The sequence below is a fragment of the Isoptericola aurantiacus genome (assembly GCF_044769875.1).
In the GTDB taxonomy this organism is placed as follows: Bacteria; Actinomycetota; Actinomycetes; order Actinomycetales; family Cellulomonadaceae; genus Isoptericola; species Isoptericola aurantiacus.
This window is the reverse complement of the sequence record NZ_JBJBAE010000002.1, coordinates 336,811-444,410: the sequence shown is the minus strand read 5'-3', so window position 1 is coordinate 444,410 and position 107,600 is coordinate 336,811. Positions and strand designations below refer to the sequence as shown.

Annotated in this window: 110 protein-coding genes, 1 tRNA gene and 2 riboswitches (2 of these 113 only partly in view); of the genes, 67 read left to right on the top strand and 44 right to left on the bottom strand. The window is 73.5% G+C overall.

The features are described 5' to 3' along the window. From ACIQLL_RS08930 to ACIQLL_RS08890, 9 genes are all read right to left on the bottom strand, one after another. Positions 1 to 193: the 5' portion of a hypothetical protein gene (locus tag ACIQLL_RS08930; protein ID WP_402465693.1), read on the bottom strand. 50 nt of this gene lie to the left of the window's left edge; the window shows 193 of its 243 coding nt (coding positions 1-193); the start codon lies at positions 191 to 193; the stop codon falls past the left edge of the window. Continuing rightward, entirely contained in the window at positions 190 to 531 is a 342-nt protein-coding gene (locus ACIQLL_RS08925) for a hypothetical protein (RefSeq protein ID WP_402465690.1), read from the bottom strand. The genes ACIQLL_RS08930 and ACIQLL_RS08925 overlap by 4 nt, the downstream gene beginning before the upstream one ends. Beyond that, on the bottom strand, positions 528 to 944 hold the full coding sequence (locus ACIQLL_RS08920; protein ID WP_402465687.1) for a hypothetical protein: 417 nt from the start codon (positions 942 to 944) through the stop codon (positions 528 to 530). Before ACIQLL_RS08920 ends, ACIQLL_RS08925 begins: the two co-directional genes overlap by 4 nt. After that, positions 941 to 1,318 carry a hypothetical protein gene (locus tag ACIQLL_RS08915; RefSeq protein WP_402465685.1) on the bottom strand — a complete coding sequence of 126 codons (378 nt, stop codon included), beginning with the start codon at positions 1,316 to 1,318 and terminating at the stop codon, positions 941 to 943. The genes ACIQLL_RS08920 and ACIQLL_RS08915 overlap by 4 nt, the downstream gene beginning before the upstream one ends. After that, positions 1,315 to 1,602 (bottom strand): hypothetical protein, encoded by a 288-nt coding sequence (locus tag ACIQLL_RS08910; protein ID WP_402465682.1) that lies wholly within the window; start codon positions 1,600 to 1,602, stop codon positions 1,315 to 1,317. The genes ACIQLL_RS08915 and ACIQLL_RS08910 overlap by 4 nt, the downstream gene beginning before the upstream one ends. Next, positions 1,599 to 1,766 carry a hypothetical protein gene (locus ACIQLL_RS08905; RefSeq protein ID WP_402465679.1) on the bottom strand — a complete coding sequence of 56 codons (168 nt, stop codon included), beginning with the start codon at positions 1,764 to 1,766 and terminating at the stop codon, positions 1,599 to 1,601. Before ACIQLL_RS08905 ends, ACIQLL_RS08910 begins: the two co-directional genes overlap by 4 nt. 70 nt (positions 1,767 to 1,836) lie before the next feature. After that, entirely contained in the window at positions 1,837 to 2,040 is a 204-nt protein-coding gene (locus tag ACIQLL_RS08900) for a helix-turn-helix domain-containing protein (protein WP_402465677.1), read from the bottom strand. Further along, the gene (locus tag ACIQLL_RS08895; RefSeq protein WP_402465674.1) at positions 2,037 to 2,798 is read right to left on the bottom strand and encodes a phage antirepressor KilAC domain-containing protein; all 762 of its coding nucleotides are present in this window, start codon (positions 2,796 to 2,798) and stop codon (positions 2,037 to 2,039) included. Before ACIQLL_RS08895 ends, ACIQLL_RS08900 begins: the two co-directional genes overlap by 4 nt. A gap of 91 nt (positions 2,799 to 2,889) precedes the next feature. Continuing rightward, entirely contained in the window at positions 2,890 to 3,120 is a 231-nt protein-coding gene (locus ACIQLL_RS08890; protein WP_402465672.1) for a helix-turn-helix domain-containing protein, read from the bottom strand. A gap of 92 nt (positions 3,121 to 3,212) precedes the next feature. On the opposite strand from ACIQLL_RS08890, the gene ACIQLL_RS08885 reads away from it, so the two are divergent. Then, positions 3,213 to 3,452 carry a helix-turn-helix domain-containing protein gene (locus ACIQLL_RS08885; RefSeq protein WP_402465669.1) on the top strand — a complete coding sequence of 80 codons (240 nt, stop codon included), beginning with the start codon at positions 3,213 to 3,215 and terminating at the stop codon, positions 3,450 to 3,452. A gap of 184 nt (positions 3,453 to 3,636) precedes the next feature. On the opposite strand, the gene ACIQLL_RS08880 is transcribed toward ACIQLL_RS08885, so the two are convergent. Then, positions 3,637 to 4,788 (bottom strand): tyrosine-type recombinase/integrase, encoded by a 1,152-nt coding sequence (locus ACIQLL_RS08880; RefSeq protein WP_402465667.1) that lies wholly within the window; start codon positions 4,786 to 4,788, stop codon positions 3,637 to 3,639. 272 nt (positions 4,789 to 5,060) lie between these two features. Here ACIQLL_RS08880 and ACIQLL_RS08875 point away from each other — a divergent pair, with 272 nt between their 5' ends. Together ACIQLL_RS08875 and ACIQLL_RS08870 are read left to right on the top strand one after the other, a co-directional pair. Continuing rightward, on the top strand, positions 5,061 to 6,065 hold the full coding sequence (locus tag ACIQLL_RS08875; RefSeq protein ID WP_402465664.1) for a TerC family protein: 1,005 nt from the start codon (positions 5,061 to 5,063) through the stop codon (positions 6,063 to 6,065). Next, positions 6,062 to 7,066, top strand: coding sequence for a TerC family protein (locus ACIQLL_RS08870; RefSeq protein ID WP_402465662.1), 1,005 nt, complete (start codon positions 6,062 to 6,064; stop codon positions 7,064 to 7,066). The genes ACIQLL_RS08875 and ACIQLL_RS08870 overlap by 4 nt, the downstream gene beginning before the upstream one ends. Before the next feature lie 20 nt (positions 7,067 to 7,086). Here ACIQLL_RS08870 and ACIQLL_RS08865 read toward each other — a convergent pair whose 3' ends face one another. Continuing rightward, positions 7,087 to 7,380, bottom strand: coding sequence for a YciI family protein (locus ACIQLL_RS08865; RefSeq protein ID WP_402465659.1), 294 nt, complete (start codon positions 7,378 to 7,380; stop codon positions 7,087 to 7,089). 117 nt (positions 7,381 to 7,497) lie between these two features. Here ACIQLL_RS08865 and uvrA point away from each other — a divergent pair, with 117 nt between their 5' ends. From uvrA to ACIQLL_RS08810, 11 genes are all read left to right on the top strand, one after another. Continuing rightward, positions 7,498 to 10,443 carry an excinuclease ABC subunit UvrA gene (uvrA, locus tag ACIQLL_RS08860; RefSeq protein WP_402465656.1) on the top strand — a complete coding sequence of 982 codons (2,946 nt, stop codon included), beginning with the start codon at positions 7,498 to 7,500 and terminating at the stop codon, positions 10,441 to 10,443. A gap of 17 nt (positions 10,444 to 10,460) precedes the next feature. Further along, positions 10,461 to 10,970 carry an OsmC family protein gene (locus tag ACIQLL_RS08855; protein ID WP_402465653.1) on the top strand — a complete coding sequence of 170 codons (510 nt, stop codon included), beginning with the start codon at positions 10,461 to 10,463 and terminating at the stop codon, positions 10,968 to 10,970. Positions 10,971 to 11,028: 58 nt separating this feature from the next. Then, positions 11,029 to 13,032, top strand: coding sequence for an excinuclease ABC subunit UvrC (gene uvrC, locus ACIQLL_RS08850; RefSeq protein ID WP_402465651.1), 2,004 nt, complete (start codon positions 11,029 to 11,031; stop codon positions 13,030 to 13,032). Further along, a complete protein-coding gene (gene rapZ / locus ACIQLL_RS08845) occupies positions 13,029 to 13,964 on the top strand; it encodes an RNase adapter RapZ (RefSeq protein WP_402465650.1) in 936 nt (311 codons plus the stop codon). The genes uvrC and rapZ overlap by 4 nt, the downstream gene beginning before the upstream one ends. A 3-nt stretch (positions 13,965 to 13,967) precedes the next feature. Beyond that, positions 13,968 to 14,975 carry a gluconeogenesis factor YvcK family protein gene (locus ACIQLL_RS08840; protein ID WP_402466282.1) on the top strand — a complete coding sequence of 336 codons (1,008 nt, stop codon included), beginning with the start codon at positions 13,968 to 13,970 and terminating at the stop codon, positions 14,973 to 14,975. Between the two features lie 61 nt (positions 14,976 to 15,036). After that, positions 15,037 to 16,017: a DNA-binding protein WhiA gene (gene whiA, locus ACIQLL_RS08835; RefSeq protein ID WP_402465649.1), complete on the top strand. Its 981-nt coding sequence runs from the start codon at positions 15,037 to 15,039 to the stop codon at positions 16,015 to 16,017. Positions 16,018 to 16,265: 248 nt separating this feature from the next. Further along, positions 16,266 to 17,270 (top strand): type I glyceraldehyde-3-phosphate dehydrogenase, encoded by a 1,005-nt coding sequence (gene gap, locus ACIQLL_RS08830; RefSeq protein ID WP_402465646.1) that lies wholly within the window; start codon positions 16,266 to 16,268, stop codon positions 17,268 to 17,270. Between the two features lie 141 nt (positions 17,271 to 17,411). After that, positions 17,412 to 18,611, top strand: coding sequence for a phosphoglycerate kinase (locus tag ACIQLL_RS08825; protein WP_402465644.1), 1,200 nt, complete (start codon positions 17,412 to 17,414; stop codon positions 18,609 to 18,611). A 45-nt stretch (positions 18,612 to 18,656) separates the two neighbouring features. Then, entirely contained in the window at positions 18,657 to 19,454 is a 798-nt protein-coding gene (gene tpiA / locus ACIQLL_RS08820) for a triose-phosphate isomerase (RefSeq protein ID WP_402465641.1), read from the top strand. A gap of 176 nt (positions 19,455 to 19,630) precedes the next feature. Next, positions 19,631 to 19,876, top strand: a complete 246-nt coding sequence (gene secG / locus ACIQLL_RS08815) for a preprotein translocase subunit SecG (protein ID WP_402465638.1) — start codon at positions 19,631 to 19,633, stop codon at positions 19,874 to 19,876. A gap of 103 nt (positions 19,877 to 19,979) precedes the next feature. Further along, on the top strand, positions 19,980 to 20,330 hold the full coding sequence (locus tag ACIQLL_RS08810) for an RNA polymerase-binding protein RbpA (protein ID WP_402465635.1): 351 nt from the start codon (positions 19,980 to 19,982) through the stop codon (positions 20,328 to 20,330). A 164-nt stretch (positions 20,331 to 20,494) separates the two neighbouring features. Here ACIQLL_RS08810 and pgl read toward each other — a convergent pair whose 3' ends face one another. The 5 genes from pgl to tkt form a co-directional block, all read right to left on the bottom strand. Further along, a complete protein-coding gene (gene pgl / locus ACIQLL_RS08805) occupies positions 20,495 to 21,256 on the bottom strand; it encodes a 6-phosphogluconolactonase (protein WP_402465632.1) in 762 nt (253 codons plus the stop codon). Beyond that, entirely contained in the window at positions 21,253 to 22,188 is a 936-nt protein-coding gene (gene opcA / locus ACIQLL_RS08800) for a glucose-6-phosphate dehydrogenase assembly protein OpcA (protein WP_402465630.1), read from the bottom strand. Before opcA ends, pgl begins: the two co-directional genes overlap by 4 nt. Positions 22,189 to 22,214: 26 nt before the next feature. Next, entirely contained in the window at positions 22,215 to 23,756 is a 1,542-nt protein-coding gene (gene zwf / locus ACIQLL_RS08795) for a glucose-6-phosphate dehydrogenase (RefSeq protein ID WP_402465628.1), read from the bottom strand. A gap of 59 nt (positions 23,757 to 23,815) precedes the next feature. Beyond that, positions 23,816 to 24,931: a transaldolase gene (gene tal / locus ACIQLL_RS08790; protein WP_402465626.1), complete on the bottom strand. Its 1,116-nt coding sequence runs from the start codon at positions 24,929 to 24,931 to the stop codon at positions 23,816 to 23,818. Positions 24,932 to 25,024: 93 nt separating this feature from the next. Further along, entirely contained in the window at positions 25,025 to 27,202 is a 2,178-nt protein-coding gene (tkt, locus tag ACIQLL_RS08785) for a transketolase (RefSeq protein WP_402465624.1), read from the bottom strand. 352 nt (positions 27,203 to 27,554) lie between these two features. Here tkt and ACIQLL_RS08780 point away from each other — a divergent pair, with 352 nt between their 5' ends. After that, a complete protein-coding gene (locus tag ACIQLL_RS08780) occupies positions 27,555 to 28,523 on the top strand; it encodes a heme o synthase (RefSeq protein WP_402465622.1) in 969 nt (322 codons plus the stop codon). A 15-nt stretch (positions 28,524 to 28,538) separates the two neighbouring features. On the opposite strand, the gene ACIQLL_RS08775 is transcribed toward ACIQLL_RS08780, so the two are convergent. Then, positions 28,539 to 29,036 carry a hypothetical protein gene (locus ACIQLL_RS08775; protein ID WP_402465619.1) on the bottom strand — a complete coding sequence of 166 codons (498 nt, stop codon included), beginning with the start codon at positions 29,034 to 29,036 and terminating at the stop codon, positions 28,539 to 28,541. Positions 29,037 to 29,299: 263 nt separating this feature from the next. Here ACIQLL_RS08775 and xerD point away from each other — a divergent pair, with 263 nt between their 5' ends. From xerD to ACIQLL_RS08695, 16 genes are all read left to right on the top strand, one after another. After that, the gene (gene xerD, locus ACIQLL_RS08770) at positions 29,300 to 30,253 is read left to right on the top strand and encodes a site-specific tyrosine recombinase XerD (protein ID WP_402465616.1); all 954 of its coding nucleotides are present in this window, start codon (positions 29,300 to 29,302) and stop codon (positions 30,251 to 30,253) included. A 103-nt stretch (positions 30,254 to 30,356) separates the two neighbouring features. Continuing rightward, positions 30,357 to 31,268, top strand: coding sequence for a ParA family protein (locus ACIQLL_RS08765; protein ID WP_402466280.1), 912 nt, complete (start codon positions 30,357 to 30,359; stop codon positions 31,266 to 31,268). Then, positions 31,252 to 32,115 (top strand): segregation and condensation protein A, encoded by an 864-nt coding sequence (locus tag ACIQLL_RS08760; RefSeq protein WP_402465614.1) that lies wholly within the window; start codon positions 31,252 to 31,254, stop codon positions 32,113 to 32,115. Before ACIQLL_RS08765 ends, ACIQLL_RS08760 begins: the two co-directional genes overlap by 17 nt. Next, complete coding sequence (scpB, locus tag ACIQLL_RS08755; protein WP_402465612.1) at positions 32,112 to 32,753, top strand: SMC-Scp complex subunit ScpB; 642 nt, start codon at positions 32,112 to 32,114, stop codon at positions 32,751 to 32,753. Before ACIQLL_RS08760 ends, scpB begins: the two co-directional genes overlap by 4 nt. 37 nt (positions 32,754 to 32,790) lie before the next feature. Next, complete coding sequence (locus ACIQLL_RS08750; protein ID WP_402465610.1) at positions 32,791 to 33,600, top strand: pseudouridine synthase; 810 nt, start codon at positions 32,791 to 32,793, stop codon at positions 33,598 to 33,600. A gap of 50 nt (positions 33,601 to 33,650) precedes the next feature. Beyond that, entirely contained in the window at positions 33,651 to 34,340 is a 690-nt protein-coding gene (gene cmk, locus ACIQLL_RS08745; protein WP_402465607.1) for a (d)CMP kinase, read from the top strand. 88 nt (positions 34,341 to 34,428) lie between these two features. Beyond that, a complete protein-coding gene (gene der / locus ACIQLL_RS08740; protein WP_402465605.1) occupies positions 34,429 to 35,955 on the top strand; it encodes a ribosome biogenesis GTPase Der in 1,527 nt (508 codons plus the stop codon). Positions 35,956 to 36,044: 89 nt separating this feature from the next. Further along, positions 36,045 to 36,175: riboswitch (FMN riboswitch) on the top strand. Positions 36,176 to 36,299: 124 nt separating this feature from the next. After that, entirely contained in the window at positions 36,300 to 37,418 is a 1,119-nt protein-coding gene (ribD, locus tag ACIQLL_RS08735; RefSeq protein WP_402465602.1) for a bifunctional diaminohydroxyphosphoribosylaminopyrimidine deaminase/5-amino-6-(5-phosphoribosylamino)uracil reductase RibD, read from the top strand. Next, complete coding sequence (locus tag ACIQLL_RS08730; RefSeq protein ID WP_402465599.1) at positions 37,418 to 38,056, top strand: riboflavin synthase; 639 nt, start codon at positions 37,418 to 37,420, stop codon at positions 38,054 to 38,056. The genes ribD and ACIQLL_RS08730 overlap by 1 nt, the downstream gene beginning before the upstream one ends. Continuing rightward, a complete protein-coding gene (locus ACIQLL_RS08725; protein WP_402465597.1) occupies positions 38,053 to 39,384 on the top strand; it encodes a bifunctional 3,4-dihydroxy-2-butanone-4-phosphate synthase/GTP cyclohydrolase II in 1,332 nt (443 codons plus the stop codon). The genes ACIQLL_RS08730 and ACIQLL_RS08725 overlap by 4 nt, the downstream gene beginning before the upstream one ends. Next, positions 39,381 to 39,905: a 6,7-dimethyl-8-ribityllumazine synthase gene (gene ribH / locus ACIQLL_RS08720; protein WP_402465595.1), complete on the top strand. Its 525-nt coding sequence runs from the start codon at positions 39,381 to 39,383 to the stop codon at positions 39,903 to 39,905. Before ACIQLL_RS08725 ends, ribH begins: the two co-directional genes overlap by 4 nt. A gap of 121 nt (positions 39,906 to 40,026) precedes the next feature. Beyond that, positions 40,027 to 40,100, top strand: a tRNA-Pro gene (locus ACIQLL_RS08715). A 182-nt stretch (positions 40,101 to 40,282) separates the two neighbouring features. Beyond that, positions 40,283 to 40,960, top strand: coding sequence for a TIGR00266 family protein (locus ACIQLL_RS08710; RefSeq protein WP_402465592.1), 678 nt, complete (start codon positions 40,283 to 40,285; stop codon positions 40,958 to 40,960). A 58-nt stretch (positions 40,961 to 41,018) separates the two neighbouring features. After that, positions 41,019 to 41,696, top strand: a complete 678-nt coding sequence (locus tag ACIQLL_RS08705; RefSeq protein ID WP_402465589.1) for an SDR family NAD(P)-dependent oxidoreductase — start codon at positions 41,019 to 41,021, stop codon at positions 41,694 to 41,696. Positions 41,697 to 41,804: 108 nt separating this feature from the next. Continuing rightward, positions 41,805 to 43,640 carry a SpoIVB peptidase S55 domain-containing protein gene (locus tag ACIQLL_RS08700; RefSeq protein ID WP_402465586.1) on the top strand — a complete coding sequence of 612 codons (1,836 nt, stop codon included), beginning with the start codon at positions 41,805 to 41,807 and terminating at the stop codon, positions 43,638 to 43,640. Between the two features lie 63 nt (positions 43,641 to 43,703). Next, a complete protein-coding gene (locus tag ACIQLL_RS08695; protein WP_402465583.1) occupies positions 43,704 to 44,078 on the top strand; it encodes a DUF2200 domain-containing protein in 375 nt (124 codons plus the stop codon). A gap of 21 nt (positions 44,079 to 44,099) precedes the next feature. On the opposite strand, the gene ACIQLL_RS08690 is transcribed toward ACIQLL_RS08695, so the two are convergent. Next, positions 44,100 to 44,663, bottom strand: coding sequence for a dienelactone hydrolase family protein (locus ACIQLL_RS08690; RefSeq protein WP_402465580.1), 564 nt, complete (start codon positions 44,661 to 44,663; stop codon positions 44,100 to 44,102). Positions 44,664 to 44,739: 76 nt separating this feature from the next. Beyond that, on the bottom strand, positions 44,740 to 46,023 hold the full coding sequence (locus ACIQLL_RS08685) for a glycosyl hydrolase family 18 protein (RefSeq protein ID WP_402465578.1): 1,284 nt from the start codon (positions 46,021 to 46,023) through the stop codon (positions 44,740 to 44,742). A gap of 173 nt (positions 46,024 to 46,196) precedes the next feature. On the opposite strand from ACIQLL_RS08685, the gene ACIQLL_RS08680 reads away from it, so the two are divergent. Continuing rightward, positions 46,197 to 47,165, top strand: coding sequence for an epimerase (locus tag ACIQLL_RS08680; protein WP_402465575.1), 969 nt, complete (start codon positions 46,197 to 46,199; stop codon positions 47,163 to 47,165). Between the two features lie 13 nt (positions 47,166 to 47,178). On the opposite strand, the gene ACIQLL_RS08675 is transcribed toward ACIQLL_RS08680, so the two are convergent. The 4 genes from ACIQLL_RS08675 to ACIQLL_RS08660 are packed head-to-tail and all read right to left on the bottom strand — an operon-like array spanning position 47,179 to position 52,040. Continuing rightward, positions 47,179 to 47,742 (bottom strand): gluconokinase, encoded by a 564-nt coding sequence (locus ACIQLL_RS08675; protein WP_402465573.1) that lies wholly within the window; start codon positions 47,740 to 47,742, stop codon positions 47,179 to 47,181. Between the two features lies 1 nt (position 47,743). Beyond that, positions 47,744 to 48,670 carry an NAD(P)-dependent oxidoreductase gene (locus ACIQLL_RS08670; RefSeq protein ID WP_402465571.1) on the bottom strand — a complete coding sequence of 309 codons (927 nt, stop codon included), beginning with the start codon at positions 48,668 to 48,670 and terminating at the stop codon, positions 47,744 to 47,746. Then, positions 48,667 to 50,985, bottom strand: coding sequence for an alpha-xylosidase (gene yicI, locus ACIQLL_RS08665; RefSeq protein WP_402465568.1), 2,319 nt, complete (start codon positions 50,983 to 50,985; stop codon positions 48,667 to 48,669). The genes ACIQLL_RS08670 and yicI overlap by 4 nt, the downstream gene beginning before the upstream one ends. 53 nt (positions 50,986 to 51,038) lie before the next feature. After that, positions 51,039 to 52,040, bottom strand: a complete 1,002-nt coding sequence (locus tag ACIQLL_RS08660; protein WP_402466278.1) for a LacI family DNA-binding transcriptional regulator — start codon at positions 52,038 to 52,040, stop codon at positions 51,039 to 51,041. 183 nt (positions 52,041 to 52,223) lie between these two features. Between ACIQLL_RS08660 and ACIQLL_RS08655 the strand changes: the two genes are divergently transcribed. From ACIQLL_RS08655 to ACIQLL_RS08645, 3 genes are read left to right on the top strand one after another with little or no spacing between them, the layout of a single operon-like run. Further along, positions 52,224 to 53,432 (top strand): sugar ABC transporter substrate-binding protein, encoded by a 1,209-nt coding sequence (locus tag ACIQLL_RS08655; RefSeq protein WP_402465566.1) that lies wholly within the window; start codon positions 52,224 to 52,226, stop codon positions 53,430 to 53,432. 52 nt (positions 53,433 to 53,484) lie between these two features. Then, positions 53,485 to 54,444, top strand: a complete 960-nt coding sequence (locus tag ACIQLL_RS08650) for a carbohydrate ABC transporter permease (RefSeq protein ID WP_402465563.1) — start codon at positions 53,485 to 53,487, stop codon at positions 54,442 to 54,444. Between the two features lie 8 nt (positions 54,445 to 54,452). Continuing rightward, positions 54,453 to 55,271: a carbohydrate ABC transporter permease gene (locus ACIQLL_RS08645; RefSeq protein WP_402465561.1), complete on the top strand. Its 819-nt coding sequence runs from the start codon at positions 54,453 to 54,455 to the stop codon at positions 55,269 to 55,271. A gap of 33 nt (positions 55,272 to 55,304) precedes the next feature. Here ACIQLL_RS08645 and ACIQLL_RS08640 read toward each other — a convergent pair whose 3' ends face one another. Continuing rightward, positions 55,305 to 55,730, bottom strand: a complete 426-nt coding sequence (locus ACIQLL_RS08640; protein ID WP_402465559.1) for a hypothetical protein — start codon at positions 55,728 to 55,730, stop codon at positions 55,305 to 55,307. A gap of 108 nt (positions 55,731 to 55,838) precedes the next feature. On the opposite strand from ACIQLL_RS08640, the gene ACIQLL_RS08635 reads away from it, so the two are divergent. After that, complete coding sequence (locus ACIQLL_RS08635) at positions 55,839 to 56,435, top strand: DUF998 domain-containing protein (protein ID WP_402465556.1); 597 nt, start codon at positions 55,839 to 55,841, stop codon at positions 56,433 to 56,435. Between the two features lie 10 nt (positions 56,436 to 56,445). Here ACIQLL_RS08635 and ACIQLL_RS08630 read toward each other — a convergent pair whose 3' ends face one another. Together ACIQLL_RS08630 and ACIQLL_RS08625 are read right to left on the bottom strand one after the other, a co-directional pair. Then, positions 56,446 to 57,369 (bottom strand): NAD(P)-dependent oxidoreductase, encoded by a 924-nt coding sequence (locus ACIQLL_RS08630; protein WP_402465553.1) that lies wholly within the window; start codon positions 57,367 to 57,369, stop codon positions 56,446 to 56,448. Between the two features lie 19 nt (positions 57,370 to 57,388). Next, complete coding sequence (locus ACIQLL_RS08625; protein WP_402465550.1) at positions 57,389 to 58,735, bottom strand: carboxylesterase family protein; 1,347 nt, start codon at positions 58,733 to 58,735, stop codon at positions 57,389 to 57,391. Between the two features lie 177 nt (positions 58,736 to 58,912). Here ACIQLL_RS08625 and ACIQLL_RS08620 point away from each other — a divergent pair, with 177 nt between their 5' ends. Further along, positions 58,913 to 59,197 carry a hypothetical protein gene (locus tag ACIQLL_RS08620; protein WP_402465547.1) on the top strand — a complete coding sequence of 95 codons (285 nt, stop codon included), beginning with the start codon at positions 58,913 to 58,915 and terminating at the stop codon, positions 59,195 to 59,197. A 31-nt stretch (positions 59,198 to 59,228) separates the two neighbouring features. Here the strand turns inward: ACIQLL_RS08620 and ACIQLL_RS08615 are convergent, their stop codons facing one another. Next, a complete protein-coding gene (locus tag ACIQLL_RS08615) occupies positions 59,229 to 59,894 on the bottom strand; it encodes a PAS and ANTAR domain-containing protein (protein ID WP_402465545.1) in 666 nt (221 codons plus the stop codon). Between the two features lie 181 nt (positions 59,895 to 60,075). Between ACIQLL_RS08615 and ACIQLL_RS08610 the strand changes: the two genes are divergently transcribed. Continuing rightward, positions 60,076 to 60,846, top strand: a complete 771-nt coding sequence (locus tag ACIQLL_RS08610) for a PAS and ANTAR domain-containing protein (protein ID WP_402465542.1) — start codon at positions 60,076 to 60,078, stop codon at positions 60,844 to 60,846. A 13-nt stretch (positions 60,847 to 60,859) separates the two neighbouring features. Here ACIQLL_RS08610 and ACIQLL_RS08605 read toward each other — a convergent pair whose 3' ends face one another. Further along, positions 60,860 to 61,624: an SDR family oxidoreductase gene (locus ACIQLL_RS08605; RefSeq protein ID WP_402465540.1), complete on the bottom strand. Its 765-nt coding sequence runs from the start codon at positions 61,622 to 61,624 to the stop codon at positions 60,860 to 60,862. Between the two features lie 100 nt (positions 61,625 to 61,724). Here ACIQLL_RS08605 and ACIQLL_RS08600 point away from each other — a divergent pair, with 100 nt between their 5' ends. Both ACIQLL_RS08600 and ACIQLL_RS08595 read left to right on the top strand, forming a co-directional pair. Continuing rightward, entirely contained in the window at positions 61,725 to 62,597 is an 873-nt protein-coding gene (locus ACIQLL_RS08600; RefSeq protein ID WP_402465538.1) for a helix-turn-helix transcriptional regulator, read from the top strand. A 62-nt stretch (positions 62,598 to 62,659) separates the two neighbouring features. After that, on the top strand, positions 62,660 to 64,447 hold the full coding sequence (locus tag ACIQLL_RS08595; RefSeq protein WP_402465535.1) for an ABC transporter ATP-binding protein: 1,788 nt from the start codon (positions 62,660 to 62,662) through the stop codon (positions 64,445 to 64,447). A gap of 33 nt (positions 64,448 to 64,480) precedes the next feature. Here ACIQLL_RS08595 and ACIQLL_RS08590 read toward each other — a convergent pair whose 3' ends face one another. Then, entirely contained in the window at positions 64,481 to 64,750 is a 270-nt protein-coding gene (locus ACIQLL_RS08590; protein ID WP_402465532.1) for an acylphosphatase, read from the bottom strand. Between the two features lie 72 nt (positions 64,751 to 64,822). Here ACIQLL_RS08590 and ACIQLL_RS08585 point away from each other — a divergent pair, with 72 nt between their 5' ends. From ACIQLL_RS08585 to ACIQLL_RS08575, 3 genes are all read left to right on the top strand, one after another. Continuing rightward, positions 64,823 to 65,272 (top strand): MarR family winged helix-turn-helix transcriptional regulator, encoded by a 450-nt coding sequence (locus ACIQLL_RS08585; RefSeq protein ID WP_402465530.1) that lies wholly within the window; start codon positions 64,823 to 64,825, stop codon positions 65,270 to 65,272. Positions 65,273 to 65,373: 101 nt separating this feature from the next. After that, complete coding sequence (locus tag ACIQLL_RS08580) at positions 65,374 to 65,802, top strand: organic hydroperoxide resistance protein (RefSeq protein ID WP_402465528.1); 429 nt, start codon at positions 65,374 to 65,376, stop codon at positions 65,800 to 65,802. 89 nt (positions 65,803 to 65,891) lie between these two features. Next, positions 65,892 to 68,327 carry a beta-glucosidase gene (locus ACIQLL_RS08575; protein WP_402465526.1) on the top strand — a complete coding sequence of 812 codons (2,436 nt, stop codon included), beginning with the start codon at positions 65,892 to 65,894 and terminating at the stop codon, positions 68,325 to 68,327. A 32-nt stretch (positions 68,328 to 68,359) separates the two neighbouring features. Here ACIQLL_RS08575 and ACIQLL_RS08570 read toward each other — a convergent pair whose 3' ends face one another. From ACIQLL_RS08570 to ACIQLL_RS08560, 3 genes are all read right to left on the bottom strand, one after another. Further along, complete coding sequence (locus ACIQLL_RS08570; protein ID WP_402465524.1) at positions 68,360 to 69,196, bottom strand: PucR family transcriptional regulator; 837 nt, start codon at positions 69,194 to 69,196, stop codon at positions 68,360 to 68,362. A 69-nt stretch (positions 69,197 to 69,265) separates the two neighbouring features. Beyond that, entirely contained in the window at positions 69,266 to 70,717 is a 1,452-nt protein-coding gene (locus ACIQLL_RS08565; protein WP_402465521.1) for a LuxR C-terminal-related transcriptional regulator, read from the bottom strand. Between the two features lie 140 nt (positions 70,718 to 70,857). After that, positions 70,858 to 71,754 carry an alpha/beta hydrolase family protein gene (locus tag ACIQLL_RS08560; RefSeq protein ID WP_402465518.1) on the bottom strand — a complete coding sequence of 299 codons (897 nt, stop codon included), beginning with the start codon at positions 71,752 to 71,754 and terminating at the stop codon, positions 70,858 to 70,860. A gap of 192 nt (positions 71,755 to 71,946) precedes the next feature. Then, positions 71,947 to 72,042, top strand: a riboswitch (TPP riboswitch). Here ACIQLL_RS08560 and thiD point away from each other — a divergent pair. The 4 genes from thiD (at position 72,034) to ACIQLL_RS08540 (ending at position 77,352) form a co-directional block, all read left to right on the top strand. Next, a complete protein-coding gene (gene thiD / locus ACIQLL_RS08555) occupies positions 72,034 to 72,936 on the top strand; it encodes a bifunctional hydroxymethylpyrimidine kinase/phosphomethylpyrimidine kinase (protein ID WP_402465516.1) in 903 nt (300 codons plus the stop codon). It overlaps the preceding riboswitch by 9 nt. A gap of 57 nt (positions 72,937 to 72,993) precedes the next feature. Next, entirely contained in the window at positions 72,994 to 74,856 is a 1,863-nt protein-coding gene (locus ACIQLL_RS08550) for an ABC transporter ATP-binding protein (RefSeq protein WP_402465513.1), read from the top strand. Further along, on the top strand, positions 74,853 to 76,685 hold the full coding sequence (locus ACIQLL_RS08545) for an ABC transporter ATP-binding protein (RefSeq protein ID WP_402465510.1): 1,833 nt from the start codon (positions 74,853 to 74,855) through the stop codon (positions 76,683 to 76,685). Before ACIQLL_RS08550 ends, ACIQLL_RS08545 begins: the two co-directional genes overlap by 4 nt. Before the next feature lie 64 nt (positions 76,686 to 76,749). Then, the gene (locus ACIQLL_RS08540; protein WP_402465508.1) at positions 76,750 to 77,352 is read left to right on the top strand and encodes a QsdR family transcriptional regulator; all 603 of its coding nucleotides are present in this window, start codon (positions 76,750 to 76,752) and stop codon (positions 77,350 to 77,352) included. Positions 77,353 to 77,411: 59 nt separating this feature from the next. Here the strand turns inward: ACIQLL_RS08540 and ACIQLL_RS08535 are convergent, their stop codons facing one another. Beyond that, positions 77,412 to 78,356: a LysR family transcriptional regulator gene (locus tag ACIQLL_RS08535; RefSeq protein WP_402465505.1), complete on the bottom strand. Its 945-nt coding sequence runs from the start codon at positions 78,354 to 78,356 to the stop codon at positions 77,412 to 77,414. Positions 78,357 to 78,451: 95 nt separating this feature from the next. Here ACIQLL_RS08535 and ACIQLL_RS08530 point away from each other — a divergent pair, with 95 nt between their 5' ends. The 3 genes from ACIQLL_RS08530 (at position 78,452) to ACIQLL_RS08520 (ending at position 81,606) form a co-directional block, all read left to right on the top strand. Next, entirely contained in the window at positions 78,452 to 79,453 is a 1,002-nt protein-coding gene (locus tag ACIQLL_RS08530) for a threonine ammonia-lyase (protein ID WP_402465502.1), read from the top strand. A 9-nt stretch (positions 79,454 to 79,462) separates the two neighbouring features. After that, on the top strand, positions 79,463 to 80,083 hold the full coding sequence (locus tag ACIQLL_RS08525; RefSeq protein ID WP_402465499.1) for an L-threonylcarbamoyladenylate synthase: 621 nt from the start codon (positions 79,463 to 79,465) through the stop codon (positions 80,081 to 80,083). 116 nt (positions 80,084 to 80,199) lie between these two features. After that, positions 80,200 to 81,606, top strand: a complete 1,407-nt coding sequence (locus ACIQLL_RS08520; protein ID WP_402465496.1) for a UTP--glucose-1-phosphate uridylyltransferase — start codon at positions 80,200 to 80,202, stop codon at positions 81,604 to 81,606. Positions 81,607 to 81,609: 3 nt separating this feature from the next. Here ACIQLL_RS08520 and ACIQLL_RS08515 read toward each other — a convergent pair whose 3' ends face one another. Then, on the bottom strand, positions 81,610 to 82,269 hold the full coding sequence (locus tag ACIQLL_RS08515) for an IMPACT family protein (RefSeq protein ID WP_402465494.1): 660 nt from the start codon (positions 82,267 to 82,269) through the stop codon (positions 81,610 to 81,612). Between the two features lie 49 nt (positions 82,270 to 82,318). Between ACIQLL_RS08515 and ACIQLL_RS08510 the strand changes: the two genes are divergently transcribed. Genes ACIQLL_RS08510 through ACIQLL_RS08500 form a run of 3 tightly spaced genes read left to right on the top strand, consistent with a single transcriptional unit; the run spans position 82,319 to position 84,931 of the window. Continuing rightward, a complete protein-coding gene (locus ACIQLL_RS08510; protein ID WP_402465491.1) occupies positions 82,319 to 82,951 on the top strand; it encodes an ArsR/SmtB family transcription factor in 633 nt (210 codons plus the stop codon). Next, positions 82,948 to 84,246 (top strand): MFS transporter, encoded by a 1,299-nt coding sequence (locus tag ACIQLL_RS08505; protein WP_402465488.1) that lies wholly within the window; start codon positions 82,948 to 82,950, stop codon positions 84,244 to 84,246. Before ACIQLL_RS08510 ends, ACIQLL_RS08505 begins: the two co-directional genes overlap by 4 nt. Before the next feature lie 25 nt (positions 84,247 to 84,271). Then, the gene (locus ACIQLL_RS08500) at positions 84,272 to 84,931 is read left to right on the top strand and encodes a hypothetical protein (protein ID WP_402465485.1); all 660 of its coding nucleotides are present in this window, start codon (positions 84,272 to 84,274) and stop codon (positions 84,929 to 84,931) included. A 7-nt stretch (positions 84,932 to 84,938) separates the two neighbouring features. Here ACIQLL_RS08500 and ACIQLL_RS08495 read toward each other — a convergent pair whose 3' ends face one another. From ACIQLL_RS08495 to ACIQLL_RS08460, 8 genes are all read right to left on the bottom strand, one after another. Next, entirely contained in the window at positions 84,939 to 85,502 is a 564-nt protein-coding gene (locus ACIQLL_RS08495) for a Dps family protein (protein WP_402465482.1), read from the bottom strand. Positions 85,503 to 85,648: 146 nt separating this feature from the next. Beyond that, entirely contained in the window at positions 85,649 to 86,320 is a 672-nt protein-coding gene (locus tag ACIQLL_RS08490; protein ID WP_402465480.1) for a GNAT family N-acetyltransferase, read from the bottom strand. Between the two features lie 4 nt (positions 86,321 to 86,324). After that, positions 86,325 to 86,879 carry a hypothetical protein gene (locus ACIQLL_RS08485; protein WP_402465477.1) on the bottom strand — a complete coding sequence of 185 codons (555 nt, stop codon included), beginning with the start codon at positions 86,877 to 86,879 and terminating at the stop codon, positions 86,325 to 86,327. Next, positions 86,876 to 88,264 (bottom strand): DUF58 domain-containing protein, encoded by a 1,389-nt coding sequence (locus ACIQLL_RS08480; RefSeq protein ID WP_402465474.1) that lies wholly within the window; start codon positions 88,262 to 88,264, stop codon positions 86,876 to 86,878. Before ACIQLL_RS08480 ends, ACIQLL_RS08485 begins: the two co-directional genes overlap by 4 nt. Beyond that, on the bottom strand, positions 88,261 to 89,244 hold the full coding sequence (locus ACIQLL_RS08475; protein WP_402465472.1) for an AAA family ATPase: 984 nt from the start codon (positions 89,242 to 89,244) through the stop codon (positions 88,261 to 88,263). Before ACIQLL_RS08475 ends, ACIQLL_RS08480 begins: the two co-directional genes overlap by 4 nt. 8 nt (positions 89,245 to 89,252) lie before the next feature. Beyond that, entirely contained in the window at positions 89,253 to 89,717 is a 465-nt protein-coding gene (locus ACIQLL_RS08470; RefSeq protein WP_402465469.1) for a hypothetical protein, read from the bottom strand. Beyond that, positions 89,714 to 90,433, bottom strand: a complete 720-nt coding sequence (locus ACIQLL_RS08465) for a DUF4129 domain-containing protein (RefSeq protein ID WP_402465467.1) — start codon at positions 90,431 to 90,433, stop codon at positions 89,714 to 89,716. Before ACIQLL_RS08465 ends, ACIQLL_RS08470 begins: the two co-directional genes overlap by 4 nt. After that, positions 90,430 to 91,611, bottom strand: a complete 1,182-nt coding sequence (locus tag ACIQLL_RS08460) for a DUF3866 family protein (protein WP_402465465.1) — start codon at positions 91,609 to 91,611, stop codon at positions 90,430 to 90,432. Before ACIQLL_RS08460 ends, ACIQLL_RS08465 begins: the two co-directional genes overlap by 4 nt. A 35-nt stretch (positions 91,612 to 91,646) precedes the next feature. Here ACIQLL_RS08460 and ACIQLL_RS08455 point away from each other — a divergent pair, with 35 nt between their 5' ends. From ACIQLL_RS08455 to ACIQLL_RS08410, 10 genes are all read left to right on the top strand, one after another. Next, positions 91,647 to 92,699 carry a helix-turn-helix transcriptional regulator gene (locus ACIQLL_RS08455; RefSeq protein ID WP_402465463.1) on the top strand — a complete coding sequence of 351 codons (1,053 nt, stop codon included), beginning with the start codon at positions 91,647 to 91,649 and terminating at the stop codon, positions 92,697 to 92,699. Beyond that, the gene (locus ACIQLL_RS08450; RefSeq protein WP_402465461.1) at positions 92,692 to 93,672 is read left to right on the top strand and encodes a helix-turn-helix transcriptional regulator; all 981 of its coding nucleotides are present in this window, start codon (positions 92,692 to 92,694) and stop codon (positions 93,670 to 93,672) included. Before ACIQLL_RS08455 ends, ACIQLL_RS08450 begins: the two co-directional genes overlap by 8 nt. 10 nt (positions 93,673 to 93,682) lie before the next feature. Further along, entirely contained in the window at positions 93,683 to 94,084 is a 402-nt protein-coding gene (locus ACIQLL_RS08445) for a hypothetical protein (protein ID WP_402465458.1), read from the top strand. Between the two features lie 51 nt (positions 94,085 to 94,135). After that, a complete protein-coding gene (tatA, locus tag ACIQLL_RS08440; protein ID WP_402465455.1) occupies positions 94,136 to 94,456 on the top strand; it encodes a Sec-independent protein translocase subunit TatA in 321 nt (106 codons plus the stop codon). Positions 94,457 to 94,466: 10 nt separating this feature from the next. Further along, the gene (gene tatC, locus ACIQLL_RS08435) at positions 94,467 to 95,252 is read left to right on the top strand and encodes a twin-arginine translocase subunit TatC (protein WP_402465452.1); all 786 of its coding nucleotides are present in this window, start codon (positions 94,467 to 94,469) and stop codon (positions 95,250 to 95,252) included. Next, complete coding sequence (locus ACIQLL_RS08430) at positions 95,249 to 96,307, top strand: diacylglycerol/lipid kinase family protein (RefSeq protein WP_402465450.1); 1,059 nt, start codon at positions 95,249 to 95,251, stop codon at positions 96,305 to 96,307. Before tatC ends, ACIQLL_RS08430 begins: the two co-directional genes overlap by 4 nt. Positions 96,308 to 96,354: 47 nt before the next feature. Further along, the gene (locus ACIQLL_RS08425) at positions 96,355 to 99,207 is read left to right on the top strand and encodes a DEAD/DEAH box helicase (protein ID WP_402465448.1); all 2,853 of its coding nucleotides are present in this window, start codon (positions 96,355 to 96,357) and stop codon (positions 99,205 to 99,207) included. A gap of 67 nt (positions 99,208 to 99,274) precedes the next feature. Further along, a complete protein-coding gene (locus ACIQLL_RS08420; protein ID WP_402465445.1) occupies positions 99,275 to 100,942 on the top strand; it encodes an amidohydrolase in 1,668 nt (555 codons plus the stop codon). Positions 100,943 to 100,955: 13 nt separating this feature from the next. Beyond that, positions 100,956 to 102,710 carry an apolipoprotein N-acyltransferase gene (lnt, locus tag ACIQLL_RS08415; RefSeq protein WP_402465442.1) on the top strand — a complete coding sequence of 585 codons (1,755 nt, stop codon included), beginning with the start codon at positions 100,956 to 100,958 and terminating at the stop codon, positions 102,708 to 102,710. Continuing rightward, positions 102,707 to 103,450, top strand: a complete 744-nt coding sequence (locus ACIQLL_RS08410; protein WP_402465439.1) for a polyprenol monophosphomannose synthase — start codon at positions 102,707 to 102,709, stop codon at positions 103,448 to 103,450. The genes lnt and ACIQLL_RS08410 overlap by 4 nt, the downstream gene beginning before the upstream one ends. A 129-nt stretch (positions 103,451 to 103,579) precedes the next feature. Here ACIQLL_RS08410 and ACIQLL_RS08405 read toward each other — a convergent pair whose 3' ends face one another. Beyond that, positions 103,580 to 103,924, bottom strand: coding sequence for an RNA polymerase-binding protein RbpA (locus tag ACIQLL_RS08405; RefSeq protein ID WP_402465437.1), 345 nt, complete (start codon positions 103,922 to 103,924; stop codon positions 103,580 to 103,582). A gap of 302 nt (positions 103,925 to 104,226) precedes the next feature. Here ACIQLL_RS08405 and ACIQLL_RS08400 point away from each other — a divergent pair, with 302 nt between their 5' ends. The 4 genes from ACIQLL_RS08400 to ACIQLL_RS08385 all read left to right on the top strand — a co-directional run bounded on the left by ACIQLL_RS08400 (position 104,227) and on the right by ACIQLL_RS08385 (position 107,438). Beyond that, positions 104,227 to 105,384, top strand: a complete 1,158-nt coding sequence (locus ACIQLL_RS08400) for an LLM class flavin-dependent oxidoreductase (RefSeq protein ID WP_402465434.1) — start codon at positions 104,227 to 104,229, stop codon at positions 105,382 to 105,384. Beyond that, positions 105,381 to 106,004 carry an FMN reductase gene (locus ACIQLL_RS08395; protein ID WP_402465432.1) on the top strand — a complete coding sequence of 208 codons (624 nt, stop codon included), beginning with the start codon at positions 105,381 to 105,383 and terminating at the stop codon, positions 106,002 to 106,004. The genes ACIQLL_RS08400 and ACIQLL_RS08395 overlap by 4 nt, the downstream gene beginning before the upstream one ends. Before the next feature lie 59 nt (positions 106,005 to 106,063). Next, positions 106,064 to 107,086, top strand: coding sequence for a UDP-glucose 4-epimerase GalE (gene galE, locus ACIQLL_RS08390; protein WP_402465429.1), 1,023 nt, complete (start codon positions 106,064 to 106,066; stop codon positions 107,084 to 107,086). 70 nt (positions 107,087 to 107,156) lie between these two features. Further along, a complete protein-coding gene (locus ACIQLL_RS08385; protein WP_402465426.1) occupies positions 107,157 to 107,438 on the top strand; it encodes a hypothetical protein in 282 nt (93 codons plus the stop codon). 46 nt (positions 107,439 to 107,484) lie between these two features. On the opposite strand, the gene ald is transcribed toward ACIQLL_RS08385, so the two are convergent. After that, positions 107,485 to 107,600, bottom strand: partial view of an alanine dehydrogenase gene (gene ald / locus ACIQLL_RS08380; protein ID WP_402465423.1) — the 3' portion only. 997 nt of this gene lie beyond the right edge of the window; only the last 116 of its 1,113 coding nucleotides appear in the window; the start codon falls outside the window, past its right edge; the stop codon is at positions 107,485 to 107,487.

The window sequence follows — 107,600 nt, the reverse complement described above, 5'->3', positions numbered from 1 at the left end:
GCAGGGTCTCGTCGTTGGCCTGCAGCGGCGCCACGAGGTCGTCGCGGCCGTGGCGGGTCAGGAACCGGCGCAGCGAGCGGGGCGCCATGCCGACGCACGCGGCCAGCCCGGACAGGCCCACGCCGTACTTCGCCGCGTCGTGCGCGTCGCCGAGGACCTGGCGCACGCGGGCGGGGTGGTCGATGCGGGTCATGACGTGGCCTCCGCGGTGTACTCGTCCCAGGCGTTCGCGAAGTCCGGGAACCACCGCAGTGCCTCGCGGACCTGCTCCGGCGTCACGCGGTCGCGATAGACCAGGCGGTCGAGGGAGTCCATGCAGTCGTCCAGCGCGCTCTCGACCTTGCGGCGAACGTCCGACTCTGCGATCTCCTCGGGAGTCGGGTTGACGGTGCGGGCCGCGTGGCTCTTAGCGGCGTACCCGTCCTTTTCCTTCGCCGCCGTGAACGTGTCGCGCAGGTGGGCGTCGCGATCGGCGGGGGTCTGCAACGTGACGCCGCAGGTGATGCACTCGGCGTAGTGGTCGGCGCTCATCGGACCGCCTCCCTGTACTCGGTGACGGACGCGGCCAGGTCGCGCAGCAGCTGCGCCGGGTCGGCGCCGGACTTCCACCGGTCCACGACGGCGCAGGCGGCGTCGGCCAGGTCGAGCGTCACGAGCGACGGCGCCTCGGCCTGCGTGCGGGCGTCGGCCAGCGCTCGGTCGAAGCCGTCCATGTCGATGCCGGCGGACGCCATGAGGTCGCGTGCGGCCTGGGGCGGCACCGTCTCCCGCAGCGGGATGTCCAGCGCACGGGCGTCGAGCTCTCCGTACCCGCGCAGGTCGTCCATCTCGGTGGAGCCCGCCGCCGGGACCGGTGTGGGCACGTGCCCGGCGGCGGGGGACCCGGTGTGGACCAGGCGCGGGTAGGGCGCGTCGGTGTCGCGCTCGGGGGAGTGATGGGTCATGACTGCTCCTCGGCGGTGAGGTACGCGGTCGCCTCGAGGGCGAGCACGTCGGGGATGGGGGTGCCGGACTTCGCGGAGACCAGCAGCAGGTCGTGGTGGGCGATCTCCATGCCCTCGGCGTCGGCCTGGAGCTGCTGCACCTCGGCGAACTCCAGGAGCGTCCGACGCCGCGGCCCCTGGTCGCTCGTGTCGTAGGCGGCCGGGACGCGGCAGGACAGGGCCAGCGCGGACCGCTCGTGCTCGGACAGCGGCGCGGCGGGCTCCACCTGCGCGGAGATGAAGTCCTCGACGGCGGACGGGGCCGGCTTGCGCTGCGGGTGCGGGTCGGGCTGCACGATCTTGCGGCCGATGGCGGCCAGGAGGCGGGCGATCATCGGGCCACCTCCGTCACGGCCTCACGGACCCACTCGGGAGCCTCGGACAGCGGGGGCTGCCAGTCGCCGCCCCACGCGACGCTCTTGCGGTGGCGGCCGTAGGTGCCGTCGCGGAGGATCCAGCGGCCCTCGACGGCTACGCGCAGGCCCCAGCGCTCGTGGCGGGTGACGGTGAGCGTGATCGGCTCGACGGTGATCTGCCGGCCGCTCTCGTCCTGCGTGATCGGCACCGACCCGTTCGGGGCGTCGAACGTCCAGGTGCGGGAGGTCAGGGTGGCGCTCATCGGGTCGCCTCCGTCAGGTCGGGCCCGGCGAGCAGCGGGTTGCCGTGCTCGGCGACCATGGCGTCCCACTCGGGCGTCGGCTGGTCGTCCTCCTGGCGGGGCATCGTCGCGGTCAGCTCGACCGGCTCGACGGTGAGGGGCGGGAGTGCGGCGGTGGTTCGCATCGGTGCGGTACCTTTCGGGTGTCGGTGGCGAGTGCTGGTCTTGGCGGATCGGGCGCTCGCCGCTGGTGTGTCAGGACTTCTTGCGGGACCTGGAGCTGCGGCCGGAGGTGCTGGCGGCCACGCGCTGACGGTCGGTCCAGGCGTCGAGGTGGTCGCGGCGGTAGCGGATGTGGCCGCCGAGCTTCACGCGGGGCACCTCGGGGTGGTCCCGGAGCCATGACGGCTTCACCCGCAGGTACTCGGCCGCCTCGTCGCGGGTCATGTAGGAGCTCACGCGGGCACCCCCGCCCCGGCGTACCGGTTGAGGAAGTACTGCTGGCCCTTTCCGGTGACCTTCGGCGTCTTCGAGATCGTCACGTGACCGTCGGAGTGGGTGACGGCCGTCTCCTTGATGCGGAACAGGCCGAGCTCCATCGACCGCTGGGTCGGGGTGTTCCAGTCGGAGCCCTCGCGGCGGATCAGGTAGCCGTCGCGGCGCAGCCACTCGAACAGCCGGGTCCCGCCGACCTCGACGCCGTTCCCGCGCAGGATCTTCGCGAGCTCGCCGACCAGGATGTTCGTCTGGGACGTCGCGACGGCGTCGGCGAAGATCACCTTCGGCGCGTCGGCCGCGACCTTCGCCTCCAGCTCGGCGCGCTGCTCCACCTCGGCGGCCAGCGCCCGGAGCGCCGTGGCGTAGTCCTGGGGGAGCGCGGGGGCGACGGCGTAGGAGCCGGTCTTGCGGATCGCGGGGAGCACGTCGTGGGTGACCCAGCGGCGGACCGGCTCGGCGGCGGGGGAGTCGCTGCGCAGGATGACCGTCCACATGCCGGCTTCGTTGACGGTGGCGCGGTTCGGGGTGCCGGGGGTTCCATCCGTCAGGCGGATGGAACCCTTCTCGTCGTCAGCGAGGCGCGCGAGGACGTTGCCCACGTTGGCGATGCTGAGGATGCGGCAGAGGTCCGCGAGGACGAACCACGGCTCGCCCTGCTCGTCGGTGACGACTCGGACGGCCTGTCCGTCGAAGTCGAAGGGGGTGAGGCTGGTGCTCACGGTAGAATTCCTCTCGGTACGTGGCCCTCGCCCGGTTCTTGGTCGGACTGGCGGGGGCCGCTGTCGACTGAGCGATACCCGATATCGGGTATCAGGCGGCAGGCGTCGGGACGTGGTTCGGGTACAGGTCGGCCACGGGAAGGTGGAGGGTCTCGGCGATGACGGAGAGCTCGCGGGCGGTGAACGGCACCTTGCCGGTCTCCTTGCGCGAGAACGTCATCGGCGTGATGTCGAGCAGCCGAGCCAGGTCCGCCTGCCGCTGCCGGCGGCGGTGCCGGGCTGCCCTCACCTCGTCTCCGATGGCCTGGTCGATGTGGTGCATGTGGACCATGAAACACGATATGGGGTAGCGCGTCAACCGCGACGCGCAAACTTTTTCCTCATTTCGTGTATCACCGGGCTAGGCTGGGCCTCATGACCGGTGTGAACACCTTCGGATCCTCGCTCACCGCTGCCCTCCGGTCCTTCATGACGGAGCACGGGATCACGCAGACCCAGGTTGGCGACTACCTGGGTCGTTCCCAGAACTACGTGCACGGCCGGCTGACGGGTCGCAACGAGCTCAGCGCCGACATCATCGGCGCCGTCGCCGTGCTCGCGCACATCACGCCCCGCGCGCTGATGGTCGAGCTGACAGAGCGGATGTCGCACTGAGGATCGCGTCGGCCAGGTCCCCGTGGATCAGGCAGGCGACGTCGGCGCTCGCGGCCGGGTCGGCGTTGAAGGGGCATCGGGCGGGGCAGTGTGCGACGTTGCAGACGATCTCCATTCCGACACCTTGCCTCGGGCCACCGACAGATTGACCGGATACAGGGGAGGCGTGAACCGATTTCACCCGCTAGGGCTCGATCTCGGCCACCACGGGTGACAGCGACCCGGCCAGAGCTGCCTCGGAAGCCGCGGCCATCGTGTCGAGGTCGTCCGGCATCAGGTGGCCGTAGACGTCGACCGTGACCTTGATGGACGCGTGGCCCAGGCGCCGCTGGATCTGGTCCAGCGACCGGCCCGACGAGAGCATCCACGTCACGTGCGAGTGCCGGATCGAGTGCACGGTGGGCTGCTTGGCGATCCCCGAGGCCGCCACCCACTTCTTCCACCGCTGCCCGAACATCGTGGCCGTCGTGGGCTCTCCGTCGTCCTGCGTGCCGAACACCCAGGCGTGCGGCGGTAGGTCCGCGGTGTGCTCGGCCAGGTGAGCCACGAGCGAGGGGCCGATGCTCACCGAGCGCAGACCTCGGGCGGTCTTCGGTGCGCCCGTCTTGCGCGGCCCGCCCTCGGTCCACTCCCAGGTGCGGCGCACGTCGATGCGCGGGTGCGCGTCGTGCAGGTGCAGGTCTCCCACGCGCAGCGCCAGCGCCTCGCCGATGCGCAGCCCGGTCGCGGCCAGGGTGTGCACCAGGATGCGCCACGGGTCCGGCACGACGGCGTAGACGCGGGAGAACTCCTCGGGCGTGAGGAACACCTTGGGCCGTGTCTCGGTGCGCGGGATCTTGGCGCCGGTCGCGGGGTTCTTCGTCAGCATGTCGTCGAGCACGGCGCGCTTGAACGCCGCCGAGAGCAGCTGGTGCCGGCCGCCGATCGTCTTTCCCGACAGGCCCTGCTTCTCGAGGTCGCCGATCCACTCGGCGACGTCGGTGCGTGACACGGCGGTGATGGGCAGCGCGCCGAGCTGGTGCGTCGCGATGGTGCGCCGGATCGACTCGTACCGCTTGCGGGTGCCGCCCTTGATCCCGGACAGGGCGCCGATGTGCCGGTCGAGCAGGCCGACGACGTCGAGCGTGGCCGGGGCGGCGTCGTCGTGGGCGTCGAGGATCTTGCGGGCGATCTGCGGGCCGTGGCGGTCGATGTCGCGCATGAAGCGGGATGCGGCCTCGGGGTTGTCGAACGTCTCGGAGGTCTGCCGCTTGACCCCGTGCTCGTCGGGCGCCCGGAACAGCACGGTGAGCGTCTGCGTGCCGTCCTTGAGGGTGCGGGTGCGAAGCGATGCCACGGGGTCCTCCATGTTGACTGGTCAACAGATGAGCCTGATTCACTCTGACACAGGCCGACGTGGCCCGACTTCTGATTCTGCCCCTGACCTGCGAACTCGCAGGTCAGGCCGCGTTCCCGTATGGTCCTCCCAAGGAGGGGAGTATCTCCCAAGCGGTGTGGTCGTCATCACGGCCGGCGTGGACGCCGGGTCCGGCCCACCCACCGAGCCGTCCGCGGCCGCGGTGAGAGAGACCTCCGGTGCCCTGCCCTGCGTACCGGAGGAGTCTTCCCGTGGATGTGCCCGTCTGGGCCTGGATCGTCACCGTGCTCGCGATCCTGGCCATGCTCGCCGTCGACTACGTCGGACACGTGCGGACACCGCACGCGCCGACCCTCAAGGAGTCGGCGTGGTGGTCCGTCGCCTACGTCGCGGTCGCCATGATCTTCGGACTGATCGTGCTGGCCGCCTGGGGCCCGCAGTACGGTGGCGAGTACTTCGCCGGGTACATCACCGAGAAGTCGCTCAGCGTCGACAACCTCTTCGTCTTCGTGCTGATCATGACGAGCTTCCGCGTGCCGCGGGAGCATCAGCAGCGTGTGCTGCTCATCGGCATCACCATCGCCCTGGTCCTGCGCACGATCTTCATCTTCGCCGGCGCTGCACTCATCGCGAACTTTGCCTGGATCTTCTACCTCTTCGGCGCCTTCCTCATCTGGACGGCGATCGCCCAGGCCCGCGCGGGCACCGACCACGACGAGGAGTACACCGAGAACGGCGTCCTGCGCCTGACCCGGCGGATCTTCCCGACCACCGACGACTACGTCGACCACCACATGGTCACGACGATCGACGGCAAGCGGTACATCACGCCGATGCTCATCGTCATGATCGCCATCGGCAGCGCCGACCTGCTCTTCGCGGTCGACTCGATCCCGGCGATCTTCGGCCTGACGCAGGAGACGTTCCTGGTGTTCGCCGCCAACGCGTTCTCGCTGCTCGGGCTGCGCCAGCTCTACTTCCTCGTCGACGGGCTCCTCGACCGGCTCGTCTACCTCAACTACGGTCTCGCGGCGATCCTCGGGTTCATCGGCGTCAAGCTGGTCATCCACGCGCTGCACACCAACGAGCTGCCGTTCGTCAACGGCGGTGAGCACGTCGAGGCGATCCCGGAGATCTCCACGACCGTGTCGCTGTCGTTCATCGTCGTCGTGCTGACCATCACGACCGTCGCATCGCTCGCCAGGTCGCGCCGTGACGCACGGGTCGGCAGCCGGACGCCGGAGCGTGACGCGTGACCCACGAGCTTCCCCTGTGGTTCGAGGTCACGGCGCTCGCGGCGATCGGCGTGCTGCTCGTCGTGGACCTCCTGATCGTGGCCCGCCGCCCGCACGTGCCGACGATGAAGGAGAGCAGCCTGTGGGTGGCGTTCTACGTCGCCCTGGCGTTGGCGTTCGGGCTGGTGCTGCTGGCGGTCGGCGGCTCGGCGCCGGCCGGGGAGTTCTACGCCGGCTGGCTCACGGAGTACTCCCTGAGCGTGGACAACCTGTTCGTGTTCGTCATCATCATGTCGCGGTTCGCCGTGCCGCGGGAGCAGCAGCAACGCGTCCTGATGGTCGGCATCATCGTCGCCCTGGTGCTGCGCGCCGGGTTCATCGTGGCGGGTGCGGCGATCATCGAGCAGTTCGTGTGGGTGTTCTACCTGTTCGGTGCCTTCCTGGTCTACACGGCGGTCAAGCTGGTGGTCGGCGACGACGACGAGGAGTACTCCGAGAACGTGGCGATCCGGCTCCTGCGGCGAGTGCTGCCCGTCACGGAGCGCTACGACGGCGGCCGGCTGCGCACGGTCGTGGACGGTCGACGGACCTGGACACCGATGCTCGTGGTGTTCTTCGCGATCGGTTCGACGGACCTGCTCTTCGCCCTCGACTCGATCCCGGCGATCTTCGGCCTCACCCGCGACCCGTTCATCGTGTTCACCGCGAACGTGTTCGCTCTCATGGGACTGCGTCAGCTGTACTTCCTGCTGGGCGGGCTGCTCGAGCGGCTGGTCTTCCTGCCGATGGCGCTGGCGGCGATCCTCGGGTTCATCGGGATCAAGCTCGTCCTGGAGGCGATGGCGGAGAACTCCGTGCCCTTCATCAACGGCGGGCAGCCGATCCGCTGGGTCCCGGAGGTCCCCCTCTGGCTCTCGCTGGTCGTCATCGTCGGTTCGCTGGCGGTGGCGACCGTGGCGAGCCTGCTCACGACCCGCAGCACGACGCCGTCCGACGTCGGCAGGGGCCCGGACGCGTCCTGACGGTGCGGGTCGCCACGGTCTCAGCCGCCGAGGCTGCCGATCACCGGGACCCACTCGCGCGCGGACCGTTCGGTGACGAGCCCGGCGCGCACGAACGGGTCGGCGTCCAGCAGGTGGAGCGCCACCTCGGCGTCCGGTGCCTCGAGGATCAGGAGCGCCCCGGCCGACCGCGCCGCGGTGGCGGGCAGCGGGCCGGAGACCACCACCACCCCGGTGGCGTGCAGGTCGCCGAGGAACTCCCGGTGCTCGGGTCGCACGGCGTCGAGCCGCTCGGGTTCGGCGGCGTAGGTGTAGGTGACAGCGATGATGGCCATGGCCGACATCCAAGCAGATGCGCCCGGGGCCGGTGGGCGTCCGCACCCCACCGACGGGGTGACGCTGTGGCATGGAACACCTGTACGAATGTCGGCGCGGCGCCGTAGGATGCTGCGGTGAGCAACCGCCTCGTCGTCTCCGGTGCCCGTGAGCACAACCTGCGCAACGTCGACCTCGACCTGCCGCGCGACTCGCTCATCGTGTTCACCGGTCTGTCCGGGTCGGGCAAGTCCTCGCTGGCCTTCGACACGATCTTCGCCGAGGGTCAGCGTCGCTACGTCGAGTCGCTGTCCGCGTACGCGCGGCAGTTCCTCGGGCAGATGGACAAGCCCGACGTCGACTTCATCGAGGGGCTGAGCCCTGCGGTGTCGATCGACCAGAAGTCGACCAACCGCAACCCGCGCTCGACGGTCGGCACCATCACGGAGGTCTACGACTACCTGCGGCTGCTCTTCGCGCGGGCCGGCACCCAGCACTGCCCGGTGTGCGACGAGCCCGTCCAGGCGCAGACCCCGCAGCAGATCGTGGACAAGATCCTGGAGCTGCCCGAAGGGACGCGATACCAGGTGCTCGCCCCGGTGGTGCGGGGGCGCAAGGGGGAGTACGCCGAGCTCTTCTCCGAGCTGCAGACCCAGGGGTTCGCCCGGGCGCGCGTGGACGGCGAGGTGGTCCAGCTCGCCAGCCCGCCCGCGCTGGAGAAGAAGCTCAAGCACGACATCGAGGTCGTCGTCGACCGGCTGGTCGCCCGGGAGGGCGTCCAGCGCCGGCTGACGGACTCCGTCGAGACGGCGCTCGGCCTGGCGGGCGGTCTGGTGATGGTCGAGCTGGTGGACGCCGGCATCGACGATCTCGACCGGGTGCGCAAGTACTCCGAGAAGCGGTCCTGCCCCAACGACCACCCGCTGAGCCTCGACGAGATCGAACCGCGGACGTTCTCGTTCAACGCGCCGTACGGGGCGTGCCCCGAGTGCACCGGGATCGGGTTCCGCCTCGAGGTCGACCCGGAGCTCGTGGTCCCGGACCCGGAACGGACGTTGCGCGAGGGCGCGGTGGCGCCGTGGGCGCAGACCTCGTCGGAGTACTTCGAGCGGGTCCTCACGGCGCTCGCGGAGGAGATGACGTTCTCCCTCGACGTCCCCTGGCGCGCGCTGCCTGCCCGGGCACGCGAGGCGATCCTGCACGGGCGCAACCACAAGGTGCACGTGCGCTACCGCAACCGCTGGGGCCGCGAACGGCAGTACTCCACGGGCTTCGAGGGGGCCATCACCTTCATCGAGCGGCGGCACTCCGAGACGGAGTCGGACTGGTCGAAGGACCGTTACGAGGCGTTCATGCGTCAGGTGCCGTGCCCGACGTGCTCGGGCGCCCGGCTCAAGCCGGAGGTCCTGGCCGTCAAGGTGGGGTCCAAGTCCATCTGGGACGTCTGCCGCCTGCCGATCGCCGACGCCAAGGAGTACCTGGACGCCCTCGAGCTCGGGACGCGGGAGCGGGCGATCGCGGCCGAGGTCCTCAAGGAGATCCACGCCCGGCTCGGGTTCCTGCTCGACGTGGGTCTGCACTACTTGACCCTGGAGCGCGCGGCCGGCACGCTCTCCGGGGGCGAGGCGCAACGGATCCGCCTGGCCACGCAGATCGGTTCGGGACTGGTGGGCGTGCTGTACGTGCTCGACGAACCGAGCATCGGCCTGCACCAGCGGGACAACCGGCGCCTCATCGACACGCTGAGCCGGCTGCGGGACCTGGGCAACACCCTCATCGTGGTCGAGCACGACGAGGACACGATCCGCTCCGCCGACTGGATCGTCGACGTCGGCCCCGGCGCGGGGGAGCACGGCGGGCAGGTCGTGCACTCCGGCGACTACGCCGGTCTGCTCGAGGCCGAGGGATCGATGACCGGTGCCTACCTGGCGGGACGCCGCGCGATCGCGCTGCCGGCGACCCGGCGTGGCGTCGACCGCAAGCGTCAGCTCACCGTCGTGGGAGCGCGCGAGAACAACCTGCGTGACATCGACGTCTCGTTCCCCGTGGGGGTGCTCACCGCCGTCACGGGTGTGTCCGGCTCGGGGAAGTCGACCCTGGTGAACTCGATCCTGCACACGGTGCTCGCCAACGAGCTCAACGGGGCGCGTCAGGTGGCCGGGCGCCACACCCGCGTCACCGGCACGGACCACCTGGACAAGGTGGTGCACGTCGACCAGGGGCCGATCGGCCGCACGCCGCGGTCCAACCCGGCCACGTACACCGGGGTCTGGGACCGGGTGCGCAAGATCTTCGCCGAGACCGAGGAGGCCAAGGTCCGCGGCTACGGGCCCGGCCGGTTCTCGTTCAACGTCAAGGGCGGTCGCTGCGAGGCCTGCTCGGGTGACGGCACGCTGAAGATCGAGATGAACTTCCTGCCGGACGTCTACGTCCCGTGCGAGGTGTGCCACGGCGCCCGGTACAACCGGGAGACCCTCGAGGTCCACTTCAAGGGCAGGACGGTCGCCGACGTGCTCGACATGCCGATCGAGGAGGCCGCGGAGTTCTTCGCCGCGTTCCCGGCGATCTCCCGGCACCTGACCACGCTGGTGGAGGTCGGCCTGGGGTACGTCCGGCTGGGTCAGCCCGCACCGACGCTGTCCGGGGGCGAGGCGCAGCGCGTCAAGCTCGCCAGCGAGCTGCAGAAGCGGTCCACGGGGCGCACGGTCTACGTGCTCGACGAGCCGACGACGGGGCTGCACTTCGAGGACATCCGCAAGCTGCTGGGTGTGCTGCAGTCCCTGGTCGACAAGGGCAACACCGTGCTGGTCATCGAGCACAACCTGGACGTGATCAAGTCTGCGGACTGGATCGTGGACATGGGTCCCGAGGGCGGCTCGGGCGGCGGGCTGGTCGTGGCCGAGGGCACCCCGGAGGAGGTCGCCCGGGTCGAGGCGAGCCACACGGGGCGCTTCCTGGCCGAGATCCTCGAGACGCTCCCCGACGTGCCCGTGGACCCTCCGGCACCGCCGGTGTCCGCACCGACCGGAGCACGCGGGAAGGCCGGGAGCCGGGCACGCGCCGCCAAGCGCCGCGCAGCCTGACCCCCTACGGTGTCGCCATGGGAGCCCACCACTCGTACGCCGTCACCGTCACCTGGCCCACCGCCTCGCTCGACGCCGGCAGCCCGGCCGGCGCGACGTCGTCGTACACCGCGTACACCCGCGACCACGACGTCGCCCTGCCCGGCCGGCCCGTGCTCCCCGGCAGTGCCGACCCGGCGTTCCGGGGGGATCCCGAGCGGTTCAGCCCCGAGGACCTGTTCGTGGCGAGCCTGGCGCAGTGCCACATGCTGTGGTTCCTGCACCTGGCGGCCGAGGCCGGTGTCGTCGTGCGCGAGTACTCCGACGACGCCACCGGGACCATGCGCGTCGAGGGCCGTGGTGAGGGGCAGTTCTCCGACGTCACGCTCCACCCGCGCATCGTCGTCGATCCGGGGGAGAAGGCCGACGACGAGCACGTCGCGGCGTTGCACGAGCGCGCCCACGCGCTCTGCTTCCTGTCCCGCAGCGTCAACTTCCGGGTCCTGGTCGAGCCCGCGCCGCTGCACCTCACCTCGGACGCGACCTGACCGGTCGGACGGCCCCGGCCGTTCCTGCCGTGTCGGCGCGCTGACCTAGTCTGTGCCCATGGCCGACCCAGCGACCTACCGACCGAAGCCGGGGGAGATCCCGACGTCGCCGGGCGTGTACCGGTTCCGCGACCCGCACGGCCGCGTCATCTACGTCGGCAAGGCGAAGAACCTCCGCCAGCGGCTGTCCAGCTACTTCCAGGACGTCGCCAACCTGCACCACCGCACCCAGCAGATGGTCACCACGGCCGCCTCCGTGGAGTGGACCGTCGTCGAGACGGAGGTCGAGGCGCTCGCGCTCGAGTACACGTGGATCAAGGAGTACGACCCGCGGTTCAACGTCAAGTACCGCGACGACAAGTCGTACCCCTACCTGGCGGTGACGATGGGCGAGGAGATCCCTCGCGCCCAGGTGATGCGCGGGACCAAGCGTCCCGGGACCCGGTACTTCGGCCCGTACGGTCACGCCTGGGCGATCCGCGAGACGCTGGACCTGCTGCTGCGGGTGTTTCCCGTGCGGACCTGCTCGGCCGGTGTCTACCGTCGGGCCCAGCAGTCGGGCCGGCCGTGCCTGCTGGGCTACATCGACAAGTGCTCGGCGCCGTGCGTCGGACGGATCGGCCCGGACGAGCACCGTGCGCTGGCCGACGACCTGTGCGACTTCATGGCGGGGGACACCGGTCGCTTCGTCAAGCGTCTGGAGCGGCAGATGGCGCAGGCGGCGGCGGAGATGGAGTACGAGCAGGCTGCACGACTCCGCGACGACCTGGCTGCCCTGCGGCGTGTGACGGAGAAGAACGCCGTCGTGCTGTCCGACGCCACCGACGCCGACGTCTTCGCCCTGGACGGTGACGAGCTCGAGGCCGCCGTCCAGGTCTTCCACGTGCGCGGTGGTCGGATCCGCGGCCAGCGCGGCTGGATCGTGGAGCGTGTGGAGGACATCAGCGACGGCGAGCTGGTGGAGCATCTGCTCCAGCAGGTCTACGGCGTGGTCGAGGACACGCGTGATCCGCGGACCTCGGACCGTCAGACTCGTGCCGCGGCCCGGGACGCGGTGCCCCGCGAGGTCCTCGTGCCGGTGCTGCCGCCGGACGTCGAGGAGATCGCCACCTGGTTGACCGGCCTGCGCGGCGCCAGGGTCGACGTCCGCGTACCGCGACGGGGCGACAAGCGAGAGCTGGCCGCGACCGTGCGCGCCAACGCCGAGCAGGCACTCGTCCTCCACCGCACCCGCCGCGCCGGGGACCTGACCACCCGCAGCCAGGCGCTGTCGGAGCTGCAGGACGCGCTGGGGCTCGACGAGGCACCGCTGCGGATCGAGTGCTACGACGTGTCGCACACCCAGGGGTCCTTCCAGTCGGCCTCGATGGTCGTGTTCGAGGACGGGCTCCCGCGCAAGGGCGAGTACCGCTCGTTCTCGGTCCGCGGACCCGATGGCGACGGTGCGGCCGACGACACGGCCGCCATGCACGAGGTCATCACGCGCAGGTTCCGCCGGTACCTCGCCGAGCAGCACGCCCACGGCGAGATCGGCGCGGTCGAGGGCGCCGTCCCGGGCGGCGAGGTGCGGGCGGCCGCCGAGCCCGAGGAGAAGCGCCGGTTCGCCTACCCGCCGAACCTGGTGGTCGTCGACGGCGGTCCGCCCCAGGTGGCGGCAGCGGCGCGTGCGCTCGCGGAGCTGGGCATCACCGACGTCGCGCTGTGCGGGCTGGCCAAGCGGCTCGAGGAGGTCTGGGTGCCGGGCGACGACTACCCGGTGATCCTCCAACGCTCCTCCCAGGGGCTCTACCTCCTGCAGCGGGTGCGTGACGAGGCGCACCGCTTCGCCATCGCGCAGCACCGGCGGCGTCGCAGCAAGGGCATGACGGTCTCGGTGCTCGACGACGTCCCCGGCCTCGGACCGGCACGGCAGAAGGCGCTGCTGGCCCGGTTCGGCTCCGTGAAGCGGATGCGCTCGGCGAGCGTGGCGGAGATCGCCGAGGTCAAGGGGATGGGACGGCGGACGGCGCAGGCCGTGGCGGACGCCCTGGCGGGGCCCGGGACTGGCATGCTGGACCCATGAGCGAACCGTCGCCCATCACCGTCCCGCAGGGCATCCCCGAGATCGAGGCCGCCTCGCACACCCCCGAGCGCTCGGACCCGGAGGTGCTCATCATCACGGGCATGTCCGGGGCCGGTCGCACCCGCGCGGCCGGCGTCCTGGAGGACCTCGACTGGTTCGTGGTGGACAACCTCCCGCCGATGATGATCGTCCCGCTCGTGGACCTCATGACGAAGGCGGGGTCGTCGGTGGAGCGGCTCGCCGTCGTCGTCGACGTGCGGGGGCGCGAGTACTTCTCCGAGCTGGCCCAGGCCCTGGACCACCTGCGCTCGTCCGGCGTCAGCTACCGGATCCTGTTCCTCGACGCCACCGACGAGGTGCTGGTGCGCCGGTTCGAGAGCGTGCGGCGTCCGCACCCGTTGCAGGGCGACGGGCGCATCCTGGACGGCATCGGCACCGAGCGTCGGATGCTGGCCTCGATCGCCGAGCGCGCCGACGTCGTCGTGGACACCTCCGGCCTGTCGGTGCACGACCTCGCCAAGGAGGTCCGGGACGCCGTCGCGGGCGGTTCGGTCGACTCGCTGCGCATCAACGTCCTGGCCTTCGGCTTCAAATACGGGCTGCCCCTGGACGCCGACCACGTCGCCGACGTCCGGTTCCTGGCGAACCCGTACTGGATCACCGAGCTGCGGCACCTGACCGGACAGGACGACGCCGTGCGCGACTACGTGCTCGCGCGGCCGGGCGCGCTGGAGTTCGTGGAACGGTACGTCGCCGCCCTGGAGCCGGTGCTGGCCGGCTACCTCGCCGAGGAGAAGCGCTACGCGACCATCGCCGTCGGGTGCACGGGGGGCAAGCACCGCTCCGTGGCGATCGCGGGGGAGATCGCGGCCCGCCTGCAGGCGGCCGGGCACCGCGTCACCGTGAACGCACGGGACCTCGGGAAGGAGTAGACACTGACGTCGAGCACACCGGGCCGGCTCCCCGGGGCACCTCGTGCCCGCGCCGGCGACGCCGGCCCCGCGGTCGTCGCCCTCGGCGGTGGGCACGGTCTCTCCGTCACCCTGGAGGCACTGCGCCTGCTCTCCGAACGACTGACGGCCGTCGTGACGGTCGCCGACGACGGCGGCTCGTCCGGCCGGTTGCGCACCGAGCTGGAGGTGCTGCCTCCCGGTGACCTGCGCATGGCGTTGGCCGCCCTGTGCGACGACTCCGAGTGGGGGCGCACCTGGAGCGACCTGCTGCAGCACCGGTTCTCCTCCGGGGGCGACCTCGACGGCCATGCGATGGGCAACCTGCTGATCGTCTCGTTGTGGGAACGCCTGGGGGACACGGTGGCCGGTCTGGACTGGGTCGGGCGCCTGCTCGGTGCCCGCGGACGCGTGCTGCCGATGGCCTCGGTGCCCCTCGTGGTCGAGGCCGACGTCACCCGGGACGGGGTGGCCTCGACCGTGGTGGGGCAGAGCCGGGTGGCCGTCACGGACGGCCGCATCGAGCAGCTGCGCCTGGTGCCCGTCGACCCTCCGGCGTGCCCCGAGGCGGTCCAGGCGGTGCGGGACGCGGACTGGGTGGTGATGGGGCCGGGGTCCTGGTACTCGTCGGTGCTCGTGCACCTGCTCGTGCCCGGTCTCGCAGCAGCGCTGCACTCCACGAGCGCGCGTCGGTGCCTGACCCTGAACCTGAGCGCCGACCAGGGAGAGACCCACGGGTTGTCCGCACCGGCGCACCTGGAGGCGCTGCACCGGCACGCCCCGGAGCTGCAGGTGGACGCCGTGCTGGCCGACCCCTCGACCGTCGCGGACGCCGACGCCCTCGAGAGCGCCGCACGGTCCCTGGGCGCACGGTTGTACGTGCGTCGGGTGCGGCGCGGGGACGGGTCGCCGCGGCACGACCCGCTGCGGCTGGCGGCGGCCTACCGCGACGTCTTCGAAGGGGCCGACGACGGCGCCGGGCGCCCGGGGTGACGACGCCCGGCGCTCCCGCTCCCGGCGCGGCGTGCCCGGCGTGTCGTGGCAGGATGACGCCATGGCGCTGACGACAGAGGTGAAGGACGAGCTGTCCCGGTACACGGTGACCCGGACGTCGTGCCGCAAGGCCGAGGTGTCGGCGATGCTCCGGTTCTCCGGCGGGTTGCACATCATCTCCGGGCGGGTGGTGATCGAGGCGGAGCTCGACTCCGAGGAGGTCGCGGCCCGGCTGCGCCGAGCGATCGCGGACCTCTACGGGCACGCCAGCGAGCTGATCGTGGTCCGTGCGGGTGGTCTGCGCAAGAACGACCGGTACGTGGTGCGGGTGGTCCGCGACGGTGAGTCGCTGGCGCGCCAGACGGGGCTGCTCGACATGCGAGGGCGCCCGGTCCGTGGACTGGCACCGGAGGTCGTCTCCGGCGGCGTCGACGAGGCGGAGGCCGTGTGGCGAGGAGCCTTCCTGGCGCACGGCTCCCTGACCGAGCCGGGGCGCTCGATGTCGATGGAGGTGACCTGCCCGGGCCCGGAGGCCGCACTGGCCCTGGTGGGCGCGGCGCGACGGCTCGGCGTCCAGGCGCGCTCCCGCGAGGTGCGGGGGGTCGACCGTGTCGTGGTGCGTGACGGCGACGCGATCAGCGACCTGCTCGCGCGCATCGGCGCCGTGCGGACCCGCCGCGTCTGGGAGGAGCGTCGGGCCCGTCGTGAGGTCCGGGGGACCGCGAACCGGCTGGCCAACTTCGACGACGCCAACCTGCGCCGCTCCGCGCGCGCCGCCGTCGCGGCGGGCGCCCGGGTGCAACGGGCGTTCGAGATCCTCGGTGACGAGGTGCCCGATCACCTGCGCCAGGCCGGTGAGCTGCGGCTGGCGAACAAGCAGTCGTCGTTGGAGGAGCTGGGCCAGCTCGCGGACCCGCCGCTGTCGAAGGACGCGGTGGCCGGGCGCATCCGCCGGCTGCTGTCGACGGCGGACAAGCGCGCCCTGGAGCTCGGTGTCCCGGACACCGAGGCAGGTCTGTCCCCGGACCTCCTGGACCTGTGACCGGTGGCCCGTCCAGAGGTCGGACCACACGTCTCACGGAGTACCGTGCTCGGCGACGGTCAACGGATGGGTATAGGCTCGTCGACGTCAGGTGACGACGGTGTGACCCTGGACAGACGTCCCGGACCTCTACGTCGCGGGCTTTCCCAGGGCTTGCGCCGTGACCAGGAGCGCGCCGCCGGCGCGCCAGAGAATGGCATCAACCGTGTGCGCCGGTCCCGATCCGGCGCGCCCTGAGGAGGGCTATCGTGACCATCCGCGTCGGTATCAACGGCTTCGGCCGCATCGGACGTAACTTCTACCGGGCTCTCGTGGAGTCGGGTGCGGACATCGAGGTCGTGGGCGTCAACGACCTGACGGACAACAAGACGCTCGCCCACCTGCTCAAGTACGACACGACGCTCGGCCGCTTCGGCAAGACCGTCGAGTTCGACGACGAGAACATCATCGTCGACGGCGCGAAGATCCGTGCGCTCGCCGAGCGCGACCCGGCGAACCTCCCCTGGGGCGAGCTCGGCGCGGACGTCGTCATCGAGTCGACCGGCTTCTTCACGGACGCGACCAAGGCCAAGGCGCACATCGACGCCGGCGCCAAGAAGGTCATCATCTCCGCCCCGGCGAAGAACGAGGACGCGACGTTCGTCATGGGCGTCAACAGCGACCAGTACGACGCGGCCGCGCACCACGTCATCTCGAACGCGTCCTGCACCACCAACTGCCTGGCCCCGCTGGCCAAGGCGCTCAACGACTCGATCGGCATCGAGCGTGGCCTCATGACCACGATCCACGCCTACACGGGTGACCAGAACCTGCAGGACGGTCCGCACAAGGACCTGCGCCGCGCCCGTGCGGCCGCGCAGAACATCGTGCCGACCACGACGGGCGCGGCCAAGGCCGTCGCGCTGGTGCTCCCCGAGCTCAAGGGCAAGCTCGACGGCTACGCCCTGCGCGTGCCCGTCATCACCGGCTCGGCGACCGACCTCACCTTCGAGGCCCCCCGGGAGGTCACGGTCGAGGAGGTCAACGCCGCGGTCAAGGCTGCCGCCGAGGGCCCGCTCAAGGGCGTGCTGTCCTACGTCGAGGACGACATCGTCTCCTCCGACATCGTGACGGACCCGCACCAGAGCATCTTCGACGCGAAGCTCACCAAGGTGATCGGCAACCAGGTCAAGGTCGTCTCCTGGTACGACAACGAGTGGGGCTACTCCAACTCGCTCGTCTCGCTGACCGAGCTCGTCGGCTCCCAGCTCTGACGAACAGGCTCGTCAGAGCGTGACCACGACGTCCGCGGGAGCGCGGCCCGCCCGTCCTCGTGACGTGCGGACCGCCCTCCCGCGGACGTCGTCGTGTCACCGCACGTCCACCCTCCCGTCCCCTCCGTACGAGGTGAGCTCATGAAGACGATCGACTCTCTCGGCGACCTGCGCGGCAAGCGCGTCCTGGTCCGCTCCGACTTCAACGTGCCGCTGGACGGCACCACCATCACCGACGACGGCCGCATCCGCGCCGCGTTGCCGACGCTCACGCGCCTGGTCGACGCCGGCGCCCGCGTCGTCGTCACGGCTCACCTGGGCCGGCCGAAGGGCACGCCCGACCCGACGTTCTCGCTGGCCCCCGTCGCCCAGCGTCTCGGCGAGCTGCTGGGTCAGGACGTCGCGCTGGCCGGCGACCTGGTCGGCGAGTCGGCCCGTGCCACCGTCGCCGGGCTGTCCGACGGCCAGGTCGCGCTGCTGGAGAACGTCCGTTTCGACGCCCGGGAGACCTCGAAGGTCGACGCCGAGCGCGCCGAGCTGGCCTCCGAGCTGGCCGAGCTGGCGGACGCGTTCGTCTCGGACGGCTTCGGAGTCGTGCACCGCAAGCAGGCGTCGGTCTACGACGTCGCGCAGGTGCTGCCGGCCGCCGCCGGCGAGCTCGTGCTGAAGGAGGTGGAGTCGCTCTCGCGCGCCACCACCGACCCGCAGCGCCCCTACGCCGTCGTGCTGGGCGGTTCCAAGGTCTCCGACAAGCTCGGTGTCATCGCCAACCTGCTGACCAAGGCCGACCGGCTCCTCATCGGCGGTGGCATGGTCTTCACCTTCCTGGCCGCCAAGGGGCACTCGGTGGGATCCTCGCTTCTCGAGGAGGACCAGGTCGAGACCGTGCGCGGCTACCTGGCCGAGGCCGAGGCCAACGGCGTCGAGATCGTGCTGCCCACGGACATCGTGGCGGCCGACTCGTTCGCGGCGGACGCGCCCCACACGACCGTCGCCGCCGACGCGATCCCCGACGGCACCATGGGTCTGGACATCGGCCCGGACTCGGGTGCGCTGTTCGCGGCCAAGCTCGCCGACGCGCGGACCATCGCCTGGAACGGGCCGATGGGCGTCTTCGAGTTCGACGCGTTCGCCGGCGGCACCCGTGCGGTCGCCCAGGGCATCGTCGACGCGACGTCGAACGGCGGGTTCTCGATCGTCGGTGGTGGCGACTCCGCGGCCGCCGTCCGCATCCTCGGGTTCGACGAGGCCGGCTTCAGCCACATCTCGACCGGTGGTGGCGCGAGCCTCGAGCTGCTGGAGGGCAAGGAGCTGCCCGGCCTGACGGTCCTGGCCGACTGAGGCGATCCGGCCCCTGCACGACACCATTCCCACGACACGAAGGACATGACTGTGGCCACGAACCGCACGCCGCTGATGGCGGGCAACTGGAAGATGAACCTGGACCATGCCGAGGCGATCGCCACGGTCCAGAAGCTGGCGTGGACGCTCAAGGACGCCGGGCACGACTACGCAGCGGTCGAGGTGGCGGTCCTGACGCCCTTCACCGACCTCCGCTCGGTGCAGACCCTCGTCGACGCCGACAAGCTCGAGATCCGGTACGGCGCGCAGGACGTCTCGCAGCACGGGTCGGGCGCCTACACCGGCGAGGTCTCCAGCGCGATGCTGGCCCGTCTGGGCTGCAGCTACGTGGCGGTCGGGCACTCCGAGCGGCGTGAGTACCACGCCGAGGACGACGCCCAGGTGAACGCCAAGATCAAGGCGGCGTTCGCCCGGTCGATCACGCCGATCCTCTGCGTCGGCGAGGGCCTGGACGTCCGCAAGGCGGGCGAGCAGGTCTCCTTCACGCTGGCGCAGCTCGACGGTGCCCTCGAGGGCGTGCCGGCCGACCAGGCCAAGGACCTCGTCGTCGCCTACGAGCCCGTCTGGGCCATCGGCACGGGTGAGGTCGCCACGCCGGAGGACGCGCAGGAGGTCTGCGGCGCCATCCGTTCCCGGCTCGCGGAGCTGTACGACGCCGAGCTCGCCGCGGGGGTGCGTGTCCTGTACGGCGGGTCGGTCAAGTCGGGCAACGTCGCGCAGATCATGGCGCAGCCCGACGTCGACGGCGCGCTGGTCGGTGGCGCGAGCCTCGACCCGCAGGAGTTCGCGAAGATCGCGCGCTACCAGTCGCACGTGGCCTGAGGCCGCGTCGGTCCGGCGGGCACGCCCGCCGGACCTCCCGAACGCCTCCCGTGGTGGTCGGACCCCGGTCAAGACAGGGGTTGGCCACGGGAGGCGTTCGTCACCTAGTCTTGACCCCGCCGGGTAGGTCCGGCACCGACAGCCCGCCGTGAGGCGGCCGAGAGCCGAGGACATCCATGTTCGCCGCGTTGACCATCCTCCTGAACGTACTGCTGGTGCTCACCAGCGCGTTCCTGATCCTGCTCATCCTCATGCACAAGGGGAAGGGCGGCGGTCTGTCCGACATGTTCGGCGGGGGGATGTCCAGCGCCGCGGGCAGCTCCGGGGTCGCCGAGCGCAACCTGAACCGCATCACCGTGGGCATCGCCCTGGTGTGGTCGGTCACCGTGGTGCTCCTCGGGATCGCCACCAAGGTGAGCTGACGGGAGTCGCCCGGACGGCGGCGCCGGGCATGACGAGGGCCCTCCCCACCTATCGGCGCCGCGGGTGGGAGCGGGCCCACAGACTCGAAGGTGAGGACGACACGTGGCATCTGCCGGACACGCGATCCGTGGCTCCCGCGTCGGTGCGGGACCGATGGGGGAGCAGGAACGGGGTGAGGCTGCGCCGCGCACGCAGGTCTCCTACTGGTGCCTCAACGGGCACTGCACCTCGCCGAGCTTCGCGCTGGGAGAGGGGATCGAACCGCCCGAGACCTGGGACTGTCCGCGGTGCGGGTTCCCCGCGGGCCAGGACCCGTCCGAGCCTCCGGCCCCGCTGCGCAACGAGCCGTACAAGACGCACCTGGCGTACGTGAAGGAGCGTCGCTCCGAGGAGGACGGCGCCGCCCTCCTCGACGAGGCGCTGGCGTCGCTGCGGGCGCGACGGGGTCGCTGACGCCCCGTCCGTCGCAGTTCGCACGACAGGGGGCAGGCCATGACGGCCTGCCCCCTGTCGTGGCTCTGCGCACCGACGCTGCGGCGCGCTCGCGTCGCTGCGGACCGCCCGGCGATGAGGCGGGACACGGCGTCACACGACGCCGCCGCGGTCCGCCGTCGCGCTCAGCCCCGTGCCGACGCGGCAGCGGCGTCGAGCAGCCACAGCGTGCGGTGCCGGCCGACGGCCCGGACCGCCGGGACCTGCGTGACGGGACCGTCCGCCAGCGCGGCTGCGGCGCGTTCGGCCTTCTCCGCCCCTGCGGCCACCACCCAGACCTCCTCGGCGCGCCCGATCGCCGCGAAGGTCAGCGAGACGCGTTCGGGCGGGGGCTTCGGCGATCCGTGGACCCCGACCGTCCAGCCGGGCGCCCCGAGTGCGGGATGCTCGGGGAAGAGCGAGGCGACGTGCCCGTCCGGACCCATGCCCAGCAGCAGGACGTCGAACGCGGGTGTCGTCCCGTCGTCGGCGAAGGCGGCGAGCTCGGCGGCGTAGGCCTCGGCCGCCGCCTCGGGGGTGCGGGCCTCGCCCGGGCCGTCGCCCCGTGCGGGAACCGCATGGATGTTCGCCTCCGGGAGCCCGTCGGAGGACACGAGGCCGTCGAGCAGCGCGTCCCGCGCCTGGGTCTCGTTGCGGTCGGGGTCCCCGGCGGGCAGGAAACGCTCGTCGCCCCACCACAGGTGGACGCCGGACCAGTCCACGGCCCTGCGCAGCTCGCTGGCGGCCACGGCGGCGAGCGTCCTGATGCCCACGGTGCCGCCCGTGAGCACGAGGTGCACGGGCGTGCGCACCGACTGGACGTCGAGGACGCGGGTCAGCAGCCGGGCCGCCGCGGCGTCCGCCAGGATCGCCGCGTCGGGGTGGACGACGACGAGCCGGGTGCTCATGCGCTCGCCTCCACCGTGGCGATGCGACCGAGGCCCTTGCCCAGGACCTGTCCGTAGATCTCGTCGGGATCCAGCCGGCGCAGCTCCTCGATGAGTGCCTCCGAGAGCGATCGGATGGGCAGCGCCATGTGGCGCGCCGGCTTGCCCGGCTCGGTGATGGTCACCACGCGCCCGTCAGGGCGATCCAGGACGATCTCACCGCTCTTGCGCTCCAGCACCACCCGCGTGATCGCGTCGGAACCGTCGGTGCGGACGACCGTCGCCGGGCAGCGCAGCTTCAGGCCGAGCCAGGCGGCCAGGAGGTCGAGCGAGGTGTGCTGCGCCTCGCCCTCCACGCGCACGGAGGTGACCGGCTCGTACGGCGGCTGGTCGACGGCCGCCGCGATGAGCCCGCGCCACAGGGTCACGCGCGCCCACGCGAGGTCGGTGTCCCCCTCGGTGAACGCCGACGCGAGCCGGGCGAGCATCGCCACGGGGTCGGCCGCCTTGGTGGTGTCGGTGATGCGACGCTGCGCCATGGCCCCCAGCGGGTCCTCGACGGGTGCGTCCGGCCCGCCCGTGGGCCACCAGACCACGATGGGGGCGTCCGGCAGCAGCAGCGGCATCACGAGGGTGTCGGTGTGGTCCTGCAGGGGTTCGGCGCAACGCAGCACGACCACCTCGGACGCTCCGGCGTCGCCACCGACCCTGATCTGGGCGTCGAGGCGGCCCGACGTGGCGTGCGGGGCGCCGGGCGCGACGACGACGACGCGGCAGGGGTGCTCGTGGCTGGCCTCGTTGGCGGCGACCACCGCTGCCTCGATGTCGGCCTCGATCGCGACGACCACGAGGGTCAGCACGCGGCCGAGCGCGACGGCGCCGCCCTCGTCGCGCAGCGAGTCGAGCCGCTTGCTGACCGCGTTGGTGGTGGTGTCCGGCATGTCGATGATCATGGGTGCTCCTTCGTCGTGCCGGCGGGTCAGGGACGGCGCCAGGTGCGGCCGTCGCGGGCCAGCATGGCGTCGGCGGACGCGGGGCCCCAGGTGCCCGCCGGATAGGGTTCCGGGGCGCCGTGGCCGGCCCAGTGCGCGATGACGGGGTCGAGGATCTTCCAGGAGAGCTCGACCTCCTCGCGCGTCGGGAACAGCGGCGGGTCGCCGAGGAGCACGTCGAGGATCAGCCGCTCGTAGGCCTCGGGGGAGGACTCGGTGAACGAGTGCCCGTAGCCGAAGTCCATCGTGACGTCGCGGACCTCCATCGCCGTGCCGGGCACCTTGGCCCCGAACCGCAGCGTGACGCCCTCGTCCGGCTGCACGCGGATGACCAGGGCGTTGGACCCGAGATCCGAGGTCAGGGACGACTCGAAGGGCAGGTGCGGTGCCTTCTTGAACACGACCGCCACCTCGGTCACCCTCCGGCCCAGGCGTTTGCCGGTGCGCAGGTAGAACGGGACACCGGCCCAGCGGCGGTTGTCGATGTCGAGGCGCACGGCCGCGTACGTCTCCGTCGTGGAGTCGGGGTTGAAGCCCTCCTCCTCGAGGAACCCGACGACCTTCTCGCCGCCCTGCCACGCCGAGGTGTACTGCCCGCGGGCGGTGTGGCGGTTCAGGTCGCGGGGGAGGCGCACCGACGACAGCGCCTTGATCTTCTCCGCACGCAGGGCGTCGGCGTCGAAGTCGACGGGCTCCTCCATCGCGACCAGCGCGAGGAGCTGCAGCAGGTGGTTCTGGATCACGTCGCGCGCCGCACCGACGCCGTCGTAGTAGCCGGCCCGCCCGCCGATGCCGATGTCCTCGGACATCGTGATCTGCACGTGGTCGACGTAGTTGTTGTTCCACAGCGGCTCGAAGAGCTGGTTGGCGAAGCGCACCGCCAGGATGTTCTGGACGGTCTCCTTGCCGAGGTAGTGGTCGATGCGGAACACCGACTCCTGCTCGAAGACCTTCGACACCACGGCGTCGAGCTCCTGGGCCGAGGCCAGGTCGTGCCCGAACGGCTTCTCGATGACCACCCGGCGCCAGGCGTCCTCGGCGGACTCGGACAGACCCGACCGGGCGAGCTGCTCGCACACCAGCGGGAAGGCGCTCGGCGGCACGGACAGGTAGAACGCGTGGTTCCCCCCCGTGCCGCGCTCGGCGTCGAGGTCCTCCACCGTCCGGCGCAGCTCCTCGAACGCCTCGGGATCGTCGAAGGAACCCTGGACGAAGCGGATCCCCTCGGCGAGCTGCTGCCACGTCGCCTCGCGGAACGGGGTACGCGCGTGCTCCTTGACGGCGTCGTGGACCACCTGGGCGAAGTCCTCGTCCTCCCAGTCGCGCCGCGCGAAGCCCGTCAGGGCGAACCCCGGGGGCAGCAGCCCGCGGTTGGCGAGGTCGTAGACGGCGGGCATGAGCTTCTTGCGCGACAGGTCGCCGGTGACGCCGAAGATGACCAGCCCGCAGGGGCCGGCGATCCGCGGCAGCCGCAGGTCCAGGGGGTCACGGAGGGGATTGTGCTCTGCGGTGATCTTGGCCGGTCTCACGGGACCCCGTCTCTCTCTCGGGTGGAATGCTGGCGTGCGGTCGTCGGGACGCCGCGGGATCAGGAGCCGGCGGCGTCCAGGCCGTTCTTGGTCGTCGTCAGCAGCTCGTCCCAGCTCACCTCGAACTTGGAGACGCCCTCGGACTCGAGGCGCGCCGTGACCTCGGCCAGGGACACGCCCTGGGCCTCCACGGCGGCGATCGTGGTGGCGGCGTCGTCGGCGGTCCCGGTCACGGTGTCGCCGGTGACCTCGCCGTGGTCGGCGAACGCGTCCAGCGTGGCCTGCGGCATGGTGTTGACCACACCGGGGGCGACCAGCTCGGTCACGTACATCGTGTCGGGGTAGTCGGGGTTCTTCACCCCGGTGGACGCCCACAAGGGCCGCTGCGGGCGGGCCCCGGCGGAGCGCAGCTCCTCCCAGCGCTCGCCGGAGAAGACCTGCTCGTAGGCGGCGTAGGCGAGCCGTGCGTTGGCGACGGCCGCTCGGCCGCGCAGGGCGAGGGCCTCGTCGCTGCCGACCTCCTCCAGCGCCGCGTCGACGGCCGAGTCCACCCGGGACACGAAGAAGGAGGCGACCGACTCGATCGGCCCCAGGTCGTGACCGTTGGCCCGGGCCTGCTCGAGACCGGTCAGGAACGCCCCCATGACGGCGTGGTACCGCTCGATGGAGAAGATGAGGGTGACGTTGACGCTGATCCCCGCGGCCAGCGTCCGCGTGATCGCCGGCAGGCCCTCGAGGGTCGCCGGGATCTTGATGAAGACGTTCGGGCGGTCCACGGTGTCCCAGAGCCGACGGGCCGTGGCGACGGTGGCCTCGGTGTCGTGCGCCAGCCGGGGGTCGACCTCGATGGAGACCCGGCCGTCCACGCCGTCGGTGCGGTCGTGGACGCCGCGCAGGACGTCGGCGGCGGCGCGGACGTCGTCGGTCGTGATGCGCTCGACGGCGGCTTCGACGTCGGTCCCGGCCAGCTCGGCGAGGACCCCGTCGTAGGCGTCACCGCCGGCCAGGGCGCCGGCGAAGATCGTGGGGTTGGTGGTCACCCCGACGACGTCGTGGGTCTCGACGAGGTCCGCCAGGTTGCCGGTGTCGAGCCGCTCGCGCGAGAGGTCGTCGAGCCAGATCGAGACCCCGGCCTCGGAGAGCCGGCGGGTGGGGCGGTCGGTCGCTTGCGTCATCAGAAGTCCTCTCCTCGTGCTGGCCGTGCGGGTCGGGTGCCGTCGCGTGGTGGGGCACCGACGGACGGTGCCCCACCACGCGACGGCATCCGGTCAGGCGACGTCGCCGGCGCCGCCCTCGGTGCGGGCGGCCGGGCCACCGGGCGTGTCGCCGCCGCGCGCGGCGGCGATCGACTCGCGCGCGGCGGCGGCGACGGCCTCGGCGGTGATGCCGAACTCGCGGTAGAGCGTCTGGTAGTCGGCGGACGCCCCGTAGTGCTCGAGCGACACCGACCGGCCGGCGTCGCCCACGATCTCGCGCCAGCCCAGGGAGACCCCGGCCTCGACGGAGACGCGGGCCCGCACCGCGGGCGGCAGCACCGACTCGCGGTAGGCCTCGTCCTGGCGGTCGAACCACTCGCGGCTGGGCATGGAGACCACGCGCGCCGCGACGCCGTCGGCCGCGAGGAGCTCGCGCGCCTCGACGGCCAGCTGCACCTCGGAGCCGGTGCCGACGAGGATGACGTCGGGCAGGTCGGTCGCGTCGTTGGTGGAGTCCAGGAGGCTGTACGCGCCCCGCAGCGTGCCGTCGGCGGGAGCGAACCCGTCGGTGCCGCGCGGGTACGTCGGCACGCCCTGACGGGTCAGGACCAGGCCGGCCGGGTTGGCGGTGTTCTCGAGGATGCCGCGCCAGGCGAAGGCGGTCTCGTTGGCGTCGGCGGGGCGGACGATGTCGAGGCCCGGGATGGCGCGCAGGGCGGCCAGGTGCTCGACCGGCTGGTGCGTCGGCCCGTCCTCGCCGAGACCGATCGAGTCGTGCGTCCAGACGAACGTCGACGGGATCTCCATGAGCGCGGCCAGGCGGACCGAGGCGCGCATGTAGTCCGAGAACTGCAGGAAGGTGCCGCCGTAGGGGCGGGTCAGGCCGTGCAGCACGATGCCGTTGAGGATCGAGCCCATCGCGTGCTCGCGGATGCCGAAGTGCAGCGTGCGGCCGTTCGGGTGGCCGGGGAACTTCTTGGTGGCGTGCTCGATCGGGATGAAGGACGGCTGGCCGTCCATCGTGGTGTTGTTCGAGCCGGCCAGGTCGGCCGAGCCGCCCCAGAGCTCGGGGAGCACGTCGGCCAGCGCGGTGAGGACCTTGCCCGACGCCGCGCGGGTCGCCACGCCCTTGGCGGACGCCTCGAACTCGGGGAGGGCGTCGGCCCAGCCCTCGGGCAGCTCGCGCGACTGCAGCCGCTCGAGCAGGGCCGCGCCGTCGCGGTTGGCCGTCTTCCAGGCCTCGAAGGCCGTGTCCCAGGCCGCCCGCTGCTCGGACTGGCGCTCGGCGACCGCCCGTGTGTAGGTCAGCACCTCGTCGTCGATGTCGAAGGACTTCTCCGGGTCGAGCCCGAGGATCTTCTTCATGCCGGCGACCTCGTCGGCGCCCATGGCCGATCCGTGGATCCCGCCGGTGTTCTGCTTGGTGGGTGCCGGCCAGCCGATGATGGTGCGCAGCGCGATGATCGAGGGCTTGCCGGTCTCGGCGCGGGCGGCGTCGAGCGCTGCGGCGAGTCCCTCGGTGTCCTCGGCGTAGCCGGTGCCGCCCTGGGTGAAGTCGACCCGCTGGGTGTGCCACCCGTAGGCCTCGTAGCGGGCGAGGACGTCCTCGGTGAACGCGATCTCCGTGTCGTCCTCGATCGAGATCTTGTTGTCGTCCCAGATCACCACGAGGTTGCCGAGCTGCTGGGTGCCGGCCAGCGAGCTGGCCTCGGAGGTCACGCCCTCCTGCAGGTCGCCGTCGGAGGCGATCACGTAGACGTGGTGGTCGAACGGCGAGGTGCCCGGGGCCGCCTCGGGGTCGAGCAGACCCCGCTCGCGCCGTGAGGCGAAGGCCATGCCGACGGCGGAGGCCAGCCCCTGGCCCAGCGGGCCCGTGGTGATCTCGACGCCACGGGTGTGGCGGAACTCGGGGTGTCCGGGCGTCTGCGAGCCCCAGGTGCGCAGCGCGGCGATGTCGTCCATCTCCATGCCGTAGCCGGCCAGGAAGAGCTGCAGGTACAGCGTGAGCGACGAGTGGCCGGCGGACAGCACGAAGCGGTCGCGGCCCACCCAGGTGGCGTCGCTCGGGTCGTGCCGCATCGTCTTCTGGAACAGCAGGTAGGCGGCGGGAGCTAGCGAGATCGCCGTGCCCGGGTGACCCGAGCCGCACTTCTCGACGGCGTCGGCGGCGAGCGCCTTGATGGACTTGACCGCCCGCTCGTCGAGTTCGTTCCACTCGAGCGGCGACAGTGCGGGGTCGAACGCGTTCACGAATGCCTCTTTCCTGCCCGAGGCGCTGCCCCGGGGTGTGTGCTGCTTGGCCGGTGCCGGGCGCGGGCCCCGCCGCCGACGGGCGGGGACGGACGCCGGGCGCAGCGGACGGACCGGTGCACGCGGCGGCACCGGTGCCCTGCGTTGTTCGTCTCCACACTAGCGGGGCGGGCCGCCGGGCGCGTTCACGACGACGGAACGTCCCACGATGTGAGCGCTCGACACGGCGACCGCCCCGGTGGGGCGGCATTTGTCACAGCGGCCCGGGCGCGTGTGCGGGCGAGGACGGTCCGCGTCCGGCGTAGCATGGTCCCGCCCCCTGCAGACCGCCCCGAACGGAACCCGACCGCGCGTGAGCACCACCAGCCGCACGACGACCACCTCGTCGACACCGACCCGAGCCGCCGCGCGCCGGTCCGCAGCTCGACCCGGCGACGGTTGGCGGGATCGCGTCGGCGCCTACGTGGCGCTGACCAAGCCGCGCATCATCGAGCTGCTGCTGGTCACGACGGTCCCGACGATGATCCTGGCGCAGGGCGGTCTGCCCGATCTCTGGCTCGTGGTCACCGCCCTCGTCGGCGGGGCGCTCGCGGCGGGGTCGGCCAACGCGTTCAACTGCTACCTCGACCGCGACATCGACGAGCTGATGAACCGCACCAAGCGACGTCCGCTGGTGACCGGCGAGATCCGCCCGCGCGACGCGCTGGTCTTCGCGACGGCGCTGGGCGTGGTGGCGCTGGTGTGGTTCGCGTGGCTGGTGAACGTGCCCGCCGCCTGGTTGACGTTCGGTGCCATCGCGATCTACGTGGTCGGTTACACGATGATCCTCAAGCGCCGCACCTCGCAGAACATCGTCTGGGGCGGGATCGCCGGGTGCATGCCCGTCTTCATCGGCTGGGCCGCGGTGACCGGTTCGCTGAGCTGGTCCGCACTGGCGCTGTTCGGCGTCATCTTCTTCTGGACCCCGCCGCACTACTGGCCGCTGTCGGTGAAGTTCAAGAAGGACTACGCCACCGCCGGGGTGCCGATGCTGCCGGTCGTGGCGTCGGACCGCCGGGTCGCCACCGAGATGGTCGGCCACACGATCGCGATGATCGTCTGCTCGCTGGCCCTGGTCCCGCTCGCCGGCATGACGTGGGTGTACGCGACCGTCGCCGCCGGACTGGGTGGCTGGTTCCTCTGGCTCACCGTGGCGATGCTGCGCAAGGCGCGAGGCAGCACGCGGGGCGGTCCGGGCGCGATGAAGGTCTTCCACGCGTCCATCACCTACCTCACCCTGCTGTTCGTCGCCGTCGCGGTGGACGTCTTCCTGCCGTTCTGACGTCACCCCGACCCGTCAGCAGAAAGGCGGCGTGCCGTGCGGCGGGATCGACTCCGGACAGCCGGGCGCGAGCCTCGGCAGGCTGGCACCGGGCGTCCTCCGGGTGTCCGCCGGGAGGACCTCGACGGTGACGACGCGGCCGGAGAACCGGGCCACGACGACGGAGGACGCCGGCTCGCCCGGTGCGACGACGCCCCAGGACCCGCCGCCGCCCCCGAATCCTTCGGGACGGGTGCCGACCTCGGCCGCGGGGTCCACCGCCGACGGGCCCAGGAGACCGGCGAGGGCGAACGCGGTCGCCGCGCTCGCCGAGCCGAGCAGCGTCCCGAGGGCGAGGACCAGCGCGGTGGGCAGGTGCCGAGGTTCGCGCCCGGTGCGGACGGGCACGGGCTGCCCGGTGGGCGCGGGCGCGGCGACCGGCGGCGACGGCTCCGGGACGATCCGCGAGGCGCTGGAACCCTGCTCGGCGCCGGGGGCCGACACGTCGAACACGACGGTCCCGGGCGGTCTCACGACCGTCTCCGTTGCGGGGTGGTCGTGCGTCGTACGCACGTGGTGAACGCCGTCATGGCGACCTGGTCTCGGGAGATGTCCGGCACGGCACGGTGACCGGTGGGAGCCGCTCGTGGCGTCCACCAGCGGCCACTGACAGCGTCGCCCCGGGGGCCCGATCGGGTCAACGGATTTTCGTGGGCCGCGGCGGGACGGCGGCAGAGCGGTCGACGCGCTGCGCCGGTTCCTGCGGGAGCGTGTCTCCGCCGGGGCATGATGGGCGGGTGACCGCTCCTGCCGACGTGCTGCGCCCCGCCCTGGACGGCGCGCTGCGCGACTACCTCGCCCATCTGCGCGTCGAGCGGGGACTCTCGGCCAACACCGTGGCCGCCTACCGCCGGGACCTGGCGCGGTACGCGACGTTCCTGACGGCCTCGGGGCGCGAGCGCCTCGCCGACGTGCGCGAGGCGGACGTCGGCGCCTACCTGACGGCGGTCCGGGAGGGGGCCGACGGCGGTCGCCCGTTGTCGCCGTCGTCCACGGCTCGCGCGTTGGCCGCCGTCCGCGGCTGGCACCGGTTCGCCCGGGCCGAGGGGCTGAGCGAGGCCGACCCGACCGCCGAGGTGACGGCACCCACGCAGACCCGGCGCCTGCCGCACGCCCTGAGCGTCGACGCGGTCGCCCGCCTGCTGGACGCCGCGGCGGCCGGGGAGGGCCCCGCCGGACTGCGCGACCGGGCGCTGCTGGAGATGCTCTACTCCACGGGCGGCCGGATCAGCGAGGTCGTCGGGCTGGACGTGGACGACGTCGGCACCGACGGCATCGTGCGGCTGCTGGGCAAGGGCGGCAAGGAGCGGGTGGTGCCCGTGGGGTCCTTCGCGCGCACCGCGGTGGACGCCTACCTCGTGCGGGCCCGGCCGGTGCTGACGTCCGCCGGCGCGGCGCGGGGCCGCAGCACCCCCGCACTCTTCCTGAACTCCCGGGGCAACCGGCTCTCGCGGCAGAGCGCGTGGGCGGTGCTCGGACGGGCGGCCGACCGTGCCGGGCTGGCCGAGCACGTCTCCCCGCACACGCTGCGGCACTCGTTCGCCACCCACCTGCTGGCCGGGGGCGCGGACGTGCGCGCGGTCCAGGAGCTGCTGGGTCACGCCTCGGTGACCACCACGCAGATCTACACGATGGTCACGCCGGAGGCGCTGCGCGAGGTCTACGCGGCGGCCCACCCGCGGGCGCTGTAGGCGCCTCGGGCAAAGGACGGCGCGCCGAGCCCGCGGCCCGGCACCAGGGGAGGCGCGGTGTAGCGTGACGGACGTGACCGACGCACCCGGGGGGAGCGACACGATGACGCAGCCGGCGACCGCCGAGAGCACGTTGCCCGGGATCCCGGGCCGCCAGGCGACGGACGAGGATCCGCCGACCGACGTCGTCGGCCGGCCGTTGCCCGAGTACCCGGAACCCGCGCCCCTCACGTCGCACGGGCCGGCGCGCATCGTGGCGATGTGCAACCAGAAGGGTGGCGTCGGCAAGACGACCACGACGATCAACCTGGGCGCCACGCTGGCGGAGTACGGGCGCAGGGTGCTGCTCGTGGACTTCGACCCGCAGGGCGCCGCCTCGGTCGGGGTGGGCGTGAGCCCGCACGACCTCGACCTGAGCATCTACAACGTCATCATGGAGCGTGACGTCGACGTCGCGGACGTCGTGCGTCCGACGGCCATCCAGGGCCTCGACGTGGTCCCGGCGAACATCGACCTCTCCGCCGCCGAGGTGCAGCTCGTGGGCGAGGTGGCGCGTGAGTCCGTGCTCTCCCGCGCGCTGCGGCCCGTGCGCGACGACTACGACGTGATCCTGGTGGACTGCCAGCCGTCCCTGGGCCTGCTCACCGTCAACGCCCTGACCGCCGCGGACGGCGTCCTCATCCCGCTGGAGTGCGAGTTCTTCGCGCTGCGCGGCGTGGCGCTGCTCGTGGAGACCATCGAGAAGGTGCGCGACCGGCTCAACCCGGACCTCGCCGTCGACGGCATCCTGCCGACCATGTACGACGCACGGACCCTGCACTCGCGCGAGGTCGTCCAGCGGGTGCACGAGGCCTTCGGGGACACGCTGCTGCACACGGTCATCGGGCGCACCGTGAAGTTCCCCGACGCCTCCGTCGCCGCGGAGCCGATCACCGCCTACGCCCCCTCGCACGCCGGCGCCGCGGCCTACCGGCACCTGGCCCGCGAGCTCGTGGCCCGTGGCTGCTCCCGCTGACGCTGCGCAGACGCCGCGTGCCGGGGCGTTCCAGGTGCACCTGGACAACTTCGACGGCCCGTTCGACCTGCTGCTCTCGCTGATCACGGCCCGCGAGCTGGACGTCACCGAGGTGGCGCTCGCGGCGGTGACGGACGACTTCGTCGCCCACATCCGCTCCGCCGAGGCCGCCGCCGCCGAGGCCGCGGACCGGGGTGAGGAGCACCCGTCGTGGGACCTGGGCACGGCGAGCGAGTTCCTGGTGGTGGCCGCCACCCTGCTCGACCTCAAGGCGGCACGTCTGCTGCCGGGGCTCGTGGAGGAGGATGCGGAGGACCTCGAGCTGCTGGAGGCGCGCGACCTGCTGTTCGCACGTCTGCTGCAGTACCGCGCCTACAAGGAGATCTCGGCGGTGTTCGCCGAGCGCCTGGCCACCGAAGGGCGCCGGGTGCCGCGATCGACGCCGATGGAGCCCCGGCTGGCGGCCCTGTTGCCCGAGCTGGTGTGGAGCCTCGACGGCGAGCGGCTGGCCGAGCTCGCCTCGCGCGCCCTGGAGCCGAAGGCGCCACCGGTGGTCGGCCTGACCCACCTGCACGCCCCTGCGGTGAGCGTGCGGGAGCAGGCCGGCGTGCTGGCCCGGCGGCTCCGTCGCGACCACGTGGCCACGTTCCGGGCGCTGACCGGCGGGGAGGAACGCCTGGTGGTGGTGGCGCGGTTCCTGGCCCTGCTCGAGCTCTTCCGGGCCGGTCAGGTGGCGTTCGACCAGATGGTCGCGCTGGGTGAGCTGACGGTGCGCTGGACCGGGGGAGCGGACGACGCGGTCGTCGACGTCGAGGAGTTCGAGGGCGCCGTGGAGGGAGCAGCATGAGCACGGGACCGGGCACCGACACCGCCGCTCCGCTGGACGTGGACGCCCTGCCCGGTGGGCTGGCGGCGGCGCTGGAGGCGATCCTCATGGTCACCGAGGCCCCGGTGGCCACCGAGCGGCTCGCGGCCGCGGTCGAGCGTCCGACGGCGCAGGTTGCCGAGGTGCTGGACGCGCTCGCCGCGGAGTACGCCGGTGAGGGAGAGGGGCGGCCCCGCGGGTTCGAGCTGCGCCAGGGGGCCGAGGGCTGGCGGGTCTACTCCGCCCCGGCGCTCGGCGACGTGGTGAGCCGGTTCGTGCTGGAGGGTCAGTCGTCCCGGCTGAGCCAGGCGGCGCTCGAGACGTTGTCGGTGATCGCCTACCGCCAGCCGGTCAGCCGAGGTCAGGTCTCCGCGGTGCGCGGCGTGAACGTCGACGGCGTCGTCCGGACCCTGCTGGCCCGGGGGCTGATCGCCGAGATGGGCCAGGACCCGACCTCCGGCGCGGTGCTGTTCGGGACCACGGGGGAGTTCCTGGACCGGATGGGCTGGACGTCGCTGTCCGAGCTGCCGCCGTTGTCCCCCCATCTGCCGGGTGTCGAGGCGGTCGGCGCCCTGGACGGCGGCCTCGGCGGCCTGTCGGGCGGCGTCGACGCCGACTGAGGCGCGCGGGCGCGAGCGGGCCTGCGACAATGGGCCCATGCCCACCTCTCGTCGCGGCGGCCGTCGCCGCCCCCAGCAGTCGAACTCCTCCCGGACCCCGCAGGTCGACGTCCACGTCGCCGACGGCGTCCGGCTGCAGAAGGTGCTGGCCCAGGCCGGCCTCGGCTCGCGGCGCACGTGCGAGGAGCTGATCTCGCAGGCGCGCGTCGAGGTCGACGGCCAGATCGTCACCGAGCTGGGCGTCCGTGTCGATCCGGCGAGCTCCGTGGTGCACGTGGACGGCATGCGGGTGCAGCTCGACCCGTCCAAGATCACCGTCGCGGTGAACAAGCCCGTGGACATGATCTCGGCGATGAGCGACCCCGAGGGCCGCCCGACGGTGGCCGAGCTGGTCAAGGACCGCCCCGAGCGGTTGTTCCACATCGGGCGCCTGGACGCCGACTCGGAGGGACTGCTGCTGCTCTCCAACGACGGCGAGCTCGGCAACCGCCTCGCGCACCCCAGCTACGAGATCCCCAAGACCTACCTCGTGACCGTCGAGGGCGGCGAGGTCTACCCCCGGGTCCTGAAGCAGCTCACCACCGGGGTCGAGCTCGAGGACGGGCCCGCTGCGATGGACAAGGCCCGGGTCGTGGACGCCGTCCCGGGGCGCACGCTGGTCGAGGTGGTGCTGCACGAGGGCCGCAACCGGATCGTGCGTCGGATGTTCGACGCGGTCGGGTTCCCGGTGACGCGGCTGGTGCGCACGCGCATCGGCCCGATCGCCCTCGGCGACCTCAAGGTCGGTCGGACCCGGGTCCTGGGCCGCACGGAGCTCGGGACCCTCATGAAGGCCGTCGACCTGTAGATTCCCGCGCGTCCCCTCCCCCCCACCCCCGAACGAGAGCGAAGAAACCCGTGGTCACAATCGCCGTCGACGGCCCCTCCGGTTCCGGCAAGTCCAGCGTCTCGAGAGCCGTCGCCGCCCACCTGGGACTGGCCTACCTCGACACCGGCGCCATGTACCGTGCCGCGACCCTGTGGTGCGTGCGCACCGGCGTCCCCCTCGCCGACGCTGCCGACGTCGCGGCCGCCGTGCGCGCCATGCCGCTGGAGATGGGCCTCGACCCGGCCGCCCCGGGCATCGTGCTCGACGGCGACGACGTCGCCGCGGCGATCCGGACCGGCGACGTGACGGCCGCGGTGTCCCAGGTGGCCACCAACCTCGAGGTGCGGGCCGAGCTGCGCCGCCGTCAGCGCGCGATCATCGCCGCCGAGCAGGACGGCGGGTTCTCGTCCGGTCGCGGGATCGTCGCCGAGGGTCGCGACATCACCACGGTGGTGGCTCCGGACGCCGACGCCCGCGTGCTGCTGACCGCCAGCGAGGAGGCGCGCCTGCGCCGTCGTTCCCTGGAGGTGCACGGCACCGCGGACGCCACCTCGGTGGAGGCGACCAAGGACCAGGTGCTGCGCCGCGACCGCGACGACGCCACGGTCAGCACCTTCCACACCGCCGCCGACGGCGTGGTCACCGTCGACTCCAGCGATCTCGACTTCGACCAGACCGTCGCGGCGGTCCTCGTGGTGGCCGAACGCGCGACGGTCTGAGCCCGCGGGACGCTCGACGTGACGGGTCTCTCGCCCTCCGCGGGCCGCGTCGACGTGCCCGGGGCGGCGGACCTGGGACAATGGCTGCATGACCACCCCCGCCGACGGTCCTGAGACCACGCCCGCCGACGCCGACGCCGGTCCCGTCGAGGACCTCGGACCCGTCGTCACCCAGTTCGTGGACGACGCCGACCGCGAGCGCGCCCTGCGCGCCGGTCTGGAGGAGTTCGACCTCGACGAGTCCGACCGCGAGCTCCTCGAGGCCGAGTGGCGGGACGGCGACGTCGAGCCCGCCGAGGCCCCGTTGCCGGTGCTGGCCGTCATCGGCCGTCCCAACGTCGGGAAGTCGACGCTGGTCAACCGCATCCTGGGGCGTCGCGAAGCCGTCGTGGAGGACACCCCGGGGGTGACCCGTGACCGCGTGAGCTATCCCGCGGAGTGGTCGGGGACCCACTTCACGCTGGTGGACACCGGCGGCTGGGAGGTCGACGTCGCCGGCATCGAGTCGAAGGTGGCCGTCCAGGCCGAGGTCGCGATCTCGCTGGCGGACGCCGTCGTGCTGGTCGTGGACGCCCAGGTGGGTGCCACCGCGACCGACGAGCGGGTCGTGGAGATGCTGCGCCGCGCCGGCAAGCCCGTGGTCCTGTGCGCCAACAAGGTCGACGGGCCGTCGGGCGAGGCGGACGCGGCCTACCTGTGGGGTCTGGGCCTGGGGGAGCCGATGCCGGTCTCCGCGCTGCACGGCCGCGGGCTGGGCGAGATGCTCGACGCCGTCCTGGAGATGCTGCCCGAGGAGTCGGCGCACGGGACCCTGCGTCCCGAGGGTCCGCGCCGGGTGGCGCTGGTGGGCCGGCCCAACGTCGGCAAGTCGTCGCTGCTGAACAAGATCGCCGGTGCCGAGCGGGTCGTCGTCGACGAGACCGCGGGCACCACGCGCGACCCGGTCGACGAGCTCGTCGAGATCAAGGGCATGCCGTACTGGTTCGTCGACACCGCCGGCATCCGGCGCCGGGTGCACCAGTCCCGTGGTGCCGACTTCTACGCCTCGCTGCGCACCCAGGCCGCGATCGAGAAGGCCGAGGTCGCCGTCGTGCTCGTGGACGCCTCGGTGCCGCTGACCGAGCAGGACACCCGCGTGATCTCCCAGGTGGTCGACGCCGGCCGGGCGCTGGTGATCGCGTACAACAAGTGGGACCTGATGGACTCCGACCGCCGCCCGTTCCTGGAGCGCGAGATCGAGCGGGACCTGGTGCAGGTGACCTGGGCGCCGCGCATCAACGTCTCGGCGCGCACCGGCTGGCACACGGACAAGCTGGTCCGGGCGTTGGAGACCTCGCTCGACTCGTGGGACACGCGCATCCCGACGGGTCGGCTCAACGGGTTCCTGGGTGAGCTGGTGGCTGCCCACCCGCACCCGGTGCGCGGTGGCAAGCAGCCTCGCATCCTGTTCGCGACCCAGGCCGCGACACGGCCCCCGCGGTTCGTCGTCTTCGCCTCGGGGTTCCTCGAGGCGGGCTACCGACGGTTCATCGAACGCCGCCTGCGCGAGGAGTTCGGGTTCGAGGGCTCGCCGCTGCGCATCAGCGTGCGGGTCCGCCAGAAGCGTCGCCGCTGACGGCCACGTCCTCGGACGGCGCAGGTGTGACGGGCGTCGCAACTCGCGGGCGGGCCGGTGCGGTAGTGTCGGCCGCAACGAGCAGATGCTCGCGTGCTCTGGGGTCGGTGCAATTCCGAACCGGCGGTGAAAGTCCGCGACCCGGTCACCACCAGTGACCGGTTGACCAGGTGGAACTCCTGGACCGACGGTCAAAGTCCGGATGGGAAGACGCACGCGACGGCATCGTCCGCTCGCCGGTGGCGTGGACCCGTCCACGCCGGGGTGCGTGCACCCCCTGACCGGTGAGCGGCGACGACGCCGTGCCGCCCCAGCAGTCCGCGACCGGACGACAGGGGCAGCAGATGACCACCGCCACGGCGGCACCCGCGGTGAGACCGGCCGAGCAGCACGCGTTGCGGCGTGCCTTCGACCTGGCCGCGACCGACGGGCTCGTCCTCGGGCCGAACCCGCGCGTCGGCTGCGTGCTCCTCGCCCCGGACGGCGCCACCCTCGGCGAAGGGTTCCACCGTGGTGCCGGCACCCCGCACGCCGAGGCGGTCGCGCTGGAGAACGCCCGCCGCGCCGTCGGGCCGGACGCGCTGCGCGGCGCCACCGCCGTCGTCACCCTCGAACCCTGCGCCCACACCGGGCGGACCGGACCGTGCGCGCAGGCGCTGCGCGACGCCGGCATCGCGCGCGTCGTGTACGCCCAGGCCGACCCCAACCCGGTGGCCACCGGCGGAGCTGCGCTGCTGCGGCACGCCGGCGTCGACGTCGTCGGCGACGTGCAGCCCGCCCGGGGACGGGCCCTGAACCCGACGTGGACCGCCGCGATGGAGCTCGGCCGACCCGTCGTCACCTGGAAGGTCGCGACGACGCTCGACGGGCGCACCGCCGCGAGCGACGGCACCTCGCGCTGGATCACGTCCGCCGCGGCGCGCCGGGACGCCCACCGCCTGCGAGCGGCCGCCGACACCGTGCTCGTGGGCAGCGGGACCGTGGCCGCCGACGACCCCTCGCTCACGGTGCGCGACGCCGACCTCGGCGGGCCGCAGCCGGCGCGCGCCGTCATGGGGCTGCGGGACCTGCCGCAGGCATCCCGGCTGGCCGCCCCCGGACCGGACGGCGCCGCCACGGTGCACCTGCGCACCCGGGATCCCCGCGCGGCGCTGGCCGACCTGTGGGACCACGACCGCCGCCACGTCCTGCTGGAGGGCGGTGCCACCCTGGCCGCCGCGTTCTGGCGCGCCGGGATGATCGACGAGGTCGTGGCCTACGTGGCGCCCGTGCTCCTCGGCGCGGGTCCGGCTGCCGTCGGGGACCTCGGCATCACGTCCATCACCGGAGCGGTCCGGCTCGACGTCGCCGACGTCACCGTCCTGCAGCCGTCCCCCGACGACCTCGACCTCCCCGACGGCGCGCGCTCGGGCGCCGCCGCCCCCACCGTGCGGCTCACCCTGCGGCCGCGGAAGGAGTCCTGATGTTCACGGGCATCGTGACCGAGCTCGGCACCGTCCGGGCATTGGAGACCACCACCGACGCGGCGCGCCTGACGATCGCCGCCACCACCGTGCTCGACGGGGCCCGGCCCGGCGACTCCGTCGCCGTCAACGGGTGCTGCCTCACCGTGGCGAGCCTCGACGAGGGGATCTGGACCGCGGACCTGATGGCCGAGACGCTGCGGCGCACCACCCTCGGCGAGCTGGCTCCGGGCGACGGCGTCGACCTCGAACCGGCGCTCGCGGTCGGCGACCGGCTCGGCGGGCACATCGTGCAGGGTCACGTCGACGGCGTCGGCACCGTCCTGGCCCGCACGCCCGGCGAGCGGTGGGACGTCGTGGAGATCTCGCTGCCGGCGGACCTGGCACGGTACGTCGTGGCCCAGGGGTCGATCGCGGTCGACGGCGTGTCGCTGACGGTCGTGGACGCCGGGGCGGGCCGCTTCACCGTGAGCCTCATCCCCGAGACGCTGGCACGCACGACCCTCGGCCGCCGCATGGTCGGCGACCGGGTGAACCTGGAGACCGACGTGCTGGCGCGGCACGTCGAGCGGCTGCTCGACGGGCGCCTCACCGGGCCGTCCGCTGTGGCCGGCGCCGACGTGGAGGTGGCCCGATGACCGCGCCCGAGGCGGGACTGCGAGCCCGCGTCGAGCGGGCGGTGGCGGCCGTCGCCGCCGGGCGGCCCGTCGTCGTGGTCGACGACGCCGACCGCGAGAACGAGGGCGACCTGATCTTCGCCGCCGAGGCCGCCACGCCGGAGCTCATGGGATTCACCGTCCGGCACACCAGCGGCCTCGTCTGCGTGGCAGCCGACGGGGCCACCCTCGACCGCCTGGGCCTGCCCCTCATGGTCGCCCGGAACCGGGACGCCTTCCGCACCGCGTACACCGTCACGGTCGACGCCGCCGACGGCGTGACCACCGGCATCTCCGGGAGCGACCGGGCGCGCACCGCCCGCGTCCTGGCCGCCGCCGGCACGGTGCCCACCGACCTGACCCGACCCGGACACGTCCTGCCGCTGCGCGCCCGCGACGGAGGCGTGCTGGTGCGGCGCGGGCACACCGAGTCCGCCGTCGACCTGGCCCGCCTGGCCGGTCGCGGCACCTCCGGCGTGCTCGCCGAGCTCACGCACGACGACGGCACCATGATGCGGCGGCCCGCCCTGGAGGAGTTCGCGGCCGAGCACGGCCTCGAGCTGATCAGCGTCGCCGACCTGGCCGCCTACCGTCGGCAGACGGAGGTGCTGGTGGACCGCCTGGCCGTGACGCGGCTGCCCACCCGGCACGGGACGTTCACCGCCGTGGGCTACCGCGACCGGCTCACCGGTGCCGAGCACGTCGCCCTGGTGGCCGGGCCGCTCGCGGACCTCGACGACGGCGAGCCGGTGCTGACCCGGGTGCACTCGGAGTGCCTCACCGGCGACGCCTTCGGGTCCCTGCGGTGCGACTGCGGCCCCCAGCTCGACGCCGCGCTGCGCGCGGTGCAGGAGGCCGGACGCGGGGTCGTCGTCTATCTGCGCGGGCACGAGGGCCGGGGGATCGGACTCGTGGCCAAGCTGGCCGCGTACAGCCTGCAGGACGGTGGGCACGACACCGTCGACGCGAACCTGGCGCAGGGCTTGCCCGTGGACGCGCGCGACTACACCGCGGCTGCGCACGTGCTGCGTGACCTCGGCGTCGGTGCGGTGCGGCTGCTGACGAACAACCCGGCCAAGGTCGACGGCCTGCGGTGCGGGGGCGTGACGGTCGCCGAGCGGGTCGGGCTGGCCATCCACCCCGCCCCGGACAACGTGGCCTATCTGCGCACCAAGCGCGACCGCATGGGCCACGACCTGGCCAACCTTGAACCCGAGGTCGAACCTCGGGCGGACGCCCGACCTCACCCTCGACCTGAACCTGAAGGAGGACCGATGACTGCTGGAATCGCGTGCGAGGGTGTGCGGTGAGCGGCGCGGGGGCACCCACCACGCAGGCCGTCGACTGCTCCAACCTGCGGGTCGCCGTCGTCGCCGCCTCCTGGCACCGGGACGTCATGGACGGCCTGCTCGACGGCGCCCTGCGGGCGTGCGCGGACCACGCGGTGACGCCGGAGGTCCTGCGCGTGCCGGGTTCGTTCGAGCTGCCGGTGGTGGCCCAGGCCGCCGCCGCGGGCGGGTTCGACGCGGTCGTGGCGCTCGGCGTCGTCGTCCGCGGCGGGACGCCGCACTTCGACTACGTGTGCGCCGCGGCCACCGACGGCCTCAACCGGGTGGCGCTCGACCACACCCTCCCCGTCGGGTTCGGGCTGCTCACGTGCGACGACGAGGCGCAGGCGCTCGACCGGGCCGGGCTGCCCGGGTCCTCCGAGGACAAGGGCTACGAGGCGACGGCCGCGGCCCTGGCCACGGCCCGGGTCGTGGGATCGCTGCGCGCGTCGGTGCCCGCCCCGGCCGGTCGGGCCGAGGGAGGCCGGACGGACCCGCGGTGACCCCTGACACACCCGGTCGTCCGGGTGGACGAGCAACGCCCGGTCTGGGGTAGTATTTCGGTCGGCCCTGCGGGGCCGAACCGGTCCTTCTCGTCGTGCTCCGGCGCGCCGTCGGGCCGGACGGGCTGTGGCGCAGCTTGGTAGCGCACTTGACTGGGGGTCAAGGGGTCGCAGGTTCAAATCCTGTCAGCCCGACGTCGTGATGTCGCTGGACATCGCAGATGGCTCGGAACCGCTTGAGCGGTTCCGAGCCATTCGTCGTCTCCGGGCGGGGCAGGCGACCACCTCGCCGCCTGCGCTTGCCGGTGCCGCCCGGCCCGCTACGTTGCACGGTAGCTGCGAGCCGCAGCCTCGACCCGGAGAGACGGAGCACACCGATGGACGTCACGATCAGCGCAGGTCCCGCCTTCGCGATGGGCACGATCGCCGTACCGCCCGGGGGGTCGGTCCGCGTCGAGGCAGGTGCCATGGCCATGACGCGCGGTGACATCAGCATGGAGACGTCCACGCGGGGCGGCTTCATGAGCGGTCTGAAGCGCACTTTCGGCGGTGAGAGCTTCTTCGTCAACGACTTCCACTCGGGCACCGGCGGCCAGGTGGGTGTGGCCGCCACCCTGCCGGGGGACATGGCGGAGGTCTCCCTGGACGGTTCGCAACCGCTGCTCGTCCAGTCAGGTTCCTGGATCGCCTCCGACCCGGAGATCCAGGTCGACTCGAAGTGGGGCGGCGGGAAGTCCTTCTTCTCCGGCGAGGGCCTGATCCTCCTGCGCTGCGCCGGTGCCGGCGAGCTGCTCCTGGCGTCCTACGGTGCCATCATCGCCTCGACGCTCGCGCCGGGGGAGACGCTCACGCTCGACACCGGGCACGTCGTCGCGTTCGACGGCTCGGTGAACTTCTCGGTGCGCAAGGCCGGGAGCTGGAAGTCGACGCTCCTGGGCGGCGAAGGACTGGTGACGGACTTCGTCGGACCCGGCCGGGTGTGGCTGCAGACCCGCTCCAGCAACGACTTCATCGACTGGATCCGCAAGGTCAACCCGCAGCGCAACAACTCGTGAGGCCCGAACCGACGCACCGCAGTACGGTCGCCGCAGGACGTCGAGCGCACAGGAGGTCATGATGGCGACGTTGGCGATCGTCGGAGCGGGTCCCGGACTGGGAGCCGCGGTAGCACGCAGGTTCGGCCGGGAAGGCTTCTCGGTCGCACTGGTCTCCCGGGACCGGGAGAAGCTCGACGCGCTGGCCGCCGCGCTGGTGGACGACGGCGTGACGGCACGCGGGTACGCCGCGGACGTGCGCGACGGCGCAGCGCTCGAGGCGGCCCTGTCGCAGGCCGCCCACGAGCTGGGCACGGTCACCGCCCTGCAGTACAGCCCGCTGCCGGCCCGGGAGTACCTCGAGCCGGTGCTGGACCTCACCCCGGAGCTCGCCCTGGACGCGCTGCGGTTCTCCGCGCTGGGCCTCGTCACGGCCGTGCGCGCCGTGCTGCCCGGCATGCGCGAGCAGCAGGGAGGCAGCGTCGTCCTGATCAACGGCGGCACGTCCGTGAGGGCGCGCGCGGGGTTCGCGGGGACCTCGGTCGCGTTCCCCGCCGAGAGCGCCTACGGCGAGATGCTGCACGACGCGCTGGCCGACGAGGGGATCCGGGTCGCCCAGCTCGTCATCCCGGGGGCGATCCCGAAGCTCCAGCTCGAGAACGGCATCGACGACGTCGCCGAGCGCATCTGGGAGCTGCACACCACGCCGGGGGAGTTCCGCACCCTGCTCGTGCCCCTGGAGGAGGGACGCGATTAGCACCTCCGTCTGCATCGGCCCGGTCGTCGGCGACGAGCGCGCCGTCGGCGTGGTTTTTCACCCGCGCGTCGCGGGTCCCTGGCCGTCGCCAGGGCGGATGCTGTGCTCATGATGAACATCGTTCCCGGGGGCGGCACCGCACCGTCACCCGCGACGCGTGGCGAGGGAGCCACCGTCAGGCGCGACGGCTCCGGGCGGCCCCGGCGTCGTACCGCGCTGCGTCACCACCGTGTCGCCGCGCCGATCGCCTCGGGTGCGGCCGGCGCACTCGCGCTGGGCATCCTCGTGACCGCTCTGCCCGCCGCTGCCGCACCGGCCCCCGACTGCGCGACGGCCTACCCGGTGGCGGACCTCGGCGCCGGGATGGCGGTGCACGGGCTGACGGTGAGCCGAGGCACCACGCCGGAGGCGTTCACCGGCGAGCTGATCGGCGTCCTGAAGGACGGCATCGGTCCCGGGCTGGACATGATCGTGGCCGACCTCGACTCGCCCGCCATCGACGCCGCCGGCGGGATCTGGCAGGGCATGTCCGGTTCTCCCGTGTACGCCGAGGACGGCCGCCTCATCGGCGCGGTCGCCTACGGCCTGGCCTGGGGCGGATCACCGGTGGCCGGAATCACCCCGTTCGAGGACATGCAGGGCTATCTCGGGGTGGCCGCCGCGGCGCCGACCGTGGAGATCGGCCCACGGATGGCGGCCCGGATCGCGGCGGAGACGGAGGTGACGACGTCCCAGGCCGCCCGCGGGCTGGCGCAGCTGCCGATGCCCGTCGGGGTGAGCGGCGTGGACCTGGGACGGGCGGACAAGGCGGCGACGGCGCGCGGGAGCGCGCTGATCGGTGCGGACTCCTACCGGATCGGTCGGTCCAGCGGATCGTCCGCGGCCACGGTCGACACCGTCGTCGCGGGCGGCAACGTGGCGGCCGTGCTGTCCTACGGCGACGTCACCCTGGCCGGGATCGGGACCGCGACGTCGGTCTGCGGCGACCGGGTCGTGGCGTTCGGGCACCCGATGTCCTTCACCGGCAGGACCCGACTCGGTCTGGCTGCGGCGGACGCGCTGTACGTGCAGGAGGACCCCCTCGGTGTGCCGTTCAAGGTGGCCAACCTGGGCGAGCTGGGCGGCACCGTCACCGACGACCGCCTCGCGGGGATCGCCGGGACGCTCGGGCCCGTGCCGACGTCGGCGGTGGTGACGTCGAAGGTGGCGTACGAGGGCAGGTCGCGCGCGGGCTCGACCGAGGTGCTGCATCGGTCCGCGCTCGCCGACGTCACGCTGCTCGGCGCCCTGGCCAACCACGACCGGGTGGTCGACGGGATCATCGCGGGGTCGCAGACGCAGTCCTGGACGATCAAGGGGACGGTCTCGGGCGAGCCGTTCGTGCTGCGGTACGCCGACCGATACCGGTCGGGGTACGACATCGGGTTCGACGGCGTGTTCGACCTGGCGACCGTCGTGGACCGGTTGTCGACGCGTCCCGGTGTCAAGGTCACCGCGGTGACCAACGACGTGCGCACGCGCGATGCGAAGCACACGTATCGCGTCGTGAAGATCCAGCAGCGCTCCGAGGGGCGCTGGAGGGACGTCACGGACCGCACGGCGAAGGTCCGCGCCGGTGCGACCCTGAAGCTCAGGACCACGCTCCAGGGGTCGGACGGGTCCACCCGGACGGTTCGCGAGGACGTCAAGATCCCGAAGAGCCTGCGTGGCACGAGCGGCTCGGCGACGATCGTGGGCGGCAACCGCGTCTGGGACGACTTCTCCGGCCCCCGGACGTTCGCGGAGATGAAGACGCTCCTGCGGACGAACCTGCGCAACGACGAGGTCGGGCTGAGCCTGCGCATCGGTCGCGGCAAGGCGGCGTTCGAGCGGGAACGGACGTCCGACCCCCTGCCCCGCGTCGTCGGCGGCCAGCAGTCCGTCACCGTGAAGGTGGTGGGCTGAACCGACGGCTCGTGCCACGATGGTGCCCGACGGACCTGAGCACACTCGACGCAGGGGGACACCATGGCGGGTCACCGGATCTTCACCATGAGCTTCGCGAGCATCTATCCGCTCTACGTGGCCAAGGTGGAGCGCAAGGGACACACGCAGGCGGAGGTGGACCAGGTCATCGAGTGGCTGACCGGCTACGACGACGCCGGACTGCGGCAGACCCTCGACGACGAGGTCGACATGGAGACCTTCTTCGCCCGGGCCCCGCGCATGAATCCGCACGCCTCGCTCATCACCGGGGTGATCTGCGGCCACCGGGTCGAGGAGATCGAGGACCCGCTGATGCGCAGGATCCGGTACCTCGACAAGCTGGTCGACGAGGTGGCGCGGGGCAAGAGGATGACGTCGATCCTGCGTGGCCCCGTGGCCGGCGAGCGGGTGTCCTGAGACCTCTGCCGGGCCCCCGGCTCAGAGACGTTCCAGGAGGCCGAGCACCCGGTTCGCGACGAGGTCTGCGGACTCGGCCACGAAGTCGGCATGGCCCGGCTCGGCGAACAGGTGCCCGGACCCGGGATAGACGAACAGCTCACCGTGGGGGACGGTGGCCGCGTACTCGGCCTCGGCCTCGGGCTCGCGCCACGGGTCGTCCGCGTTGACGTGCGCCTGCGACGGCACGCCCTGCGGCCAGGTCGCATCCCACCAGGAGGGGGCGACGGCGCCGTACAGGAAGAAGGCCCCGCGGGCTCCCGGGCGCTCGAGCACGCGCTCGGCGGCGCGGGCGGCTCCCATCGACATCCCGGCGTAGACCAGGTCCGTCGGCAGGTCCTCGACCGCCGCGGCCGCCCGGTGCGCGAACGTTCCCTCGCCGACGGTCTCGGCGAAGGCGACCCCGTCCTCGACCCCGGCGAACGTGCGTCCGTCGAACAGGTCGGGGGTGTGGACGGTGTGCCCGGCATCGCCCAGGGTCTGCGCGAAGGAGAGGACGCCGTCGGTCAGGCCTGCGGCGTGGTGGAAGAGCACGATCTCTGCCATGACGCCACGGTACGACGGTGACGGCGGCGCGACACCTCGGGCGTCGCGCCGCCGTCACCGTGCGTGCACCAGGTGGTCAGCAGGCTCCGAGATCCTGCCAGACGCCCCACTGCCCGCTCTGCGTCGGGTTCTCCCCGGTGGTCCACCACTTGGCCCGGAAGTGGTGGCCGGAGTAGGTGACGAGGTCGCCCCCGACGTAGACCGCGGACGCCGACCACGTCGGGGCGGTGCAGTCGCCCGGTTCCGGGCTGGGGGTGGGCGTCGGCGTGGCTGTGGGCGACGGGGTGGGCGTGGGCGACGGCGTCGTGCCGGGACCGGTGGCGAGGCGGTCGCCGACGACGTCGGCGAACTCGTAGCCGTTCGTCGCGTCCCAGTTGATCGACCAGGTCATCACACCGCCGATCGGTCCGTACGGCGACCCCGGGACGAACGACCCGCACCCGGTGCCGACCTCCAGGCAGTCCACGGCACGCACGACGTCGGCCATCGGCTGGTAGCCACCCCCGGCGGCGCTCGGGACTGCCGGCACGCCGATGCCCACCTGGTCGGGCCGCAGGCCCATCTCGAGCTGGATGCACGGCAGCGCGGTCAGGAATTCGACCGTTCCCTGGCCGTACACCTGCTGGTCGCAGCCCAGCATGGTGCCCGAGTTGTAGTACTGCGTGTTGACGATCGTCAGGATGTCCTGGACGGCGAGGGTGAGCTGGTAGTACCCCATGGTCGTGGCCTGGTAGTCGATGGTCTGCGGGGCCATCGTCAGCACGAAGTCGGGGCCCGCACGGTCCGCGAGCTGATGGAGGGCGTCGGCCATGTACGTCGCCTGGATGCCGTGCTCGAGGTCGATGTCCACCCCGTCGAACCCGTACTGCTGCATCAGGGCGTACGCGGTGTCGGCGAAGTTCGCCGCCTCCGTGGCGTTCGAGACCACCACGTTGCCCTTCTCGCCGCCCACGGACAGCACGACCTTGCGGCCCTCGGCCTGGATCGCCGCGATGTCCGCCGTGAACTGCGCCGCGGTGTAGCCGCCCAGCTCCTCGGACGCGAGGTCGAACGTGATGCCGCCCGGCGTGCCGGGCAGGTTGTCGGCGAACGCGACCGCGACGAGGTTGTACGCCGAGGGAATGTCCGACAGCGGCAGGGTGACCGAGCCGTTGTCGAAGTTGTGCCAGTAGCCCGTGAGCCACTGGTGGTCCGACGAGGCTGACGACGCCGTCGCGGAGGCGGCGGCGGGCGCGGCAGGGGTGGTCGCAGCGGCGGTCGTGGTGCCGGCCGCCAGGACGGCGATCGCGCCGAGCGTCGCCGCCGTCGAACGCACCGGGTGCGCCCCTCGGCGGCCACGTCGGGTCGAGCGGATCCTCACGATGGTTCTCCTCGGGTCTGCGGCGCAGGGTGCGCCCGGGGCGGGACTCCTCGACGCTACGGGTGCCCCGGGCGCCGGACCATGAGGGAATTCCCGCGACCTTCCGCCCGGGGTGGGGGAGATCACGTACGCGCCGCGGCGACAGCGGCGCGGCGCGTCGCTACCGTGCGGACATGACCGAGCGCCCCCGAGCCGTCGTCGCCGGCTGGACCGGATTCATCGGGCGGCGCCTCGTCGCCGACCTCGCCGAGCAGGGGTACGACGTCGCCCGGGTCGGCCGCAGCGGACCGGACGCCCGGTGGGACGACCCGGCCGCGGTCGCCCGGCTCGTGGACGGCGCGAACCTGCTCGTCAACCTGGCGGGCAGGAGCGTCGGGTGCCGGTACACCGACGCCAACCGGGACGAGATCCTGCGCTCGCGGGTGGAGACGACCCGGCAGCTGCACGACGCCGTGACCGCCGCGCAGCACCCGCCGTCGGTGTGGCTGAACGCCAGCACGGCCACCATCTACCGGTACGCCGTCGACGGTCCGCAGACGGAGTCGGACGGCGAGCTCGGCGAGGGGTTCTCCGTCGACGTCGCCCGTGCCTGGGAGCGCGAGCTGTTCGCGGGTGAGCTGCCGGGCACCCGCCGGGTGGCGCTGCGCATGGCGATCGTGCTCGGCGGCCCCGCCTCGGACCTCCTCGCGCGCGTGACCCGCCTCGGGGCGGGCGGCCCCCAGCTCGACGGCCGGTGGTTCCAGCACCGGCGCTACCGGGGCATCGGCGCCGACCCGACCGGCGGACCGGTGCCGATGCACCGCTCGCACGGCACGCAGCGGTTCTCGTGGATCCACATCGACGACGTCGTCACCGCCGTCCGGTTCCTCGTCGCGCGAGCGGATCTGGACGGGCCGGTCAACCTGGCAGCGCCCGGTCCCGTCGACAACCGCGCGCTCATGGCCCCCCTGCGCCGCGTCGTCGGGATGCCGATCGGGCTGCCGGCACCCCGGTGGCTGCTCGAACCGGCGATGTTCGTGCTCCGCAACGAGTCCGAGCTGGTGCTCAAGAGCCGGTGGGTGGTGCCCGAGCGTCTCGAGGCCGCCGGCTTCGCGTTCCGCTGGCCGCAGCTCGGTCCGGCGCTCGACGACGCGGTCGGCTGAGCCTCCCGCGACGTCACACCCGGTACTGCTCGGACCGGGGTCTGCTCGACCCCGGGTGCGCTCCCAGGATCCAGGTGGCCGCCTGCTCGACGACGACGTCCGGAGCGTCCGTGATCGCCACCGTCATGCCGGTCTCGTCCGCCTCGAGCGGTTCCAGGGTCGCCAGCTGGGAGTCGAGCAGCGTCGTCGGCATGAAGTGGTCCGCCCGGGCGGCCGTGCGCTCGTGGAGCACCGCGCGGTCGCCGGTCAGGTGGACGAGCACGAGGTCGCCGCCGGCGGCTGCCCGCAGCGTGTCACGGTACCGCCGGCGGAGCGCCGAGCAGGCCGTCACGACGGGGGTCCCGGCGTCGGCTCCTCGGGAGATCGCGGCACCGACCCGGGTCAACCAGGGCTCGCGGTCGCCGTCCGTCAGGGGTTCGCCGGACGACATCTTGGCGACGTTCGCCGGTGGGTGCAGGTCGTCGGCGTCGACGAAGGAGCCGCCGAGGCGTGCGGCCAGCAACGCGCCCACCGTGGACTTCCCGCTGCCGGAGACACCCATGACGACGACGCCGTGCGCGTCGTGCCGTCCCAGCACGTCAGTACCCCGTGGCTGGGTCGACGGCGCCCACGAACGGCTCGCCGTCGACGAACCGGCGCAGGTTCTCCACGACGCGGCGGCGCAGGAGCGGCTCCACCATCGCGGAGGTGTCCGCCGTGTGCGGCGTGACGAGGGCCGTCGGCAGGTCCCACAGCGGATGGCCGTCCGGGAGCGGCTCGGGGTCGGTGACGTCGAGCGCGGCCGCGCCCACCTGCCCCGAGCGCAGTGCGGCGACCAGGGCGTCGGTGTCGACCAGCTCGCCCCGTGCGATGTTGACCAGGACCGCTCCCGGCTTCATCCCGGCCAGCTCGGCCGGGCCCACGAGGGCGCGGGTCCGGGCCGTCAGGGCCGCCGCGAGCACGACGACGTCCGCGTGTGCCAGCTCCTCGACCAGGTGCTCGCCGGTGGTGACCCGGACCGCGCCCGGCACGTGGTCGGGCCGCCGCCGCACCACGACGTTGTGGGTTCGGAACGGGGCGAGCAGGTCGAGCAGCGATCGTGCGATGCCGCCCGCGCCGAGGACGAGGACGTGGGCGTCGAACAGCGACGTGCCCGCCTCGGTGCCCCAGGACCGTGCGCGGGCACGTTCGGGCAGGCGCCGCAGTGCGGCGAGCACCAGGGCGAGCGCGTGCTCGGCGACCGGCTCGGAGAACGCCCCCTTGGCCGACGTCCACCGGATCCTCGGATCCAGGACTCCGCCGTCGAGGTAGGCGTCGACCCCGGCCGAGGGCAGCTGGACCCATCGCGCACGCGGTGCGAGGGTCAACGTCTCGGCGAGCCCGGCGGCGCCCCCGGGCCCGAACCACAACAGCCCGTCGGTGTCGGCACCGACGTCGACGAAGCGGCCCCCCGCCTCCCGGACGGCGTCCTCGAGCCAGTCCGGGGCGTGCGGCGCAGCGCTGATCGCGGGAGCTGCCTGCCTCATCGGGACACCTGTGCGCGCCCGGAGGTGGCCTCGGCGTGGTCGCCTCCCAGGATCCGCAGCGACCAGCCGGCCTCCTGGGCGGACTCGGCGACGAGGGCGCCGCCGTCGGTCCGCACGGTGAAGGCGACGGTCGACCCGTCGACCCCGGCTACCTCGATCGTGCGGGTCAAGTCGGCCCCGGGGCCGGGGTGCACGAGGAGGGTCAGGCCGTCGAGGTGGTCGGCGTCCGGCCGGTCCTCGTGCCGGCTGAACGGGATCACCGCACCGGGCCGGACGTAGACGGGCAACGAGTCGAAGGCGTGGTTCTCCCGCACCCACCGGCCGCCTCGGACGACCTCTCCGGTCAGCAGGCCGACCCAGTCGCCGTCCGGCAGGTAGAGGTCCACGTCGCCCGCGGCGTTGAACACCGGTGCGACCAGGAGGTCCTCACCGAGCATGTACTGCCGGTCGAGGTGGGGCACGGACGGGTCGTGGGAGAACTCCAGCAGCATCGGGCGCATGATCGGCACGCCGGTGCGGTGCGCCGTCGTCCCTGCCGCGACCAGGTACGGCGCGAGGCGGTTCTTGAGCCGGGCGAACTTCCGCGTGACGGCCACGGCGCTGGTCGGGTCGGACTCGTCCTCGCCGAACATCCACGGGACCCGGTACGACCCGCTACCGTGCATGCGGCTGTGGCTGGACAGCAGGCCGAAGGCGGTCCACCGCTTGAACACCCCGGCGTCGGGTGTCATCTCGAACCCGCCGATGTCGTGGCTCCAGTAGCCGAACCCGCTGAAGGCGAGGGAGAGCCCGCCGCGCAGGGTCTCCGCCATGGAGGCGTACGACGCCGTGGAGTCGCCGCCCCAGTGGACCGGGAACTGCTGCCCGCCGGCCGACGCGGATCGCGCGAAGAGCACGGCCTCGCCCGTGCCGCGCTCCTCGGCCAGCACCTCGTGGACGGCCTTGTTGTACAGGTGCGTGTAGTAGTTGTGCATGCGCTCGGGGTCCGAGCCGTCGAAGTACGCCACGTCGACGGGGATCCGCTCCCCGAAGTCCGTCTTGAACGCGTCGACGCCCTGGCGCACGAGGCGGCGCAGGTGGTTCTGGTACCACGCGGTGGCGTCAGGGTTGGTGAAGTCCACCAGCGCCATGCCGGCCTGCCACCGGTCCCACTGCCAGACGCTCCCGTCGCGGTTCCTGACCAGGTAGCCGCCCGCCATGCCCTCGTCGAACAGAGGGGACTGCTGGGCGATGTAGGGGTTGATCCACACGCAGACCCGCAGGCCCCGGTCGTGGAGCCTGGCGAGCATGCCCTCGGGGTCGGGGAACACCCGGTCGTCCCACTCGAAGTCGCACCAGTTGAACTCGCGCATCCAGAAGCAGTCGAAGTGGAACAGGCTCAGCGGGATGTCGCGGGAAGCCATGCCGTCGATGAACGAGGTGACCGTGTCCTCGTCGTAGTCGGTGGTGAAGCTGGTGGACAGCCAGAGGCCGTAGGTCCAGGCCGGGATCTCGGCCGGCCGGCCGGTCAGGGCCGTGTAGCGCTCGAGGATCGTCCTCGGGTCCGGTCCGTAGATCACGAAGTACTCGAGCACCTCGCCCGGCACGGAGAACTGCACCCGCTCGACGGCCTCGGACCCGACCTCGTAGGAGACGTGACCCGGGTCGTTGACGAAGACGCCGTAGCCGGCGTCGGTCAGGTAGAACGGGACGTTCTTGTAGGCCTGCTCGCTGGACGTGCCGCCGTCCTCGTTCCAGATGTCCACGGTCTGGCCGTTCTTGACGACGGGTCCGAACCGCTCTCCGAGCCCGTAGACGTGCTCGCCGACACCGAGGTCGAGCTGGTCGAACATGTAGCTCGTCCGACCGTCGCGCTCGAGCTGGACGGGGCCGTGGTCGACGGCCGCGTCGGCGGAGACGTCGACCCACGCGGCGGACTTGCCGCCGCTGCGGGTGAGCTGCTCGCCCCGTGCGCGGAAGGAGAGCTCCCAGGACGCCCCGACCGCCAGGTGGGCGCTGAGCTCACCGGCGGTGAACGTGGCCTCACCGTCGGTGACGGTGGCCTCGCCCACGCCCTCCTCGGTGTCCAGCGCGAAGCGGAACGGCTCGGCCGTGCCCCGGTGGTGGGTGTGGCGCACGCGGATGACGCCGTCCATCGGCGCGGACAGCTCCGTGGTCAGGACCGGGAGGTTGAGCACGTCGCCGCGCTTGCGGACGACCTGGGTGGGCGCGATGGCACGCAGCGCGTGCTCGCCCGCCGTGATGCGGTCGATCTCCCGGGCGTAGTGGATGCCGACCCCTCGCCGGGCGTGCCAGAAACCGTCGGTGAACTTCATGCGGGGACCTTCCCGGTGGTGGTTCGGTGATGTGTCGGAGGGGGTGGGCCGCGTCAGCGCGGTGGGGCCGTGGATCCGGCCAGCCGCAGCTCGCCTCCCAGCAGCAGCTGCAACGCCGGCAGCGAGGGTTCGGCGAGCCGGTCGATGAGGGCGTCGACGCTGCGTCGGCCCAGCTCGGGCCCGGGTGCGACGACGGCGCTGACGGCCGGGTCGGCGGTGGAGATGGCCTCGGACGAGGTCGCCACGCCCAGTACCGAGACGTCGTCGGGGACGGAACGGCCGCCGGCCACGAGTCCGTTGACGAACCCCGACAGCGCGGCCTCGTTGAGCGCCAGGACGGCCGTGACGTCCGGATGCGCGGCGATCAGGCCGTCGGCGGCGCGGTGGCCCGAGCGTGGGTCCTGCGGTGCCCGGACGACGACGGCACCGAGGTCTCGCTCCGCAGCCAGCCGGAGGTACGCCTCCTCGGTCCGGGTGATCGGACCGTACCCGGACCAGGAGGGGGAGCCGAGGTCGCCGAGGAAGAGGGCCGTCCGGGTGTGACCGAGATCGGCGAGGTGCTCCAGGCCGACGGCGACCATCCCCTCGAAGTCCATGTCGACGAAGGCCAGTCCGTCGGGGCGCTCGGTCCGTCCGACGAGGCCGAACGGGACCTGGCGGTCCCGCAGCACGTCGACGCGAGGGTCCTCGGCCGTGACCTCCATGAGCAGCACGCCGTCCACGAGGCCGCCGGAGACGTAGTCGTCGAGCTGAGCGGCGCCGGTCACGGGCCACAGCACGACGTTGAAACCCCGCTCGGTCGCCGCGGCCGCCGCCGCGGTGACGATGCTGAGGGCCGCGCTCCCGAGCCGGTGCTCCAGGGCGGGGAAGACGAGCGCGAGGATGCGACTGCGCTGGCTGGCGAGCGCCCGCGCCAGCACGTTGCGCCGGTAGCCGAGGTCGGCCATCGCCGTCTCGACCCGGGCGCGGGTGCTCGCCGCCACGGGCTTGGCACCGTTGACGACGAACGAGACCGTCGTCAGGGAGACCCCGGCTCGGTCAGCCACGTCCTGCATGGTCACCACGGCGGGTCCTCTCGTCGGGGTCGTCGGTCGGTTCCGGCCTCGATGATCACACATCGGAGGCGGGCTGGTAAAGCGCTTTGATCCACGTTACCGTACCGGAGGTAAAGCGCTTTGACCGAGGCGGCACCCGTGCCTACCCTCGACAGCACACCACCGAGCGAAGGAGCTTCGACAGTGCGACGGAACCACTGCGCGACAGGTGCGGCGTCGGCCGCTGCCGTCGTCCTGTGCCTGTCGGCCTGCAGCGGCCAGGCACGGGCGGGCGACGACACCCTCGTGGTGACCGACACCATGTCGGCCACCAGCGCGCCCATCTACGAGGAGATCTACGACGCCTGCGCGGCAGAGGTCGGCATGGACGTGCAGGCCAACCACGTCGCCGGCTCCGGGCTCATCGCGACCGTGCTGCAGCAGGCCTCCTCCAGGACGCTGCCCGACGTGCTGATGCTGGACAACCCCGACGTGCAGCAGATCGCCTCGTCGGGGGCGCTGAGCCCGCTGACCGACCACAGCATCACGGGTGCGGGATATCCCGAGGGCGTGCTCGACGCGGGGACCTACGACGGTGACCTCTACGGCATCGCCCCGGTGGTCAACACGATCGGGCTCTTCTACGACGTCGACGCGCTGGACGAGGCCGGGATCGAGCCGCCGTCCACCTGGGACGAGCTGCGGGAGGCGGCGGCGGCACTCACCGAGGGGGACCGCTACGGCATCGCGTTCAGCGCGACGAACACGTTCGAGGGGACCTGGCAGTTCCTCCCGTTCCTGTGGAGCAACGGAGGATCGGAGGACGACCTCGCCGCGCCCGAAGCCGTGGAGTCCCTCGAGTTCGTCGACGACCTGGTCGACGACGGCTCTGCCTCCTCCGGCGTCGTGAACTGGTCGCAGAACGACGTCAACGACCAGTTCATCGCCGGCAAGGCCGCCATGATGGTCAACGGGCCGTGGAACATGCCGAGCCTGGAGGAGGCCGAGGGGCTCGACTACTCCTCGGTCCCGCTCCCGGTGCCCGAGGAGGGTGACACGCTCCTCGCCCCGCTCGGCGGCGAGGCCTTCACGGTCCCGGACACCGGCAACCCCGACAAGATGGCGAGCGCCGGCGCGTTCGTCGAGTGCGTCACCACCGGGAAGAACCAGCTGACGATGGCGACCGGCCGGGGTGCGGTGCCGGCCGACAGCGACGTCGCGGCGGAGGCGGCGCGTGAGAACCCCACGGTGGCCACCTTCGTGGACTCCGTGCAGACCGCGCGGGCGCGGACCGCCCTGCTCGGGCCCGACTGGCCGCAGGCGGCCACCCAGATCTACACGGCCGAACAGCTTGCGCTGACCGACACCGAGTCGCCGGCGGACGCGCTCGAGCGCGTGGCGGCGCAGGACTGATGCGCGGCGCACCCACCGGGCCGACCCGGACCGATCGAGAGGACGGACGACGATGACCACCACCCTCGCTGCCGGACCGCAGGGCGTCGTGACGTCCTCCCGGTCCGTCCCCCCGGCACGGCGGCGTGCCCGACGGCGGGAGCGGACCACCCAGTGGCTGTTCCTCGTGCCGGCGATCGCCTACGTGCTGATCTTCTTCGGCTACCCGATCGTCAAGAACCTCGTGATGGGGTTCCAGGACTACTCGGTGCGGACCTTCGTCACCGGGGAGGCGCCGTGGGTCGGCCTGGCGAACTATGCCGAGGTCGTGGGCAGCGGGATCTTCCGCACGACGGTCGTCAACACGGCACTCTTCACGCTCGGGTCGATCGCCGGGCAGTTCGTGATCGGCCTGCTGTTCGCGCTGTTCTTCAAGCGCCGGTTCCCGCTGAGCAACGTGCTGCGCTCCCTGCTGCTGCTCCCGTGGCTGCTCCCGATGATCGCCGGCAGCGCCGTGTGGCGGTGGATCCTGGACCAGGACGGCGGCATCCTCAACGAGACGCTGCGCTCGATCGGGCTCGTCGACGACCCGATCCAGTGGCTGACCAGCCCGGACATCGCGCTGGTCGCGGTGGTCCTGGTCAACGTCTGGGTCGGCATCCCGTTCAACATGACGCTGCTGTACAGCGGTCTGCAGAACATCCCCGACGAGCTGTACGAGGCCGGCGCCCTCGACGGCGCCACCGGCTGGAAGGCGTTCCGGCACATCACCTGGCCGAGCCTGCGCCCGGTGGTGAACGTCGTGCTCGTGCTGGGCGTGATCTACACGCTCAAGGTGCTCGACATCATCCTGGGCCTGACCGGCGGGGGGCCGGCCAACGCGACGCAGACGCTCGCGACCGACTCCTACCGCCGCTCGTTCCAGGAGTTCTCGTTCGGCACCGGTGCCGCCGTGAGCAACGTGCTCATCGTGGTCTCGCTGGTGTTCGCCGTCGTCTACCTGCGGGCCAACCGGCACGCCGAGGATGAGTGAGGTTCCCGATGCTGCACAGGACCACGTCCCGCACCCTGCCGAACACGATCCTCGGGATCGTGCTGCTGGCCTTCATGCTGTTCCCGGTCTACTGGATGGTGAACGTCTCCCTGCAGGGCGGCAGCACCGCGGCGAGCAGCTCGTTCTTCCCGACGGACATCACGTTGGACGGGTACCGGACTGCCGTCGCGGACCAGACCGGCAACCTGCTGACCAGCATCGTCGTGGCGCTCGGGGCCGTCGTGGTGTCACTGGTCGTCGCGACGCCGGCCGCCTACGCGCTGTCCCGGTTCCGGCTCCGCGGCATGGGCGTCTTCCTGTTCGCTCTGCTGCTGGCGCAGATGATCCCCGGCATCGTCATCGCGAACTCGCTGTACACGCTGTTCAACGACCTGGGGCTGCTGAACTCCTACCCGGGACTGATCCTGGCCAACGCGACCCACGGCATCCCGTTCGCGATCCTCATCATGAGCGCGTTCATGCGCTCGATCCCTCCGGCGCTGACCGAGGCGGCACGGGTCGACGGCGCGAGCCACTTCCGGGCGTTCTGGTCGATCATCGTGCCGGTGAGCAAGAACTCCCTGATCACCGCCGGGCTGTTCTGCTTCCTCTTCGCCTGGAGCGACTTCATGTTCGGCCTGACGCTCACGACCGGCGCGGACATCAAGCCGATCACGCTGGGGATCTACGACTACCTGCAGGGCAACGTGCAGAGCTGGGGACCGGTCATGGCCACGGCCGTGATGTCCGCCGTGCCGGCCATCGTGCTGCTCGTGCTCGCCCAGCGGCACATCGCTGCCGGCGCGCTGGGCGGCGCCGTCAAGTAGCGGTCGGGTGAGGTCCCGACGCCCGCGGGCGTCCTACCCGCAGCTGTCGCAGACGCCCGTCGCCGGCAGCGCCATGAAGCACGTGGGGCACACCGGGGTCGGCTTCTCCGGCTCGGCGGCCTGGCGCGGCCTGGTGGCGCGCGGGGCCCGCTGCGGAGACCGCCGGGCGGGCGCCGCCGCCCGGGCTCCGCTCACCTCGAAGCCGCGCTTGCCCAGCAGCGTCCCGACCGCGACCTTGCCCCCGCCCATCTCCTCGGGGAGCGCCGCGCGTCCGGTGGCGTAGCGGTGCGCGACAGCGAGGATCGCGGTCGCGTCGTAGGTGGCCCCGGCGTGGGTCAGGGTGACGCCCGGCGTCGGGGTGAACCCGTAGAGCTTGAGGAACGCACCCGCGCCGCGGTCGTCGTGCTCGGCGATCGCCGAGAGGACGTGCGGACGCGTGACGGAGCTGAAGGTGGCCATGCTGCGAGACTAGGCCACCCACCTGAGCGCCAGGCGGCCTGCGGGTGCACGGCGCGCGTCCGGCGGTGCGACGTTCGTCTCACGGCGTCCGCGGTGGGACCCTGAAGGGTGTCCAGGTTCGTCTCGGTCGTCGTCGTGCTCCTGCTGGTCGCGAGCGCGCTCTGCTTCGCGCTGGTGCCCGTGGTCGTGCCCGACTCCTCCGACGTGGTGCGGGACACCGTGACCCTGGCGGGCGCCCAGGGCGTGCCGGGAGCCTGGCTGGCCCGCACCGGGTTCGTGCTGCTCGGGGCCGCCGTCCTGGCCGAGGCCGCCCGCGACGGCGACGCCTGGGGACCCGCCGGCCGGGCCGCGCACGCCGTCTTCGGCGCGGCCACCGTCTCGATGGCCGTCTTCTCGGCGAGCCCGGGGCGCGGAGGCGCGAGCGACGCCGTCGAGGCCTCGCTGCACACCTGGGCCGCGACCGTCGCCGTGGCCGCCTTCGTCGTCGGTGTGCTGGCCGTACGGATCCGCCGTGGCACCCGGCCGGGCCCCGTCGGGGTCCTGGACGTCGCCGCCCTGGCCGCGGCCGTGGTGCTGGCGCTCGCCGCGGAGACGATGCCGGCCGGCGCCGGGGTGACGGAGAGGCTGCTGCTGACCGTCGGGCTGGTCTGGTACACGGTGGAAGCGGTCCGGCAGACGCGGATCGGGGCCGCAGAACCGTCGTAGCCGCGGCGGGTCAGTACCCTGCGACCGGGTCGACGACGCCGTCGAGCGGGTCTCCCCGCACGAACCGGCGCAGGTTCACCTCGATGCGGTCGCGCAGCAGCGGCTCGACCATCTCGGGGGTGTCCGCGGTGTGCGGCGTCACGAGGGCGCCGGGCAGATCCCACAGGGGGTGGCCGTCCGGCAGCGGCTCGGGATCGGTGACGTCGAGCGCGGCGGCGCCGAGGTGACCCGACCGCAGGGCCGCGACGACGGCGTCGGTGTCGACCAGACCGCCCCGTGCGACGTTCACCAGGGTCGCCCCGCGCCGCATGGCGGCCACCTCGGGGGCTCCCACCAGCGACCGGGTCGCGGGCGTCAGGGCGGCCGCGAGCACCACGACGTCGGCCCGGGCGAGCTCGGTGGTGAGGTGCTCCGCCGTGACCACACGGTCGGCCCCCGGCACGGGGTCGGCGCGTCGGCGCACCACCACGCTGCGGGTGCGGAACGGGCGGATCAGCTCCAGGAACGAGCGGGCGATGCCGCCGGCGCCGAGGACGAGCACGTCGGCTCCGTAGAGGGACGTACCCGCCTCGGTGCCCCACGAGCGGGCACGGGCCCGCTCGGGCAGCCTGCGGAGCGCGGCGAGGGTCAGCGCGAGCGCGTGCTCGGCGACGGGTTCGGCGAAGGACCCCTTCGCCGACGTCCACGTCCGGTGGTCGTCCAGGAGCCCGGCCTCGAGGCAGGCGTCCACACCGGCGGACGGGAGCTGGACCCAGCGCACCGCCGGTGCGGCGGCCAGGGCGGGACCGAGCCCGTCCACGCCGAGGGGTCCGAACCACAGCAGCCCCGCCGTCTCCTCGCCGAGCGGGACGAGCCGCGCGCCGGCGTCGCGGACGGCGTCGGCGACCCAGCCGGGAACCTCGGGGGCGGCGCTGATCGCGGGGGAGTCGGGCATGCGGGTCCTTCCAGGGGGTTCAGTCGACGTGCAGCAGGTCGGGGACGTCCGTCGGTGGGCGACCCGACCGGGCGAACTCGGCCCACGCGGCGCGCAGCGGGGGTCCCCAGGTGCGCAGGTCGGCGTCCTCCCGCCCGGCCAGGACGGGGACGCCCTGCCATGCGGCGGCGTCGCCCAGCAGCAGCGGCAGCTCGGTGGCGTGCGCCGCGCGCAGAGGGTGGTGGCCGGGCCCACCGAGAAAGGTGTACCGCACCGCGCGGCCGCCGCCGCGCCGGTGGCGGTCGACGAACCGGTCGGCGGCCCGGCCGTACACCGCCGCGGTGAGGGCGCTCACGGCGCCCTCGAGCAGCAGGCCCCCGACCACGGGGGCCCGCTCGCCCGGGGTGCGTCCGGCGAGGAACAAGGCCGCCTCCCGGGCGTTGGTGCCGACGAGGACCTCGACGTCAGCCGCCACGCGGGCCCACACCGCTTCGCGCCGGTCCTCGGACGGCAGGGGTGCGAAGCCGTACTGCGGGCCGAACGGCATCGCGCCCCGCAGGCCGTGGCGCGGGAGCACGCGGCGCGTCACGCGTTGCTGGGCGGCGAGCAGCACACCGAGCGGTGCGTCGTCGGGAACCTGCCGCAGCGCGCGGGCCATCGTGGCGTTCATGGCGGCCCGCCGCCGGGAGATGCCCAGGGGTGCGCTCTGGATGATCGCGCGGTGGAAGAGCCCGGGGCCTTCGGCGGTCAGCAGCAGGTGGGCGACGGCGTCGCCACCGGCCGACTCTCCCATCGCGGTGACGGCCGCGGGGTCACCGCCGAACGCCGCGATGTTGCGTCGCACCCACCGCAGGGCCGAGAGCAGGTCGAGCAGGCCGAGGTTGGCGGGTCGGACCTCGTCGCCGAGGAACCCGAGCACCCCCAGCCGGTAGGTCACGGCCACGACGACGAGCCGCTGCTCGCGGACCAGCGACGCCGGGTCGTAGCTGATGGCGTCCCCGGCACCGCTGACGTACGAGCCGCCGTGGATCCACACGATCACCGGGAGGTCCTCGCCGGGGGCGGCGTCGGCCGGTGCGGTGACGGTCAGGCGCAGACAGTCCTCCGACGGCGGCAGCGGCCGGGACGAGTCCGGACCGAACACGTCGAGCCCCAGGGGATCGGGCGGCTGCGGTGCCGACGGCGACCAGCCGGTGGCGTCCACGGGCTCGGTCGAGCGCGGCTCGTCCACCGGCGGGCGGAACCGGTCCGCGCGGGCGTAGCGCACCGCGCCGGCGCGCAGCAGATCACCGTCCAGGCGCGCCAGCAGCTCGCCCGCCGGACCGTGCACGACCCGCGTGCCGTGCACAGGTGCCGACCGTGGTGCGGGTGTCGCGTGGTGCGTCACGTGTCCTCCTTCGTCGTGCCGCGGCGGCCGTGCCGTCGCCGGGCACCGCACCAGGGTTCCAGCCGCCGCCCGATTCCTCGACCGCGAACTCTCGCCGCGCGCACCCGGTGCGGTGGTGACATGCTGGGCAGTCGTCCGGTCCAGCAGGGAGGCCGTAGGCAACTCTCAGGAGCACAGGTGACCGGAACGGTACTTGCGAGGAGGACGACCGACCGCCAGGAGATCCGGCGGTGGGTCGAGAGCAACGGCGGAGTGCCGGCCCGCGCACGCGGGAGCGCGGTGGCCGGTGGGTGCGCGCTCAGGATCGACTTCCCGGGCGTCGCAGCCGAGGAACAGCCGGAGCACGTCGACTGGTCGACGTGGTTCACCGCCTTCGACGCCGCGGGTCTGGAGCTCGTGTACCGGCCCGGCGCGGACGGCGAGGACGGGCGCGGCACCTACTTCCGGCTCGTCCCGCGGTGACCGCTCGTCCGCTGCGAGGGCACGGCTGCGCTCACGACGCCGGGCCGGAGTCCTGGCGCAGGGTGCGCAGGTACTCCAGGACCGCCTCGCGCGCCGGCGGTTCGGCCTCGCGCGCGGTGGTCATGAGGTCGGACGCCAGCTCCCGCAGCGGGGTGTTGGAGTCGTTCGAGAGGCGACGCATGATCCCGAACGCCTTCTCGTCGTCGACGCCGAGGACCATCATCAGGACGCCCTTGGCCTGTTCGATGTCACGACGGCTGAGGGCCGCGGCGCGGATGGAGACGTCGGCCTCCGCGGCGGCCATCTGCCGCACGGACGCCGTGAGGTCGAGGGTGTAGCCGTCGAGCTCGACCACGCGCCCGGCCTCGTCGCACCGGGCCGATCCGACCGTCGAGACGACGTGACCGGTGCCCTGGGCGTCGACGACGCGATAGATGAGACCGAAGGGCTCGTCCGCGCACCCGGCCTTCTCGAGCGCCGCGGCGATGCGCTCCCGGTCGTCCGGGTGGACGTGGGACAGCACGAGCTCCGTCGTCGGCACCACCTCGCCCGGATCGAACCCGTGCAGGCGGTAGAGCCGGTCGGACCACCACCAGGCACCGGTCCGCACCGTGATGCGGAACTCACCGACGGCGGTGGACACGTCCGCGCGCGACCGGGACTTCTCGAGCGTGCCGTCCTGGGGGACCGTCGTCATCGTCTCTCCTGCGGGCAGTGGCACAACGGCCGTGTCACGAATGGTGGTCCGACGATACGCCGGACGCTCCGGGTCGGACAACCAGCCGTGCGACGGGTTGGCGCGCCGCAGGGACGGGGGTTAGCGTCGGTGGGCGAGGTCAGGAAGCGGCTTCGGACTTCGAACGGACGGAGACCGGACCATGGCCTCGATCACCCCTGTACCCACGACCTCGACGCGAGGCTCGGACCCCTTCGTGGTGCCGCGGGAACCCGGCACCGGACCGATCACCGTCGAGGAGTTCGCCTCCGGTGTCGCCGTCGGGACCGGACTGCTGGTCGGTCGGTACCACGTGGACCTGACGGCCGGCCGCTGGTGGTGGTCGGACGAGATCTGGACCATGTACGGCTACCGCCCCGGCGAGCTGGAGCCGGGCCTGGACCTGCTGCGACGGCACCAGCACGCCGGTGAACGGGACCGGGTGATCAAGGATGCGCTGCACTCGCTGCACTCCGGGCGGGCTTTCGCCTGCTCCCACCGGATCGTGGACGCCCACGGCCGCAACCACTGTCTCCTCGTCACCGGTCAGGCGCGCAGCTCGGGCACCGGTCCGAGCCGGATCGTCGGGTACGTCGTCGACGTCACCCCGGTACGCCAGGAGGCCGTGGAGCAGCAGACGCGTCGCGCGATCGACGCCGCCTACGTCTCCGCCGCCTCGATCGAGCGGGCCAAGGGCGTGCTCATGGCGGTGCACGGCATCGACGAGGACAGGGCCGAGGACATCCTCGTGCGGGAGTCCGGGGTCACCGGTGCCGGACTGCGCGACACCGCGGCCCAGGTGATCTCGCACCTCTCACGCGGGGACGGCCTGGGGGACCTCGCCGTCGACGGCCTGCGGGAGGCCTTCGCCGTGGTGACGCCGCAGCGCCGCCCCCACATCCGCGACGCCCACCTGGCGCGCCGGCGGACCTGACCCGCGCTGCGTGTCACCGCCCGTGCGGGTCGTGCGCGTTGAGGGTGCGCAGGACCTCGTCGTAGGTCCCGCGCGCCTCGGCGTGGCGCAGGAACCCGACCCGCTCGACGAGGACCTCGGGGGCGCCCGGCTGCGTGCGCAGCAGCTCGATCACCTCGGTGACGAACTCCTCGAGCGGCATCGCGATCGGGTTCTCGCGCTGGCCGGGCATCAGATCGGTGGCGACGGCGGGCGGCACGATCTCGACGACGTCGACACCGGTGTCCGCGAGCTGCAGGCGCAGCGCCTCGCTGAGCCGGTGGACGGCCGCCTTGGACGCGTCGTAGGAGGGTGTCGCCGCCAGCGGGACGAACGCCAGGCCGGAGGAGACGGTCACGATCGTCGCGCGGGGGCGGCGCTGCAGGTGCTCGACGAACGCGCCGATGAGCCGGATCGGCCCGAGCACGTTCGTGACGATGGTGCGTTCGGCGCTGGCCAGGAAGCCCTCGGGGCGGTGCCAGTCCTCGACCTGCATGATCCCGGCCATCGCGACGATCGTGTCGAGGTCCGGATGCCGTCCCAGGACGGTGCGGGCGGCGTCGTCGATGCTCGCCGGGTCCGTGGTGTCGATGGTCACGGTGTCGATCCCGGGGTGCTCGGCCGCGATCTGCGCGAGCCGGTCGGTGCGGCGTCCGCCGACGACGACGGTGCTGCCCTGGTCGTGGAGCGCGACGGCGAGGGCGAGGCCGATGCCGCTCGTGGCGCCGGGGATGAAGACGGTGCTGCGGGTGATGTCCATGGCTCGAGCCTGGACGCGCCGACGGGTCCGGAACAGGCCTCACGGAACGGGGGACCCGCGATCCCTGGCACCGGGCCGGCCGGGCGGCGACGATGGGGCCATGGACCGTCCCGCTCTCGCCGAGTTCCTCCGGCGTCGCCGAGAGGTGCTGCAGCCGGCCGCTGTCGGTCTGGCGCCCGGGCTACGGCGTCGTGCCCCCGGGCTGCGGCGCGAGGAGGTGGCACTGCTGGCGACCATGTCGACCGACTACTACACCCGGCTGGAGCAGCAGCGGGGCCCGCAGCCCAGCACGGACATCCTCGGTGCGCTGGCCCGCGCCCTGCGGCTGACCGACGACGAGCGCGACTACCTGTTCCGCACCGCGGGCCATCCCGCTCCGGTGCGAACCGTCGACGCCGGTCGCGTGGCGCCGGCGCTGCAACGGGTGCTGGACCGGCTCGACGACACCCCGGCGCTGATCCTCGGGCCGCTGGGGGAGACGCTCGCGCAGAACGATCTCGCCCGGGCCCTGTACGGCGACGTCGAGACCTTGCGCGGGTGGGAGCGCAGCGAGATCTACCGGTGGTTCGCCCACCCCGACACGGCACGCGCCGTCTACCCGGTCGACGACCGTGACCGCCAGGGCAGGGCGCTGGTCGCGAGCCTGCGGGCAGCGCTGGGACTGCTGGGTCCGCGCTCGCGGGCCGCGGCGCTGGTGGACGTGCTGACGGGACTGAGCGAGGAGTTCTCCGCGCTGTGGGAGCGTCAGGAGGTGGCGCGGCGGTTCGTCGACCACAAGGTGCTGATCCACCCGGTGGTCGGCGAGATCGAGGTGGACTGCCAGGTGCTGCTGACCGAGGACCGTCTCCAGGCCCTCCTGGTGCTCACGGCCGCCCCGGGGACGGTCGCTGCCGAGAGGATCCGGCTGTTGGGCGTGGTCGGCACGCAGGACCTCGTCCCGCGGACGGTCGGCGAGCAGGACGACATCCCCTGACGGAGGGGCACCGTGGACGGGCACGTGCGCGCGCGGGCGTCCGAATCGATACGATGGCACCCATGCGCAGGAAAGCCCTTACCGCCCCGCGCGGCATCGACGGTGTCGACGGCGACCATCCGATCCGCTCCATCCTGCGGCTGCTCACCGCGCAGCCACGACGCCTCGGCGTGGCCCTCTACGCGTTCGCGATGAAGGAGATCCCGCTGTGGTTCCTGCCGGTGATCACCGGTTCCGTGATCGACATCGTCGCCGACGACGGCGACGTGAGCTCGGTGCTGATCTGGTTCGGCGTCGCCGTCGTGCTGCTGGCGCAGAACTATCCCCACCACATCCTGTACACGCGCAGCTTCATGACGGTGGTGCGCGACACCGGCGTCCGGCTGCGCAACGCGCTGGTGGAACGCCTGCAGACGCTGTCGATCGGCTACTACGCGCGCTCCAGCGCCGCACTGGTGCAGTCCAAGGTGGTCCGCGACGTCGAGAACGTCGAGATGATGCTGCAGCAGGTCACCCACCCGTTGCTTTCCGCGGTCATGGTGCTCGTCGGCGCCATCTCGATGACCGCGATCCGGGTCCCGGAGTTCCTGCCCGTCTACGCGCTGGTGATCCCGACGGCGCTGCTCATCCGCCGCACCATGGCCCGGCGGTCCCGGACCCGCAACGAGCAGTTCCGCCGGGAGATGGAGGGGTTCGCCACGCAGGTGGGCGAGATGGCCTCCCTGATCCCGGTCACCCGCGCGCACGGCCTGGAGCGCACCGCCACCACCCGGGTGGCGACCGGCGCGGACGACGTGCGGCGTGCGGGGCTGGACCTCGACATGCTCAACGGACGCATGCAGTCCCTGTCCTGGGTGTCGATGCAGTTCCTCGGGGTCTTCTGCCTGGTGCTCGCCGCGACCGTGTCCTTGTCCGGCGTCATCGCCATCACCCCGGGTGAGGTCGTGCTGCTGTCCACCTACTTCAGCCTCCTCACCCAGGGGCTGACGCAGGTGCTCAACCTGGTGCCCGTGACGGCACGCGGTGTGGAGTCCATGCGGTCGATCGCCGAGGTGCTGGCCGAACCCGACCTCGAGGAGAACGAGGGGCGCCGGCCCGTCGAGGAGGTCACGGGTCGCCTCGAGCTGGACCACGTCTTCCACCGCTACCCCGAGGCGCGGTCCGACGCGCTGAGGGACATCGACCTGGAGATCCGACCGGGCGAGACGGTCGCCTTCGTGGGGCCGTCCGGGTCGGGCAAGTCCACGTTGCTCAACCTCGTGCTCGGCTTCGTGCGGCCCACCGGGGGACGGATCCTGCTCGACGGCCAGGACATGAGCGAGCTCGACCTGCGCACCGTGCGTCGGCACGTGTCGGTCGTCCCGCAGGAGTCGGTGCTCTTCGAGGGGTCGATCCGTGACAACGTGGCCTACGGCCTGGACGAGGCCGACGACGTCCGGGTCCGTGCGGCGCTGCGCGACGCGAACGCCCTGGGTTTCGTCGACGAACTGCCGGACGGTTGGGACACCGTGGTGGGGCAGCGCGGCGCGCGCATCTCGGGCGGGCAGCGCCAGCGCCTGGCCATCGCGCGGGCGATCGTGCGCGACCCGAACATCCTCTTTCTCGACGAGGCGACCAGCGCGCTGGACCCCGAGTCCGAGGTCGCGGTGCGCGACGCGTTGGACCGGCTGATGGCCGACCGCACCACGCTCGTGGTGGCCCACCGGCTGTCCACGGTGCGGCAGGCCGACCGGATCGTGGTGCTCGACCACGGCCGGATCGTCGAGGTCGGCCCCCACGCCGACCTGCTCGCGCGCGGTGGTCGCTACGCCGCCCTGCACGCGGCGCAGGAGGGCGGGCTCAGCGCGTAGCGGCAGGTGGGCGCTCCTGCCGGCCGGAGGTGCTCAGCGGACGGCGAACCCGTGCTCGCCCCGCGGGGCGACGGCCCGGACCTCGGCCCCGGTGACGTGCGCGCCGCGCGGCCCGGACCGCAGGAAGTCCGCCACGCGTGCCACGGCGTCGTCGGGCCCCTCGACCTCTGCCTCGACCGCGCCGTCGGGCCGGTTGCGCACGTACCCGGCCACGCCGGCCTCCTCGGCGAGCCGTGCGGTCGCGTACCGGAACCCGACGCCCTGGACACGACCTCGGACGACGGCGTGGACGCGGGTGGTCATGCGTCCAGCGTAGGCACGTCGCACAGGCGATGATGCATTGCGCGCAATTGAATTGCATGCCATGCTCGTCTCATGCCCGACGCCGGCGCCTCGAAGGCCCTCGACCCGCTGCTGTGCTTCGCCGTGTACTCGCTGGAGCGCCGCATCGGACGTCTGTACGCCGACCTGCTGGCGCCCTGGCGGCTGAGCTACACCCAGTACCTGGTGATCACGATGCTCGGGTCCAACCACGGCGTGCCGCTCACCGTGGGCGAGCTCGGTCGGCTGCTGGACCTGGACTCGGGAACCCTGTCGCCCCTGGTCAAACGCCTCGAAGGTCGCGATCTGGTGCGTCGGGAGCGCAGCGCGCGCGACGAGCGCATCGTGTCGGTGCACCTCACCGACGCCGGGCGCGCGATGCACGCCGAGCTCGCCGACGTCCAGCGCTGCCTCGCCGACCGCCTGCCGCCCGAGACCGCGGCGGCAGCCGACCTCAGGGCCCGGCTGCACGAGGCGAACCAGTTCCTGGCGCACCGGCGCTGACCGCACCGCGCGCGCCGGGCTGCTACGACCGCCCGGCGGGGCCCGATCGCGAGGGCCACGCCGGGGGACACCCACCACAGCACGACGAGAGGAACCGCATCATGCCGCAGACCACCGCCTACACCGCCGAGGCCCTGTCCACCGGGGCCGGCCGCGACGGCCACGTGCGCAGCGACGACGGCCGCATCGACCTCGAGATGGCGATCCCCAAGCCCATGGGTGGCTCGGGGGAGGGCTCCAACCCCGAACAGCTCTTCGCCGCCGGCTACGCCGCGTGCTTCCACTCGGCGCTGCAGGGCGTCGCACGCTCGCAGAAGATCGCGATCGCCGACACCTCCGTCGGCGCGCGGGTGCACATCGGCCCGAACGGGCAGGGCGGCTTCGAGCTGGCCGTCGAGCTCGAGGTGGTCGTGCCCGAGCTCCCGCGCGAGCAGGCCCAGGCGCTCGCTGACGCGGCCGAGCAGGTGTGCCCGTACTCCAACGCCACCCGCGGCAACATCGACGTCACGGTCACCGTCGTCGAGGGCTGAGGTCGGCTCCGCCCGCGGCCGGGAGGTCAAGGCCTCCCGGCCGCGGGCGGAGATGCTCGCCGTGCGACGCACCGCGTACAGTGTTCCGCGTGAGTGAACGAGGTGCAGGTATCGGCGAGGTCCACAGCTCCGACCAGCTGGCGCAAGGACGTGTCCAGCTGCGGTCCAGCGAGACGTGGATCCCGGACGCGATGGGTGAGGTCAGCCGCCGTGCGGCGGCCGAGGGGATCGTCCTGCTGAAGAACGACGGCGCGGTGCTCCCTCTGAGTGGGAGCGCTACCATCGCCGTCTTCGGGCGGGTGCAGCAGGACTACTTCGCCGTCGGCTACGGCTCGGGCGGCGACGTGCGCCCCCCGTACCAGTGGAACCTGATCGACGCGCTGCGCGACCGCGACGGGATCACCGTGGACGACGAGCTCGACCGCCGGTACGCCGACTGGTGCGCCGAGCACCCCGTGGACCCGGCGCCCGAGTGGGGCACCTGGCCGCGTTCGCACCCGGAGATGCCCCTGAGCTCCGAGGACGTCGCGGCCGCCGCGAGCCGGTGCCCCCTGGCGCTGGTGGTCGTCGGACGCGCCGCCGGAGAGGCGCGGGAGCAGGCCCTCGAACCGGGCAGCTTCTACCTCACCGACGACGAGCGCCACCTGCTGTCCCGCGTGACGGAGGCGTTCGAGCGCACCGTCGTCGTGGTGGACACCGGCAACGTCGTCGACCTGTCCTGGACGCGCGAGTACGCCGTCGACGCCGTGCTGCTGGCGTGGCAGGGTGGCATGGAGTCCGGCCGGGCCGTGGTGGACGTCCTGACCGGCGCGGTGCCGGCCGGCGGGCGGCTGACGGCCACCGTGGCCGACGCCTACGAGCACTACCCGAGCGCCGGTCACTTCGGCGACGCGGACGTCAACGAGTACGTCGAGGACGTCTACGTCGGCTATCGCTACTTCGAGACGTTCGCGCCGGAGCACGTGCTCTTCCCGTTCGGCTTCGGCCTGTCGTACACCACCTTCGACGTCGGCCGGGTGGACGTGGAGTCCGACGGCGGTGCCGTCGTCGTGCGCGCCACCGTCACCAACACCGGCGCCGTGCACGCCGGCACCGAGGTGCTGCAGGCCTACGTCGCCGCCCCCCACGGCCTCCTCGGCCGGCCCGCCCGCCACCTGGCGGCGTTCGCCAAGACCCGTGAGCTGGCGCCGGGCGCGTCCCAGGAGCTGGAGCTGCGGTTCGACCTGGACGACGTCGCCGCCTACGACGACGCCGGCGTCACCGGCCACCGGTCCGCCCACGTCCTGGAGGCGGGCCGCTACGAGATCCTGCTGGGCACCGACGTCCGTGCCGCCCGGGCCGTCGGCGCCGTCGACCTGGACGCGTTGCGCGTGGTGCGCGAGCTGACCGAGGTCGCCGCCGTGCGCCCCGAGCACGCCTTCGAGCGGCTGGTGGCGCGACCCGGCGAGGACGGCCGGGCGACCGCGGGCCACGAGAAGACCCCCACCGCCACCGTCTCGCGTCGCGAGCGCGTCCTGGACGGCCTGCCGCCCGCTCTGGAGCGCACCGGCGACCTCGGCATCACGCTCGACGACGTCACGGCGGGCCGGGCCGACCTCGACGCGTTCGTGGCCCAGCTCGACGACGACGAGCTCGAGGCCCTGAGCCGGGGCGACTTCGTCATGGACTCGCCGCTCGGAGCGGCCGGGAACGCGGGTGCCCTGGGTGGGACGGTCGCCGCTCTGCGGGACAAGGGGGTGCGCGCCCTGACCACGACCGACGGGCCGGCCGGCATCCGCCTGGCCACGCACACGGCCCTGCTGCCCTGCGGCACGGCGCTCGCCTCGACGTGGAACCCCGGGCTCGTGGAACGCCTCAACGAGCTGCTGGCCGCCGAGATGGCCGCGAAGGGCTCCGACATCCTGCTCGCACCGGGCATGAACATCCAGCGCGACCCGTTGTGCGGACGCAACTTCGAGTACTTCTCCGAGGACCCCCTGGTCACCGGCACCATGGCGGCCGCCACCGTGCGCGGCATCCAGCACGACGGGCTGGCGGCCTGCCCGAAGCACTTCGCGGCCAACAACCAGGAGGCCAACCGCGAGTACAACGACTCCCGGGTGTCCGAACGCGCCCTGCGCGAGATCTACCTGCGCGGGTTCGAGATCTGCGTGACGCAGGCCGCGCCCCGCACCCTGATGACCTCCTACAACAAGATCAACGGCACGTGGGGGCACTACCACCACGACCTGGTGACCACGGTGCTGCGCGGCGAGTGGGGGTTCACGGGCGCGGTGATGACCGACTGGTGGCTGCGCGAGAGCGTCGACCCGGACTTCCCGGCCCTGAGCAACGACGCCTATCGCGTGCGCGCCCAGGTGGACGTCAACATGCCGGGTGCCTGGAGCCGCGAGGACGACCACGGGGACGGCTCGCTGCTCGCCTCGCTCGCACGACCGGACGGCATCACGCTCGGCGAGCTCCAGCGCACGGCGCGCAACGTGCTGCGCCTGGTGCAGTCGCACCCGGTGCGCGCCGACGGCTGACGGCGCGGGGCCCGCGGCCGGCGGGCGTCGTCTCAGGACGTCCCCGGCAGACGGTGCGCACGGACGGCGAGGGTGAGGTCGACGAGGTCCCGCGGGCTGTCGACCCGACGGCCCGTGAGGCGTTCGAGGCGCCGCAGCCGGTTCGTCACGGTGTTGCGGTGGCAGCCGAGGTCCGCCGCTGCGGTGCGCGTCGACCCGTCGGCGGCCAGCCAGGCGGTGAAGGTGTCCAGCAGCACCTCGCGCTCGGCCGGGTCGGTGGTCGCGAGCGGTCCGAGGACCTGCGTGCCGAGCTGGAGGGCGAGCTCCGGGTCCGCCGTGAGCAGGGCGGTGGGCAGATGGTCCGCGAGGTCGGTGCGGCCACCGTCGGCGGCGCACAGCGCGAGGGCGGTGTGCGCCTGACGGCGGCCGTCGGCCAGGCCGGCCAGGCCCTGCACGGGCAACCCGGCCCCGAGTCGCACGCCGGGGGGAAGGTGCGGGACCCGATCCGTCGCCGACCGGGCGGGCGGCGTCGACGAGCTGCCGCCCTCGGCGAGCAGGACCAGGGCGTGCTCGACCGGTCGCGAGCTGTGCCAGTGCACGCGCAGGCCGGACCCGCCGACCGTGGCCCGTCCGGCGGCGCGCGCCGCCGGACCGCCGCCGTCGAGCGCCACGACCTGGTAGAGACCGTCGACGGGAAGCCCCAGCAGGGCGGACGCCGCACGCAGGTCGGCCACGAGGCAGGAACCGTCCAGGAGCGAGGCGACGAGCCGGTGGCGCGACCGGTCGGCGTCGCGGCGCGGTGCCGGGCGCGCGGGGGAGCGGGAGGCCCCGGGCCGCGCGGCGAGGGCGGGCGCACGCACGGCGGTGAGCTGGGCGGTGACGTCGGGCATGACTCCTCCTCGCGGACGACGCCGGTGTCGTCCACCAGGGCACAGCATGGCATACCGCCCGGTCGGTCTCTAGGTCGACGGCGGGTCGTGCTCCGGAGGCAGGAGCCGGGTCAGCTCGACCCGGGAACGCACCTGGAGCGCGACGAAGATGTTGCGCAGGTGGCAGTCGACGGTCCGTACGGAGACCGCGAGGCGCTCGGCGATCTCGCGGTTCGTGTCCCCGGCCGCCACGCAGCGCGCGACGCGCAGCTGGTGGGGTGTCAGGGACCCGACGGCGTCCGGTGCGGGGGCGTCCTGGACCGCGCCGGCGGCGCGCAGCTCGGTGCGGGCGCCCCGCGCCCACGGCTCGGCGCCGCACCGTTCCAGCAGGCGCAGGGCGTCGCGCAGGCGATCGCGCGCGTCACCCGGGCGGCGGTGCCGGCGCAACCACATGCCGTGCAGCAGCAGGGTGCGAGCCGTCTCGAAGCCGCCACCGACCTGCTGGTGCGCCGCGTGCGCCCGGCGGTAGAGGTCGTCGGCCTCGGCGTCCGCCGACGCCACCAGGGCGCGGCACCGCAGCTCGAGCGCCGGGCCGTGGGGATCGGCGGCCGAACGGCTCCATCGGGTCAGCTCCGGGATCGCCGCGCGGGCCGTCGCGTCGTCGCCGGCGAGCATCGCTGCCTCGACGAGCAACGGCAGCACCAGCCCCCGCAGGGCGAAGTGCGCCCCGCCGTCGGGGTCCGCAAGCAGCGAGCCGATCCGGGCCGCGGCCTCGGCCGCCCGGCCCTGCGCGAGCTCGGCACGGCCGAGCGCCCACTCGGCGAGCGTCACGGGCTGGGCCAGTCCGTGCCGCCGTGCCGTGGCCAGTGCCGCGTGCGCGTGCTCGCGGACCTCGGCGGAGGTTCCCTGCACCGACGCCGTCAGCGCCAGGACCGCGTGGTGGTGCGCGGCGGTGTTGGCCCGGCCCGTGCGCAGGGCCGCCCGCAGGCCTCGTGACGCGTGCTCACGGGCCAGGGCGTGCCGTCCGGCGCGGAGCTCGGCGTAGGCGACGTACTCGGTGGCCCGCGCGACCATGGCCTCGTCACCGTCCGCGCGGGCTGCCGCGAGAGCCCGGGCGCCGGTGTGGCAGGCGCTGCCCACGTCCCCGGCCAGCAGCGCCGCCGCGACGCCGATCAGCAGCGACTCGCCGTCCGAGGTCGCACGGACCTGCTCGACCACGCCGGCCAGGAGCGGGGCCGCGTCGCCGGGGCGTTCGACGAGCAGCGCGAGCATCCCCGCGAGGTACTCCTCGCGCGGCCCGTCGGGCGCTCCGGGACGGGACAGCGCCGCGGTCAGTGCCTCGACGCAGGCGGGGTGGTCGCCCGCCGTCCAGGCGGCCCCGACGGCGGCGACCGTGGCGGCCAGCGCCGGGACGGGATCGGCGGCCAGGGACGCGCGCGCGAGGCAGAGGCTGGCGTAGGCGTCGGGTGCGGGACCGTCCGCCTGGAGCCGCAGCCCGCGCACCAGCTCCGTGCGTCCTCGTTGTGCCGCCGTCGTCCTCATCCCGCGAGACTAGGTCCCCGGGTGCCGGCCGCCACCCGTCCTTGTGTGCCGGCACCTGAGCCCGTCCGGGGCGGTGTGCCGACGCACAGCCGCGGGCGGCCGCACCTGGTGCGACCGCCCGCGGCGTCGTGCGTCGTGGCTCAGAGCGGGCAGGAGCTCTCGTACGCCTGCACGTCGGAGAACAGTCCCGTCGACGGCCCCGGGCAGAGGAACTGCGTGTAGCGGGTGTCGTCGTCCACGTAACGCTTCAGCCAGGAGATCGAGTACTTCGCGATCGTGGTGTTGGACAGGTTCGGCGCGAAGTGGCTGGCGCCGTCCAGCTCGAGGTAGGCCTTGGGGAGCGAACCGGACAGCGAGTCGTAGAACGGCTCCGCGTGGGACTGGTGCGGGGCGATCGTGTCGTTCTCCGCGCCGAAGATCAGCGTCGGGGTGGTGATCGAGGACCAGTTCTTCTTCAGGTGCCAGGGGGTCATCGGGATGGCCGCCTTGATCGCCGGGTTGTCGTCGACGGCGCGCAGGGTGCCGCCGCCGCCCATCGAGTGACCCATCAGGGCGAGGCGGTCGGGGTCGATCCGGTCGGCGACGTCGCTGGAGTCCGTCAGGTAGTCCAGCGCCGCCTGGAGCTGGTCGGCCCGGGAGTCGGGCTGGTCGTAGATCGTGTTGGTGTCGATCGTCATGACGACGAAGCCCTGGGAGGCCAGGCGCGGGCCGAGCCAGGCGATCGAGCTCTCCGTGCCGGTGTACCCGGGGGAGATGACGACGGCGCCGAAGTCGCCGTCGGACGTCGTCGACGGGTAGTAGATGGTGCCGCCGCCGAACCCGCGGACCCAGCTCGAGACGCTGCGCTGGGACACGGAGTAGGAACCGCGCGTGGCCTCGATGCTCGACTCGGAGGGGTTCGGTCCCCGCTCGTAGGGGTTGTCCGCGGCGCTGGCCACCGGGCCGGCCGCGACGCCGACGCCCACGGCGACGGCGAGGGAGGCCAGGACGCCGGTGAGGCGCTGACGCGTCCGGGACCTGCTCAGGGTGTGCTGCATGGCTCGTCCTCTCTGACGGGGCGTCCGCCACCCGGCCGTCGTCGGCGACGACCGGGCGCTCGACGGGCGCCGTTGCTGCTCGATCACCATCGGACGCGGTCGGCGGCCACGGCATCGGCAGGATCACCGGTGCGCGGCTTCCGCAGCGGCGGTGAGACGGCATCTCGCGCGGCGTGGGTCGCGCTACGGTGGCCGCACGACACGGGGTGCGCCCGCCAGGGAGCTGAGATCACACCCGTCGAACCTGATGCAGTCCGTACTGACGAAGGGATGTCGCCGGTGTCCGACGCCGTGCCCACCGACCTCCGGCCCGCCGCACCGGGAGTTGCCGCCCGACGGGTGCCCGTACCGGGCCGTCGCCCCGTGCCCCGGGTGCTGGCGGTCGCGGGTTCCGACCCCAGCGGGGGCGCCGGGATCCAGGCCGACCTGAAGTCCGTCGCCGCGGCCGGCGGCTACGGGATGGCCGCGGTGACGGCACTGACCGCTCAGAGCACCCGGGGGGTGACCGGGGTGCACGTGCCGCCGCCCGCCTTCCTCGCCCAGCAGCTCGCCACGCTCAGCGCCGACGTGGCGATCGACGCGGTGAAGATCGGGATGCTGGCCTCCGCGGAGGTGGCGGCGGTGGTGGCGGACTGGCTGGCCTCCGGTCCCGGCGTCGAGCCCGGGGCGGGGCGGCCACCCGTCGTGCTCGACCCGGTCATGGTCGCCACCTCCGGGGACCGCCTGCTCGACGCCGCCGCCCAGGACGCCGTGCGTGACCTGCTCGACCACGCCGACGTCGTCACCCCCAACGTGCCCGAGCTCGCCGTGCTGCTGGCCGAGCCGCAGGCCGTCGACTGGGAGGGCGTGCTGGAGCAGGCGACCCGTCTCGCCGCGCGGCACGGCGTCCTGGTGGTCGCCAAGGGCGGTCACCTGGACGGCAGCACGGTGCTCGACGCGCTCGTGGGGCCGACCGGGTCGGTCGCCGAGCTCGCGGCGCCTCGCGTGCGCACGTCCAGCACGCACGGCACCGGGTGCTCGCTGTCCAGCGGGCTGGCGACCCGCTACGCGGCCGGCGGGGACTGGTGCCGTGCGCTGCGCGAGACCAAGGAGTGGCTGACGGCCGCGATCGCCGCCGGGGAGGAGCTGGAGGTCGGGCGCGGGCACGGTCCGGTGGACCACTTCGTGAGGCTGCGGCCCTGACGTGCCGGAGCGTGCCCGGAGCAAACATGTCGGTGCCCGGTGCGACAATGGACGGCGATGCCCACCAGCCCGACCGAAGACCGCCGCGCCCCCGCGGGATCGCACCTCGGCACGATCTCGTCCGTCCTGCGCCTGCTGCCCTACGTCCGTCCCGTGCTGCCACGCCTCGTCGGTGGCCTCGTCGCCGCCCTCGGGGCCAGCCTCGCCGCACTGGCCATCCCGCGCGTGCTGCAGGTGCTGGTGGAGGGCCCGCTCGCCGCCGGGGTGGCCGCGCACGACCTGACCTCGCTCGTGTGGCCCACCCTGGCGGTGCTCGGCCTCGGGCTCGCCGAGGCCGGCCTCATCCTGCTGCGTCGCAACCTCGTGATGTACCCCGGCACCCGGGTCGAGGCCGAGCTGCGCATGGTCCTGTTCCGGCACCTGCTCCAGCTGCCCGCCGCCTTCCACGACCGCTGGCCCGGCGGACAGCTGCTCAGCCGCTCGATGAGCGACCTCGGCCTCCTGCGCCGCTGGCTCGTCTTCGGTCTCCTCCAGCTGGTCGTGTCCAGCATCACCATCGTCGTCGGCGTCGGCATCCTGCTGGCCACGGCCGGCTGGCTCGGTCTGGTCTACCTCGCCGGTGCGATCCCCGTGACGATCATCGCCTTCCGCTTCTCCCGCCGGTACCGGGTCATCGCACGCCTCTCCCAGGACCAGAACGGCGACCTGGCCAACACCGTCGAGGAGTCGGTGCACGGCATCCGGGTGCTCAAGGCCTTCGGGCGCGGCGAGGACGCCCTCGACTCCTTCTCCGGGCAGGCCGAGGAGCTGCGCCGCACCGAGATCCGCAAGGCGGGCAACCAGGCCACCGTCACCACGTCCCTGCAGCTCATCCCCGAGCTCACCCTGGCGGTGTGCCTCGTCCTGGGCGTCTGGCTCGCCGCCGAGGGGCAGATCACCGTCGGGGCGCTCGCGGCCTTCTTCCTCACCGCCGCCGTCATCAACGGCCCCGTGGTCGAGCTCGGCATGACGCTGTCGATGACGCTCAACGCCCGCACCGCCGTCGACCGCTTCTTCGAGGTCGTCGAGACACCCAACCCCCTGACGGACCCCGACCGCCCCTGCGAGCTCGGAGCCGTGCGGGGCGAGGTCACGCTACGCGACGTCGGGTTCCGCCACGCCGACGACGACCGGCCGGTGCTGGAACACCTCGACCTCGACCTGCCCGCCGGCACCACCACCGCGCTGGTCGGCCTCACCGGCTCCGGCAAGTCCACCCTGGCGATGCTGCTGCCCCGCATCCACGACGTGACCTCCGGCGCCGTCCTGCTCGACGGCGTCGACGTGCGGGACCTGCGACGCCAGGACGTGCGTCGCGCCGTCGCCGTCGCCTTCGAGGAACCCACGCTGTTCTCCACCACGGTGCGGGAGAACGTCCTGCTCGGGGTCGACCCCGCGCTGCCGGACGCCGCCCGGGAGGACCTCCTGCAGGAAGCCGTCGAGGTCGCCCAGGCAGGGTTCGTCCACGACCTGCCGCAGGGCCTGGACACGCGCATCGGTGAGGAAGGCCTGTCGCTCTCCGGCGGGCAGCGACAACGCCTCGCCCTGGCCCGGGCCATCGCCGCCCGGCCGCGGGTCCTGGTCCTCGACGACCCCCTCTCCGCGCTCGACGTCACCACGGAGGAAGCCGTCACCGCCCGGCTGCACCAGGTCCTGACCGGCACCACCAACCTCGTCATCGCCCACCGTCCCTCGACGGTGGCGCTCGCGGACCGGGTCGCGGTGCTCGACGGCGGCCGGATCACCGCCGTGGGGACGCACCGCGAGCTGCTCGCCACGGACGCCCACTACCGCTACGTCATCGCCTCCCTGGAGGAGGACTGGGTCGAGCACGAGCAGGAGCGTACCCAGGACGCCGACGAGGAGGAGGTGGCCCGATGAGCCGCGACGAGCACACCGCCAGGCGCCGTCCGACCGACGCCGCGGCCGACGACACGACCGGACTCGACCAGGACGCCTCCCGGGCGGTGCGGAGCCGGTCGCTGCGCCTGCTCGGTCAGCTGCTGCGGCCCCGGGGGCGCATGCTGGCGTGGGCGGGGCTGCTCGTGGTGGTCAGCACGCTCGGCCAGGTCGCCGGGCCCCTGCTGGTCCAGGCCGCCATCGACACCGCGCTGCCCGCGCTGCGTGACGGCGACCCGGGGCGGCTGGTCGCCGTCGGCGGCGCCTACGTGCTGGCGGCCGTGCTGGGCGGGATCTGTGCCGGCGCGTACGTGCGCGCCGCGGCGCGGGTCGCGCAGAGCGTCCTGTTCGAGCTGCGACGCCGGGTGTTCCGGCACACGCAACGCCTGTCGCTGGAGTTCCACGAGTCGTACACCTCGGGGCGGGTCATCAGCCGGCAGACCTCCGACCTCGAGGCGTTGCGCGAGCTCTTCGACGGCGGCCTGACGGGCGTGGTGTCCTCCCTGATGCTCATGGTCTTCACCGCGGGCGCCCTGTTCTACGTGGACTGGCGTTCCGGTCTGGTGCTGGCGGTGGCTCTCGTGCCGGCGTGGCTGCTGACACGCTGGTTCCAGCGCACGTCACAGCTCTACTACCGTGAGCAGCGCACGGCGTCGGCCCGGCTCATCGTGACCTTCGTCGAGACGATGACCGGCATGCGGGCCGTCCAGGCGTTCCGCCGCGAGTCCGTCAGCGGCGCCGCCTACGAGCGGCTCGGCGAGGAGTACCGGGACGCGAACCTGAGGATCTTCGGCGTCAACGGCCGCTACCAGCCCGGTCTGGTGCTCATCGGCAACGTCACCGTCGCGGTCGCGCTGGCCTACGGGGGCTGGCGGGTCGTGGAGGGGCAGCTCGACGTCGGTGCGCTGGTGGCGGTGCTGCTCTACGTCAAGCGCTTCTTCCAGCCGATCCAGCAGCTCGGCATGTTCTACAACGCGCTCCAGTCGGCGGTGGCGGCCCTGGAGAAGGTCTCCGGGCTCCTGGCGGAGGAGCCGACGGTCGTCGAGCCGGAGGAGCCGACGCCGTTGCCGTCGGCGCGGGGCGACGTCCGCCTCGAGGACGTCACGTTCGCCTACGGTGACGGCCCGGTGGTGCTGCCCGATCTGGACCTGACCATCCCCGCCGGGCAGACGGTCGCGCTGGTGGGGTCGACGGGTGCGGGCAAGTCCACGCTGGCCAAGCTGGTGACCCGGTTCTACGACGCGAGCTCGGGCCGGGTGCAGCTGGACGGGGTGGACGTGCGCGACCTCTCGACGTCGGACCTGCGGCGGGCGGTGGTGATGGTGACCCAGGAGGCCTACCTGTTCAGCGGCTCCGTGCGCGAGAACATCGCGCTGGGGCGCCCGGACGCCAGCGACGCCGAAGTCGAGGCGGCCGCTCGAGCCGTCGGTGTGCACGACTTCGTGATGTCGATGCCGCAGGGTTACGCCACCGAGGTGAACAAGCGCGGCGGTCGGGTGTCCGCCGGACAGCGACAGCTCCTCAGCTTCGCCCGGGCGTTCCTGGCCGATCCTGCGGTGCTGGTGCTGGACGAGGCCACGAGCTCGCTCGACGTGCCGGGGGAGCGGTTGGTGCAGCGCGGCCTGCAGACGCTGCTGGCCGACCGGACGGCGATCATCATCGCCCACCGGCTCTCGACGGTGGACGTGGCCGACCGGGTGCTGGTCATGGAGCACGGACGCATCGTCGAGGACGGCACCCCGGCGGACCTCGTGGCCGGCCGGGGGCGGTTCGCGGCCATGAACGCCGCCTGGCAGGACTCGCTCGTCTAGGCTTCCCAGCAGACCGACCGGACGGTATGCTCGCTCCACCCGTTCGTGGAAGAGGTGCGACATCGTGGTCGACGTCCGAGAGCAGCACACCGGCGCCCGAGGCCGGGTCATCACCTACCCGGTGGCCCTGCGCGCCGCCCGACGCCGGTTCCTGGCATCCGGAGGGTTGGCGATGGAGCAGCTCACCGAGGACCTGTGGGTCAGCAGGGCGACGCTCTACCGGGTCGTGGGCAGCCGCGACCGGTTGCTGGGCGACGTGCTCTGGCAGCTCGCCGCGCGCACGCTCGACCTGGCGCGCGCGGCGGCCGACGGCGCGGGCCTGCGCGGCGTCGAGCGGTTGCTGGACGTCGCGCGGCGGTTCGACGACGAGGTCGGCGAGTTCGAGCCGTTGCAGAAGTACCTCGCCGTGGACCCCGGGGACGCGACGCGGATCCTCTTCGGCGCCACCGCCGGGGTGCACGTGCGCAACGTGGAGGCCTGGGTCGCACTGCTGCGGCGGGAGCTGGACGCCGGCGAGATCGACTCGCTGCCCTTCTCCGTCCCGGAGACCGCGTTCGCGTTCGTGCGGATCGGCGAGTCCATCGTGTACGGGTCGATGCTGGCCGGGATCCAGCCCGACCGGCGGCTGGGGGAGGATCTGCGCCGTACCGTCCTGCTCTCGCGCTGACCGCGCCGGCCTGCCGCGTGCCGACGCACGCACCGTGCAGTCGGTGCGCCCCGCGGGATCTACGGCGCGCCGGCCGCCACCAGGTGCTCGACGAGCGCTCGCGCCGGCGGGGCCGGTGCGCCGACGGTGAGCGCGTGCACCCGCCGGACGGCGCCGGGGAGCGGCGTCGCCACGACGTCGGGATGCCGGTGCGCACGCAGCGCGAGACCCGGGAGCAGGCTGACTCCCGCGCCGGCGGCCACGAGGGCCTGCACCGCCACGTAGTCGTCGGTCTCGAAGGCGATCTGCGGGGCGAAGCCCGCGGCGGCGCACCGCGACACCAGGTCGGCACGGCACCGTTCGCAACCGGCGATCCAGGCCTCGGGCTCGACGGTGCGCAGCAACGAGGCCGCGCGGCGGGCCGACGGGCCGGAGGCCGTGGGAACCGCAGCGCGCCGGGTGACCAGGTGCACGACGTCGTCGAGCACGTGCGTGCTGTCGAAGCCGGAGAGGTCCTCGGTCCTGCGCCCGCGGTGCCCGGGGTCGTCGTGCTCGAACACGAGCGCGACGTCGGCCTCGCCGGAACGCAGCGCCGCGATGGCCTCCGGCGGTTCCGCCTCGACCAGGCCCACGCCGAGTCCCGGGTGGGCGTCGCGCAGCCGCGTGACGCCGTCGGGCACGATCGTGGCCAGGGCCGACGGGAAGGCGGCGAGACGAGCCCGACCGGCCCGCAGCCCGGCGAGGGCGTCGAGCTCGCGTTGCGCGCTGCCGACGCGCGCGATGATCTCCTCGGCCCGGTCGGCGAGCAGTCGGCCCGCCTCCGTGAGGCGCACGCCGCGGCCCACGCGTTCGAGCAGCGGGATGCCCGCCTCGGTCTCCAGACGGGCCAGGTGATGGCTCACGGACGGCTGGGCGTAGTGCAGCTCGCGCGCGGCAGCGGTGACCGATCCCGTCCGTGCGACCGCGGCGAGCACCCGCAGGCGGGTCAGGTCGAGCTGGGCGGTGGGCGGCGGGACGTCGGCCATGCATCCAGGCTACCGCCCATCGATCGACGGATGCGATGTCACCGGCAGAAACTTGACATTGGACCTATGTATCCGACCCGGTCGACCATGGAGACATGGAACTCATCGCGCCGACCGTGACCGACGTCGTCGCCGCCCAGCGTCGCCTGGCCGGGCTCGTCGTCCGTACCCCTGCCTCCTCCTGGACGGCGCTCGACCGCGCCGTGCACCGGGCCGGGGCCGTCGGGGCGAGCGTCGTCGTCAAGCAGGAGAACCTGCAGCACACCGGCGCGTTCAAGGTGCGTGGGGCCCTCAACCTCCTGCTGCAGCTGCCACCGGCTGCCCGGGACGCAGGGATCGTGGGCTACTCGACCGGGAACCACGCCCAGGCGCTGGCCTACGCGGCCCGGCACGTGGGTGCGCCCTGCACCATCGTGATGCCGACCGACCCGAACCCGGTCAAGGAGCGCGCCGTGCGGGACCTCGGGGCCGAGGTCGTGCTGCACGGTGAGCGCTTGGAGGACGCCTGCGCCCACGCGGGCACGCTGGCCGACGCGCGCGGAGCGCGCCTGGTCAGCGCCGCCGACGAACCGGACCTGGTGGCCGGCGTGGCCACCGCGACCCTCGAGCTGCTCCAGCAGGTGCCCGACCTCGACGTCCTCGTCGTCCCGGTCGGCGGCGGTTCCGGTGCGGCGGCCGCGTGCGTCGTCGCCGCGGCGCTGGCCCCGGGCCTCGAGGTCGTGGCCGTCCAGGCCGCGGCGTCCCCGGCGGCCCACGACTCGTGGCGTGCCGGCGAGCTGGTCGCCCGACCGAACCGGACCCGCGCGGAAGGGCTCGCCGTCGGGCGGGGCTTCGCGCTGACCCAGGGGGTGCTCCGTCGGCACCTGAGCGACTTCCTGCTCGTCGACGACGACGCGATCACCCGTGGCCAGCACGCCTACCTCACCGCGGCGCGCACCGTCGCCGAGGGCGCCGGTGCTGCCGCGCTGTCGGCCGTGCTGACGCACCCCGAGCGGTTCGCCGGACGTCGCACCGGCGTGGTCTGCTCGGGCGGGAACGCGAGCGAGGCCGAGCTCCGGCGGGCGTTGACCTGCGACGCGACGGCGGTGCCGGCGTAGTCTGACGGGATGGCTCGCCTCGTGGAGATCCACCCCGTCGACCCGCAGCCGCGCCTGGTCACCCAGGTCGTCGAGAGCCTGGAGGGCGGCGGACTCCTCGCGTACCCGACCGACTCGGGCTACGCGCTCGGGTGCCGGATCGGCCAGCACGACGGCACCGAGCGCATCCGGCAGATCCGCCGCCTCGACGCCAAGCACCACTTCACGCTGGTGTGCTGCGACTTCGCCCAGCTCGGCCAGCTCGTCCGCCTCGACAACTCGGCCTTCCGGGCGATCAAGGCGGCCACGCCCGGGCCGTACACCTTCATCCTGCCGGCGACCTCCGAGGTACCCCGGCGTCTGGCCCACCCCAAGAAGAAGACGGTGGGCGTGCGGATCCCGGACTCCCGCGTCGTCCAGGCGCTCCTGCGCGAGCTCGGTGAGCCGCTGCTCAGCTCCACGCTCATCCTTCCCGAGCACACCGAGCCGATGACGCAGGCGTGGGAGGTCGCCGAGGCGCTCGACCGCGTCGTCGACGTCATCGTGGACGCCGGTGACGTCGTCGCCGAGCCGACGACGGTCGTGGACTGGTCGGCGGGATACCCGGAGGTGGTCCGCGTGGGCGCGGGAGACCCGGAGCCCTTCGAGTAGGTCGTCCGCCGGGGTGCCCGGCGGCGACGGTCTCCTCCCGCGGCCCGAGCCCACACCTACGCCCACGTCGCGGATCGTTCATCCGCCCGACACCGGCCCCGGTTAGGGTGCTGACCATGAGCGATCAGGGACTCGAGCTGGCCCGAGAGAAGATGCAGGACGCGGGTGTCGCACCGGCTGCCGTCGACGTGTTCACCCGCTTCTACCGGCTGCTGGAGGAGGGGGCCAGCGGGTACGTCCGCGAGGACGACGTCGAACCGCTGACGGGGTTGACCCGCCACGCGGACCTCGAGGTCGGCGCGCAGGAGGCGGCCGACGCGCTGGCGAAGACGGCCGTCATCAAGCTCAACGGCGGCCTCGGCACGTCCATGGGCATGGACCGGGCCAAGTCGCTGCTGACGGTGCGACGCTCCGCGCAGGGCGAGGACCTGACGTTCCTCGACGTCATCGTCCGCCAGGTGCGCGCGGCGCGTGCGGCCACCGGCGCCCGGCTGCCGCTGGTGCTGATGAACTCGTTCCGCACCCAGGACGACACGCTGGCGGCGTTGTCGGCCTACGACGACGTCGCGGTCGAGGGGCTGCCGCTGGACTTCCTGCAGAACCGCGAGCCCAAGCTGCGGGCCGACACGCTGGAACCGGTCGACTGGCCCGCCGATCCCACGTTGGAGTGGTGCCCGCCCGGGCACGGCGACCTCTACCCGGCGCTGCACGCCCACGGCGTCGTGCACGCGCTCCTGGACGCCGGCTTCCGGTACGCCAGCGTCTCCAACTCGGACAACCTCGGTGCCGCCCCGACCGCGGAGATCGCCGCCTGGTTCGCGGCGTCCGGCGCACCGTACGCCGCGGAGATGTGCCTCAAGACGCCCGCCGACGTCAAGGGGGGCCAGCTGGTCGTGCGCACGGCGGACGGCCGCATCATCCAGCGCGAGACGGCGCAGACGCACCCGGACGACATGGACGTCTCGCTCGACCCGCAGCGCCACCGCTACTTCCACACCAACAACCTCTGGTTCGACCTGGAGGCCCTGGCCGCCGAGCTGGACCGGACCGGCGGAGTCCTCGAGCTGCCCCTGATCCGCAACGCCAAGACGGTGGACCCGACGGACCCCTCCTCACCCGAGGTCGTGCAGATCGAGTCGGCGATGGGCGCGGCCGTGGCGGTGTTCGAGGGGGCGACGGCGATCGAGGTCGGGCGGGAGCGGTTCCTGCCGGTCAAGACGACGAGCGACCTGCTGCTGCTGCGGTCCGACGTCTACGAGCTCACCGACGACTACCGCCTGGTCGCCCAGGTCGAGGCCCCTCTGGTGCAGCTGTCGAAGACGTACAAGACGATCGGCGCGTTCGACGAACGCTTCCCCGCGGGTCCGCCGTCGTTGCGCGGAGCCACCGGGCTGGCCGTCCAGGGCGACTGGACGTTCGGCGGCGGGGTGGTGGCCGAGGGCGACGCCGCGCTGGCGGAGCCCGAGGGGGGAGCGGGCACGGTGCCCGACGGCGCCACGGTCACCGGTTCCGGGATCGTCTGACGGTCACGCGGGGACGTCGACGACCCGTTCGCCGCCCGCCGTGGGCGTGAGCCTCCCCGCGGTGGCCGCGGCGACGTCGTGGCGCAGGCGGTCGACGTCGCCCGGCGGCACGAGGAGGGTCAGTCTCGCGGACTCGCCGTACTGCGTGTGCGCCACCACCGCCCCGTGCGCGGCCGCCCAGTCGCGCAGGAGGTGCTCCAGCCGTCCGGCGTCGGCGTGCGGTGCGTCCAGCGTGACCTCGACCAGACGGCGGCGGGCGAGGATCGCGCCGTCCTGCTCGGCATCGTCGAGCGCAGCGGCCACCGCGCCGGAGTAGGCGCGCACCAGCCCGCCGGCGCCGAGCAGGACACCGCCGAAGTAGCGCGAGACGACGGCGACGACGTCCGTCATCCGGCGGTGCCGCAGCACCTCGAGCATCGGCACCCCCGCGGTGCCCGTCGGTTCGCCGTCGTCGCTGGAACGCTGGGTGTCGGCCTGCACGCCGAGCACCACGGCCAGGCAGTGGTGGCGCGCGTCCCAGCGCTCCGTGCGCACGCGGCCGACGACGGCGTCGGCCGCGGCGGCGTCGGAGGCGGGAGCGAGGTGGGCCAGGAACCGGGACCGCTTGATCACCAGCTCGCGGTCGACGGGCCGCGACAGGCTGCGGGGCAGCGGTGAGGACATGAGCCGATCCTATCTTGAAAGAGATCTTTCGAAAGAGTACTTTCGATGGATGACCGACGATCGACGGGACACCGGGCCCGAGCTGCCGTGGCCGGCGCGAGAGATCACCGATCCGCGCGAGCTCAGGGCGCTCGCCCATCCCGTGCGCTTCGCGCTGCTCGACCTGCTCGCCGAGGGCCCGCTCACCGCCACGCAGTGCGCGGAGCGGCTGGGGGAGACGCCCTCGAACTGCTCCTACCACCTGCGACAGCTCGCGAGGTACGGCCACGTCCGTCCGGCCGAGGGTGGTCACGGCCGGGAGCGACCGTGGCGCGCGAGGGACGAGGGGATCACGTGGGACGAGACGTCCCCCGCTGCCGAGGCGGCGGCCACGGCCCTGGGCGAGATGGTCGACCGGTTCCGGTTCGACTCGTGGCGCAGCTATCGCCACCGGCGCCACCTCGAGCCCGACGCGTGGCGGCGCGCGGCGCTGTCCACCGACGTCGTCTCGTGGCTCACGCCGGAGGAGCTCCGGCAGGTGACCCAGGGCATCTACGACCTGTTCGCGGCGTTCGAGCACCGCGACCACGACGCGGCCGCACGCCCCGCGGGCGCCCGCGCCGTCCGGTTCTTCGCCTACGCCTGGGCAGGCGGCGCGGGGCGTGCCGACGACGATGCGGAGGCAGCCGGAGACCCGTCGTGAGCGCGACCCGGGCCGAGGCGCTGGTCCGGACGCGACGTCGGTTCGTCGTCCTGACGGCGTGGCGGTGGCTCCCCCTCGGGCTGGTCGTCCCCGTGCTGGTCCTGCTGCTGCGCGAACGGGGCATGGACCTGGCGACGACCGGAGCGCTGGTCGCCGTCTACAGTGTCGCGACGCTGCTGCTGGAGCTGCCGACCGGCGGCCTGGCGGACGTGGTGGGTCGGCGTCCGGTGCTGGCCGCCTCCTCGGTGCTCGGCGTCCTGGCCACCGCCCTGTTCGCCGTCGCCCCGTCCGCCGGGCTGCTCGTCGTGGCGTACGTGGCGCTCGGCGTCTCGAGGGCGCTCGACTCCGGGCCGCTGCAGGCCTGGTACGTCGACGCGGTGCAGGCCGTCGACCCGGCGGCCGACCTGCGCCGCGGACTGTCCCGCGCCGGGGTCGCGGAGGCCCTCGGTCTGGGCGTCGGCTCCGTGCTCAGCGGCCTCCTCGTGGCGGTCTCGCCCTTCCCCGACGACGGAGGTGTCCTGGTCGCGCTCTCCACCCCGTTCCTCGTGGCCGCGGCACTGGGTGCCGTGCACCTGGTCATGGTGCTGCTCTGGGTGTCGCCGGTCGGCGACCGACCGCGCGCGACCTGGCGGAGCGTCCTCGCCGACGTCCCCTCGACCGTCGTCCGCGGTGCCCGGCTCGCCACGCGCCGTGCCGTGCTGCGGCGGATCGTGCTCGGCACGGCCGCGCTGGGGGTGGCGCTGGCAGGTATCGAGCTCCTCGCGCCCACCGGCATGGCCGCGCTGCTCGGCGGCGAGTCCCGAGCAGCGGCGACGTACTCCGTCCTCGTGGCGGGCGGGTTCGCGGGCACCGCGGTCGGTGCCGGCCTCGCGCCGTGGCTGGGACGGGTCGCCGGGTCCGCGCCGAGAGGCGTGCTCGCCGTGCTCCTGCTCGCGGCGGTGGCGCTCGCCGTCCTCGCGACGCCCGTGCTCGGCGTCGCGGCGACGGCGTTCGTGATCTTCTACCTCGCGCTCGGTGCCGGCGGTCCGCTGCTGGACGAGCTGACGCACCGGGCGGTGACGTCGGGGGAGCGGGCCACGGTGCTCTCGGTGAGGTCCATGGCCCTGCAGTCGGGCGGCGTGGTGGCGAGCCTGGGTGTCGGTGCTCTCGTCCAGGCGTCCACGACCGCCGTCGGTCTCGGCGTGCTGGCTGCCGTGCTCGCCCTGGGCGCGTCGGCGATGGTGCGCTGGCCGTCCGAGCGTGAACCGGCGGTCGGGGCCGTGCTCGACACGCCGCGACACGCCGTTGAGAAATAGTGTGCCAAGCGGCTAGGATCGACCCATGGAGGATCGACCGCGCGCACCCGGAGCCGGGACTGCCGACCGCTACCCACGCCCCACGGTGTCTCTCGCCGAGGCCGAGTGGGTCTGGCAGCAGCTGTCCGTCGAGGCGCTGCGTCCGGACGGCAAGCCGGAGACGGTGCGGCTCGCCGTCGTCGCGGGGCTGACGAGGGCCACAGGAGCCCGCTACGGCGACCTGTTGCGCGTGCGGGCCGAGGACCTCGAGCTGGGCCCGCGGGTGGTCTCGCCCCGCGGCCGGGTGGCCGGCGACCGGCCGGTGGGGGAGGGCAGCGTGCTGGTGCGCCACGGCAAGCACCGCACGCTGCGCCGGCACCGCGTCCCGACCGAGGTGATGGTGGTCCTGCGGCACTGGATGGTGGTGCGGACCGAGCTCGCCGCCGATCTCGAGGGGTCGGTGCCCCGCGCGCTGCTGCTCACCGTGCACCACACGCACGACAACGGCACCACCGTCTCGAGCGGCCTGCCCATCACGCGCCAGGGTCTCGTGCTGTCCTGGCGTCGGTTCGTGCTGCGGACGAACGCGCGGCACGGGGCCACCCGCCCGCCGCTCCCGACCCGGTTCGAGCAGGTGCGGCGGGCGTGGACCTCGGCGGGCCTGGTCGACCCGGGGACGCCGCTCGACCCGCCGTCGACCGGCTGAGGGCTGCTCAGGCCTCCCGCGCCTGCCGTGCCGCAGCCTTCTCGCTCGTGGCGCCCGCGGTGGACAGGTCGCCGCCGGCGCTCTCGAGGTGGGCCCGGACGAACCAGTGGAAGAGCTCGAGCTCGTGCAGGTGCCCGATGAGCAGGTCGTTGGTGACGTCGTCGAGATCGGCGACGTCCTTCGCGGCCTGGCGGTGGGTGCTGATCACGCCCTGGTAGACCTCGTCGAGGGCGCCGAGGTGCTCGATGGCGGTGGCCCGGCCGAGGTGGTAGTCCTCCCAGCTGCGCTGTGCGACGAGGGCACCAGGGGTGCCCACCGGTGCCACCCCCAGGGTGGCGATGCGCTCGGCGACGGCGTCGGTCATCGCACGGACGGCGTCGACCTGGGGGTCGAGCATCTCGTGCACCGCGATGAAGTGCGGTCCGACGACGTTCCAGTGCACGTGCTTCAGGGTCAGGTGGAGGTCCGTGAGGGAGTTGAGACGGTCCTGGAGGATGGCGGCGACCGCGCCGCCGTCCTCGGGGGACATCGAGGGGACCGTGTAGGTGGGGACCGGCGACTGGTCGGCCATGGCGCGCTCCGTCCTGAGTGGGATGAGGTGACGCGCCCATGCTGCCTCCGTGGTCCGACGCGGGCGACCTGGGAAATAAATAGTGTGCCAAGCACCTCACGATGACCTCGCAGGTGCACCGCGGCCACAGCCCCGACGGCCCGGGGTCAGCTCGTGGCGATGCCCAGGAGGGGAGCCGCCGGACGGTGGGACGGCAGCTCGGTGAATCCCAGCCGGTCGTAGAAGGCCCGGGCTCCGGTGTTGGCCGGGTCGTAGCCCAGGTGGACACCGGCCACGCCCTGTTCCGCCAGGGCGTGGCGGATCGTGTCGATGAGGCGTCGGCCCAGCCCGTGTCCCTGCGCCTCCGGGACCAGGTCGATGTGCAGGTGCGCGGGATGCGTCACCAGCTCCCCGCGCACCAGGCTCCGCACCATCCGCTGCGGGTCGGCGCCGTCGTGCAGCAGCGCGGCCTCGCTGTAGCCGGGGTTCGCGCCCGTCGTCGGGCCCGGACCGGGGTGTCGCTCCACGAAGCCCGGCGTCCACTCCTGCTCCCACCACAGCGCGAACGCCGCGGTGTCCGCCACGGCGAGGACGTAGCCCAGCGCACGGCCGTCGTCGACGGTCAGCACGTCGCTCGGCGTGCCGGGCTCCTGGTCCACGACGACGAAGGCCAGCTCGGGGGAGTGGTCGACGTAGGGCAGGGCGTACACCTCCGGCATCAGCGAGTCGTCGGAGTAGACCCCTCGCGCGTCACCGCCCCCAGCGGCCGTGCGGACGCAGATCTCTGCGACGGCGCCGCGGTCGGTGGGACGGTAGGGGCGGATGGTGATGGCGGCCATCGGGTCATCGTGGCAGCAGGGACCACCCCAGGACCACCAGCGCCGTGCCGCCGACGACGACGAGCCCGCCCACCGCTGCGGCGCCGAGGGCCCACGCGGCCCCGCCCAGCACCACGGTGGCGCCGACCACCACGAGGTCCCGGCCGGCGGCTGCTCCCCACGCCGCGGTCTCGACCCGCGTACGCCATCCCACGTGCTGGGCCCACCACCCGAGCCGCACCGTCAGGTACGCCAGGGGCGCGATCCCCAGGACCGCCACGTCGAACGGCCCCGACGAACCCAGGAGCGTGACGCCCGCCAGGACCACGGCCAGGTGGGACGGCACGGGTCCGGGTCGCAGCACCGTCCACACGGCCAGGCCGAGGGCGATCACCGTGCACAGCGCGGGCAGGACCTCGGTGCGTGACCCGGCCGCCCACGCCAGGCCCGCGACGGCCAGGGCCGCGGCCGTCTTCAGGACGCCGCCGGGCAGCGCGGGGCCGTGCTCGACCTCGACCGGCGGCAGCGGACGCTCCTGGCGGCGGCGGTTCAGGTCCCGCACCTCGGCGAGGAGGCTCATCGGCCGCCACCGCCGGCCAGGTGCACCGGGGCCGAACGGTGCCGCTCGGCCGCCTTGACCAGCAGCTCCAGTCGCGCCGCGGCGCTGCGTCGTGCCGGACCGGCCCACGGCACGACCGGGACGCCCTCGGCGGCGAGCAGGTTCAGCCGGTCGGCCCGCTCCATCGAGGTGACCCGCCAGGCGATCCGCAGGTGCTCGCCGTGGACGGGGCGCACCACCGGCAAGGTGTCCACGACCACCACGCGGTGCCCGCCGTCGTGCCAGGTGCGGGCCAGGTCGACCGATTCGTCGTCCAGCGCGGTCGTGAACAGGTAGACGATGGCGTCGGCGGGCACCTGAGGTGCGCGCAGCCGCCGGGCGGGTACGCCGTGCGGGCTGCTCGTCGCCAGGGCGTGCAGGATCCGACGCAGCTGTCGGCGTCCTCCGGTGGGCGGCACCGGGCGGCGGCGGCGGCCGAGGTCCTCGAGACCGACCCGGTCGCCGGCGTCGACGACGGCCGTGGCGACGGACGCCGCAGCGTGGCGCGCCAGGTCGAGCGACGTCGGTTCGTCCACCCGTTGCGGCCCGCTGCCGCGCCAGGTCGTGAGGTCGGGGCCGACGTCGTCGCGCGAGTCGAGCACCAGCATGGTGGTGGCCTCCGCGGTGGCGTACGTCCGGCGGACGTAGATCTCGTCCAGCTCGGGGGACCGCCGTGCCGTGGTCCGCCAGTCGATCCGGCGCAGCCGGTCGCCGGGTGTGAACGGGTGGACGTCCCGCAGCTCGTCGCCGTCGCCGAGGCGCCGCGACGTGTGCGGCCCGGTCAGACCCCGGAGCCGGTACGGCAGCGGCACGCGACCGAGCGGCATGGCCGTCGGCAGGACGAGGCGTTCGGGCGCCGTCGCGCGCATCGGGTCCTCGGTCGTGGCACCGCCCGCGCCGTGCCCGCGGGCGTCGGCCACGAAGGTCGGCTGCGGTCCGGTGCGCCGGGTGACCAGCCGCAGCCCCAGCTCGCGACGCTCCGCCCGCACCACCACCTCGGTCCGCCGGTGCCCCGGCGCCCAGACCCGGGCCTGCAGCAGCTCCGTGCCCGGCGTGGGGTCCAGCACGAGCGTCGACCGGATCTCCCCGGGCGCCGTCGGAGCGGTCCCGGAGACCATCTCGACGCGCGTCGGCCTGTCCCCGCCGGTCGCGGTCGGAGCACCGGGCCGGCCCCGCCACACGGCGCCGAGAAGGACGGGCGCTCCCAGCAGCGCCACGTCGGCTCGGCCCGCCACGAGCCCGAGGGCCACGAGGACGATGCCGACGGCGGCGCCGAGGACGCCGTACCGGGTGGTGCGCCACACCTCGCCGTCCCCGGGCGGGGCCTCGCCGTCCCGAGCCGCGGGCACCGGGGAGGGGGACGTCACCGGGACGTCCTCACGGTGGCGGGACCGGGCACCGTCCCGAGGATCTCGGTCACGAGGTCCTCGGGACGCACCGCCGAGGCCCACGCCGTCGGGGTGAGCGTGAGCCGGTGCGCCAGCACGGGGACGGCCACGCGCTTCACGTCCTCGGGGAGCACGAAGTCCCGCCCGTCGAGCGCCGCACCGGCGCGGGCCATCAGCAACAGGTTCTGCGACCCCCGGGGTGAGGCCCCGACCTCCAGAGCGGTGTGCCGCCGGGTCGCGGCGACCAGGTCCACGCAGTAGGCGGCGATGTCCGGGTCGACCTCGGCGGCCTCGACGCCGGCCTGCATCGCCAGCACCGTCGGCGCGTCGACCACCCGCTGCACCGGGGCGGCCTCCTGCCGCCGGGCGACACGGCGCATCAGCACGTCACGTTCCTGCTCCCGGTCCGGGTACCCGACGGCCAGCCGGACCATGAAGCGGTCGAGCTGTGCCTCGGGCAGCGGGTACGTGCCCTCGTACTCCACGGGGTTGGAGGTGGCGACCACGTGGAACGGCCGAGGCAGGGGACGGGTGACGCCCTCGGCGGAGACCTGGCGCTCGGCCATCGCCTCCAGCAGCGCCGACTGGGTCTTGGGGGCGGTGCGGTTGATCTCGTCGGCGAGGAACAACCCGGTGAACACCGGTCCCGGACGGAACACGAACTCCCGGGTGGCCGGGTCGAACACGCTCGAGCCCGTGACGTCGCTGGGCAGCAGGTCCGGGGTGCACTGCAGTCGGGTGAAGTCGAGGCCGAGCGCGGTGGCCAGCGACCGCGCGGCCAGAGTCTTGCCGAGTCCGGGCACGTCCTCGAAGAGCACGTGCCCACCGGCCAGCACGGCCGCGAGCGCCATCTCGAGGGTGTCGCGCATGCCGACGACGGCGGTCTCGATCTCGTCGAGGACGGCGCGGCCGTGGGCGGCGACGTCGGGCAGGGGCAGGGCGGCGGGGTGGGGTGTCATGCGTGCCTTCAGCGTCGTGGGGGGTCGGTGAGCCGGTCGAGGGCGTCGAGCCAGTGGTGCAGGGTGCGTGGGGTGGGTGGGTGGGTGGAGCGGAGTCCGTCCAGGACGTCGGCGCCGAGGATCTCTGCGGCGCGGGCGTGCTGGGCGGGGTCGTCGGGGTCGATGCCGTGGTGGGCGAGCCGTGCGGCGGCGAGGGTGGCGACGCGCCGGGTGACGCGGGGGGAGACGCGGCCGTCGCGGGTGAAGGCGGCCCAGCCGAGGTCGGAGACGTCGCGGCGTGCGCCGTCGCGCTGTTCGTCGGGTGCGGTGGGCCAGTCGGGGTGCTCGCCGTGGTCGAGCGCGGCCCAGGCGTACCAGGTGGCGAGGGCGGCGGCGGGCAGGGCGAGGGCGTGGACGGGGTCGAGGGTTCCGGTGGTGGCGAGCAGGAGGGCGACGAGGAGCGTGATCGCGACGGGCAGGTGGCGGCGGGTCATGTCGGTGTCCCGGTGCGGTGGTCCTCGAGGGCGCGGGCGATCCCGGTCAGTGCGGCTCGTGCGGCCTCGACCTGGGCGGGTCGGGTGGGGTGGCCGGTGAACCGGGCCTGCTGGTACAGGGTGCGCAGCGTGGCGGTGGCGTCGGGTGGTGCGGGGGTGCGTCCGAGGACGTCCTGGGTGAACTCGGTGGGTGTCTGGGCGGGGTGGCGGCGGGTGCCGTGCTCGGCGGCGACCTCCTCGAGGGCGATCCAGGCGGCGACGACGGCGTCGTCGGGTGTGGGTGCGTCCTCGAGGTGTGCGAGGGCTCGGGTGACGGCGTCGGTGAGCTCGGGCAGGGGGACGACGGGGGCGTCGGTGCCGGGTGCGGCCTCACCGGCGTCGAGGTGGTCGGGGTCGGGGGGTGGTGGGGGTGCGTCGCGCAGGGCGGTGACGAGGCGTCGGCCGCCGTACCAGAGCAGCAGGGCGAGGGCGAGGGCTGCGAGCGCCAGGAGGGCGGTGAGCAGGACGTCGTGGTCCTGGCCGCTGCTGGTGTCCTGGGGCGCGGGGGAGGGGGCGACCGGGGGCTGGGTCGCCGCGGGCGGGGTGAGGTCGGCGCTGTCGAGGAGGGCGTCGGGCAGGTGGACGGTCCAGGGGGTGGCGGCCGCGGCGCCGAGGACGGCGAGCCCGACGAGGCCGAACAGGACGGCGGGGTGGCGGACGGCGTCGCGCGGTCTCATGTGAGGCTCTGGGCGTGCCGGCCGGCGGCGTAGGCGGCGACGAACGCCGCGGGGTCGGCGTCCAGGTCGCGGCCCATGGTGGACAGGCGGACGGGGGTCCGGCGCAGGACGTCGAGTGCGTGGGTGTCGACGGCCTGCTCCACGACGCGGTGGCGGGCGGCGAGGGTGGCGGCCTGGGTGCGGATGCGGGCGGTGAGGTCGGCGCCCCAGGCGGGGCGGTCCTCGAGCTGCGGGTCGGGTCGGGGCACGACGACGTCGGCGGGGGTGAGCGCGACGCGGCCGTAGGCGGTCAGGGAGTGGTGGGAGACGCCGAGGTGGCGGTCGCGGGGATCGGCACCCGAGACGCGCAGGGAGGCGACCGCCCGCCCGCCGAGGGTGGCCGCGGCGTTGACGGCCTCGCCGGCGGCCACGCCGGAGAACCCCCAGCGGGTGCCGGTGCCGAGGTTGCCGGGGCCCTGGGCGACGACGACGAGGTCGGCGTGGGCGACGTGCCGGGCGGCGAGCAGTCCGGTGTGCACGGTGACGGCCTCCAGGTCGCCGCCGAACGCCTGCCCCGCGGTGATGGTGGTGGTCAGCCAGCCGGTCTCGCGCAGGGTCGCGACGGTGCGGGAGAACGCGGCGGGCAGCGCGCCGCCGTCGGTCATGAGGTAGGCGACGCGCGGGGCGGGGGCGCCGGCGCGTTCGGCCGTGTCGCGGGCGCCGGCGACGATCGCCGGCAGTGCGGAGTGCAGGTCGGCCACCACGACGGGCAGCCCCGCGAGGTCGTCGGCGTCCTGCAGCGTGCTGTGGTGCTCGGACTCCTGCTCGTCGACGCCGAGCACCATGGCCTGCAGCGGGGTGTACCGCGCCTTGACGAGGTGCCCGGGTCCGGGGGGCGGGTCGGCGGGCAGGCCGTCGCGGGGGGCGACGACGAGGGCGTAGCCGCCGGTGCCGAGCCCCCGGGCGAGGGCGGAGACGTTGAGCTGGAGGCGGTCCCCGACGTCGGGGTCGCCCACCAGGGTGGTGTAGGCGAGCGCGCGCACCTGGTCGGTCACGCCGTCGGGCAGCGGTGCGGTGAGCCGCACGGTGAGCTCGCGGGCCCCGGGGTGGGCGTGGCCGCGGGCGGTCACGGTGCCGCTGCGCCAGGTCAGGTGCGCGGCGCGGTGGTCGGGGGAGGTTGGCGTCGGCCCTGTCGTCACCCGGAACAGCGTACCGGCGGCTAACGTGGGGCCCGATGAGTGCTGGCAACGAGTCGGGCGCGGCCACCCGACCGGACGAGCGCCTGCTGAACCTCGTGATCGCGCTGGTGAACACCTCGGGCGCGATGACCAAGCAGCAGGTGCGCGCCCGCGTGCACGGCTACGACGCGGCGTCCTCGACGGACGCCTTCGAGCGGATGTTCGAGCGGGACAAGGACACCCTGCGGGCGCTGGGTGTGCCGATCGTCACCGTGGAGGGATCGGGTCACAGCGAGGACGTCGGCTACCGCATCGACAACGAGGCGTACGCGCTGCCGCCGGTCGACCTGACACCCGCGGAGCTGGGCGTGGTGGCGCTGGCCGCCCAGCTGTGGTCGGACAAGACGCTGCGCACGGACATGTCGCGGGCGATGACGAAGCTGGCCGCGGCCGGGGCCGGGGACGCCGCCGGTGAGCTGGTGGCGGGGCTCGCACCACGGGTGCGGGCGGCCGGCGACGCGTACGGGCCGCTGCTGGAGGCGATCTCGGAGCGTCGTGCGGTGACGTTCCGCTACCGTGCGGCCAGCACGGGGCAGGTGCGGTCCCGACGGGTGGAGCCGTGGCGGATCGCGGCCCGCGGTGGCGGCTGGTACGTGGTGGGCCACGACCTGGACCGCGCCGCGGTGCGGGTGTTCCGCCTGTCCCGCATCGACGGGCGGGTGCGCCTCGGCCCGACGCCCGGTACCTACGAGATCCCCGACCGGGTGGACGTCGACGCCGCCCTGGGTTCGCGGGTGGGTGCCGAACGCACGGCGGTGCTGGCCGTGGCCCCCGAGCGGGCCACGGCGCTGCGGGCACGGTCGACGCCCGGGGACGACACGTCGGCGGCCGGGCATGCCGTTCCCGCCGGCAGGGACCTGATCAGCGTGCCCTTCCGCACCCTGACGGGCCTGGCGGACGAGGTGGCGGGGTACGGCGCCGCGGTGGTGGTGCTGGCGCCGGACGACCTGCGCACCGAGGTGCTGCGCCGGCTGGAGGCCGCCGCCGCCCTGGACCGTCGTCGCGAGCGGGCGACGACCGGAGCGGAGCAGGAGCAGGCGCATGGCTGAGCGGGCGGACGACCGGCTGGTGCGGCTCCTGGGCATCGTGGCGTACCTGGACGGCGCGGGCACGGTGGGCCTGGAGGAGCTGGCGCGGCGCTTCGGCGTCACGGCGGAGCGCATCCGGGAGGACATCGACGCGCTGTGGGTCACCGGCACCCCCGGCTACATGCCGGACGACCTGATCGACTTCGACGCGTTCTCCCTCGAGGAGGGCCTGGTCACCCTCGTGCAGGGGCGCGGCCTGACCCGACCCCTGCGGCTCGGCACCCGCGAGGCCGTGGCCCTGGTCGCCGCGCTGCGCGCGATGCGCACCACCCCCGCGGTGCGCGCCGACGCCGACCGCACCGCCGTCGTCGTCTCCGCGCTGGACAAGCTCACGGCCGCCACCGGGGAGGCCGCCGCCGCGGTGGACGTGCGTCTGGGACGCGACGAGGACGAGCGCACCCTGGCCGTGCTGACCCGGGCGCTGGCCGACGGCCGGCGGGTCCGGCTGCGGTACGTCGACGCCGCGGACACCACGAGCGAGCGGGAGGTGGACCCGCTGCGGCTGCTCACCCAGGCCGAGGCCACCTACCTCGTCGGTTGGTGCTACCGCGCCGCGGACCGGCGCACCTTCCGGGTGGACCGCATCCTGAGCGCCGATCTGCTCGACCGACCGGTCGCCGCGCACACCGTGGACGCCGAGGTCGACCCGCTCGCCCAGGTCGTGGCCGACGCCGGCCCCTCGGCACCGCGGGCGCGGCTCCACCTGGCCTCCGCTGCCCGCTGGGTGGCCGAGGAGGTGCCGGTCGAGGACGTCACCGACCTGCCGGACGGGTCCTTCGAGGTGACGCTGCGCGTGACGAACCCCGCCTGGCTGCGCCGGCTGCTGCTGACCAACGCGCCGGACGTGCTGGCGGTGACCCCGGCGGAGGTCGCCGCGGACGTCGCCGCGGCGGCGCGGGCGGCGCTGGACGCCTACGCCGCCCCACCCCGATAGGGTGGCGGGCATGTGGGGCTGGGTGTGGACGCTGCTCGTCCTCGGCGCGCTCGTCGTGCTGGGGCTGCTCGCCTGGCAGGTGGTGCGTGCCGGCTACCGGGCGCTGCGTCAGGCCGCCCGCGCCGGTGAGGAGCTCTCCGCGGCCGCGGCCCGCACCTCCGAGGCGGTCGCGGCCGCCGAGGCCGCCCGCACGGAGTCCGGACCCACGATGTTCGACGACCCCGCGGTGCTGCGCGCACGGGTGCACGGCCTGCGCACCGCCCGGTGGGCCCGGCGCGGCCTGCGTCGCGAGCGCCAGGCCGTCGTGTGGCGGCGGTGGAGCACCAGCACCTGGTTGCAGCGGCGCCAGGCCGCGCGCGTGGCGACGCCGCCCCACGCCGGGCGCGTCCCGAGGACGCGGCGGTCGGCCTAGACTGGCGGTGCACGCCCGTCCGGGCGCGCACCGGACGACATGGAGCCCACCTTGGCGAAGCTGTTCGACAACCCTGTTGCCCTGATCGCACTCATCCTGCTGATCGTGCTGCTGTTCGGCGCCAAGCGTCTGCCGGACGTCGCCCGCAGCGTCGGGTCCTCGATGAAGATCTTCAAGAAGGAGGTCAAGGACCTGCGCGACGACGAGGACGACGCCCCGCGCCAGGCCGCAGCGAACCCCACGCCGACCACCACCGACCCCGCGCGGCCCACCGAGCCGCAGCCGCCGACCGGGACGCCGACGTCCGCCGGGTCGACCAGCGGCGACGCCGCACCGCAGCCCGGCGGCACGACCGACCCGAAGAACACCTGAGAGGTCGCCCATGTCCCGTACCCCCCGGGACCCCGAGGGGCGCATGCCGCTGCGCGAGCACCTGGTCGAGATCCGCAAGCGGGTGGTGCGCATCGCCCTGGGCCTGCTGGTGGGCGCGATCCTCGGCTGGATCATCTACGACCCGCTCCTGGACGCCCTCATGCGGCCGCTCGAGGCAGCCGCCGACCGTCGCGGCGCCCTGATCGGCCTGAACTTCGACGGCGTGGCCACGGCCATGGACATCCGCGTCAAGGTCTCGCTGTTCCTCGGCGTCATCGTCTCCAGCCCCTGGTGGCTGTACCAGGTCTTCGCCTTCGTCAACCCCGGCCTGACCGGCAAGGAGCGCCGCTACGTCTACGGGTTCCTGTGCGCCGCGGTGCCGATGTTCCTCGCCGGCGCGGGACTGGCCTGGTACGTCCTGCCGTACGTCGTCGAGGTCCTCAACGACTTCGTGCCCGAGGGCGGTGCCAACCTCGTGGGGGCCCAGCTCTACCTCAGCTTCGTGATGCGTCTCATCCTGGCGTGCGGCATCGCGTTCCTGGTGCCGGTGTTCATGGTGGTGCTCAACCTCATGGGCACGGTCCGGGCCACCACGTGGCTGGCCGGGTGGCGCTGGGCGATCCTCATCTCGTTCCTCTTCGCCGCGATCGTCACCCCCACCATGGACGTGCTGAGCATGTTCGGCATCGCCGCACCCATCTGCGCGCTGTACTTCGTGGCCACCGGCCTCTGCTTCCTGCACGACCGACGAGCCGACCGTCGACGCGTCGCCCCCGTCGACGCCGCGGTCGAGTGACACCCCCGGCGCCGGCCGCCCCGCGCCGGGTCGGCGTCCTGGTCAACCCCGCGGCGGGCCACGGGCGGGGCCGTACCGCCGGCGCCGCGCTGCGCGACCTGCTCGCCGCCGACGGTCACACCGTGCTGGACGTCTCCGGGCCCGACGCCGTGGCCGCCGCCGCGCGGCTGGAACGAGCCGGTGACCTCGACGCCCTCGTCGTCGTCGGCGGCGACGGGATGGTCCACCTCGGCGTCCAGGCCGTCGCCGGGACCCCCGCACCGCTCGGCGTCGTCCCCGTCGGCACCGGCAACGACTTCGCAGCCTGCCTCGGCGTGCCGACGGGTCGCGGCGGCGGTCGCGCCGTCGAGGCCGTGCTCGCCTCGCTGCGCACCGGCCGCGCACGCACCGTCGACGCCGTGGCGACGACCGGGGCCGACGGCGCCACGCGCTGGGTCGCCGGCGCCGTGTCCGCGGGCCTGGACGCCGCCGTCAACGCCCGCGCCAACGCGATGACCTGGCCGCGCGGCTCGAGCCGCTACACCCTGGCGGCCCTGGCCGAGCTGGCACGCTTCCGGGCCTGGGGCTACCGCCTGCGGTTCACCGGCGTCGTCGACGGCGGGGGCCTCGTCCACGACGTCGACGGCGCCGCGACCTGGGCCGGCCGCGCGGCGATGGTCACCGCGGCCAACACCGACCGCATCGGCGGCGGCATCCGGGTCACACCCCACGCCCGGGTCGACGACGGCCTGCTCGACGTCCTCGTCGCCCCGGTGCTCACCCGGGCCGGTGCCACGTCGATCTTCCCGCAGATGTTCTCCGGACGGCACCTGCGCCGCCGGGACGTCCACGTCGTGCGGGCCGGCGCCCTCGAGATCACCCCGTTCCCGCCGTCGGGCACCACCCTGACGGCCCCACGCCGCCGCCCCGGCGCGCACGGCGCGGAGCACCCGCCGGCCCACGGCGACGGCGAGCCGCTCGGCCCGCTGCCGCTGACGGTGCGCGCCGTCCCGGGCGCGCTGCGGGTGCTGGGTGCCGCGCCGGGCCCGCGGCGGTCCGACGTCCCCGACGCCTGAGGTCGCGGGGTGCGGCCCGACGAGCGCCCGGGCCGTAGGCTGACGCCATGACGGCCGACCTGAGCCCGGCCGAGCGGTACGCCGCCGCCAGGGCCCGCTCCGCACGTGACCAGGCCGACGCCACCGGCGAGCTCGGACGCTTCCGCCGGCTGCTCGACTTCGAGCTGGACGACTTCCAGGCCGACGCCTGCGCCGCCCTCGAGGGCGGGCGGGGGGTCCTCGTGGCCGCCCCCACCGGCGCGGGCAAGACGGTGGTGGGCGAGTTCGCGGTGCACCTGGCCCTGGCCAGCGGCGGCAAGACGTTCTACACCACGCCGATCAAGGCGCTGAGCAACCAGAAGTTCGGCGACCTGGTGCGCCGCCACGGCGCCGCGTCCGTGGGGCTGCTCACCGGGGACACCTCGATCAACGCCGACGCCCCCGTGGTCGTGATGACCACCGAGGTGCTGCGCAACATGCTGTACTCGGGGTCCAGCGCGCTGGACGGGCTCGCCTACGTGGTCATGGACGAGGTGCACTACCTCGCCGACCGCTTCCGCGGCCCCGTGTGGGAAGAGGTGATCATCCACCTGCCCGACCACGTCCAGCTCGTCTCGCTGTCGGCCACCGTGTCCAACGCCGAGGAGTTCGGCGACTGGCTGGCCACCGTGCGCGGGGACACCGCCGTCGTGGTCAGCGAGCGCCGCCCCGTCCCGCTGTGGCAGCACGTGGTCACCGCGCCGCCGGAGCCGCGGGGCGCGCCGCGGATGTTCGACCTGTACGCGGGTCACGTCGACCCGACCGACCCGGGGCCGAACCCGCCCATCGACCCGGACCTGGCGCGCATGTTCCGCACCCACGGCAGGTCGGGGGGCGGGGGCGGCGGTCGAGGACGGGGGGACCGGGGCTACCGGGGCCGGGGCGGTCGCCGCCCGGCGGGCGGCTCCCAGGTGCCGCAGCGGCGCACCCCGCGCCGGTTCTCCGTGGTGGAGTCCCTGGACGACGACGCGCTGCTGCCGGCGATCTACTTCATCTTCTCGCGCGCCGGGTGCGCCGGGGCCGTGGAGCAGTGTCTGCGTGCGGGTCTGCGGCTGACCGACGCCGAGGAGGAGGCCGAGATCCGGCGGGTCGTGGAGCAGCGCACCCTGACGATCCCGCCGGAGGACCTGGAGGTGCTGGGCTTCTGGTCGTGGCAGCACGCACTGTGCCGCGGCATCGCGGCCCACCACGCCGGGATGCTGCCGGTCTTCAAGGAGACGGTCGAGGAGCTGTTCGCCCGGGGGCTGGTCAAGGTCGTGTTCGCCACGGAGACGTTGGCGCTGGGCATCAACATGCCGGCCCGCTCGGTGGTGCTGGAGAAGCTGGTCAAGTGGGACGGCACGGCGCACCAGCCCGTGACGCCGGGGGAGTACACCCAGCTGACGGGGCGGGCCGGGCGGCGCGGCATCGACGTCGAGGGTCACGCCGTCGTCGTCGACCACGAGGGGCTGGACCCGGTGGCGCTGGCGGGCCTGGCCTCGCGCCGGCTGTACCCGCTGCGCTCGAGCTTCCGCCCCACCTACAACATGGCGGTCAACCTGGTCGGTCAGGTCGGCGCGGCGCGGGCACGCGAGGTGCTGGAGACCAGCTTCGCCCAGTTCCAGGCGGACCGCGGCGTGGTGGACCTCGCCAAGCAGGCGCAGGCGCACGCCGAGGCGCTGCAGGGCTACCAGGGCGCGATGGCGTGCGACCGCGGGGACTTCGCCGCCTACATGGGCATCCGGCGGGCGATCTCGGAGCGGGAGAAGGAGCTGTCGCAGGCGGCGCGCGGGGCCCGGCGCGCCGACGCGGTGGCCTCGCTGGAGAAGCTGCGCCGCGGCGACGTGGTGGAGGTGCCGTCGGGCCGGCGCCGCGGTTACGTCGTGGTGCTCGACCCGGGTCGGGACGAGGGCGGGTTCGACGGGCCCCGGCCGACGGTCCTGACCCAGGAGAAGCAGGTCAAGAAGCTCACGCTGGCCGACCTGCCCGACGGCGTGCGCGCCGTGACTAGGGTGCGGGTGCCCAAGAGCTTCAACCCGCGCCGGCCGGACGCGCGCCGGGACCTGGCCTCCTCGATGCGCAACGCCCTGGGCGCTCGCGCCTCGGACGCCGGGCGGCGGGGCGGCACCCCCCGGGGGCGGCGCGGCGGCGACTCGGCCTCGGACGAGCACCTGCAGCGGTTGCGGGCGGACCTGCGCGCCCACCCCTGCCACGCCTGCCCGGAGCGGGAGGACCACGCCCGCTGGGCGCAGCGCGCCGACCGGCTGGCCGAGGAGCACGCCCGTCTCGTGCGGCGCATCGAGGGGCGCACCGGGTCGATCGCCCGGACGTTCGACCGCACCTGCGAGGTGCTGACCGAGCTCGGCTACCTCGCCGTGGAGGGCACCGAGACGGTGGTCACCGATCCCGGTCGTCGGCTCGGACGGCTCTACGCCGAGGACGACCTGCTGCTGGCCGAGTGCCTGCGCCGGGGGATCTGGGACGAGCTGAGCGCGCCGGAGCTGGCCGCGGCGGTCTCGGTGGTGGTCTACTCCGCCCGGCGTGAGGAGTCAGAGCCGGTCGCGGCCGCGGGGGCCGGGGCCCGGCTGCAGGCGGCGCTGACCGCGACCTCGCACGTCGCCGAGGAGCTCGGCGCCCTGGAGTCCGCGCACCGGCTGTCGGTCACGGGCACGCTCGACGCCGGGCTGGTCGGCCCGGTGCACCGGTGGGCCTCGGGCCGCAGGCTGGAGACGGTGCTGCGGGGCACGGACGTCGCCGCGGGCGACTTCGTGCGCTGGTGCAAGCAGATCGTCGACGTGCTGGACCAGCTCGCGGCCGCCGCACCGGGGCCCGAGCTCCGGTCCCGGGCCCGCAGGGCACAGGACGGCGTGCTGCGCGGCGTGGTCGCGTACTCCAGCCTGTGAGCGATCATGACGCGGGCCGGCCGGACGTCGCCACGGGCGCCCGCCCCGGTGCTCTAGGCTTTCGGCCGTGACCTCCACCCTGTACCGCAACGGAGTCGTCCACTCGTCCGCGGACCCGTTCGCCGAGGCGATCCTCGTCGACGACGGCGTCGTGGCCTGGCTCGGCGCCGAGGACACGGCGGCCGGGCTGGCCGCCCGCGCCGACGAGGTCGTCGATCTCGACGGCGCGCTGGTCACCCCGGGATTCGTCGACGCCCACGTGCACACCCTGGAGACCGGCCTGGTCGCGGAGTCGGTCGACCTGTCCGCCCCGGCCGTGACGAGCCTGGCTCAGGCCCTGGACGCCCTGGCCGCCGGGGCCGCCCGCCTCGCGGCCGCCGACCCGTCCGGCGAGCAGACGCTGCTCGCCTTCGGCTGGGACGAGCACACCTGGCCCGAGCAGCGTGCGCCGTACCCCGGCGAGGTCGACGCCGCCACGCAGGGCCGCCCGGTGCTGGCGGTCCGCGTCGACGGGCACACGGCCCTGGTCTCGTCCTCGTTCGCCGCCCGCACCGGCCTGGACCGCGAACCGGCGTGGGACGGCTCCGGCGTCGTCGCCGACGAGGCGTACGCCCGGGCCCGCGCCGCGGCGCACGACCTGAGCCCGGACCGACGCCGGGACGCCTATCGCACCGCCCTGCGCCAGGCGGCAGCGCGCGGCGTCGTGGCGGTGCACGAGATGAGCACCCCGCACGTGGACACCCGCGACGGGCTTGCCCGGCTCATGGCGTTGGCCGGCGACCCCGACGAGCGCCTGCCGCACGTGACCGCCTACCGTGCCGAGCTGTGCGGCGGTCCCGACGACGCCCGCACCCTGCTGGCCGAGCTGCCGTTCCTGACCGGCATCGGCGGCGACCTCACCGTGGACGGCACCCTGGGCTCGCGCACCGCGGCGCTGCGCTCGCCGTATGCGGGCCGGCCGTGGGCGGGCGGGCGCGAGGCGGCGACCACCGGTCGGCTGTACCTCGGCGCGGAGCAGATCGCCACGCACCTGCTGGCCTGCTCGTCGGCCGGTGTCCAGGGCGGCTTCCACGTCGTCGGGGACCGCGCGATGGACGAGCTGACGCGGGGCCTGGAGACCGCGGCCGCGCAGGCCGACCCGAGCGCCCTGCGCTCGGGGCACCACCGGGTCGAGCACGCCCTCATCGTCGACGCCGCGGCCCTGGCCGCCCTGCTGCTGTACGGGGTGGGGTTGTCGATCCAGCCGGCCTACGACACGACCTGGGGCGGGCCCGAGGGGATGTACGCCGACCGGCTGGGCGGCCCACGGGCGTCCAACGTCTCCCCGTTCGCGGACCTGGCCGGGGCCGGGGTGCCCCTCGCCTTCGGGTCCGACTCACCCGTGACCCCGCTGGACCCGTGGCAGGCGGTGCGCGCCGCGATCGGGCACGCAGATCCCGCCCAACGCATGAGCGCCCGCGCCGCGTTCCGCGCCCACTCCCGCGGGGGCTGGCGCCTGGCGGGCCTGGACCACACCGGTGCGGGAGAGCTGCGTGTCGGCTCGCCGGCTCACCTGGCCGTGTGGCGGGCCGAGCAGCTCGCCGTGCAGTCCGCACCGGGTCGGCTGTCGCAGTGGAACCCCGAGGCGCGCGCGGGCCAGCCGCTCCTGCCCGACCTGTCCGACGACGTCGCAGCACCGCGGTGCCTGCGCACGGTGCGCGACGGCGTCGTGCTCTTCGACGCTCTCGACGGCTGAGCGGATGACCGCCGTGCCCACCGCACCCGCCGGCGTGGTCGGCCCCCAGGAGCGGCGTGATCCCCCCGCGGGGCGGTGGACCTCGCGCCCGGCGACCCTCCTGCTGGCCCTCGCCGCGGGCGGGACGCTGTGGGCCTCCTTCCCCGACGTGGACGCCTGGCCGCTGGCGTTCGTCGCCGTCGCGCTGCTGTACGCGGCCCTGCGCCGCCAGGGCAGGCATGCCGCCGCCTGGAACGCCCTGGTCGGGTTCGTCGCCCTGCTGACCTTCTGGCTGCCGCACATCTGGTGGGCGAACTTCGCCACCGACACCGTGCCCTGGCTGGCGCTGGCCCTGCTCGAGTCCGCGTTCGGCGCGCTGCTGGGCGTGCTCTGGACGTGGGCGCGCCGCATGCCGGGGGTCCGGTGGCGCGACGGCGTCGCCCCGGCCGCAGGCCCGGTCCGTGCGCTCACGCACGTCACCGCGTTCGCCGTCGTGTTCGTGGCCGTCGAGCAGTGGCGCTCCGAAGCGCCGTTCGGCGGCTTCCCGTGGGGCCGTCTGGCCTGGACGATGGTCGACGCCCCGACGGGACGCGCCGCCTGGCTCGGCGGCACCACGCTGGTCTCCCTGCTGGTCGCCGTCGTCGGCGTCCTGCTCGCGCTGGCCGTCGGACAGCTCGTGCGGGCGATGCGGGCGGCCCGCACGGGGCGCCCGGTCTCCACCGCCGTGGTCGCCTGCGTCGTCCTCGCCGCGGCCGCCGCCGTCGTCGCGGCGGCACCGGCCGCGCTGCCGCTGCCGTCCGGCCCCGACCCGGCGGAACCGGTGGCCACCGCCGACCTGGCCGACCAGGTCGTCGACGCGGACACGGCCACCCAGGAGGCCCCCGGGCCACCGTTGGTCGTCGGAGCCGTCCAGGGCAACGTCGCCGAACCGGGCCTCGGGTCCTTCGCCAACCGCGCCGAGGTCCTCAACAACCACCTCGACGGCACCGACGTCCTGGCCGGGCGGGACACCGACCTCGACGTGGTGCTGTGGCCCGAGAACGGCTCCGACCTGGACCCGCAGGAGGTGCCCGAGGTCGCCGCCGCTCTCGACGACGCCGCCACCGCCGTCGACGCCCCGATCCTGGTGGGCGCCCAGGAGTACCCCGCGACCGGCGGACGGTACAACGTGGCGCTGCTGTGGCAGGCCGGCCAGGGCGTGACCGACCGGTACGCCAAGCAGCACCCGGCCCCGTTCGGCGAGTACATCCCCCTGCGCGGGTTCGTGCGGCTGTTCTCGGCGCAGGTGGACCGCGTCACCAACGACATGCTGCCCGGCACCGAGCCGGCCGTCGTCGACCTGCCGCGCGACGACGGCACCACCACGCCGATGGCCACCGTCATCTGCTTCGAGGTCGCCTACGACGAGATCGTGCGCGACGCCGTGCAGCGCGGCGCCCAGGTGATCGTGGTCCCCACCAACAACGCCTCCTTCGGCTACACCGCCGAGTCGACCCAGCAGCTGGCCATGACCCGCATGCAGGCGATGACCACGGGCCGCGCCGCGGTCCAGGTCTCCACGGTCGGGGTCTCCGGCGTCGTCGCGCCCGACGGCACCGTGGTGGCCCGCACCGAGCTGTTCACCGCCGACCAGATCGTGGCGGCGCTGCCGCTGCGCACCACGCTCACCCCCGCCGTGCGGGCCGGGTACTGGCCCGGCTGGATCGTCGGGGCGCTCGGCGCCGGTCTCGCGGTGGCCGGCCTGGTCACGGGGATCCGCGAGCGCCGGACCTGGGAGAGGACGGTATGAGGACCCTGGTGGTCGTGCCGACGTACGACGAGATCGAGTCGTTGCCGGTGACGTTGGACCGGTTGCGGGCGTCGGCTCCGCAGGTGGACGTGCTGGTGGTCGACGACGCGTCCCCGGACGGCACGGGGGAGCTGGCGGCGCGGCGGGCGGCCGGCGACGACGCCGTGCACGTGCTGCACCGCTCGGGCAAGGACGGGCTGGGGGCGGCGTACGTGGCCGGGTTCGGCTGGGGCCTGGAGCGCGGGTACGACGTCCTGTGCGAGATGGACGCCGACGGCTCGCACCGTCCCGAGGAGCTGTCGCGGCTGCTGGAGCGGCTCGCCGGCGACGACGCGCCGGACCTGGTGATCGGGTCGCGGTGGGTGCCGGGCGGCCGGGTGGTGAACTGGCCGTGGCACCGCAGGGTGCTCTCGCAGGGCGGCAACACCTACGTGCGGCTGGCGTTGGGCATCGGGGTGCGGGACGCCACGGGCGGGTACCGGGCGTTCCGCGCGGCGACGTTGCGCGCGGTGGACCTGGCGACGGTGGAGTCGCACGGCTACTGCTTCCAGGTGGACATGACGTGGCGCGTGCTGCGCGGCGGGGGAGCGGTGGCCGAGGTGCCGATCACGTTCGTCGAGCGTGCGGCCGGCGTGTCGAAGATGTCCCGGGCCATCGTCACCGAGGCGTTGGGCAAGACGACGCGCTGGGGGCTGCGGCACCGGTGGGGTCAGCTGCGCTCCCTGGTCGGGCGTGGCTGACCCGGTCCCACACCCGGCACGACCCCGGCCACAGCTCCCGAACCCGTTGTGGGCATGAATTCGGCGGCCCTGGATCGATCCAGGGCCGCCGAATTCATGCCCACAACGGCAGGGCGGAGGGTGTCCGTCTCAGGCGGAGCGGCGCAGCTTGCCGGCGCGCAGCAGCTCGAGCCGCTCGTCGAGCAGCTCCTCGAGCTCGGAGACGGTGCGGCGCTCGAGCAGCATGTCCCAGTGGGTGCGCTGCGGCTTGGTGGGCTTGGCCTCGGGACGCTCGGCGTCGCGCAGCAGCGCTTCGCCGCCGCACTGGCACTCCCACACGGGCGGCACCTCGGCGTCGGTGGAGAACGGCAGGATGATGGTGTGCCCGTTGGGGCAGTCGTAGTGGGCCTGGAACCGCGGGGCGAAGTCCACGCCCTCGTCGGACTCCATGCTCTTGCTGCCGATGCTCATGCCGCGCAGGGAGCGGTCAGGCATGTCGTCCTCCACTGGTCGAGGGATAGGGGCCGTGGGATCCAACGCGCCCCCGACGACGGTTGTTCCGCCCGGGCGTGAAGGTCCGGTGAAGCGTACCGGGTCCTCGGTGAAGGACGGCTCGCAGCACCAGGCTGGCCAGGACGGCGGCCGCTCGCAAGTCGAGCCCTGCCGGGTGGCCCGCGTTGTGGGTGACGTCACCCTGTCCTGCCCGCGAGGGGGACGGGACTCGGGAACAATCGAGGGGGCGGCCCGGTTGGGCCGGGTACATGCAAACGCATGTAATTGATCCTCGGGAGCGCATCGTGCAGTTCGGCATCTTCTCCGTCTCCGACGTCACCACGGACCCGACCACCGGTCGGACCCCCGACGACACCGAGCGTGTGCGCTCGATGCTGACCATCGCCCGGCACGCCGACGAGGCGGGTCTGGACGTCTTCGCCACGGGCGAGCACCACAACCCGCCGTTCGTGGCCTCCAGCCCCACCACGCTGCTCGGCTACCTGGCCGGCGTGACCAAGAACATCACGCTGTCCACGGCCACCACCCTGATCACCACCAACGACCCGGTGCGCCTGGCCGAGGAGTACGCGATGCTCCAGGTGGTCTCCGGCGGCCGCATGGACCTGATGATGGGGCGCGGCAACACCGGCCCCGTCTACCCCTGGTTCGGCCAGGACATCCGCAACGGCATCCCGCTGGCCGTGGAGAACTACGCGCTGCTGCGCCGGCTGTGGACCGAGGACGTCGTGGACTGGGAGGGTCGGTTCCGCACCCCGCTGCAGGGCTTCACCTCCACCCCGCGGCCGCTGGACGGCGTGCCGCCGTTCGTGTGGCACGGCTCGATCCGCTCGCCCGAGATCGCCGAGCAGGCCGCCTACTACGGCGACGGGTTCCTGCACAACAACATCTTCTGGCCCATGCACCACACCCAGCAGATGGTCCGGTTCTACCGTCAGCGCTACGAGCACCACGGGCACGGGCGCGCCGACCAGGCGATCGTCGGGCTCGGCGGGCAGGTGTTCGTGCGCAAGAACTCCCAGGACGCGGTGCGCGAGTTCCGACCCTACTTCGACGTCGCCCCGGTCTACGGTCACGGCCCGAGCCTGGAGGACTTCTCGGCCCAGACACCCCTGACCGTCGGTTCGCCGCAGCAGGTCATCGACCGCTACGGCGCCTTCGTCGACAAGGTCGGGTACTACCAGCGCCAGATGTTCCTCGTCGACCACGCCGGCCTGCCGCTGAAGACCGTCCTGGAGCAGATCGACCTGCTGGCCGAGGAGATCGTGCCCGAGCTGCGACGGATCGTCGAGGCCGAGCGCCCCGCCGACGTCCCGGCGAACCCGCCCACCCACGCCGAACGCGTCGCCGCCGCCCGTGCCGGCGGGCACACCGCCGCCACCCACGTGGGCGACGGCACCGACGACGTCACCGGCACGCTCGCCGAGGAGGCCCGCGCATGAGCACCCACCGCACCCTCGCCGTCGTCACCGCCGGCCTGTCCCAGCCGTCCTCGACCCGCCTCCTGGCCGACCGGCTCTCCGGCGCGGCCGCCGACGCCCTGCGGGAGCAGGGGCAGGAGGTCGACGTCGAGGTCGTCGAGCTGCGCGAGCACGCTCACGCCGTCGTGGACGCGATGCTCACCGGATTCCCCGCCGGGGAGCTGGCGCAGGTGCTGCAGACGGTGACCTCCGCGGACGGCCTGATCATGGTCAGCCCGCTGTTCACCACCACGTACTCGGGGCTGTTCAAGTCGTTCGTCGACGTCCTCGACCCCGACGCGCTGACCGGCAAGCCGGTCCTGCTGGGCGCCACGGGCGGGACCCAGCGCCACTCGCTCGCGCTGGACTACTCGATGCGGCCGTTGCTGACCTACCTGCGCACCCAGGTGATGCCGACCGCCGTGTTCGCCGCCACCGACGACTGGGCCGGCCAGACCGACGCCGCCGCCCTGCCGCGCCGCATCGCACGCGCCGGCCGTGAGCTCGCCGACGCGGTCGCCGCACGGCCGGCGGCCACCGCCCCCGACGACCCGTTCGGCGACACCCCGGACTTCGCCCGCCTGCTCGACGGCGGACGCTGACCGGTCCGGCATCCGACGGCGACGCCGGAGCACGGGAGCAGGTCGCTATCCTGGCGGCCATGCGCGTTCTCGTCTCCGGCGGCGCCGGCTACATCGGTTCCCACACGGTCCTCTCGCTCCTCGCCTCCGGGCACGACGTCGTCGTCGTCGACGACTTCTCCAACGCCAAGCCGAGCGTGATCGGGCGCCTGGAGTCGCTGTCCGGGCGGCACGTGCCCGTGCACGCCATCGACCTGACCGACGCCCGCAAGACCGAGCTGCTGTTCGACCACGAGCACTTCGACGCTGTGGTGCACTTCGCCGGCTTCAAGGCCGTGGGGGAGTCGGTGGACAAGCCGCTGTCCTACTACCGCAACAACCTGGACTCCACGCTCTCGCTGCTCGAGGCCATGCGCCGCCACGACGTGCACCGGCTCGTCTTCTCGTCCTCGGCCACCGTCTACGGCGAGCACGCCCCCGTGCCCTACCGGGAGGACTACGAGCACCTGTCCTCCTCCTCGCCGTACGGGCAGACGAAGGTCATGATCGAGCGGATCATGACCGACGTCGCGGCCGCCACCGACGGCCTGCGCGTGGCGCTGCTGCGCTACTTCAACCCGGTCGGCGCCCACCCCTCGGGGCAGATCGGCGAGGACCCCCAGGGCATCCCCAACAACCTCATGCCGTTCATCGCCCAGGTGGCCGTCGGGCGGCGCGAGAAGCTGACGGTGTTCGGCGACGACTACCCGACCGCGGACGGCACCTGCGAGCGTGACTACCTGCACGTCGAGGACCTCGCGGCCGGGCACGTCGCCGCGCTCGAGCACCTGGACGCGATGGCCACTCCGGTGCGGGCCTTCAACCTCGGTACCGGGACCGGCACGTCGGTGCTGGCGATGCTGGGCGCCTTCGAGCGCGCCGTCGGGCGCGAGCTGCCCTACGAGGTCGGCCCGCGACGCGCCGGGGACCTGCCGGCGTTCTGGGCCGATCCCGCCCGCGCGAACACCGAGCTCGGCTGGCGCGCGGAGAAGTCCATCGACGACATGTGCGCCGACACCTGGCGCTGGCAGCAGGCCAACCCGCAGGGCTTCCCGGACGCCTGACCTGCACGGACCTCGTCTCCGCGGCCGGGCAGGGCTTGCACCTCGACCCGGCGGCGAGGACCATGGGGCCATGGCCGACGACGCACGCCCCGCCCACCGCTGGGACCCCGGCGCGCGCTACCGGCCCTCGCGGCTGGCGGTCGCGGCGCGCTCCGATCCGGCGACGTCGGCACTGACCGGTCGCCTGCGTCGTGGCCCCGCCGACCGCACCGCGGTCTTCGACCGCCCCGTGTGGCGCCCCGTCGGCGCGGCGGGCACCCGCACCGCCCTCGGCGCGGTCCTGGGGGCCTACCGCCGCGGGGTCGTGGACACCTCAGGGCTGGTGCGGGCCGTCGGGCGCGTACTGCGCTGAGCCCCTCGACCCCCCGGCGCGACGCACCCACCGGCCGGCGGCCGGCTCACAGCACCTGTGCCAGGCCCACGTGGTCGAGGCCGTGCGCCGCGGCGACCGCGGGGTGCACCACGCGTCCGTCGTGGGTGCTCAGACCCCTCGCGAGCGCCGCGTCGGCGCGCA

Bases quoted from the DNA above. Each gene is read 5' to 3' on its own strand.
- ACIQLL_RS08925 (WP_402465690.1), bottom strand. From the start codon at position 531: ATGAGCGCCGACCACTACGCCGAGTGCATCACCTGCGGCGTCACGTTG.
- ACIQLL_RS08920 (WP_402465687.1), bottom strand. From the start codon at position 944: ATGACCCATCACTCCCCCGAGCGCGACACCGACGCGCCCTACCCGCGC.
- ACIQLL_RS08915 (WP_402465685.1), bottom strand. From the start codon at position 1,318: ATGATCGCCCGCCTCCTGGCCGCCATCGGCCGCAAGATCGTGCAGCCC.
- ACIQLL_RS08910 (WP_402465682.1), bottom strand. From the start codon at position 1,602: ATGAGCGCCACCCTGACCTCCCGCACCTGGACGTTCGACGCCCCGAAC.
- ACIQLL_RS08905 (WP_402465679.1), bottom strand. From the start codon at position 1,766: ATGCGAACCACCGCCGCACTCCCGCCCCTCACCGTCGAGCCGGTCGAG.
- ACIQLL_RS08890 (WP_402465672.1), bottom strand. From the start codon at position 3,120: ATGCACCACATCGACCAGGCCATCGGAGACGAGGTGAGGGCAGCCCGG.
- ACIQLL_RS08885 (WP_402465669.1), top strand. From the start codon at position 3,213: ATGACCGGTGTGAACACCTTCGGATCCTCGCTCACCGCTGCCCTCCGG.
- ACIQLL_RS08865 (WP_402465659.1), bottom strand. From the start codon at position 7,380: ATGGCCATCATCGCTGTCACCTACACCTACGCCGCCGAACCCGAGCGG.
- ACIQLL_RS08855 (WP_402465653.1), top strand. From the start codon at position 10,461: ATGGGAGCCCACCACTCGTACGCCGTCACCGTCACCTGGCCCACCGCC.
- uvrC (WP_402465651.1), top strand. From the start codon at position 11,029: ATGGCCGACCCAGCGACCTACCGACCGAAGCCGGGGGAGATCCCGACG.
- rapZ (WP_402465650.1), top strand. From the start codon at position 13,029: ATGAGCGAACCGTCGCCCATCACCGTCCCGCAGGGCATCCCCGAGATC.
- whiA (WP_402465649.1), top strand. From the start codon at position 15,037: ATGGCGCTGACGACAGAGGTGAAGGACGAGCTGTCCCGGTACACGGTG.
- ACIQLL_RS08825 (WP_402465644.1), top strand. From the start codon at position 17,412: ATGAAGACGATCGACTCTCTCGGCGACCTGCGCGGCAAGCGCGTCCTG.
- tpiA (WP_402465641.1), top strand. From the start codon at position 18,657: ATGACTGTGGCCACGAACCGCACGCCGCTGATGGCGGGCAACTGGAAG.
- secG (WP_402465638.1), top strand. From the start codon at position 19,631: ATGTTCGCCGCGTTGACCATCCTCCTGAACGTACTGCTGGTGCTCACC.
- pgl (WP_402465632.1), bottom strand. From the start codon at position 21,256: ATGAGCACCCGGCTCGTCGTCGTCCACCCCGACGCGGCGATCCTGGCG.
- opcA (WP_402465630.1), bottom strand. From the start codon at position 22,188: ATGATCATCGACATGCCGGACACCACCACCAACGCGGTCAGCAAGCGG.
- tal (WP_402465626.1), bottom strand. From the start codon at position 24,931: ATGACGCAAGCGACCGACCGCCCCACCCGCCGGCTCTCCGAGGCCGGG.
- ACIQLL_RS08765 (WP_402466280.1), top strand. From the start codon at position 30,357: ATGACGCAGCCGGCGACCGCCGAGAGCACGTTGCCCGGGATCCCGGGC.
- scpB (WP_402465612.1), top strand. From the start codon at position 32,112: ATGAGCACGGGACCGGGCACCGACACCGCCGCTCCGCTGGACGTGGAC.
- ACIQLL_RS08750 (WP_402465610.1), top strand. From the start codon at position 32,791: ATGCCCACCTCTCGTCGCGGCGGCCGTCGCCGCCCCCAGCAGTCGAAC.
- der (WP_402465605.1), top strand. From the start codon at position 34,429: ATGACCACCCCCGCCGACGGTCCTGAGACCACGCCCGCCGACGCCGAC.
- ribD (WP_402465602.1), top strand. From the start codon at position 36,300: ATGACCACCGCCACGGCGGCACCCGCGGTGAGACCGGCCGAGCAGCAC.
- ACIQLL_RS08730 (WP_402465599.1), top strand. From the start codon at position 37,418: ATGTTCACGGGCATCGTGACCGAGCTCGGCACCGTCCGGGCATTGGAG.
- ACIQLL_RS08725 (WP_402465597.1), top strand. From the start codon at position 38,053: ATGACCGCGCCCGAGGCGGGACTGCGAGCCCGCGTCGAGCGGGCGGTG.
- ACIQLL_RS08710 (WP_402465592.1), top strand. From the start codon at position 40,283: ATGGACGTCACGATCAGCGCAGGTCCCGCCTTCGCGATGGGCACGATC.
- ACIQLL_RS08705 (WP_402465589.1), top strand. From the start codon at position 41,019: ATGATGGCGACGTTGGCGATCGTCGGAGCGGGTCCCGGACTGGGAGCC.
- ACIQLL_RS08700 (WP_402465586.1), top strand. From the start codon at position 41,805: ATGATGAACATCGTTCCCGGGGGCGGCACCGCACCGTCACCCGCGACG.
- ACIQLL_RS08695 (WP_402465583.1), top strand. From the start codon at position 43,704: ATGGCGGGTCACCGGATCTTCACCATGAGCTTCGCGAGCATCTATCCG.
- ACIQLL_RS08690 (WP_402465580.1), bottom strand. From the start codon at position 44,663: ATGGCAGAGATCGTGCTCTTCCACCACGCCGCAGGCCTGACCGACGGC.
- ACIQLL_RS08680 (WP_402465575.1), top strand. From the start codon at position 46,197: ATGACCGAGCGCCCCCGAGCCGTCGTCGCCGGCTGGACCGGATTCATC.
- ACIQLL_RS08670 (WP_402465571.1), bottom strand. From the start codon at position 48,670: ATGAGGCAGGCAGCTCCCGCGATCAGCGCTGCGCCGCACGCCCCGGAC.
- yicI (WP_402465568.1), bottom strand. From the start codon at position 50,985: ATGAAGTTCACCGACGGTTTCTGGCACGCCCGGCGAGGGGTCGGCATC.
- ACIQLL_RS08660 (WP_402466278.1), bottom strand. From the start codon at position 52,040: ATGCAGGACGTGGCTGACCGAGCCGGGGTCTCCCTGACGACGGTCTCG.
- ACIQLL_RS08650 (WP_402465563.1), top strand. From the start codon at position 53,485: ATGACCACCACCCTCGCTGCCGGACCGCAGGGCGTCGTGACGTCCTCC.
- ACIQLL_RS08645 (WP_402465561.1), top strand. From the start codon at position 54,453: ATGCTGCACAGGACCACGTCCCGCACCCTGCCGAACACGATCCTCGGG.
- ACIQLL_RS08640 (WP_402465559.1), bottom strand. From the start codon at position 55,730: ATGGCCACCTTCAGCTCCGTCACGCGTCCGCACGTCCTCTCGGCGATC.
- ACIQLL_RS08630 (WP_402465553.1), bottom strand. From the start codon at position 57,369: ATGCCCGACTCCCCCGCGATCAGCGCCGCCCCCGAGGTTCCCGGCTGG.
- ACIQLL_RS08615 (WP_402465545.1), bottom strand. From the start codon at position 59,894: ATGACGACGGTCCCCCAGGACGGCACGCTCGAGAAGTCCCGGTCGCGC.
- ACIQLL_RS08610 (WP_402465542.1), top strand. From the start codon at position 60,076: ATGGCCTCGATCACCCCTGTACCCACGACCTCGACGCGAGGCTCGGAC.
- ACIQLL_RS08605 (WP_402465540.1), bottom strand. From the start codon at position 61,624: ATGGACATCACCCGCAGCACCGTCTTCATCCCCGGCGCCACGAGCGGC.
- ACIQLL_RS08600 (WP_402465538.1), top strand. From the start codon at position 61,725: ATGGACCGTCCCGCTCTCGCCGAGTTCCTCCGGCGTCGCCGAGAGGTG.
- ACIQLL_RS08595 (WP_402465535.1), top strand. From the start codon at position 62,660: ATGCGCAGGAAAGCCCTTACCGCCCCGCGCGGCATCGACGGTGTCGAC.
- ACIQLL_RS08590 (WP_402465532.1), bottom strand. From the start codon at position 64,750: ATGACCACCCGCGTCCACGCCGTCGTCCGAGGTCGTGTCCAGGGCGTC.
- ACIQLL_RS08585 (WP_402465530.1), top strand. From the start codon at position 64,823: ATGCCCGACGCCGGCGCCTCGAAGGCCCTCGACCCGCTGCTGTGCTTC.
- ACIQLL_RS08580 (WP_402465528.1), top strand. From the start codon at position 65,374: ATGCCGCAGACCACCGCCTACACCGCCGAGGCCCTGTCCACCGGGGCC.
- ACIQLL_RS08570 (WP_402465524.1), bottom strand. From the start codon at position 69,196: ATGCCCGACGTCACCGCCCAGCTCACCGCCGTGCGTGCGCCCGCCCTC.
- ACIQLL_RS08565 (WP_402465521.1), bottom strand. From the start codon at position 70,717: ATGAGGACGACGGCGGCACAACGAGGACGCACGGAGCTGGTGCGCGGG.
- ACIQLL_RS08560 (WP_402465518.1), bottom strand. From the start codon at position 71,754: ATGCAGCACACCCTGAGCAGGTCCCGGACGCGTCAGCGCCTCACCGGC.
- ACIQLL_RS08550 (WP_402465513.1), top strand. From the start codon at position 72,994: ATGCCCACCAGCCCGACCGAAGACCGCCGCGCCCCCGCGGGATCGCAC.
- ACIQLL_RS08545 (WP_402465510.1), top strand. From the start codon at position 74,853: ATGAGCCGCGACGAGCACACCGCCAGGCGCCGTCCGACCGACGCCGCG.
- ACIQLL_RS08535 (WP_402465505.1), bottom strand. From the start codon at position 78,356: ATGGCCGACGTCCCGCCGCCCACCGCCCAGCTCGACCTGACCCGCCTG.
- ACIQLL_RS08530 (WP_402465502.1), top strand. From the start codon at position 78,452: ATGGAACTCATCGCGCCGACCGTGACCGACGTCGTCGCCGCCCAGCGT.
- ACIQLL_RS08525 (WP_402465499.1), top strand. From the start codon at position 79,463: ATGGCTCGCCTCGTGGAGATCCACCCCGTCGACCCGCAGCCGCGCCTG.
- ACIQLL_RS08520 (WP_402465496.1), top strand. From the start codon at position 80,200: ATGAGCGATCAGGGACTCGAGCTGGCCCGAGAGAAGATGCAGGACGCG.
- ACIQLL_RS08515 (WP_402465494.1), bottom strand. From the start codon at position 82,269: ATGTCCTCACCGCTGCCCCGCAGCCTGTCGCGGCCCGTCGACCGCGAG.
- ACIQLL_RS08510 (WP_402465491.1), top strand. From the start codon at position 82,319: ATGACCGACGATCGACGGGACACCGGGCCCGAGCTGCCGTGGCCGGCG.
- ACIQLL_RS08500 (WP_402465485.1), top strand. From the start codon at position 84,272: ATGGAGGATCGACCGCGCGCACCCGGAGCCGGGACTGCCGACCGCTAC.
- ACIQLL_RS08495 (WP_402465482.1), bottom strand. From the start codon at position 85,502: ATGGCCGACCAGTCGCCGGTCCCCACCTACACGGTCCCCTCGATGTCC.
- ACIQLL_RS08490 (WP_402465480.1), bottom strand. From the start codon at position 86,320: ATGGCCGCCATCACCATCCGCCCCTACCGTCCCACCGACCGCGGCGCC.
- ACIQLL_RS08485 (WP_402465477.1), bottom strand. From the start codon at position 86,879: ATGAGCCTCCTCGCCGAGGTGCGGGACCTGAACCGCCGCCGCCAGGAG.
- ACIQLL_RS08475 (WP_402465472.1), bottom strand. From the start codon at position 89,244: ATGACACCCCACCCCGCCGCCCTGCCCCTGCCCGACGTCGCCGCCCAC.
- ACIQLL_RS08470 (WP_402465469.1), bottom strand. From the start codon at position 89,717: ATGACCCGCCGCCACCTGCCCGTCGCGATCACGCTCCTCGTCGCCCTC.
- ACIQLL_RS08465 (WP_402465467.1), bottom strand. From the start codon at position 90,433: ATGAGACCGCGCGACGCCGTCCGCCACCCCGCCGTCCTGTTCGGCCTC.
- ACIQLL_RS08455 (WP_402465463.1), top strand. From the start codon at position 91,647: ATGAGTGCTGGCAACGAGTCGGGCGCGGCCACCCGACCGGACGAGCGC.
- ACIQLL_RS08450 (WP_402465461.1), top strand. From the start codon at position 92,692: ATGGCTGAGCGGGCGGACGACCGGCTGGTGCGGCTCCTGGGCATCGTG.
- ACIQLL_RS08445 (WP_402465458.1), top strand. From the start codon at position 93,683: ATGTGGGGCTGGGTGTGGACGCTGCTCGTCCTCGGCGCGCTCGTCGTG.
- tatC (WP_402465452.1), top strand. From the start codon at position 94,467: ATGTCCCGTACCCCCCGGGACCCCGAGGGGCGCATGCCGCTGCGCGAG.
- ACIQLL_RS08425 (WP_402465448.1), top strand. From the start codon at position 96,355: ATGACGGCCGACCTGAGCCCGGCCGAGCGGTACGCCGCCGCCAGGGCC.
- ACIQLL_RS08410 (WP_402465439.1), top strand. From the start codon at position 102,707: ATGAGGACCCTGGTGGTCGTGCCGACGTACGACGAGATCGAGTCGTTG.
- ACIQLL_RS08405 (WP_402465437.1), bottom strand. From the start codon at position 103,924: ATGCCTGACCGCTCCCTGCGCGGCATGAGCATCGGCAGCAAGAGCATG.
- ACIQLL_RS08395 (WP_402465432.1), top strand. From the start codon at position 105,381: ATGAGCACCCACCGCACCCTCGCCGTCGTCACCGCCGGCCTGTCCCAG.
- galE (WP_402465429.1), top strand. From the start codon at position 106,064: ATGCGCGTTCTCGTCTCCGGCGGCGCCGGCTACATCGGTTCCCACACG.
- ACIQLL_RS08385 (WP_402465426.1), top strand. From the start codon at position 107,157: ATGGCCGACGACGCACGCCCCGCCCACCGCTGGGACCCCGGCGCGCGC.